The sequence below is a fragment of the Halalkalibaculum sp. DA3122 genome, assembly GCF_043951865.1.
Taxonomy (GTDB): Bacteria; Bacteroidota; Rhodothermia; order Balneolales; family Balneolaceae; genus JAMQKA01.
Window position 1 is genome coordinate 1 of record NZ_JBINJF010000018.1, and the last position, 102,990, is coordinate 102,990.

Genomic DNA, 102,990 nt, shown 5'->3' on the forward strand with positions numbered 1-102,990 from the left:
TGTGACGCTATTGCAGTACATCAATTGGCAAAACGATGAACCCATTAATCGCATTAAACATGCATTGGCTGCTTAAGGTTAACCCCTAAACGCGTGCTAATAAATTAATCTCCAACAAGTGTCCAAATCCAGCTCAGAAGAAATTGCCGTCTGGCTTATCAACCTGATCAAAGACAAGGGAGAATTAAAACGGGAAGAAGCGGCAGAGTTTGTCGAGTCTGCATTCAGCAGCGACTTTATATCGCGTACAGCAAATGGAAACCGGTCGTTATCGAAACAACTGCTCCATGATTTTCGCAATCTCAGGGACGAAACGATCCGGTGGAATGCGGGAAAACAAGCCTGGTATTTTACTGCCAACGGCAGCGAGGAGGCGGAGCGGGAACAGCGCGAGATTCCACAAATCCCCACGGCGGTGGAACCGAAGGAACTGCCAAAGGGAGCATCAAACGTGCACCCGGCTCTCTACCTGAACCGCGAGCTCGGGTGGGTGGACTTTAACTGGAGGGTTCTCTACCAGGCGATGGATTCCCGTAATCCGCTCCTGGAACGCGTTCGCTTTTTGGGGATCACCGCCAGCAACCTGGACGAATTCATCCAGAAACGGGTGGGCGGACTTAAGCGCCAGGAAGCTGCGGGGGTAGATGACCTGAGCCCCGACGGGCGTACCCCGCAGACACAGATCCAGTTGCTGCAGGCCAAGACCAAGCAGATGCAGCAGCGCATGACGGAGGTCTGGAACCAGCATCTGCTGCCCAAGCTGGAAGAGGAGGCCTCGATCAAAATATCGGGATATGATGCCCTCAACAGCCGGCAGAAGAACCGGCTGAACGAATACTTCCTGGATCATATCTATCCCACCCTTACCCCGCTGGCCGTGGACCCGGGCCATCCCTTCCCGTTTATTTCCAACCTCAGCCTGTCGCTGGCCGTCAAGCTCAAAAAACCGAACCGGGATGCTTTCAATTTTGCCCGGGTGAAGATCCCTTCCAATCAGCCCCGGCTGCTGCAGGTGGAGAGCGAATCCTATGCCTACCACTATGTACCGATCGAAGAAGTGATCCGGAAGAACATCGACAAACTGTTTCCCGGCATGAAGGTTGAAAGCATCTGCCTGTTCCGCGTCACCCGCAATGCCGACCTCCGGAGAAACGAAGAAGAGGCCGAAGACCTGTTGTCGATGATTTCGGAGGAGCTTCGGGAACGCCGATTCGCCGAAGTGGTGCGCCTTGAGATTGAAGAAGAGGTCGACCCCGAGGTTGAAAACCTGCTAAAAGATGAGCTCAAGCTGGATGACAGTGACATACACCATGTGGAGGGGGAGCTCGACCTGACGGTCTGTTTCAGCCTGGCCAATCTCAATATCCCGGGTCTCCGGTATGAAAAATGGAATCCGCCGATCCCCAAGCCCCTGTATCACGAGGGGGAAACCGAACAGGAACAGACAATTTTTGATATTATCCGCAAGGGAGACATCCTGGTTCACCATCCCTACGAGTCATTCTCGGCTAGCGTGCAGCGCCTGATCGAGGAAGCCGCCAACGATCCCGATGTGCTGGCGATCAAGCAAACTCTGTACCGCACCTCCGACGATTCACCAATCGTAAAATCACTGATCAAAGCGGCCGAACAGGGCAAACAGGTAGCGGTACTGGTTGAGGTAAAGGCGCGGTTTGATGAAGCCAGCAACATAGAATGGGGAAAAATGCTGGAAAATGCGGGGGTGCACGTGGCCTATGGCCTTGTGGGATTAAAAACGCACGCCAAGGTAGCCCTTATTGTCCGCCGCGAAGGCGATAAACACGTCACCTACTGCCATATCGGTACGGGAAACTACCATACCCAAACGGCGGAAATTTATACCGATCTGGGGCTGCTTACCAACGATCCCGAACTGGGATATGATGTAACGAATCTCTTTCACTACCTGACGGGCTACGCCCCGGATCAAACATTTGAAAAACTGATGGTCGCCCCGCACAGCCTGCGATCCGATTTTTACGGCCTGATAGACCGGGAGATCGAACTGGCCAAAGCGGGTGAAAAAGGCCGCATTATTGCCAAAATGAATGCACTCGATGACGTGGGCATCATACAGCGACTTTATGAGGCCTCTCAGGCAGGAGTCAATATTGATCTCATTGTCAGAGGCCACTCCCGCCTGCGCCCGCAGCTTGAGGGATACAGTGAGAATATCCGTATTATCAGTATTATCGGGCGATTCCTGGAGCACGACCGGATTTTCTACTTCGGCAACGACGGGGAGCCGAAAATCTTTATCGGCAGTGCCGACTGGCGGTCGCGCAACCTGAACGAACGGGTAGAGGCGGTCGTGCCCATCACGCTACCCTCGCTGCAAAAACGGATCATCTCTATTCTGAAAAAAGCCCTCAATGACAACCGTCTGGTCTGGGATATGCACGCCGACGGAAGCTACACCCAGCGCCGGCCCGCAGAGGGACAAAAGGAGAAAAACTTCCACGAAATGATGATGAAAAATGCGTGGAAACGGGCGAAGCGGTAGTTCTGGGTCCTGGGTCCTGGGTTGCCCTGGCTCGGGGTCCTTCGCCCTGATCTATTCGTCATGGATTAAAAGTATTCAGAATCAGGAAGATAAGAACGCCGGTCACCGATACATAAAGCCAAACCGGGAGCGTGATTCTGGAAAATTTTCGATGATAGGTCAGCTTTCCTGAAAATGCAAAATAGAAGCTGGTCAGAATAAATGGAACCACCAGTGCCGAAAGCACGATATGGGTAATCAGGATAAAAAAGTATATCGGCCGGATAAGCCCTTCTCCCTCGAAGGGGGTACTCCCGTGAAAATTGTGATATATCACGTAGCTGATCAGGAAGAGCGAAGAGGTAAAAAACGCTGTAAGCATCAGTTTCATATGCTTCCTGAACTTTCTTACACGTATCGCCTTGTAGCCCAGAACAATCAATACAGCACTGGTCGTATTTAACAATGCATTCAGCGCAGGCAGACTCGTGATCAGGGCTGAGCTGTAATCACTACCTCCCTTGAAGTAAATCAGCCATATCAAAAAGATAAAAGCTGCACCGCTTATCAGCAGAATAACGCCCAGTGCTTTGGGCAAGCTGAGCTCTTTCAGAAACTCTATGGTAAATTGGTCGCCGGGATCTGACATAATCAATATTTTTTTAGTGGCTAAGATATAAAAAACCGGGGTGTTAATTCCAGTAAACCCTGACTAACAAACCGTTTATCGTATTCATTCAACGAGCGATATTCAGGTTAATTTTTTTAGGCATTTTATCCAATAGATTTTATTTTAGCTTCTCGTTTAAATAGCGTTTCGTTATGGTTGCCGGGAACTTTATTTAGATTCGATATAAATACTTTTATCGTCTCTGCCGCGGTTCTTTAAAACCGATTTTTTCCATACATTCATGCCGACTCGACGACCCGTCGGGATTATTATATTACAGTGAAAATCAGCAACTGATAATTCGATCTTCTATTGATTTATGGCTCAGATTTTTCCAAAGTGGGCAAATGAGATTCCAAGACGGCTTTTAATAGGGGCAGTGGTCTTTTTAACTGCAATCGTTGCCGGGGTTTGGTATTTCTTTTCACCCGAATACACCGATGTGGGGTACGCACCAACACAACCTATTGACTACAGTCACCAGGTCCACGCAGGCCAGCTGGGGCTCGATTGCCAATATTGTCACTCAGAAGTCTTTAACTCCAAGCAGGCCAATGTACCCCCTACCGAAACCTGCATGAACTGCCACAACCAAATTGACTCCCAGCGTCCCGAAGAGATTCAAAAAATTCGCGACAGCTGGAACTCGGGAGAGCCCATTGAATGGGTTCGGGTGCACAATCTGCCGGATTACGCTTATTTCAGCCATGAAGCCCATGTAAACGTAGGCGTCGGGTGCGAGTCGTGCCATGGCCGTGTAGACAAAATGGCGGTGGTATCGCAGGAGGAGCCTCTCAGTATGAGCTGGTGCCTCGATTGTCACCGGGCTCCCGAGCAGCATCTGCGCCCGGTAGAGGAGGTTACCACCATGGGGTACGAGGTGGAAAACCAGGCTGAACTGGGTAAAAAGCTCATTGCCAAGCACAATATCCACGCTCCCACCAATTGTCAGGGCTGCCACTATTAATAATTGTATTATCAGTAAACGGAATTTCTAAACCAAGCAGATAAAGCAATCGATGAGCGACGAAGTAACTCAATTGAACGGTGAGGGCAAAAAAGCCAATTACTGGAAAAGCCTGAATGAACTTGCCAAAAACGACGAGTACCAAAAGTTCGTCGACCGTGAGTTTCCCGAAGATGCAACAGAACTGAATGACAAGGTATCGCGTCGCAGCTTTCTGCGTGTTATGGGAGCTTCCATCGCCCTGGCTGGATTTGCCTCGTGCCGGCGTCCCGTACAAAAGATACTTCCCTACTCAAACCAGCCTGAAGAGGTCGTGCCCGGAGAACCACTCTACTATGCTTCGGCCATGCCCTTTCAGGATGCACTGACCGGGATCGTCATCGAAAATCACGAAGGACGTCCCACGAAGATCGAGGGCAATGAGATGCATCCCGCAAGCGGCGGTTCTTCAAGTATTTTTAACCAGGGGGCGGTCCTGAACATGTACGACCCCGACCGCTCACGCTTCGTACGCCGCAATGGAGAACGGTCTTCCTACAATGAATTTGTCAGTTTTTGCAACGAACATTTTAGCGACACCGGCCGGAACATTGCCTTTATTTCGGAAGCGAACTCTTCTCCCACCTTTAACAGGTTGAGAGACCAGGCCCTGAACACTTTTTCAAACGCGCGCTGGGTGACCTATGAACCTTTTGGAGAAGACAATGCCCTTGAAGGCACAAGCATCGCCTTTGGCCAGCGGCTCCGAGCGATCAACCATTTTGATCAAGCCGATATTATCGTAGCTCTTGACAACGACTTTCTAAACCCTGCAGCCAACAAAAATTCGGTGCAGGACACCCTCAACTATACGCAGGGACGGAAGGTTGAATCTGCGGAAGAGGAGATGAGCCGGCTTTATGCCGTTGAAAGCACTTTTACGATGACCGGCTCCAATGCCGACAACCGGCTGCGGCTGAAATCGAGTGAAATTGAACTTTTTGTATACGCTCTTGCGGCAGAGCTGGCCTCCTCTTTGGGTGGTCTTACCGAATTCAGCGGATACAGCAACAAGTTTTCTGACCATGAATGGATTCCGGTCCTGGCGGAAGATCTTCTTGCCAACCGGGGAACCTCTGTGGTCACTGTTGGAAATGAGCACGCGCCATCTGTTCACGCCACCGTTGCCGCCATTAATCGCGAACTGGACAACGCCGGTCGTACGGTTACATACCATGAAGTACCATACCTGCAAGACCAGTATAACCGTGAAGCTTTAGAAGAGGTGATAGCGGATCTACACGATGGAGGTATTGATACGGTCGTGCTGGTGGGTACCAATCCAGCGTTTACAGCACCCGCGGACCTCAACTTTACCGAAGCGATCCAAAATGCCGGGACGGTTGTCCACCTGTCTGACTACTATGATGAAACATCCAAACTGGCCCAGTGGCATGTAAATCGGGCTCACTTTTTGGAAGCCTGGGGCGATGGATATTCCTTTGCGGGCACGCGGTCGGTAGTGCAGCCACAGATTGAACCCCTGTTCTCGGGTGTCAGTGACATTGAGTTTTTAAACAGTGTTGTAACCGGAGAAAAAACAAAAGGTTACGACCTCGTACAAACCACGTGGAACGACTTTATTGACGGGAGCTTCAGCTCCGGTTGGAACCGTATTCTTCATGACGGCCTGGATGATGAGGCGACCTTCCCTCAGGTGTCGGTTGATATCAGCTCAGGCTTCCAAAGCAGCGTTAGCAGTTTTCTGAATAACGTCGCGGAAAGCGGTGGGATTGAGGTGGTCATCCGCCCGGACTCCAAAATATTTGACGGCCGCTATGCCAATAACGGCTGGCTGCAGGAGTTGCCGGACCCGATGACCAAGATCACCTGGGACAACGTGGCATTGATGAGTAAAAATACTGCTGAAGAGCTCGGCATCCAGCAGGCGGGACTGGGAGTGGCCAAAGTTCAAAAAATTGCTATTACAATCGACGGAACCACCGTTGAAGTACCCGCGTGGGTTCAGCCCGGCCACGCCGATGACAGTATTACGGTAACCGTCGGTTACGGTCGCGAAGGGATCGGGAAAGTGGCCAATAAAACGGGAGTGGACACCTATCCCCTCCGCACCACCAATTCCATGCACTTTGCCACCGATGTGACTATAGAAAATGCAGGCGGATCGTATGAAATTGCCTGTACGCAGGACCACAACAGTATGGAAGGGCGTTCACTGCTTCGCCACGCCACTCTTCAGGAGTATCGCGAAAATCCCGAATTCGCCTCTTATGAATCGGCTTATAATGCGGAACTTCCGGGCCAATCCTATGCCGAGGAACAAGGCAGTAATCGCCCGATGACCCTTTTTAATGCCCAGGATGATGAAGAATATCCTGACTACGAGCCCCAATGGGGAATGACGATCGACCTCAACAGCTGTATCGGCTGTGGGGCATGTACAGTAGCCTGCCAGGCTGAAAACAATATTCCGGTAGTAGGAAAACGGGAGGTTAGCAACGGACGCGAGATGCACTGGATCCGAAACGATCGCTATTTTGAAGGCGATGTGGATGACCCCCAGGCCCTGCATCAGCCGGTGCCCTGCATGCACTGCGAGCTGGCACCCTGCGAGCAGGTATGTCCGGTGGCGGCCACAACCCACAGCGATGACGGGATGAACCAGATGACTTACAACCGCTGTATCGGTACCCGGTATTGCGCCAATAACTGCCCGTACAAAGTTCGTCGATTTAATTTCTTCAATTATACCAAGGAGTATTTAACCACCGGCGATGATCCCGAAGTAGTACAGATGGCAATGAACCCGGATGTGACGGTACGCTTCCGCGGTGTCATGGAAAAATGCACTTACTGTGTACAGCGGGTCAACAAGGCAAAAATTGAAGCCAAAAAAGAAACGGGATCTCCCAAACCGGAAGATGGTGCGGTTAAAACCGCTTGCCAGCAGGCCTGCCCCGCAAAGGCTATCGAATTCGGCGACCTGACCGATGAAAACAGCAACGTCGTACAGGCTAAAAACAATGAACGCAACTACCTTCTGCTGGAGGAGGTCAACACGCGGCCCCGAACCTCATACCTGGCTAAATTGAGAAATCCGAATCCCAAATTGGCATAACACGAAATCTCTTTTCTTTAAAATGAGTAAATCTTACGAATACGTACCAGAACCTGCGCTTGTAAAAGGTGATCATTCGTTTTCAAGTATCACCTCCATGATTGCCAAAACGCCGCTTTCCCCGGCACCGAAGCTGTGGTATCTGGCCTTTGGACTTGCAAATTTGCTGCTGATCGCCATGCTGGTGGCTGTCGGGTACCTGATTTGGGAAGGAACCGGCATCTGGGGTCTGAACAATCCCGCCGGGTGGGGATGGGCTATCATCAACTTTGTATGGTGGGTCGGTATCGGCCACGCCGGGACACTTATTTCCGCTATTTTATTTCTGTTTCGGCAGGGCTGGCGGACTGCTATTAACCGCTTTGCGGAAGCAATGACCATTTTTGCGGTAATGTGCGCGGGCCTGTTTCCCGCTATACACGTGGGACGTATCTGGGTGATCTACTGGGTCTTCCCGATTCCCAACCAGATGGCCGCCTGGCCCAATTTCAGCAGTCCCCTGCTATGGGATGTTTTTGCGGTCAGTACCTATTTCACCGTTTCACTTCTTTTCTGGTATGTCGGCCTCATCCCTGATTTTGCAACCCTGCGGGATAAAGCCAAAAGCAAAATTGCCAAAATGTCGTATGGTATAGCCTCTCTGGGCTGGACCGGCAGCTTCCGCCACTGGTGGAACTACGAGAAAGCTTACATGATCCTGGCCGGCCTCGCCACTCCCCTGGTACTTTCGGTACACACCATTGTATCGTTCGACTTTGCCGTCTCCGTCATTCCGGGCTGGCACAGTACTATTTTCCCGCCCTATTTTGTTGCAGGGGCGATCTATTCCGGCTTCGCCATGGTATTGACCCTGATGCTTATTGCCCGAAAGATCTACGGCATCGAGGATATCATGAATATCGATATCATGGAAAAAATGAATATCGTAATGATGGTGACCGGTAACCTCGTGGCCTTTGCCTACCTGATGGAGGGCTTTGTTGCCTGGTACAGCGGCTATATTTATGAACAGGCCATCTTCTGGTTGTATGCTACAGGACCATACGCGTGGGGTTTCTGGATACTGATGTTTTGTAACGTGGTGACACCCCAGTTCCTGTGGAGCAAATATATTCGCCGCAACGTGGCATTGACATTTATTATCTCCATCATCGTAAATATCGGCATGTGGTTCGAACGCTTCATGATTGCAGTGGGATCGCTGGCAACCGACTTTATGCCCTCAAACTGGGACTACTACTCTCCCACGTTCTGGGATATTCTGACGTACGTCGGCACATTCGGGCTCTTTTTCACGATGTTCCTGCTATTCCTGCGGTTCCTCCCGATGGTGGCAATTGCCGAAGTCAAAGGCGTTATGCCGCAGGCTGATCCCCACAACTACGATGATGAGACCAAGGAATTTATTAAACCAAAAGCTGAACCTGTGGTTGCAGAACAACCGGAAACTGCTTAGAACTGAACCACTATGGATACAAATAATACCAACATGTACGGCGTTCTTGCCGAATTTCGGAACCCAAAAGAGCTTATTGACGCAGCTTCCGCTGTAAAAAAGTCCGGCTACAATGATTTTGACACGTACGCCCCATTCCCGATTCACGGGATGGAAAAAGCGATGGGGCTGAGTAAATCACCGCTGGGCTGGATCGTTTTTGGAGGAGCATTGATCGGTTTTGTTGGCGCTATCGCCCTGATGGTCTGGGTCATGGCCTACGAATACCCGATGAATATCAGTGGCAAGCCGTTGATCAATCCGCCTGTCTACGTTCCCATTACTTTTGAACTGACGGTTCTGCTTTCCGCATTTGCCGCAACGTTTGGGATGATTGCCCTCAACAAGTTACCACGCTTCCATAATCCGCTGTTTAACTCAGAGCGTTTTGAAAAAGCTTCGGACGACGGTTTTTTCGTCTGCATAGAAGCGGGGGACGACCTTTTTGATGAGGAGAAAGTAAACAAGTTGTTTAAAGATGCGGGGGCTACCCACATCGAAACGATCTACGACAAGTAAAAAGTCGTATCTTAAACATTTTTTAAGAAAATTTTGACTTGATATTCAATATGAAAGAAGGAGCCAACATATCAGAATCAGCTGTTGTTACCTCTCCCCCCCGGTGCGGGAGACAGCGGAAAAGGGGTTTAATCAGTCCGGCAAAGATTCTGAGCATCTTTATTGTCATTTTGGTACTGGGAGCCTGCCGCGGGCAACGATTTGAGCAGGAACCTGTCCATCCGGTTATGAATATGGATCAGCAGGAACGATTCGAAGCCCAGGAAGAGAATCCATTTTTTGCCGACAACCGTTCCATGCGGCAGCCCGTGGAAGGAACGGTATCCCGCGGAAACCTGCGCGAAGATGCCGTCTACTACCAGGGAATCAACGATGACAGCTCATTTGTAACCGATATACCGGTAGAGGTTGACAAATCGTTTTTGTACCGGGGTAAAGACCAGTATGAAGTGTACTGCACGCCTTGTCATGGTACGCTGGGCGACGGGCAGGGAATCATTATGACCGGTCAATATGGATACGTTCCCGCTCCAACCTTTCACCAGGACCGACTTCGCGAGATCGAGAACGGGTATCTGTATTCTGTAATTGCCAACGGCATTCGCAATATGCCTGCTTATGCCCATCAAATAAAGGTGAAAGACCGGTGGGCTATCGTAGCATACATGCGCGCCCTGCAACGAAGCCAGTATGTGCCTGAAGATGAAGTGCAGGCGTATGATGTCGATCTTGCCAGTCTTCAAGCAGAATTTACCGAGCAACAACAAAAAGAGCAGGCTATGCAGGAGGCCGAAGCCGCTGCAGGTGGAGGTGATGTGTCTGCAGCCCGGGGTGAAGAACTTTTCGTAGCCAACGGTTGTCAGGCGTGTCACTCCCGCGATGGATCTGATGGAATAGGACCTACCCTGCAAAATGTGATGGGCAAGTCTGAAACGCTGGCCGACGGCAGCACCATTACGGTCGACGAAGATTACCTTCGGGAATCGATCACCAACCCATCGGCCCAGATTGTCGAAGGCTATGACCCGGTAATGGCGCCTTATGGTCATTTAAGCGATTCCGACATTCAATCGCTCATCGAATACATCAAATCATTAAGTGATAACCAGTAAGAACTTTTGATAACAACATGAGCAAGCCCAAAATAACTGACACACTGGAGTTTCCTTCCGATCAAAATTTGACCAAAGGTCTGTTTGGGGTCGGTATAGTAGGTCTTTTGGCCAGCGGCGTGGGATATTTTATAAACCACGACCAGTTTTTCTTCTCTTACCTGGTCAGCTTTACCTTTTTCTCCAGCATAGCGCTGGCAAGCCTCTTTTTTGTGATGCTGCAGCATCTTACCCGCTCGGAATGGAGTGTTGTATTGCGCCGTATTCCAGAAGCGATCTCTTCCAACCTGTATATTTGGGCACTCTTTCTTATTCCTGTTTTCTTTGGGATGCACTCGCTGTTTCACTGGACCCACGAGGATGCTGTTGCTCACGATCCGGTACTCCAGGGCAAAGTGCCTTACCTTAACGTGCCGTTCTATATCGTCCGCCAGGTGATCTATTTCGGCATCTGGAGTTTCCTGGGATACCGGCTCTACAAAAATTCCGTTAAAATGGATGAAACCGGCGACTGGGGACTTCAAACCCTGCTGAGACGTACCAGTGGGCCAGGACTCTTCCTGTTTGTTATTACATTTGCATTTGCCTCGTTCGACTGGCTTATGGCTCTTGATCCGCACTGGTATTCCACCATTTTCGGTGTTTATTACTTCGCAATGAGTTTCCAGGGACTGTTTGCTTTCTTTATACTCCTTGTATTTTTCCTCTGGAACAGGGGCATATTGAAGAACACCATCCAGGAGAGTCATATTTATGACCTGGGGGTGCAGATGTTTGGTTTCACCGTATTCTATGCTTACATCGCATTCAGCCAGTACCTGTTGATCTACTATGCGGCTATTCCGGAAGAAACCCTGTGGTATATGCACCGTTTTGATGGAGGATATGAATATATGGCCTGGATGCTGCTCTTCGGACGATTTGTGATTCCATTCGTCCTCCTGCTTAATAAAAATATGAAAACGAATTACAAGGTCGTTTACGGCGTATCCATACTGATATTGGTTACACATTTCGTGGAACTGTACTGGATCGCCATGCCGGTGCTGCATGAACACGGTATCCACTTTAACTGGCTGGATGTAACAACTTTCCTTGGTCTGGGTGGCATCTTCTTTGGCCTGTTTTTCCGCCGGTTCAAGCAGCAAAAAATGATTCCGGTCAACGATCCAAAACTGGGAAAATCTCTACGCAAGCATTAACTGGCAGAATCGTTTATAGTTAGTAAAACAACAGATCTTTATGTCGAACGAAGACAGAACATACAGCTCCGAATTTAAAGCCAAGGTTGCACAAGCTGCAATCGACCAGGGAAAGCAAAACCTGGACCAGCTTTCTAAAAAATATGATGTGCCGGTGTCGACGATCCTGACGTGGGCCGTTCAGCTCGAAAAAGACGCAGAATCGTTTTATCAGGGCAGCGAAGAAACCGAAAAAGCGGAAGAACATATATCCGACCAGGAAGAGGTGGACGTGGAAGTCACCGACAAAGAGATTATGGACTCCATCGATTACGGGGTCATGTTCGACCGACTGAACATTCGCCGACTCGTCTTCTGGAGCGTGCTCGGAACCATCCTCGTGGTAATATTTGTTTTTGCGCTGCGTGAGATGTACGAGTACAACCGGCTCCTTTCACAGGATGCGGCCTCCGGCAGTACGGAATTTTACCAGGTAAATCAACAAAAGCTGGAGGCCACTGAAACGTTGAACTCCTTTGGAGTTGTTGACTTGGAAAATGGCATATACAGAATTCCAATCGACAGTGCTATTAATGAGATGGCTGAACAGCAATAACAGCGAAACACGTTTTTTTTATTCATTTACCGGGTCGCTACTCCTTTTGGTGTATTTGTTCGCCCTTCCGGCAGCAGCGGAAGCGCAGTTAAATAACAAAAAGCCAGATGATGTGCAGAACGTAGATGTTCAAGAGCATCTCGGGGAGAAGATCCCGCTTGATTTGACGTTCGCAACGTCAAAAGGTGATTCCGTCACAATCCGGGAGCTGATGGAAGGTGACAAACCGGTCATACTCAACCCGGTATACTATAACTGCCCCATGTTGTGCAGTATGGTTACCGATGCCATATACACCGGGATTAAAGATTTGAAATGGGATCCCGGCAACCAGTTTGAAATTATTACGTTCAGTTTTGATCCGGATGAAGACACGCCATTGGCTGACTCCACCAAACAGGTGTACAGCGAGAAGCTCGGAGAAGACAGGGTCAGCAGTGGCTGGCATTTTTTAACCGGCAGGCAGGACGTTATTAAAGAATTAACCCAAGCGGTCGGATTTAAATACGAAAAAGTTGAGCGTAATGGCGAATACGCGCACAGTGCCGCAATAATTTTTTTAAGCCCTGACGGAACCATTACGCGATATCTTTACGGTATCAAATTTGACGAGTTCCAGTTCAGGAATGCGCTTTACGATGCTGCAGACGGAGAGATCGGCAGTGCCGTTGACAAAGTTGTTATGTACTGTTACCAGTACGACCCGAGTTCCCAAAGCTATGTTCCGGTTGCCTGGCGTATTATGCAGCTCGGTGGCTTGGCAACAGTTTTAATTCTGGGTATATTCCTCGGTTTATTATGGCTGAAAGAAAAAGGTTCTAAACACGACAGGAAGCTAAACAATTAGAATGGACTTATTTAAAGACCTCTTATTACCTCCCGCTAAATCGACAATAGCGAATAGCCATGATCAGCTATTCGAATTTGTACACATGAGCAGCCTGATCCTCACCATCGGTATCCTGGTTGCCATCATCTATTTTATTATAAAATACCGGCGTAAATCTGAAAATGAGGTTACCCCGGTTATTACCCACAACAACGCCCTTGAAATCACATGGTCCGTGATTCCACTGGTGTTGGTACTGTTCATATTCGGATGGGGCTTCCAGATATTCCTGAATATGACCTCCCCGCCCGACGATGCCTATGAAGTGCAGGTCACAGCACAAAAATGGCTCTGGAGATTTCAGTATGAAAACGGGGCGAGCTCCACGGGAGAGCTGCACGTTCCCGCCGACCGCCCGGTAAAACTGATCATGAGCTCGAATGACGTTATCCACTCCTTCTCGGTGCCCGACTTTCGAATCAAGCAAGATGTAGTTCCGGGTCGATATACTTCGGTATGGTTTAACGCCCCGGAGACCGGAGAATCGATCATCTTTTGTACGGAATACTGCGGGACAGACCACTCAAATATGACCGGCAGTGTGGTTGTTCAAAGTGAGGAAGATTTTGAAACCTGGTTGAGAGAAAACGCGGGGGGCGGCTCCCAGCCTGATGATATGACGCCCGCCGAATGGGGCGAGCAGCTAGTACAGGAAAACGCCTGCACTACCTGTCACTCTGTGGACGGAACCGAAATGACGGGTCCTTCATGGCAAAATAAATTTGGTTCTGAAGAACCGCTTGCAGATGGAACGACTGTAACTGTTGATGAAAATTATCTCAGAGAGTCAATTTTGGACCCGGGTGCTCATATCGTGGAGGGCTACAGCAACGTAATGCCCCCATACCAGGGTGTTCTCTCGGATGAACAGATTAATGCAATTATCGAATACATAAAAACACTGTAGTAACATGGCAACGGCAGAATCTAATTCCGGTTCTTTAACAAAAAAAATGAAAGTTCGCCGGTATAAACCGGATGAACGGGCTGAAAAAAATTATCTTAATGTTGAATCTGGCCTGTGGTCGTGGTTGACAACATTAGATCACAAACGCATCGGGGTACTGTATCTCATCGGTATATCTGTATTTTTTGCTGCGGGTGGAATCCTGGCCCTGCTGATCCGGATGGAACTCTGGACGCCCGGCCCCACACTGGGCTTCCTCACCGCCGACGGGTATAACCAATTGTTTACGCTCCACGGCGTAATCATGATCTTCCTGTTCCTGGTCCCCTCGGTGCCGGCCGTACTGGGCAACTTTATCATGCCGATCCAGCTTGGGGCCAAAGATGTGGCGTTTCCAAGGCTAAACCTGATGAGCTGGTACCTCTACATGGCCGGTGCAATCGGAACGCTATATGTCATTGTCTCCGGCGGGCTCGATACGGGCTGGACCTTTTACACCCCCTACTCTGCAACGACTGGAGGTGCGGTTACTGCCATGACGTTTGGCGTGTTTATTATCGGCTTTTCCTCTATTTTAACGGGAGTTAACTTTATTACCACCATCCATAAAATGCGGGCGCCCGGCATGACCTGGGGCAAGCTGCCGCTGTTCTGCTGGGGATTATATGCCACCAGCATCATTCAGATTCTGGCCACCCCCGTGCTGGCCATTACGCTGCTGCTGGTTGGCATGGAGCGGCTCCTGGGTGTTGGAATTTTTGATCCCGCACTTGGCGGAGATCCCGTGCTCTACCAGCACATGTTCTGGTTTTATTCGCACCCTGCTGTTTACATCATGATTGTACCCGGCTTTGGCATCGTTTCCGAGGTTGTCTCCACCTTTTCCAAGAAAACGGTTTTTGGTTACTGGGCTATCGCCCTCTCTTCGCTTGCGATCGCCTTTATCGGCTTCCTGGTTTGGGGACACCACATGTTTACTTCCGGTCAGGCTTCGCTGGCCTCAACGATTTTTTCATTCCTGACTTTCCTCGTCGGTATTCCCACCGGTATTAAGATGTTCAACTGGCTGGCTACCATGCACAAGGGTTCGATCTCACTCCAAACGCCGCTCCTGTATATTTTGGGATTCTTCTTCCTGTTTCTCATCGGTGGCTTAACCGGAATTGTACTGGCTACAATTGCCCTTGACATCCACCTGCATGATACATATTACGTGGTCGCCCACTTCCACTTTGTCATGGTGGGAGGTATGGTGATGGCGTTCCTAGCCGGGCTCCACTACTGGTGGCCCAAAATATTTGGAGTCATGTATAACGAAACGCTTGCCAAAATTGCAGGTGGTCTTATCACACTCGGCTTTAGTGTTACGTTCCTCCCGCAATTCATTATGGGAGCACAGGGGATGCCGCGCCGCTACTACAACTACGTTGAACAGTTTACCGTCTACCACCAGGTTTCAACGGTAGGAGCATTTATCCTGGGTGGAGGCTTCATGCTGGTCCTCGTCTATCTTTTATACTCCCTGTTCAAAGGCAAGAAAGCGGGAGCAAATCCGTGGGGAAGCCGTGCTATGGAATGGCAGATAGCCTCTCCGGCCCCGCCCCACAACTTCGAGCACACTCCAGTGGTTATTCACGGTCCGTACGACTATCACCAGCCGATGGAGGATTTCCAGCTGGGTCTCATTCAGAGTGAAAATGGCCATGCGGCCGAACATGAGGCGGGCGTTCCCTCAGGCACCGACCCCGATCAAGTGGAAGCCGAGGAATAACGACTCCGACACCCGAAAATCACCAGACAACAAGCGAATTTAACACAGAAAATAAACAGTAATCATGGCGAATCATTCAACAGCAACCCACGTTCAACATCACTTTGTTGACAGTGAGCAACAATTTGATTCAGCAAAGATGGGAATGTGGATCTTCCTGGTAACCGAGATCCTCTTTTTTGGCGGACTGTTTGCTGCCTATATCATCTACCGGGCATGGTATCCTGAACTGTTCACCCTGGCATCGGAGGAACTTGATACCCTGTGGGGCGGCGTTAACACCATCGTGCTGATCGGCAGTAGCCTGACGGTGGCTATGGCAATTAAATCGGCCCAGCTCAACCAGAAAAAAGGGATTATCATCAATCTCGGCATCACCATTGCGCTTGCTTTTGTTTTTATGGTGATTAAATATTTTGAATACACCCATAAATTCCATATTGGTATTTTTCCAGGTGAATTTTATGCCTATGAGGCTATCGACCACCCGAAAGCCCACATCTTTTTCAGCCTCTACTACATGATGACCGGCCTGCATGGTATCCACGTAGTAATAGGAATTGGTTTAATGGTTTGGCTGCTGGTCAAGGCCTCAAAAGGAGCTTTCCACAGCGAATATTACACACCGGTGGAGATTACCGGGCTTTACTGGCACCTGGTCGATATCATCTGGATTTTCCTGTTCCCACTTTTCTACTTAATTGACTGATACTGATAACTCAAAACGTTTCTTTGATCCATGAGTGGACATCATATTTCATCCGACAAAATACTTCTTTCTGTAGCGGGCGCCCTGTTCATTTTAACAATCGTTACGGTGGGAGTTCACTACCTGGCACTTCCTCATCCCTGGTCTATCATCGTGGCCATGATTGTAGCCGTAATGAAAGCGAGCCTGGTCGCCCTCTTTTTCATGAACCTTTACTGGGATGCAAAATTTAATTCCATGCTCTTTATCGCTTCCATCCTGTTTTTGGGATTATTGGTGGGGCTCTCCATGCTGGATACGCTCTTCCGGACAAATCCGATCCCGGGCTTTTAGATTCCCGTTCCGTAATCTATATCTCTTAAGCCGGTTTGAATTTAAAAAAACCGGCTTTTATTATTTTGGAAGGGTTTAGCAGAACCTACAATGTTGTTGGAGGTGGTTGTTCCACCGACATTGGTGACTTTAAAACGGGAGTAGAACTCTCAAAACGAGAGGATATCAGGCTATTGTAAAGCCTCTTTGAAAAATTTTTCAAATGGAACAGGCAGTTCCTATGCCGCGCTGACATCATTTTTTAATATCAGCAGCAGTAAAAACTCCGCGCATATTAAAATGGCTACTCCCACCAAATGCATGACCTGGTAAACAGGAGGCATGCCCAGGTAATACAGGCCCACACCAATTAATATCTGGAAGAGAATAAGGCCAAATATCACCGATGCCAACCGACCAAGCAGTATTGAATCGCTCTTCCACTTTGCAAAATAAAAGATTCCTCCCCCCAAGAGGAAAAGTGTCCATGAAAAACTTCGGTGTATTTCGTCCCAAAATCCCACTTCCTGCAACCAAAGTTGCCGGGGCGGGGGAGCTGCACTGTTTTTAACGACATCAATCGCCTCTCGTACCTGGGTTCCCATCACCAGCTGTACCATCGTAAAGGCAAGCAATGCTACGCCGGACCAAAACAGCCACCTCCTGTGTTTGGGTTGAATTTCAACACTCCACTCCTTCCTGGTTGCGCGGAACGCGGCAAACAGCAGTATCGTCATAATAACCATTGCCAGTACCATGTGGAGCGTAATCAGCCACTCACTGAGTCCCGTAATTACAACCTGTCCTCCCAGCCACCCCTGTACGAGCACCAGCACGAAAGCGGCACCCGAACTGTAGAAAACTTCAGGCTGGCTTTTCCTGTACCGAAACGAAAGAAGGAACGTTGCCGTGATCAGCAACCCGATGATCACGCCCACCAGCCGATTCAGGTATTCTGTCCATGTTTTAAGCACATTAAACTGGGAGGCATTGAACTCGGGGGGCAGCTCGGCGAGACTGGTAGGCGGAATCCACATGCCGAAACATTTTGGCCAATCGGGGCAGCCGAGTCCGGCTCCCGAGGCACGAACAAGTCCACCCACGAAAATAAGAAAAATAGTAGCTCCAACCGTTGTTATAGCCGTCTTTTGGTAGGTATTCAGCGTCATATTTATATAGAATTTCAGATACTTAAATAAACGTGGCCTCCACGTCTCTAAAGATAACAATTATCCTCTTTCCCAGTTCCCTTAAAGTGTAAATCAATTTTAAACGGCAGATAATTTTGAAACAAATAACCGGGTTTGACCAGTCTCCTGCAGTCCCAATTCAGGTAACAATTCTACAAATTATTCCCTAAATTTAGCCTGTTACAAAATCAGAAAATCCGCATGAAGTTAAGTACCGACACCACCCTTTCGAAATGGTTTAATGTTGAGACGCTGTCAGCATACTACGAGCTGACCAAGCCCGGAATCACTTTTACCGTGCTGGCCAGCATGCTGATAGGATTTGTGTTGGGTTCGGCCGGCAGCCTGAATTTTGTGCTTATGGCCCATGCCGCACTCGGTACCTGGTTGATCGCTTCGGGCACCGCCGCCCATAACCAGTTCCTCGAATGGCGACTGGATGGACAGATGAAACGAACCCAAACACGGCCCCTGCCCTCCAGCAAGATAACCCCAAAACAGAGTGTAACATTTTCACTGGTATTGATCCTTGCCGGTTCAGCGTATATGATTTTTATGGTTAATCTCCTGGCCGGCATGATTTCCATTGCCACAACCATCATATACCTGGGAGCTTACACTCCCATGAAACGTGTTTCAGCGGCCAACGTCTTTATCGGGGCAGTACCCGGAGCCCTGCCACCTGTTGGCGGATGGGCAGCGGCCACCGGGCACCTGGGAGATGCCGGCATGTGGTCGCTCTTTGCGATTGTATTTCTTTGGCAAGTGCCTCATGTGATGGCCATAGCATGGGTATGCAAAGATGATTACCGCAACGCAGGGTTCCGTATGCTTCCTAAAAACGACGAGAACGGCACCAAAGCCGTTATGCTTATACTTGGGTGCCTTGTCGCCCTTTTACCGGCTACCTGGGCTTTGTATGCTGTTGACTTAAGTGGTCTGACCTACCTGGCTGGAGGAATGGCCTGCGCCATCGCCTTCCTGTGGTACGGTATCCGTTTCGCCTTCGACCGCACCAAGGAGAAAGCAAAAAAACTGATGTTTGCATCCTTCTTTTACCTTCCCGCCGTCTGGATTATCATATTCATCGACCAACTGCTCTCCTGAATCGGTATCCCTTGACAAGGTTTTTCTTCAATAATCAGTCGAATTTTCACTTTCCGGTTACTTGAATTTAAACTGTCACCTATGACAGGATGAAACCTCCTAAAAGCAGGACACCTTCATTTAACCCGGATTATTCACGAAGTAGAACAAATTTCTTGGTGAATAATCCGGGTTAACACCTGACTTCTATTCGGGAGTAAGTTATCGGGACCTTTGCAGAACCTGCTATTTTGTTGGGAGATGGTTGTACCACCGACTTTGGTGACCTTTAAACGGGAGCCCCCCTCAAAACGAGGATTTGAGGATTTGGGATTTTACAACGCCCTCTTATAAACAGGTATAGAAACCAAAAAATTGCCGTAGCTTCTTGTGGAAGCCTGTAATCTGTTGGAAATGCGAAGTGAACGTTTTTACCGGCAAGGGAAAGCACACGTTCGTGCTATGCGGTTAATGCCCAACCTCGTTGTTATAGATAGCAGGGTACGCTTCAGGATTGGCCTCATTCATAATCTGGTACACTGCCTCAAAAATGTCATCGGTGTTCGGCTTGGAGAAGTAGTCGCCATCGGATCCATATGCAGGCCGGTGCTCTTTGGCGGTCAGGCACAAGGGCTCAGAGTCCAGATAAAAATACCCTTTTTGCTCCTGCAGCACTTTCTGCATCATGTATGCGGAAGCACCGCCGGGGACATCCTCATCCACAAAAAGGATACGATTGGTCTTCCTGAGCGAACGAATGATCTTGTGATGGCGGTCAAAGGGCAAGAGTGTTCGGACATCAATAAGTTCAGCAGAGATACCTGCCTCATCCAGCTCCGGAAGCACATCTTCACACACATTACAGGTAGATCCATAGGAAACGATGGTAATATCGGTTCCCTCTCGTATCACTTTGGGCACTCCCAGCGGGATGGTAAACTCCCCGATATTCTGGGGCATTTTCTCTTTTAGTCGGTATGCATTGAGGGGTTCAATAACCAGGGCGGGATCATCGCCCTGTAGCAGGGTGTTATACATACCCGCAGCCTCCGTGAGATTGCGCGGCACGCAGACGTGAATTCCACGAATCCCATTAATAATCATGCCCATCGGTGACCCGGAATGCCATATACCCTCCAGGCGATGACCTCGGGTCCGAACAATTACGGGAGCTTTCTGGCCACCGGCACTGCGGTAATGCAGTGTGGCAAGATCATCACTCATTCCCTGGAAACAGTATAGAATATAGTCGAGATACTGAATTTCAGCGATCGGGCGGAGTCCACGCAGCGCCAGCCCAATACCCTGGCCCAATATTGTAGCCTCCCGAATCCCGGTATCTGCCACACGAATTTTCCCGTATTTTTTTTGAAGTCCCTCCAACCCCTTGTTCACATCCCCCAGCTTTCCACTGTCTTCGCCAAAAACCAGGACCTCCGGGTATTTTTCAAACAACTTGTCAAAATTATCCCTCAAGACAATGCGCCCGTCAACCTCTTCAGCATGATCGGCATAGGTTGGACGCACTGCCTTGACATTCAGCGGTGACTTATCAGATTCGCTGTACAGGTGGGAATGATAGCGTTCAAAATTATCCTGCTTGGTCTCCCTGATCCAGTCGACAAGCTCCTGTTTCGAATCAAGCTGCTGATCGCGCACCACGCGCAGCGCCTTTCGCACCCCTGCCATAACATGCCTGCGCAGGGTGACCATCGGGGTATTCATCTCTTTTTTAACGGCCTTGAGTGACTCCGGGGCTTCACTTTCCGCGATCATCTTGTCAATGATCTGAACAGCCGTACGCTGCTCCTTCTTAATTTCGCTGGTAAACGCCTGCCAGGCCGCGTCCTGTTCACGTTTTACATAGCTCTCCGCTTCCTCCTCGATGGCATTCAGCTCGGTTTCAGCGGCCAGCTCCTCTTTGAGAATCCATTTTCTCATTTGAGCTACACAGCAATATTTCTCTTCCCACTCCAGCCGTTGTTCCGATTTATAGCGCTCATGCGAACCGGAGGTGGAATGCCCCTGTGGCTGGGTTACCTCCTGGGCATGTATCAGCACCGGCACATGCTCTTTTCGCGCAATCCCGGCAGCCGTTTGGTATGTGTCAACAAGGGCCGGGTAATCCCAGCCCTTGACCGTCAGAATTTCGAGACCGTTTTTAATTTCCGTCCGCTGCATGCCGGAAAGCGCCTCGGAGATACTGGCTTTTGTAGTCTGGTATTTTCGGGGGACGGAGATGCCATAACCATCATCCCAGACCGAAAGTACCATCGGAACCTGCATGACGCCGGCCGCATTTACCGTCTCCCAAAAAACACCCTCCGAGGTACTGGCATCCCCGATTGTTCCCCATGCAATCTCGTTTCCGTTAACTGAAAACTTTTTAAACCTCTCATCTTGGAGGACTTCTTCATTTCTGTAGACTTTAGAGGCCTGTGCCAGCCCAAGCAACCGCGACATCTGCCCGGCCGTGGGAGAAATATCTGGAGAACTGTTTTTTTGCGAGGTCAGGTCTTTCCAGCTTCCATCCTTGTCCAGGCTATGTGTACTGAAATGCGCATTCATCTGGCGCCCGCCCGAATGTGGGTCCGCTTTCGTATTGGGATGAGCGTAGAGCTGGGCAAAAAACTGGCGAACAGTCACTTTTCCTATTGCCAGCATAAAGGTTTGATCTCGGTAGTATCCCGCCCTGAAATCCCCGTCCCTGAAATATTTGGCCATCGCAAGCTGGGGGAGCTCCTTTCCATCGCCAAAAATTCCAAATTTTGCCTTGCCGGTCAGGGTTTCCTTTCGCCCGAGGTAAGAGATTTCACGGCTGACAACGGCTAAACGATAATCTTCAAGGATCTCTTTGATTTTTTCTGATTGATCAGAGCGTTCTGCTCCACGCCTGGAGTTTGTTCCATTCTGTGAGATACCTTTAGTTGTGTGAGTATCAGCCATTGTCACTCATTTTCTTCACGTTTACCGGCAGTAAAAGTCACATTTTGGATAAGATCACTGGAGCAGAACTGCTATTACAATAATAAAAGAATCGGCTTTTATTTACAAAACTGAAGCCGCCCTTCGGCAATGCTGTAACATTAGTGTCAATTCATGTAAACATTTTTTCCTTTCTCCGGTACTCCGTAGTTACGAACTGAATCCCCCCCTGGTCAGTTTGATCGGGTCCAGCGCTTCATCCAGCTCCTCGTCAGAAAGATCCGTCATTTCACGGGCCACCTCTTTGACCGGCCGTTTCTCAGCAAAAGCTTTTTTGGCAATTTTTGCCGCTTTATCGTACCCGATAATCGGATTTAGTGCTGTAACCAACACCGGATTTCTGCCTACCATCTCGTCAATCCGCTCCTTGTTGACATTCAGGCGGGAAACACTTTTTTCGGCTTCAACCCGTGCAGCATTTGACAACAGCGCGATCGATTCCAGCAGGTTTCGCGCAACAACGGGCAACATCACATTAAGCTCAAAATTTCCTGCCTGTCCAGCTACCGTAACAGTGGAGTCGTTGCCAATAACCTGCGCACAGACCATCGCTACCGCCTCCTCTATCACCGGATTCACCTTCCCCGGCATAATCGACGAGCCCGGCTGCAGGGCCTCAAGCTGCAGTTCCCCGATACCGCTGTTGGGACCTGAATTCATCCAGCGCAGGTCATTCGCAATTTTCATCATGCCTACGGCAATCGTTTTTAACTGGCTGCTTAATTCCACCGGTGCATCGACCGTAGATTGCGCCTCAAAATGGTTTTCGGCCTCGCTGAATTCATACCCGGTTTCCTCAGAAACCGCCCTCGCAAATCGCTCTCCAAATTCCGGGTTTGTATTTAGTCCTGTACCCACAGCCGTACCGCCTTGCGGGAGCTCCTGCAGGCGCTGAACCGTCTGTTCCAACCTCTTGACCCCCAGCTCAAGCTGCCGCGCATACCCGCTGAATTCCTGTTCCACTGTTACCGGCATCGCATCCATCAGGTGCGTTCGGCCCGTTTTTACGACTTCGGAAAGCTCCCGACCCTTGTCCAAAAAAGCACTCCGCAGTTTCTGCAAGGCCGGAATCAGCGCACTGCGAACCCCGGAAACCGCGGCAAGCCGGATCGTCGTGGGAATAACATCGTTTGAACTTTGCCCGAAATTGACGTGATCGTTGGGATGGACCTTCTCCGCTCCCAAAATCTCATTGGCCCGGTTGGCAATCACCTCATTGGCGTTCATATTGGTTGAGGTACCGGATCCCGTTTGGAAAATGTCGATGGGAAAATGCTCGTCTAGTTCACCCTCCATGACCTCCCGGGCCGCCTGCTGTATCGCCTCAGCCAGGTCGGCATCAATCATCTGAAGTTCGGCGTTAACCTTTGCAGCGGTCTTTTTTACCAGACCCAGGGCTTGGATAAACTCACGTGAAAACGTATATCCACTTACCGGGAAATTTTCAACAGCCCGCTGTGTTTGCGCCCCGTAGTATGCATTTTCGGGAACTCGCACTTCGCCCATTGAATCCTTCTCAATACGAAATTCACTCATGACAGAAACATCCTCATCTTTATTTACTGGTATTATGCATGCCTGCAGTCCAGATTATCACGCAGAGTACAGGCATTCAAAGGTAGGTAAATTCTATGAATAAAAAATGAATCATCGTAGTACCTTACATACTACATGTGGAACGGTTACATTTCTACGTAAACCGGGAGTTGAGTCCGTCCATCTTGTACATGCGATAGGTTTTCTCCCTCTCCGCTCCCAGCCGCTCCGCCACCCGCACCATGTTGGTATTGGTCTCGAGTACCCAGCTCAACTCAGAAGAGTAGATTCCCTTCTCCCTTCCATTAAGGATTGCCAGCCGGTGAAACAGGGCATCAAATCCCTTTCCCTGGTATTCAGGAAGAACGCCCATTAGCGCCGTTCGGATCTGGTTAATATTACGCTTATGCCAGAGCAGCTTAAATATACCAAATGGAAACAGGGTCCCGTCCAGGTGTTTCAGGGCCTGGTTTAGATCCGGCAGACCGATCGAAAAAGCCACGGGTTGCCCCTCAACTTCCGCAATATGGGCAAAATCGGGATCCAGAATCAGCTTCAAGTCATCTGCCAGTGCGATCAGCTCTTCCCTGGTAAGCGGAATAAACCCCCAATTCTCTGACCAGGCTTTGTTAAATATCTCGCGAACGATTTCGACTTCCTCTTTAATATTCTTCAAATCGACACTGCGTACCGAAAGCGACGGATATCTCTTTTTCATGATCTCCGCAGCCCGATTCATCCGGTCCAGGGCCACCCCGTCCTGGTCTACCCGAAAGGCATACAGGTCCATCTCTTTTTCAAAGCCGACCGATTGGAGCAGCTCATCGTAGTAGGGTTTATGATAGGGCATCATGATACTTGGGTCGTACTCAAATCCGTCCACGAGGATCCCGATTTCATCCATCATGCTGGGGCACGTTGGCCCCATCAGCGTAGTCAAATTTTTTTCCTTGAGCCAATCCACGGCCACCTTAAAAAGGAGCTCGACCAGCGACTGGTCGTTAATGCATTCAAAAAAGCCGAAAAAACCGGTTTTGGTATTGTGATAATCGTTGTATCGGCGATCTTCGATAGCTGCGATGCGCCCACAGACCTCCCCGTTTTGTTCTGCTAAAAACAGGGCGATATCCGCATTGTTGTAGAAAGGATTTTTATCGGTATCTATCAGTTTTTTCTGCTCCATTTTGAGCGGTGGGATCCAGTGCTCGTCATCGGCATAGTGCTGATAGGGAAATTCGAGGAACTGCTGCCGCTCCTCGTTGGTCGTTACAATGCTGACCCCATTGGTTTTTGTCTGTTCCGCCACAGAATCACTCGACATCTATAAGTGAATGGCCGTTCCGGTCAATCAATCCCCGTTTTATCCCGACCGTTCTGAATGCTTCAAGAATTTTGTTGAGGTGATCGTCAGTATGAGTAGCCATATAACTGGTTCTCATAAGCGACTGTCCACGCGGCACGGCGGGAGGAACCACGGCATTGACGTAGACACCCGCTTCAAAAAGATCTTTCCAGAATTTAAAACATTCGAGCATCTCTCCAATCACTACCGGAATGATGGGCGTTTGGCTGCTCCAGACATTAAATCCCATTTCACGGAGTTCCTTGCGCATGTAATCGGAGATCTCCTGCAGGCGCTCCAGCCGCCAGTGTTCTTCCTGAAGGATTTCAAGCGCTTTCAATACCGTAGCCACGTTGGCCGGGGGCATGGAGGCACTAAAGATATGAGCCGGGGAGTGGTGGCGAATATATTCAATCACCTCTTTGTCCCCAACGATAAATCCACCGAGCGAGGCAAAAGATTTGGAAAAGGTACCGCTGATCAAGTCAACTTCATCCATCAGGTTAAACGTAGAAGCAGACCCCCGGCCGCCCTCCCCCACAACACCTATGGCATGGGCATCATCAAGATACAGGCGGGCGCCAAACTCATTTTTCAGTTCAACCAGTTCGGGAACTTTTGCAATGGTACCCGACATAGAAAAAACGCCGTCACTGACGATGAGCTTGCCCGCATCCTCATCGGCACGTTCCATCAGCATGCGCAGCTGATCGATGTCATTGTGTTGGTAGCGCATCGTCTTGGCATTCGAAACAAGCGTTCCGGTTACGATGCAGGCGTGGTTGTCCTTGTCAGAAAAGATAATATCCTTGCGGCCGGCGATGGTTTGAATCGACCCTTCGTTGGTCTGGTAGCCGGTACTAAACAGTACGCAGGCGTCTTTCCGCATAAAATCAGCGAGCTTTTCCTCAAGCTCCAGGTGCAAGTCAAGAGTTCCGTTCAGGTACCGGGACCCCGTACATCCGGTCCCGTAGTCAGTGATTACATCCTGGGCGGCTTTGATGACCCGCGGGTCGTTTGTTAACCCGAGATAATTGTTGGATCCGGCCATAATCAATTCACGGCCTTCAATTTTCACTGTAGTTCCATCAGTAGCCTGAAGGGGTTTAAAATAGGGGTACAGCCCCTCAGCTTTTACTTCATCGGCTTTTGTAAAATCAAAAGCTTTCGAAAAAATATCGTTTTTCTTAAGATCGGTGTTAGATTCAGCCATTCCTTCCAGATTTCGGCTTCTGATTGGTGCTTATCTAGGCAAATATACCTCCAATATAAGCACCAATCAAATTATGATTATGATAATGTTAATTTTGCGTTTTCACAGTCGAAAACTGCCTGATTACATGTTCAATAAATCCAATATATTTTTGTGCCACATTGTTCCAGCTGAACTGCTCCTGCACAAATGAACGCGCCTGATCAGAAAAGGCGGATAACCCGTTGTCCAGAATTGTATTAATCTTTTCTGCAAATGCTTCCTCATCCAGGGGAGGGAGACGGTACCCGTTCTTGCCATCGGTAATAACATCCTTGATACCTTCCAGGTCGGCGGCCACAGCGGGAGTTCGCGCCATGTTGGCCTCCAGCAACACAATACCAAATCCCTCCATATCCCCTTCAACCGGTATATTGGGCATCATAAACAGGTCGGCCGCCGAATATATTTTCTCCAGGATCGCATCTGGCTGCCGGCCCATCAGATAGATGCGGTCGCTCCCCGTACTTTCTTCGGCTGCCGCACGGATGTTTTCCTCCTCGGGACCGTCACCCACTGTCACAAAGACGAGGTCTTTTCTCAGCTTTGGGAACACCTTCCGTATAAACCACTCATGTCCCTTCCGCTTAACCTGGCGGCCGACAGACAGCAGCAGAAACCTTCCCTCCAGATCTATACCAAACTGCTCCTGCAGTTCATTTTTTGATATCTGCTTGTTGGGGAAGTCTCCCAGCCGCTCCATGTTGAAGCCGTTCCCCAGGGCAACGCCCTTGGCGGGATCCATGCCCCGTTTTATGCACTCTTTCCGGGTGGCCGAAGAAACCGATATCACTCCGTCAAGACTTGAGAAAACACGGGGGACAAACCTCTGGTACAGGGGGTTCGACAAGGTTACATCCCGCCCGTGGTTGATCGTCACCATGGGAATCTCGATCCTGTTCCTGATAAACCAGGCCAGGCTCGCCGTAACCATGGAGGAGAACAGGATGACATCCGCATTTACCTGCCGAGCCCTGGCGGGCAGCCCGACCAGGTTTTTCATCAGAAAGGCAAACGTGCTGAGGCCGATCCACCCCTTGCCGGATGCGTTGATTGTCTCCCGGAATACCGACAGGTCTTCCCGCTTTTCCAATTCCTTGATTAATTGCAGGCTGACGCGCTGCATCCCGCCCACATTTTCCAGTATCGCACCCTCGGGCGGATGCGTATGTGATACGTACAGAATATTCAATGGTACTGATTTCTTTAAAATTTCAGAGAGGGTTTCGGCTCCCGCAGGGCATCTCGATAATTATCCAGGAGCTCGCCATTTACATTATCCCAGGAATAGGCCAGTGCTTTTTGACGTGCTGCCGCGCCCATCCTCTTTCGAAGTTCATTATCTTCGGCAATGGCAAGTACGGCACTCGCAAACTCACCGGTATTTCGCGGAGATGCAAGGAGCCCGTTGACTCCCGATTCCACCAGCGACCTGCTGCCCGTGGCATCGGCCACTACGCAGGGAAGTCCGCTCGACATCGCCTCCAGGGTGACATTTCCAAACGTTTCGGTATCGGAGGGAAACAGGAAAATGTCGCTGCTGGCATATGCCTTTCCGAGAGTTTCACCGGTGATAAACCCGGTAAAATGCGCCTCCGGAAGCATCTGCCGTAGCTCTTTTTTAGCGGGTCCGTCGCCTACTACCATCGGTTTGATCCTGACATCACTCTCCTTCAGTTTTTTAATGGTATCCACATACGTTTGCAGATCTTTTTCCCATACCAGCCGGGAAACAAACGTCACAACCTGCTCATCATCTTCAATACCGATCGATCTCCTCCATTCCATGTCGCGGTTCTCCGGGCTGAACTGATCGGTATTTACTCCCCGTGTCCAAATCCTTATTCCCTCCTCAATTCCCTGGTTGTTCAACTCTTCGGCCATCGAGGGGGACGGCACGTACACATGCCTGCACTGCTTGTAAAACCACACCAGGTATTTCCATGCGAGCACTTCCAGCATTTCCAGGTTGTAATATTTGAGGTAGCTCGTAAAATGGGTGTGATAGGATGACACAAATTGGATGTTGTGAGACTGGGCGTATCGCATCGCACGAAATCCCAGCAGGTCGGGAGTGGCCAGGTGAATCAAATTTGGATTGAACTCCGAAAGGCGCTGCCGGGCCGATTCCGGGAACCCGACCGTCACACGGTATTCCGAACGCCCCGGCATCGGTACGGAGGGAACCGCAACCAGCTCCCCGTTGTGGTCAATCGGGGGATTTTCAATAGTGGGACCAAACACCAGTACCTTTACCCCCTGCCGTTCCAGAAAGTCGACAAGACGGTTTAGGGTCAGTGATACCCCGTCTCGGATATGATTGTAATTGCCGGTAAAAATTGCGACGCGTAACTCACTCATAAATTTTCAAAAGGACCGGTGTGATTCGTATCTTGGTGACGCTTTGAATGTTCAAATTCTGAAATCTGGAATATACGAAATTTGATGAAAGCCTTTATTACTGGCGGTACCGGATTTATCGGCAGCCATTTGGTTGATACGCTTATCGAAGACCAGCGATTCTCCGAAATTCGATGTCTTGTGCGTAACAGTGAAAAGTGGTTGAAGGGAAATGACTACATAAAAGTTCCCGGCGATCTCCACGACATTCCCACACTCAAAAGTGCTGTTGCGGGCACAGATGTCATTTTCCACGCGGCCGGCGTAGTAAAAGCCCCGACCTGGCAGCAGTTTGAACAGGCCAATGTGGAGGCGACCGAGCATCTTCTCCGGGTAGCTCAGAAACAGGGCGTCCGGAATATTGTCGTCCTCTCCTCCCTGGCTGCCGCGGGACCAACCCCCGAAAACGGTACACCCGTCACCGAAGAAGATCCCATGAAGCCGGTCAGCATGTACGGGCGATCAAAAAAACAGATGGAAGAGATGATACACCGGGTGGCTTCCGGAGATCAGTCGATAACGATCCTGCGCCCCTCGGCGGTATACGGCCCCCGCGAAGACCAGATCTACTCCTTCTTCAAGATGGTTGACAAGCACATTTGCCCGATCATCGGGGACGGGGAGCATCCAAAAATTTCGATGGTGTACGTAATGGATGTGATACAGGCCATCCTGAAGGCAGCTGAACGGCAGCAGCCCGGTGTTCACACCTACTTCATATCCGGAAAACAGCTGCACACCTGGAATGAAATCCGCGAAACATCCACAAAGGTTTTAGGTAAAAAAGCCATTCCCATTTATATTAAGCCCAAGATCGTAAAAAAAATTGCCGGTGCAGTTGAAAAAGCGGCATCATTTTTCGGAACCTATCCCGTTATAAACCGCGACAAGGCAAACGAGCTGGTTTTGGAATGGACATGTAATATTGACAAGGCCCGGGAGGAATTGGACTACAGCCCGACATACACCCTGGCGGAAGGGATCTCCAGGACCATCCACTGGTATAAAATGCATCATTGGTTATAAATCAGCACTCAGTATGAAGAAATTACCGTTCACATTTTTGCTTGTTTCATTTTTTGGAGTCCTCATTGCCTCCAATGCGAGGGCCCAGCCTGAACTCTCCAAGGATTATTCCTACGTCATGGAGATCCCGTCGGTCATCGCCGTGGAGAGCTCTCCCGCCCACCTGTATGTACTCTCTGAAACGGAGGGGATGGTCCTGTTCCGCACCCGCCCAGATTCTCTTCAATGGCTCTATTCCTCGTCGGGAATGGCCCGGCGCGGGTACAAAATGACGAGTGATATCCGTTTTGCATATCTTTTTGGTGATTCCAGGCGGCTTACGGTGCTCGAGCCGACCTCTGTACTCGGCGTTTACTCCTCCACCCAGTTACCGGCTCCCCCCCTTGACGCCCGGCGCATGGACCAGTTTCTCTACATAGCGATGGGGACGGATGGACTGGGCCGCCTCGATCTTTCCACCCCCGCATCGGTGGATTCGGCCGTCACCCGCATAGAAACACGGCAGAAACCGGTTGTAGATCTCGAAACCAGCAGCAGCCAGCTGTTTGCCTTGGCCGACGATGGCACCCTCCTCATTTTTACCGAAAATGACGGGAATGGCGAGATATCCCTCTCGAACCAACTGCAGCTGGAACATCCCCTGGAACATATCTTTGTCATTGATGAACAACTTCTGGGTTCTGATCCATCCGGACGCATTTACGAGATCGACGGGAGTGGGGATCTCTCTGAACTTGGTTCCATTGGAGAATCGGTCAAGAAGATTGAGTCCTGGAACAACTGGTTGATCATCAGGGGGGAATCCAACCGGCTGTGGACCTCCTACCGCAGTCGTGCTCCCCAGCTTTGGAAAAAAGACCGGGATGCCGGCAACTATTTTACCGTTACCCAGGATCAGCTGTGGCTCTCTGAGTATAACCAGCTGAATCCCATTACCGTGGCTGAAGTTGCCACTGCCGAAGAAACGGACTCTGCCCAACCCGAAGCTTCCTCCACCCTCGCGCTGAAACCGATTCAGAATATAACTGTTCCCTATCCCAAGCCCGTTCTTCAGGCGATTGAGCTGGAGGGCAGCTACCCCCTTGAAAACGTGCAATTTGCCTACCAGTCCAACATCCAGAATGCCAACATCCGGGGGAACGGCTTTTACTGGCAGCCGCAATCCAACAACACTGGACGGCACCACTTTAAGATTATTGCCAGCTCACTGGATGGGCAGGTAGACAGCACCAGTTTTACAGTTGACGTCCGATCTTTTAACGCGCCCCCGCGCTTCAGTCCCGTCAGGCAGATTACCATTCCGGTGGGCGAATCATTCACACTGCCCGTGAATGCGACCGATCCCGACGGCAATGATCCGGACCTCATTCGGTATATCGGAGTAGATCTTCCGGAGGGAGCGACCGTGGACGAAAAAAGCGGGCGGTTCCAATGGACCCCCACCGCACGGCAGGTTGGCGAAAACAGCTTCCAGGTGGTGGCAACCGACCAGTTTGGAGCCGCCTCCCAGATTGATATTAACATCAGGGTAATTGAGATACAGCGGAGCGAGGAGTCCGGGGAATAAAAATTTCTTGGTGAGAAATCCGGGTTAACGGTTATCGGCTCAACACCGCCGGTTCCGGTTCGCTACTTGGGGGAACCGGTTCATCAACTGCTTCCAGCTCCTGTTGCAGGTAGTTCCTGACCTGGAAAAACTGATCCATCTCCTCTTCGGGAACAGAACGTGAGGCGGGGAGATCGATCGTAAGCGGATTGACCGGCTGATCGTTCTTGTATATCCGGTAGTCCAGGTGGGGACCCGTTGAGCGCCCGGTGCTTCCCACATACCCGATCACTTCTCCCTGCTCCACGGAGGCACCCCGCCGGATGCCACTCGCAAAACCATTCAGATGCAGGTATGCCGTCTCGTAAGTGCTGTTGTGGCGAATCTTTACAATATTTCCGTTGGCGCCCCGGTACCGCGCTTCTGTAACTGTCCCGTCACCCACCGAAAGAACCGGCGTTCCGGTTGGAGCGGCGTAGTCGACCCCGTAATGCGGCATCCGCCGTTTCAGAATCGGGTGAAGGCGGTTGTGGCTGAATCTCGAACTGATGCGCTGGCTATAGGTAAACGGGGCTTTTAGCAGCGCTTTTTGCACGCTCCTCCCCTCCTCGTCAAAGTAGCCGTCTATGTCGTCGCCTTCATATTTATACGCTTTATGCGTTTCACCCCGGTGCGTAAATTCCGCGGCCAGTATATCCCCCGTGCTGTAAAATGTCCCGTCAACAAATTTCTGCTCATAATAAATTTTAAATCGATCACCTTTGCGAAGAGCAAAAAAATCGATCTCCCAGGCATAAATTTCGGAGAGTTTATTCGCCATCAGCGGACTCAGATCCTCCGCCATCATGGCGTTGTACAGCGAGCTGGTGATTTCAGCGGAAGCGGTCGCCCGTTTGGTGGTAATCTCTTTCTGTTTCTTGTAGACATTTAGCGAATCCTGCCAGTCGAATACGACATATTCAACCGGTCCGGGCTGCCAGACAAGACGTGAAATTTTGCTGGATGAATCGGCAGAAGCATAGACCCGGTACTCCTGTCCCGGCCTGAACGAGCGTAAATTCACCACTTTCTCGGCCTCACGCGTGATGGAATAGATCTGGCGGGGCGAAACGTCGTATCGATCCAGGATTTCGTACAGGCTTTCATTCGGCTTAATCTCAAAATCGCTCACCAGGGATGAGTCATACGGAAATCCATATACATCGTAATTGACGTTTGCGGGTTTGACCGAACTGCTGTCCGGTTCCTCCACGTCAGTTTTGGCAGCCGGACTGCGCTTCGATTCGGGTGTGTTGCAGGCGAACAGTAAAACGGTGGAAATCGTAAACAAAAACAGCAGGCTGCGCATGTAAGTCCTGAATTTGAGAGCACTTGTTTAGTGTGACCCTGTGTTAATCCCGAGACAGGGAATAAATCGACCAGTAAATAATAAGTGGTATCCTCCTTTTTTACAACGACTAGATTTTTCTATTTTTGCTCCACATTTCATCTTTCGGTCCGCTCCGGCAAAAGACCCTGATGGTGTTTGAAATGGTGCTCTCTACCGTATTGATTTCTTTTTCTGAAAATTGTACGCTCCGAACGAGCAAGTCATCCGGCATGACGATTATCCTGAATTCCAATTTTTAAATACAATTTCTTCGTGTCTGAACTGAATTTTCGCTCCAATTTGCTTTCCTGGTACGACCAGCACAAACGTGACCTCCCCTGGCGCAGCTGTGGAGATCCGTATAAAGTGTGGATTTCTGAAATAATGCTGCAGCAGACGCGCGTAGACCAGGCGATGCCCTATTATTACCGGTTTGTGGAGCGGTTCCCAACCGTTCAGGACCTGGCTGCGGCCGATCAGCAGGAGGTGCTGAAGGTGTGGGAAGGACTGGGATATTACAGCCGGGCCCGGCATCTCCATCATGCGGCCCAAACAGTTGTGAATGATTTCGACGGGCAGCTTCCGGACACCTGGAATGAGATCACATCGTTGAAGGGGATCGGTCCCTATACCGCGTCCGCCATACTCAGCATCGCTTTTGAGAAAGAATATGCCGTGGTAGACGGCAATGTAATCCGGGTGTTGAGCCGGTATTTCGGCATCGAAGATGATATCCGCCGCACAGCCACAAAAAATGAGATCCAGCAGCGGGCGGATGAGCTCCTTGATCCCGATCGCCCGGGTGATTTCAACCAGGCCATGATGGAGCTCGGGGCCACCGTCTGCGCACCCTCCAACCCGGATTGCAACCACTGCCCGGTCAGCGCGGAATGTATTGCCTATAAATCGGTCAAAACGGACGATATACCCTATAAATCGCCGGCCAAAAAGAAGCCGCATCACCAGGTCGGAGTCGGAATTATCCACAATGAGAAAGATGAAGTGCTGATTGCACTACGCCCCGAAGACGCAATGCTTGGCGGACTCTGGGAGTTTCCCGGCGGCAAACAGACGGAGAATGAAGACATTGAAGAGACCGTGGTACGCGAGCTCGAGGAAGAACTGGGGGTAAGAGTGAATATAACCAAGCCTTTTATGAAGCTGGATCACGCCTATTCGCACTTCAAGATTACGATGCACGCTTTCCTGTGCGAGCTGGTGGATGGCACGCCGGAGCCCAACAGCAGCCAGGAGGTAAAATGGATTGCCATAAGCGATCTGGAAGAATACCCTTTTCCAAAAGCCAATAGAAAACTGACCAAAAAACTGATGCAGCTCGGTACCGGCCAGCAACAGCTGGATATTTAACAACTCTGCCGATATTATTCACGGGACATGTATAGTGTGTAGGTCTTCCTTTTTAGCAGACGGACTATCTGTGTACCAGGTTTTTATAAGGGATCTTTGCAGAACCTGCTATTTTGTTGGAGGGGGTTGTATCACCGACCGTATTGTCCTTTAATCGTGAGTACAATTCCCTCAGAACGAGGAAGTTAGGGTCTTGCAAAGCTCTCTATAAATGCGTGCTCAGGATGCAAGGTTCTCAGCTATTTCTCCAAGTAAGTGCCATTTGATACGGTGTGGTACCCGCCGGGACTCCATTCAAATAACCACCTTCTCATAGGTGGTTTTGATCATCCCCCTGCCCTCCCTTCGTTCATCACTTCCAGCTTTTCAGTCAGTACTGCCCCAGCGGGAAGATAGGCCCGCACTCCCGGTCCTATCTGATCGGAATTCATAATTCTTCATCCGTCTCCGGCCTGAAGAGTTGTGAGCCCTGCAAACAAGCCGGGACAACGGCGACTAAAAGCGAGTGGCAGATAATACGTCGAACAGGCAGGTAAAATAAAAAAGCCCTTACAGCAACCTGTAAGAGCTTTTGTCGAGAGCGGGAAACCGGATTTGAACCGGCGACCCTCACCTTGGCAAGGTGATGCTCTACCACTGAGCTATTCCCGCTTCAGAAGACCCAAATATAAGACCCTTGCACAGTATATTTCAAATAAAATATAAGGTTTTTAAAATTCTCCTTTCGTTGCCGTTTCGATACACTGCCGGAAGAAATACCTGCTTACCGCTTGATCTTTTCCCGCACCTGGCCGTCCGTAATCTCATTCTTGATAAATTCATCACCCGGCAGCGTCGGGCGGTCGCGATAGCGATCCACAATACAGATAAACCCGAGAGGATCCTCACCGGTGGCGTGAAACTGGTGCGGGGTTTCCGGCGCTACAAATATTACATCGTGGAGGCCGACCTGATGCAATTCATTGCCAAGTACAACCTCTCCCGCTCCCCGTATGATAATTACCGAGTGCGGGTGCCGGTGTATTTCAAAACTGGTATATCCCCCCGGCTCCACTTCAAAATAGCGGGTTTGAAAATTGAGCTGCTGTTCATCATCGGCCTCCCCCAGCAGCGAATACCGATGGACCCCGCGATAGCACTGGCTGTCATCCTTGTACTCTTTCCGCGGTACAGCGTCCCATTGATAGTCAGAACATTTGATCACTTTTGAGCGGTTTTTATTCCTCATCATCCTTTATTTTAGTCAGTATTTCGCTGAATTCACTGGCTGCAGTCTCTATCCCCCCGGGGTGCTTGTACAGGCTGCCTCCCATTAAAAACACGGTGTCGGGTCCGTAGGTTTCAAGCCAGTGGTCGATATTGCTGATCTTGAGTCCGCCCGCCGGAACGGGGAATGAAGACTTGAATAGTCCCCTGTTTTGTACTCGGGCGGCCCTGTTGATCGACCGGCACTCATCCAGCGTAAAGGAAAAACGGCCGCCTGCATTGGGATAAATCACAAAATCCGCTCCCAATGCGCGCCAGAGCTGGCCATACAGGAAGCCGGGTGACAGCCCTTTTCCCGTAACGGTGGTTAGCGATCCGGAAAAAGCGGGATGGGCCATGATCGGCAGCTTAATCTCCATACGCGCCAGTTGATGCATCGTTTCAAGGCCGGTGATGTGGGGACAGATAAGGACGCCATCGGCCCCGAGATCGGCGGCCATCTCGTACCGGTCCACGGCGTCCGACGCCAGGGCGGTAATATTGGGAAAGTACCATGATCGCCGGCCGGATTCTTCCGCCGCTCGTTCAACAGCCTGCACACAAGCCGGTACCCGTTCACGGAATGGAGCATACACCTGGTTTGCAAGCCCGTGATCGTCTTTAATGATATCGATTCCCCCTTTTGCAAAACGGTAGCACAGGTCGGCCAGCTCCCCGGCACTTTTCCCCACCGGCTTAACGGCGGTTGAGGATATTGCTCGTCCGGTAATATTCAGCCGGGCTCTCAGCTCCTCAATGCCCAGCGCCGGCCCGCCAAAAAGGGTCTCCGCCAGTGGTCTCCAGCTGGCATCCGTGACCCGTATTCCGGGTTGGAGTGAAATGTTTCCATAAAGGATATTGATAAAATTTGATATCTCTCCACCAATATTTTGGAGAGGCCAGTCAATCTTTACGATGTAGGTCTCTTCATCGACCTGCTGCCGGAAGTTCGGTTTACCCACAATTTTATCCGCCAGCGATTCTGAGAGGACCTGCAGGGGTAGCTCTGCACTCTGTTCCAGGCAGATATTTTCCACTTTTTGATCGATATCCTCGTCATCAGCCACCTGCACCCGGTATGTCAAGGTAAAGAAATGCATCTATTCATTTATAGGTGCTTTGAAAAGCCATAGCCCATTAGCAATGTAATAAGGTTAGAAAAAATCAGGCCATTGGGTTTGGATAGCATATCGGGGTGAATCGAGTGTAAAACCGAATAACCGCCTGTATTCCAAAGATAGCTATTACCAGGGACCTTTGCAGAACCTGCTATTTTGTTGGGAGGTAGTTGTACTACCGACCTGGTGACCTTTTAACGGGAGTATAACTCCCTCTGAACGAGGAATTGAGGGGTTTGCAAAGCCCTCTACTTCTGAATCAAAATACATTCCGAGCCACCATCTCAATCGAGTACAAGCGTTTCGGATCGCTTGGGTCCGCTGGAGAGTATTTTGAGCTCCACGCCAAGATAATCCTGGATAAAACGCAGATACTCACGGGCTTCCGGGGGCAGTTCACTCAACGAATTGCACTTGTTGATGTCCGACTTCCATCCCGGAAATGTTTTATAAACCGGTTCCGCGTTTTTGATTTCATAGAGGTCAGGGGAAAATTCTCGTATCTTTTCTCCGCCGACCTTGTATTCCGTACAGACTCTGATCTCCTCGAAGTTATTCAGGATATCGATCTTGGTAACTGCCAGCTCGTCAATTCCGTTGATACGAACAGCATACTTCAGGGCAACCAGGTCAAGCCAGCCGCAGCGCCGGGGACGCCCGGTTGTTGCCCCGAACTCCTGTCCCTCTTTACGGAGAAATTCTCCCGTTTCTCCGGTAAGCTCCGTGGGAAACGGGCCGTTGCCCACCCGCGTGCAATAGGCTTTGGTTATGCCCATCACATGATCGATTGCACGGGGAGAAATACCGGTACCGGTGCAGGCGCCTCCGGCAGTAGGCGAAGAAGAGGTTACATAGGGATAGGTTCCGTGATCAATATCAAGCAGGCTTCCCTGGGCTCCCTCCAGCAAAATGTCTTCCCCGTTTTCAATTCCCCGGTGCAAAAGAGTCGCTGTATTGGTAATATAGGGACACAATTTTTCAGCTGCCTCCAGGGTTTCATCCAAAATTTGCTCCACTTCCAGGGGATCTTCCTTGTAGATATGCACCAATGCTTCATTGATGTCGTCAAGGTTGCTTTTGAGCTTTTCCGCCAAAATATCTTCATGAAAAAGATCGGCCATGCGGATTCCCACCCGCGAAACCTTACTCACGTATGCGGGACCGATGCCGCGGCCGGTGGTACCGATGGCATCCTCTCCGCGGTGCTTTTCCTTGACCTGGTCCAGCAGTTTGTGATAGGGAAGGATGGCATGGGCGGAACTGCTGATGAATAACCGGTTTTCCAGGTCGATATCCATACCCTGAATGTTTTCGATCTCATCCAGCAGCGCCCGGGGTTCGATGACCACCCCGTTGCCGATCACACATTTTGCAGAACCATTGAATATTCCGGAGGGAACCAGGTGAAGAACGATCTCCTGGTCATCGAATTTAAGCGTATGGCCGGCATTGGCCCCACCCTGATATCGAACGACGTAATCAGCCTCCTTGCTTAACAGATCAACAATTTTACCTTTGCCTTCGTCACCCCACTGGGCACCTACAACTACTCGAATTGACATAGACTATATTTTACACAAAAAAAGGGGTGTATGTGAACACCCCTCTTTTCAAGATTGGATTATAACATTAACTTTCTTCGGACTCCGACTCATCATACGACTCGATCGCCTCGTCAAGCGACTTATAGTGCTTAAACACGGTGATAAGTTTCGTGATGACCAGCAGGCTTTCGATCTTGTCGGTCGCATTTGCGATACGAAGGTCGCCGCCCGCTTTCCGCATGGTGGTCAGCCCGCCGATGAGCATGCCAAGGCCGGATGAGTTCATAAATTTGACTTTTCCCAGGTCTGCCACAACATTGGTTTTTTCCTCCTCAATCAGCTCATGCAGCTTCTCATTGAGCTTGACAGCATCAGGTCCCCCCATCACGTTGCCTTTAAATTCAAGCACTACACAATTGTATCGCTCCGAAACATTAAAATTCATCGTATGAATCTCCCTATTTAGATTATCTGTTAGGAGTTGTATTTAAGCTTTTTTTGCCCGGGTTTCAAGCTCAACAACCATTGAACTTGCGACAAACAGCGAACTGTATGTACCCACGATAACGCCAAGCATCAGGGCAAAGGAAAAGCCTTTTAACACCTCGCCGCCAAAGATAAACAGGATTGTAACTACAAACAAGGTGGTAACCGAAGTAATGACCGTGCGACTCAGCGTGTCATTGAGACTTTTATTCACCATCTTGGTATACTCCATCGTTTTGTAGAGAAGCGCATTTTCGCGAATACGGTCAAACACGACAACGGTATCGTTGAGGGAATAACCGACAATGGTAAGAAAGGCGGCAATAATAGCCTGGTCAATCTGCATGCTGAAGGGCGCCAGGTCCGAAAATATGGTGAATATGCCGAGCACCAGCAGCACATCGTGGAACAAGGCGGCCACCGCCCCTGCTGAAAATGTCCAGTTTTTAAACCGGATCAGGATATAGACGAAGATGACGATCAGCGCAAATATAATCGCCTGCAGCGCCCCCGCTTTCAGATCCTCCGCAAAGCGCGGGCCGACGACGTCGGTCTTGATCACCGTGGTTTCATTACCAGGGTAGACCTCTGCCATCGTGCCGGTGATAATATTTTGGACATCGGTAATATCACCGGGATTGTCGGTACGGATCAGAATTTCCTCGGGAGAACCAAACCGCTTGACTTCCGGGGTGCTGCCCAGCGGTTCAGACAGCTCGCTGCGCACCTGCACAACATCCACTGCCTCCTGGAATTGCAGGACATACTCTTTTCCTCCGCGAAAATCGATCCCGTACTGCAGTCCCTTTGCAAGGATTGCGATGATCGATATTACGAGTAACGTTCCTGAAACGATGTAGCCGATCTTGTGGGCTTTTATAAAATCAAAACTTGGTGTTTCAAACCATCTCATAATTCAGATTCCTCAAATTAGATCTTTCGTTAAAATTTTCTGGGATATCGATCAGCCGAAGCTGATTTCAGCCGAACGATCGCGTGTCAGCCAGTCGATCACAACCCGGGTAATAACAATGGCGCTAAACAGCGACGCCACAATTCCGGCCATCAGCGTAACAGCGAATCCCTTGATCGGGCCAACGCCAAAACTGAACAGGATGATACCCACGAAAAAGGTCGTCACGTTGGCATCGACAATGGCGCTCATCGCGTTCGCGTACCCGGCATCGATGGCGGCGCGGAGCGTTTTGCCGGTTCGCTGCTCCTCCCTGATTCTGTCAAAGATCAGCACGTTTGCATCTACCGCCATACCGATGGTTAAGACAATACCGGCAATACCCGGAAGGGTTAGTGTGGCGTTGAAAGCGGCCAGGATACCCAGTATAAATATGATATTCAACAAGAGGGCCAGGTCAGCGATGGCTCCGCCGCGATGGTAGTAGACGATCATAAATACCGCTACGATGACCAACCCGATAAAGACCGAGTAAAAACCGGACTGGATGGAGGCCTCTCCCAGCGTAGCACCCACTGTCCGCTCCTCAACAATATTGAGTGGAGCCGGCAGCGCACCGGAGAGCAGGATATTCACAAGGTCTTCTGCCTCGGTGACCTCCCCTATGCCCTCGATAACCGAACGGCCATTAGAAATTTTGGTGTTCACATTGGGATAGGAGTAGACATAACCATCCAGCACAATGGCAATCGGTTTACCGATATTAGCTCCTGTGATACGGGCCCAGCGGCGGGCGCCCTCGCTGTTCATGGCCATGGAAACCTGCGGGGCATTGGTTGTCGGGTCGAAGGTAACCTGCGCTTCTTCGATCACTTCGCCCGTCATTTCCACCGATTCGCGAACCCCGATCAGCTCAAAAAGCTCGGTTGCACCCTCTTGGGAGGTCTGAAACGGGGTTGCTCCCCACATCAGCTCCACATTACGCGGGATCATCTCCTGCACGTCGGGCCTGCCCAGCAGCTCATTAACGCGGGCAGTGTCGGTTGCGGCCGCATAGCCAAATACATATTGATTTCTCGGCCGTGGATTCAGCACCTGCGACAACGGGTTGGGCCCACCCGACTCCGAGGCGGTCGTGTCCGTCGTGTCTCCTCCGGCCGTCCCCTGCTGATCAAAATAACTCATGATCTGTTCCCGGGCAGAACCCAGGTCGTTGGGATCCGCCGCCAGGCGAAACTCCAGCCGTGCCGTTCCCTTGAGCAGGCTTCGCACGCGCTCTTTGTTGGCCACTCCCGGCAGCTCTACGACAACCCGGTTATTCCCCTGCTTCAAAATGGAGGGCTCGGTAACACCGTATCGGTCAACCCGGGTCCTAATAATGTCGATCGCACGATCCACGGCCTCATCACGCTGGTTCTGCAGGTACTCCTGTATCTCCTCGTTGGTGGATCGGCGGGTGATATTGTCGGCGTCAGAGCGGAAATAGCGACTGAGCCGCGCATTTGAGTCGCGCTGCTCAAACTCCTGGACCAGCTCGTCAATAAAGTCGGTACCGTTTTCGAGGGCCCGTTGATCTGCAATATTGATAATGTTTTGCAGCGTCGTATCGGCGTATTGACCGGCCAGCTCATACACCAGCTGAGGGGTACCCACTTCCAGTGTAACGTGCATCCCCCCCTGCAGGTCGAGTCCCAGGGAGAGCATTTCGGTGCGGAGGTTTTGCAATCGCGCCTGATTCTCTTCTACATATTCAGTACGCTCGGCCTGTGGCAAATCCTGTATGTAGTTCTGTTCAAGCCAGTATGCCACGGTTGGCCACAGGTAGTAAAAGGAGATAGCTAAAAAGGCTACAATAGAACCTATTTTAAAACCATTGTCTTTCATGGTAGTTCGTCAGGTTAAACGTTAAAATTTAATTTCGCAGGGTGGAAAAGATAAAGAATTCGGATACCAGGCGGGGTAGACTAAGGGGCTCCAATCGCGACGCCGCCGGCAAGAGGTATGATGTGGTATATCTGCTGCGGTATGAGATTGGCGGGCTGAAGGAGATCAGTTGATAAGTCAAATCGTTCAGCTTGTTTTCGGTACGTCGCACTCAGTGAGTGAACGAACTTGTCGAGCGTGGAGTGGATGCTAGACTTGATGGTTGTTGAGGGGAGCGACGCCTTGCCCATGCCGTTACCGGTCTGGTAGGAGTTCCACTCCCAAATCAGTAAATCGTACACCTTGCCGGAATCGTTGCTGTTCGCACCAAGGGGCAGATTGAAATCTTCGTTATTCCGCAATACGATCTCCGAGGCCTTCTGAATAAGGATATCCAGGGATTCATCTGAATTCTGCAGGTTAAAAAGCTTCTGCCTGACATTGTCAGAATCCACCTCCCCTTTCTTTACCACCGTATTCAGCCAGCTGGCAAATGAATTTGATGCCGTTTCAGCCTGAACGGGGCGCACCAGGTACAGCGCCATGCCCATACAAACGGTGGCTACCATCAACAGTCGGACGATATGTGATCGCATAATTTTCACAAGTGGCTGAAAATAGGCAGAAACCGAGAGCGGTACAAACTCAAATACAGATTATCACCGCGCCCGATATTCTGCCGGTTCACTATCTCCTTATAACGGACAGATATTGTTATATCTTTTATATCATATTTCGATATTGCAACAACCTTTGGAATGATCCACGGTTTTAAATCCCATCAGACCTCGATCTTTTCCTTTTTTTCGCGCTCGAACTCCTGGCTGAGGTATCGGCCGGTATAGCTGCTCTCCACCTGGGCGACCTGTTCCGGGGTTCCTTCGGCAATAATTTCGCCCCCGCCTACGCCGCCTTCCGGTCCGAGATCAATAATCCAGTCTGCCGCTTTGACCAGATCGAGATTGTGCTCAATTACTATTACTGAATTCCCCTTGTCAACCAACTGCTGAATGACATCCACCAGCATGCGCACATCCTGGAAATGAAGGCCTGTTGTGGGTTCATCCATGATATACAGCGTGTCTCCGGTTCCCACTTTGGAGAGCTCCCGCGCCAGCTTAATCCGCTGGGCCTCTCCTCCCGAAAGCGTGGTGCTGGATTGTCCAAGTGTCAGGTACCCGAGTCCCACATCGTTCAGCGTTCCCAGGATACGGTTGATAGCGGGAACGGAATCAAAAAACTCACTGGCCTCCTTGATCGACATATTCAACACATCAGCGATATTTTTTCCCTTGTAATAGATCTCCAGGGTCTCGCGATTGTAGCGCTTGCCGTTACAGGTTTCGCAGGTTACGTAGACATCGGGCAGGAAGTTCATCTCAATTTTGCGGACGCCATCCCCGTTACAGGCCTCGCAGCGTCCTCCCTTGACGTTAAATGAAAATCGCCCCTGGTCATACCCCCTGATTTTGGATTCCGGGAGTTCGGCAAAAAGGGAGCGGATATGATCAAAAACCTTCGTGTAGGTCCCTGGGTTGGACCGCGGGGTTCTGCCGATCGGGCTTTGATCCACCGAGATAATCTTGTCCAGATTGTCCAGCCCGTGAACCCGGTCATAGGGCAGCGGCACCGTCTTGGAGTTATAAAAATGGTTTGAAAAGATCGGGGCCAGCGTCTGGTTGATGAGCGAACTCTTTCCGCTCCCACTTACACCGGTGACACAGATAAACTTGTTGAGCGGTATTTCCACATCCAGGTTCTTAAGGTTGTGGCCTCTCACGCCGGTCAGCTTTACGCTTTTCCCGTTCCCTCTGCGTCGCTCTTCGGGATACGGGATCATCTCCTTGTCATCCAAAAACCGGGCCGTCATCGAGTCGGGATCCAGCTCTTCGGGCGGACCCTCGGTCACTATTTCGCCGCCGTACTCTCCCGCGCCGGGACCCAGGTCCAGCACGTAGTCGGCATGTTCAATCGTTTCGCGGTCATGCTCCACGACGATGAGACTGTTCCCCAGATCACGCAACGTCTCCAGCGAACGTATCAGCTTTATGTTGTCGCGCTGGTGCAGGCCGATGCTCGGTTCATCCAGTATATAAAGTACGCCGACAAGCTGGGTCCCGATCTGTGTAGCCAGCCGAATCCGCTGCGCTTCTCCGCCCGAGAGCGTTTGCGCTTCGCGGTCCAGCGTCAGGTAATCGAGTCCTACATTCAGCAGAAAGTCGACCCGGTCGCGCACCTCCTTGAGGACCTGGTGGCCAATTTTCTGCTGGCGCTCTGTCAGGTCCAGGTTGTTAACCGCCTCCCGCAGGGAATTGAGATCCATTTTAACGAGATCGTCGATCGTGTATCCGTCAATCTTGTAGGAAAGCGCCTCTTTGTTAAGCCGGCCACCCCCGCAGGCATCGCAGGTCATTTTGGCCATAAACGCCTTGGCTTTATCCCGCTGCTTGTTCGACTTGCTCTCCTCGTACTGCTCCCGGATGATATTCCGCAGCCCCTTGAACGAATGTTTGTATGTTACGCTGTCATCGCGGAAGTCATAGCTTACGTCATACTTTTTGTCGCCTCCACCCTCAAAAAGCAGCTCCAGGGCTTCTTCAGGATACTCTTCAATCGGGGTTTCAAAATCGAGATCCACCGTATCCAGCACCGCCTGCAGCTGTTTGAAGACAAAGATATCGCGCGGTTCTCCCAGGAACCGGATCGCCCCTTCGGCAATAGACTGCGCCGGGTTCGGGATGACGAGCTTTCGGTCCACATCGTGGGTATAGCCGAGACCGTCGCACTTCTGGCACGCCCCGTACGGTGAGTTAAACGAAAAGATGTTGGGAGCAGGATCTTCATACGCCAAACCGCTTTCCGGGTCGAACAGGTTTTGCGAGAACAGGTGATCTTTGAGTTCTCCATCCTCTTCGGGAACCGCCAGGATGACATTCCCATCGGCCATCTCCAGGGCCAGGCGAACGCTTTCGGCAATCCGTTTTTCACTCTTGGGATTGATCACAAAGCGATCTACCACAACCTCGATGTTATGGGTTTTGTAGCGGTCCACTTTCATATCCTCCTCCAGGTCCATGAATTCCCCATCTACACGCACCTGCACAAAACCCTGCTTCATTGTTTGCTCAAAAAGCTCCCGGTAATGTCCCTTGCGGCCGCGGACAACCGGTGCCAGGCAGTACGCTTTTGTGCCTTCCGGCATCTCCATGATGCTCTCGACCACCTGGTCGGCACTCTGTTTTTCCATCCTGTTGCCGGTTTTCCATGAGTACGGCACCCCGATGCGGGCATAGAGAAGGCGGAGAAAATCATAAATTTCGGTAACGGTTCCCACTGTTGAACGGGGATTCCGGTTTGTCGTCTTCTGGTCAATGGAAATAACCGGGGAAAGTCCGTCAATAAAGTCGATATCCGGTCGCTCCATCATCCCCAGGAACTGCCGGGCGTAAGCCGAAAGAGATTCCAGGAACCGCCGCTGGCCTTCGGCGTAGATGGTGTCAAATGCAAGAGATGACTTGCCGGAACCCGAAATGCCGGTCACCACGACCAGCTGTTCCCGGGGTATATTGACGTCTATATTTTTGAGATTGTGTTCGCGTGCTCCGCGTATGACGATGTGTTCTCGCAAAGAAATCGTAGCTTTTTAGGTTAGCAATAAACTCCTAAAGATAATCAGTTAGAATGCTAATTGTAAGGACAATTAACAGCTTTTTTCTTCCATTCTGCATATCCGAAATTAGCCAACAGCGTTGGCCAAGGTTTAGTTTCTTCAACGATCATTTGGAGCAATAGGAATGAAATCGGCGATTCAATGCATCTTCGGCATTTTTACAATCGGGACCGATGAACCTGCACTTTTCACCAATTTCGCAGCTGGCTACACACTGTAATAGTGTTCTGGTTTTAAATAAATGTAACTCACTACATATCAGAGCTTAAAAAAATGAAATTTTCCTCGTGAGAAATGCAGGTGAACACCTTCGCTGCTATTCCCCGCCGAAGGCGGCGTTATACTTCTTCCCAAATTCCCGGTTTGGAACATATCCCTCCTGGTCTTCAGATAGCTCCGGCTTGATTCGCCGTAAAAAATACATCGGGACCGAGCCCATATTTTTAACCTCAATCTCGCCCCGGGCTTCACATTCAAAGAAATCGCGGATACGCCGGTAGGTCTGTTCCGAAATGTTGACAGCGTTCCTGCTCGAGGTTTCCTCCATCCTGCTGGCCAGGTTTACGGCAGAACCCCAGACATCGTAGGCAAACCGCTTTTTCCCGATCACCCCAACCAGCACCTCCCCGGTGTTAATGCCGATCCTGATGTTCCAGTTCTCCTGCTCTTTCTCGTGCTCTTCCCGGGTGAACTTCAGGATCCGCAACGCGGTAAGGGCGGTATCAACGGCATGTGACTTGTTGCGTTCGGGCAGGCCGCCAACGGCCATATAGCTATCCCCGATCGTCTTAATTTTTTCCACCCCGTACTCGGCCGAAAAGCTGTCGAAGTTGTCAAAATAATGGCTGAGCTTTTCAATAAATTCTTCTGGATCCAGTTCTGTTACAGACCGGCTGAACCCGGTAAAATCGGTAAACAGGATACTTACATCACTATACAGCTCGGGAGTTACTTTGTTAAAAGCGATCAGTTGCTCCGCAATTTTCTCCGGGAAGATATTGTGCAGCAGCTCCTGGTGCTCTTCCCGCACGTATTCCAGTTCTTCCAACGCATCATTGAGCTCGTCCCTGGTTTCCTCAAGCTGCTCTTTCTGGGCCACGGAGTTATTATAGGTTGAAACCAGCAGGTTAAGTACCTTGGGCCAGTTCGCCTCGATATGGTACTCCCTCCCGTCAATTGTCACCGCCTTTCTATCTGCCTCTTCAGGCGGAGCGACGGGATTTTCCAGCAGCTCCCGGATCTTGGAAAACAGGGTTTTGTCATCATACGGCTTGGTCAGGTAGTTGTCGGCACCGGCTTCTATGCCTTTCATCAGGTTCTCGGTCGTATGCATAAAGGTAAGGAGTATAACCGGCGTGGTATTGAGCTCCGGGTCCTCCTTGATTGAACGACACAGCTCGTACCCGTCCATCACCGGCATTTCGAGATCGCTGATTACCAGGTCCGGCTTTTCTTCACGGCAGATCTCGAGGGCATCTTCCCCGTTCTGGGCGGTGATCACCTCAAAATCTTTCTTGGTCAGTTTATAACGGAGAGTGGTAACGAGGGAAGGGACATCGTCGACAATTAAAATTTTATACGTCTGTTCAAACATCTACATAAATGGGTTTGGAAGCGGAAGAAACCTTTCGGCCATGGATATTAAGTGATCTTGTTGCCACAGAAACAAAATGAGAAAAACCGGGTAAAAATATACTCTCGTTTGCACTGATCTTCAACGGGCGATCAGGAACGCTTCATGCACAGGCAGACCGGCAATCTGTGATGCACCTGAATAGTTGCCCGTTGCACCTATGTGTATTAAATGTGGAGAGGGCTTTGAAAAACTGTTGTTCTGGCCAACATCGGCATTTTCACAGAATCGAAATCCTCATTTATGAGATATAAACTGCGATTCCGAATCCGCTCAGGGGTTGAACTTGACCAAAACTGCTGGTTTTTCAAAGCCCTCTGTGGAATAAAAATATTAACAGAAAGATATCCTTTTATACGATGGTACCACTGACACAATCCTTAGCATCCGAATCCACCTCTGTCACAGACGGGCGGGAGGCGGTATCGAATACCCGCAGGTGGGTATATCCCGCAGTACTGGCTGTCAGCTTACTGCTGGCAAGTTGTACCTCCATGAAAACAGCCGAAGACCGGGCACTGCTCCCCTACGTTGAAAATAACAAAATCGGGTTTATCGATTCCACGCTTACGACCCAGATTCATCCCCATTTCAAGTTCATCTCAGACAGCAACTGGCCGTACGAGTTTTCCGAAGGACGGGCAGCGATAAACATACTGGGTCGGGTCGGCTACCTCGATCAACGTGGTAAGCTTGTTATTGAACCCGCCTTTGATGCCGGTTACAGCTTCTCGGAAGGACTGGCGCGCGTGACCGTCAACGGGAAATCCGGATATGTTGACAAGTCCGGGGAGTACCGGATCCCGCCCAGATTTGTCCAGGCCGGTAATTTCAGTGCGGGTCGGGCTCCTGTGCAACTCAATAAAGATGGTCGATGGGGCTATATAAATAAAGAGGGAGAAATTGTAATTGAACCTCAGTTCCTGTACGCCGGCACATTCAACAACGGCCTTGCACGAGTGCAAACCCCGGGACACCAGGAATGGGGATATATAAATCCCGATGGGGCGTTCGTCGTTGAACCGCAGTATCCCCGGGCCCATCCATTTTCTGAAGGGCTGGCCGCAGTGGAGATGGAGTTCAAGCAGTTCGGCTATATAGATACGCTGGGCCGGGTTGCCATCGAATCGAAATTCCTGAAAGCGGGCCCCTTTTCCGAGGGTAAGGCAGCGGTTGCCCTGCCGTTGTCTGCCGACAATCTCGATGCCTACAAGTTCGGCTACATAAACCGGCGGGGCACATTCATTGTCGAGCCCTCATATGACCAGGCGTTTCGGTTCAAAAACGGGATCGCACGCATCAAAATAGGGGATCAATTTGGATATATAGATGAACACGGGGAAAAAATCATAGAACCGATTTTTGATCATGCGTGGGATTTCAGGTTGGGCCTCGGCTTGGTTAAAACGGGGAACAAATATGCCTACATTAACAAAAAAGGGCTTTTTGCGCTTGAGCCTAAAAATTAAAGCGAAATCTCCGGCCAGCTACAATAATAAAAACCGGGTGGTATAAGACTATATTTAAATTGCCCATTTCTTTATATTTGGCTAATCTAAACGTTCATAAAACTTGCAGTCTCGAAGTAGAATACACATGATGTTGAAAGAAGAAAAAACCGTAGCCCCCGAAGTAGCCAACCCCAAAGACTGGTCTCCCACTTCCTGGCAGAATTTTCCCATTAAACAGCTGCCGGAATACCCGGATCAACAAGAGCTGGAAGCTGCTTACGAGGAGCTGCGCTCCCTGCCCCCGCTGATTACTTCATGGGAAATTGAAGCCCTGAAAAACAAATTGGCCGATGTGGCTGCCGGCAACGGATTTCTGCTGCAGGGGGGCGACTGTGCCGAAACGTTTGCCGACTGCAAATCCCCAAAAATCGTGAATCTGCTGAAGGTGCTCCTGCAGATGAGCTTTATCCTGATCCATGAAACCGGGGTACCGGTGGTTCGCATCGGTCGGGTTGCCGGTCAATATGCCAAGCCGCGATCCAGTGATTACGAAATTGTGGATGGCAAGAAAATCATGAACTACCGCGGCGACCTTATCAACAGCTTCAAGCCGGATGCGGAAGCACGGAAGCCCGATCCCCAGCGGCTGCTGGAGGGCTATCAAAAAGCATCGCTGACGCTCAACTTCCTCCGGGCGCTCGCCGACGAGGGTTTTGCCGACCTGCACCACCCCGAGTACTGGGAGCTGGATTTCATGAAGCAGAACAAATACTACAAGGAGTACGAAACGATGGTCAACTCCATCCAAAAGGCCGTAAGCTTCATGGAGTCGATCACGCCCAACGATTTCAATACCCTTCAAAAAATCAATATTTATACCTCACACGAGGCTCTGAACCTGTATTATGATTCCGCCCAAACGCGCAGGGTACCGCGCCGTGAAGGATTCTACAACCTGAGCAGCCACATGGTATGGCTCGGCAACCGAACCCGCGATATTGACGGAGCCCATGTGGAATATTTCCGCGGCATCCGCAACCCGATCGGGATTAAGGTGGGACCGCCGTTTGAAGTTGACGAGACCCTGCGACTGATTGAGAAGCTGAATCCCGTGCATGAAGCAGGTAAAATTGTATTGATCAGCCGTTTTGGTGTAAACAACGTACAAGAGCAGCTGCCGGAGTTCATTCAGGCGGTCAAGCGGGAGGGATTCCCCGCAGTTTGGATCTGTGATCCAATGCACGGCAACACCTTTTCAACCGACAACAACGTTAAAACCCGCAACTTTGATGACATCATCAAAGAACTGCGGCAGACTTTTGCGATCCATCGCGATCAGGGCACCTACCTCGGCGGGGCGCACCTCGAGCTGACGGGCGACAACGTGACCGAATGTGTCGGCGGTGCCAAGGGACTGCACGAAGGAGAGCTTCACCGAAATTACGAGACCTACTGCGATCCGCGCCTCAACTATGAACAGAGCCTTGAGATGGCCTTTCTGCTTGCCAAAGAGTGGAAAGAAAGCTACAAGCGGTAGTTTCGTTGTTCGGTTCGTTACTGGATTATTTCTTATTAGGGTTTTCGAGGGCTTTGCAAAACCGTTGTTTTGGCCAATATCGGCATTTTCGCGGATTCTATATCCTCATTAATGAGATATAAACTGCGGTTCCGAATCCGCTCAGGGATTAATCCTGACCAAAACTCCTGGTTTTCATAGTCCTCGTTTTCCTGAACGTGGGTTATCCCGAGTTCCGAATCCCGCTATTTCAAATTTCTAAGCCCATCGTTAGCTCGATGGGCTTTTTTCAACTCTTACGTCCCCACCATAACAAAATGACTCATAACCGGCCGATTGGGTATTCATTGTTGAGGCCAGGAAAATTCTGAGAGCAGCCGGCAGTAGTACTTCCCAAATCACTACTAACCAGGCCACTCTGAACTTTTTACAGCTCTTCTGCCGCTTTGGCCAGCTAATTGATGACAACTTTTTCCTTTTTCACGTACACCTGAAAAAAACACAGGAGCTTATTGGCTGTTTGTCATGATTTTTGGCGCTCAACCCCTCTGGCATATCGCTTGCATTTATAAAAGTGAGTTTTTGAAAGATGAAAAATTTAATCAAAATAACATTGTGGAGGTACTATTATGACACTCATAAGATATAACCGGCCAAACAAAGATCTCTTTTCAAAAAACTTTTCCGATATCATGGATGAATTTTTCAATGATGTCGTCAACCAGCGCAACAATAGCTTTGTTCCGGGTATCGATATCTCCGAGACCGACGACAGTTTTGAAGTCAGCGTAGAACTGCCCGGCATGGAGAAAAAGGATATCGATATCAGCCTGGACAACAACCGGCTGACCATCAGTGGCGAACGGAAGTTCGAGGAAGAGAAAGAGGGAAAAACCTATCACCGTGTAGAAACCCGGTATGGTTCTTTCAACCGTTCCTTCCAGCTTCCCGACAATGTGGATGAAGACAGCATCAACGCCACCTACAAAAACGGTTTGCTAAATATCAGTATCAAGAAAACGGAAGATAAAGTGAAGAAACAGATTGAAATTCACTAACGACCCGTATCCCTTATAGATCCCGACAGCTGATAACACATCCATACAATCTGCCGGGGTTGCAATGAAATGCAACTCCGGCTTTTCATTTTTCAACATCAGCAAGTACAATAATCCGCTTTCCATGACTGTTAAAGGATCTGGAACATAAAACCGTTTTTCAAAAGTATTAATTATTCCAAAAATGGAGTTTCTCATGAAACACTCAAATAAATCATTCCTTGCGATTATAATACTGGCGCTGGTTTTGGTGGGGTTTTACACGGTAGATTTCCGGGGATCCGACCAGGCGTCGATCATTAGCCTGCCCGACTTTGACACCCAGGTGCAGCCTTCGCAGGATCAACCGATCAATAACCTCAAAGATCTGAATGACGCAATTGTCAATATTGCGGAAAAAACGAAACCGGCGGTTGTGACGATCTTTACGACCCAGACCGTTGAAGCTCCTCAAAATCCCCTGTTTCGTTTCTTTGGAGATCCCCGGGGAGGCGGGAGCCAGGAACGTGAAGTCAGCGGACTCGGCTCCGGCGTAGTCGTATCAGAAGATGGATACATCCTCACCAACAACCACGTGGTGGAGGGGGCCGAGGATATACGGGTTGGAACCCTTGACGGCCATGAGCTCGAAGCTGAAATTGTGGGCACCGATCCCATGACCGACATAGCCGTACTTAAAATAAATGCCGAGAATCTGCCCGAAATCGAATTTGGAAACAGCGACAACCTGCGTGTCGGTGAATTTGTCATGGCGATCGGAAGTCCATTTGGGGACAATCTCGCTCACTCGGTCTCCTTCGGCATTGTCTCCGGCAAGGGGCGCACCATAGGACTGGCCCAGCGTACGGGAGGATATGAAAACTTTATCCAGACAGACGCCGCCATCAACCCCGGCAACTCCGGCGGGGCCCTGATCAACCTCGATGGTCAGCTCGTGGGTGTTAACACCGCCATCGCATCCCGGTCCGGCGGCAACCAGGGCGTGGGATTTGCCATTCCCGCTAACCTGGCACAGAATATTATGGACCAGCTTATTGAAACCGGTGAAGTGCAACGCGGATACCTGGGTATAACCGGTGACGGAGTGGATCGCACCATGGCCCGTGCACTGGGACTTGAAAAACCGCAGGGCGTAATTGTCGGCGGCGTTGTGGATGGCGGTCCTGCCTCGGAGGCCGGCCTCCAAGAGGGCGATGTCATCACAACCCTGGATGGGGAAGCCGTTGACGGCTGGTTCTCATTCCGCACGGAGATAGCCAGCAAACGGCCGGGAACTGAAGTTGAATTTGGTGTAATCCGCGATGGCGAAGAGCTCGATATAACTGTAACACTCGGTCAACTGCCGGACGATCTGAGGGCCTCCGCCGGTCCAAGCCAGCAAGGCGCGCCGGACCGTAACCTGCAGGAGCGCGTGGGCTTTAGTGTGCAAACCCTGACTCCCCAAATTGCGGAAGAGCTGCAGATCGATCCAAATCAAAACGGAGTTGTGGTAACTAACATCCGGCGAAACAGCGATGCATACCGGCAGGGGCTTCGTGAGGGAGATGTTATTACCAGTATCGCCAAAGAACCGGTACAAAATGTGAGCGACTTCAATGACATTATGAGTCAACTCGTTGAGGAGGAAAACCAGGTCGTCCTTATGCGCATCTTGCGGGGAGGAAACGGATTATTCATCGCTTTTGAATTGTAACGAAGAACCTACCTCATCATGATCCCTGGCCCCCGGTCTATCCCGCCGGGGGTTTTTTATGGATATGTCAACCTGACTATTTTTCCGCTTGGTATTGCCAATTAGTTATTTTCTGAAGACTGGCATCCATTTTGCTCATATTATAAATAGCAATGAATTTGGACAACTGAGCCCGATCCACATGGAATACAAAGATTATTATGACATATTGGGAGTAAGTCGGAACGCTTCCCAGGATGAAATCAAGAAGGCGTATCGTAAAAAGGCGGCAAAATTTCACCCTGACAAAAATCCTGATGATCCCTCTGCAGAAGATAAATTCAAAGAGGTGGGGGAAGCCTATGAAGTTCTAAAAGACCCTGAAAAACGTAAACTCTATGACAAAGCCGGTAAAGACTGGAAAAGATATCAGCGTTCCGGCGGTTCTGCTGACGATTTTGACTGGTCTCGTTACGCGCGGCAAGGGGGCGGCGGTCAGGGCCAATCCTACCGTGTCAATTTTGACATGGATGACCTTTTTGGCGGCCGGGCCCGGCAAGGCCAAGGCCGGGGAAGCAGCGGGGGGAGCCCGTTTTCCAGCTTCTTCGAGAGTCTCTTTGGGGGAGGAAATCCATTTGCAGAAGCCCAGCAGCAGGGACAAGCCGGCTCCCAAACCTATCGCGGACAATCGCGAGCCGGCACGCGGCAAAACCGACAGAAATCAACCAAAAAAAATGTCACCGCTACTGTAACCATCACGCTTAAAGAGGCGTTTGAGGGCTCGAGCCGCACCGTGCGTATCGGGAATGAAAAAATGAAAATAAAAATCCCCCCGGGAATAAAAGACGGTCAAAAGCTAAAAGTCAGTGGCAGGGGCAGCTCCAGTGTACGCGGCGGCCAACGTGGAGACTTTTACCTCAAGATACATATCAAGGAGCCTAAAGACTTCAAACGCAAAGGCGATGACATCTACCACGATCACCCGGTTGATCTCAGTACAGCGGTGTTGGGAGGCGAAACAAGGGTGTCTACGCTCAATGGAAAAGTAAAGCTTAAAATCCCCGCCGGAACACAGAGCGGGGACCTGTTCCGCATCCCCAATATGGGCATGCCCAAATTCAAAAATGAATCCGAAAAAGGAGACTTTTTCGTGCGTGCCATGGTCCAGGTTCCTGAAAATCTAAGCAAGGAGGAAAAAGAGCTGTTTAAAAAGTTTGCAGAGAAAACATCGGGATAAGGTGCAGGTGCCAGAATCGACATTTCCAAAGGTATGCGGATTCAGCGATAGTATCGCCTGCTAACGATTCTTGAGAGTGTGATCGCGGTAATTAAGGTAGAGGGAAATGCAAAATGCCGCCAAGAAAGAGATACCGGTGGCCCAGTCAACCAGCAGGGGACTTACATCCCAGCCGGTAAACAGGTCCACCAAAAACTTGATATACGAGTTTGGCATATCATAATGGCCGAGCTCCCGCCGAACCAGCCAGTGCCAGTGGGTACATGGGCAGTAGCCGAAGCCGTACCAAATCCCCAGGACAATCCAGGAAAAAGCTGTCAGCGAGAGCGTCAGGAAATTCAGCCAGCGCGTTTTTTTCCATATCCAGCCAAACAAATTGAATAACACCAGCAGGGTATGAAAAATAATAAAAAACAGGTCCAGAAATTGATACATCCCGGCTTCTGAAATTATTGTTAGAATTATTCATAAAGACTTACCATCGGGTAAAAAAATAGAGATATTATCTCCCAAATCGGAACACTCTTTATCGAATAAATTACACCATATGAACGCACTAGTAATAATATGTTCATTGCTCTTTACCGTGAACGGCTCTTTGTCAGAAAAGTGGGGGAAAACCGGCCATCGCGTAGTTGGTGATATCGCTGAACAGTACCTTACCCCCGGGGCACAAAAAGAGATTGCCGACATTCTGGGACACGAGTCGCTCGCCATGGCCAGCACCTGGATGGACGAGATTCGGTCAGACCCGCAATATGATCACACCCACGACTGGCACTGGGTGACCATTCCCGACGGGCAGAACTATGCGGAAACCGAAAAAAATCCCGATGGCGACCTGATCAAGGCGCTCCGTGATATTATTGCTGATTTAAAAGAAGGAGCGTTATCCCCAGACGTGGAGGCTGAAAAACTAAAAATGCTTGTTCATCTGGTAGGTGACATCCACCAGCCGCTGCATGTGGGTACGGGTAAAGACCGCGGCGGAAATGATGTGGACCTCGAATGGTTTTGGGAATACTCTAACCTGCACCGGGTGTGGGACAGCGAAATGATCGACGACTCCAAACTGAGTTTTACCGAGCTCTCCAACAGCGTGAATCATCCCACCAAAGAGGAGCTTCGACAATGGCAGTCTTCTGGTATCCTCGACTGGGCACGGGAGTCGATGGAGCTGCGGGATGAGGTCTACGATCTGCCCGGCGACAGGGAACTGGGCTATGAATACACCTACAAGAATTTCAGTATCGTGGAAAAGCGACTGCTCCAGGCCGGGGTCCGGTTGGCGGCGGTCCTCAATGATATTTACGGAAACCAGGGAAATATCGACTCGAGGAACAAGGAATACTGAATGTCGAAGGGTCGCACTTCATCATTCGATATTCGATATTCATGATTCAAACACTTTTTCCATCGCCTGCTGGTGGATGGTCATCGCCTCTTCACCCCAGAGCACAAACCGGATCAGGTTCACGGAAGAAAGTCCTTCGCCCACCCGGTCGGAAATTGTGCTGAAAGCGACAAACGCGGCGTCCCGCATCGGGTAACCGAACGCACCCGTTGAGATCGAGGGAAAAGCCACGCTGCTGATCTCATTCTCCTCGGCCCGGTCCAGGGCGTGCCTGTAGCAATTTGCCAGCAGCTTCTCTTCCGGCTTGTCCCGGCCGTAGACCGGTCCCAGGCAGTGAATCACGTATTCGTTGGGCAGATGATGACCGCCGGTGATGACCGCTTCCCCCGGGTCGATCGGGGCCAGCGGCCGGGTCTCCTCGGCCAGGCCGGGTCCCGCCGCGCGATGGATCGCCCCGGCTACCCCGCCCCCGATTCGCAGTTGTGCATTGGCCGCGTTTACGACCGCCTCAATATCATCCTGCTTTGCTATGTCTCCGCGCTTCAGCTCAATCGTAACTCCGGAAATCACTGTTTTATCCATAACGATTGGAAAATTTTGTTCCGGTTATCACTGTTTAGTACAAACAAGGATGGCAGTTGATTGGAAAATTCCCTGCAAATTTCTTACTTGTTATAAGAATTAAATCAAAAAATCATGGAACAAGCAACAGTAACCAGCAAAGGTCAGATCACCATCCCCAAAAGGATCAGGGAAAAGCTAAACCTAAAAGCGGGGGATAACGTTAATTTTATAGTTGACAGTGATGATGTCATCAAGATACAAACTCAGAAAAAAATATCGAAAGCTTGCGAGGCATTTTGCACCGACCTGACCAAGAATCGCTTTCAATAGAAGAAATGGAAAAGGGAGTTACAGAATATCTAAAAAAGAAGTATAGCAAATGAAGATCGGACTCGACACCAACATTCTTGTTCGATACCTCACTGAAGATGATCCTGAACAGGCTGACCGAGTCCAGGAACTGTTCGATTCCTACAAAAGTGAAGCCACATTCATAATAAATGAAGTGATATTAGCCGAATTAGATTGGGTGCTGACCAGTGTTTATGGATATTCTCGAAAGGAATTTCTAATGGTTATTGAACAAATATTTGAGACCAAGCACATCTCTTTTAGTCAGCCGACTGTAGTAAAAAAAGCCATCAGAGAATACGCCTCCAGTAGTGCTGACTTTTTGGATTGCTATATTGGTATTCTAAATAAGAAAATGGATACAAAAATCACTTTCACCTTCGACAAAGCCGCCTCCAATCTGGCACATTTTTCCCTCCTCCAGTAACAGTTAGACAGGATTCCCCTGACAAGGCGCTACCTGATTTTCCCGCTTTCCCCAAAACGGCATACCTGGTTAATTAATTCTGCAATAACGTCATATTTGCAAAATCGGTATGGTATTGGCAACAGTTAAGAGTAGAAAATAAAAAGACGTTAACCTCAATATTCCCTGCTATGAATTTCAACAAATTTACGTTAAAGGCGCAGGAGGCCGTTCAGAACGCGCTTGACCTGGCCTCCGGCAAGAACCACCAGGCCGTGGAACCGAGCCATATTCTCCTGGCCCTGCTGAATGATTCGGAGAACGTGGTAAATACGATACTCAACAAGCTGGGCGTTCGCGCACCCCAGTTAAAAACCGACCTCGAACAGCGGATCGATAAGCTGCCGGTCGTCAAGGGAGCGTCGGTCTCGGGGCAGTATCTCTCGAACAACGCCAAAGAACTTTTTGACAAAGCCCAGGAATCGGCGGATGATCTCGGGGACGAATATATCAGCTCCGAACACGTGCTGATCGGCATGCTCGAGTCCAGCGGAGAGGCCGGCAACCTGCTGAGACAGCAGGGCGTCAAAAAGGATGATGTACTTAAAATATTACAAGATGTCCGCGGCTCTCAGAAAGTGGACGACCCCAATGCCGAAAGCCGCTACAACGCGCTGGAGAAATACGGTCGCGACCTGAACGAGATGGCCGAAAAGAACAAGCTGGATCCCGTCATTGGGCGCGACCAGGAAATCAGGCGCATCATGCAGATCCTCTCGCGCCGCACCAAGAACAACCCGGTGCTTATCGGGGAACCCGGTGTCGGTAAAACGGCCATCGCCGAGGGACTCGCGCTTCGTATCAACCGGGGCGACGTGCCCGAAAGTCTTAAAAGCAAGCGCATTGTGGCGCTTGACATGGGTGCGCTGGTGGCCGGCACCAAATTCCGCGGTGAATTTGAAGAACGCCTGAAAGCGGTGGTCAAGGAAGTGATCGACTCCGACGGCGAACTTATCCTGTTTATCGATGAAATCCACACGCTCGTCGGCGGAGGGTCGGCCGAGGGATCGCTGGATGCCGCCAACATCCTGAAACCGTCGCTGGCCCGCGGTGAGCTGCACGCCATCGGGGCCACCACCCTGGATGAATACCGAAAACATATAGAAAAAGACCGCGCGCTGGAGCGCCGCATGCAGAAAGTGTTGATCAACGAGCCCACGGTGGAAGATACCGTTTCCATCCTCCGGGGACTGCAGGAGCGCTATGAGCTGCATCACGGGGTCAAAATCCGGGACGAGGCGCTGGTAGCAGCCGCAGAACTTTCTCACCGGTACATCAGCGACCGGTTTCTGCCGGACAAGGCGATCGACCTTATCGACGAGGCCGCCTCCCGGCTGCGCCTGGAGATAGACTCGATGCCGGAAGAGCTCGACCAGGTTGAACGGCAGATACGCCAGCTCGAAATAGAGCGCGAGGGACTGAAACGCGACAAGAACGAGGAAAAAATACAGAATATTGAAAAAGAGCTGGCCGACCTGGAAGAAAAGCGCAACACCATGCGGAACCAGTGGGATACCGAGCGCGAACTGATCCAGAAGACGCGCGACCTGAAAGAGGCGATCGATACCTCCCGCAACCAGGCCGAAAAGGCCGAGCGGGAAGGCAACTACGAAAAAGTCGCTGAACTTCGCTATGGCACAATTAAACAACTGGAAAAAGACCTCGAGGATACCAAGAAACAGCTCGATGAGGTCCAGGAAGGTCGTGCCATGCTCAAGGAGGAGGTTGAGTATGAGGATATCGCCGATATCGTTTCGCGGTGGACCGGCATCCCGGTCAGCAAGATGCTGCAGAGCGAGCGGCAAAAACTTATTCACCTCGAAGAAGAGCTCCACAAACGGGTGGTCGGGCAGGACCCCGCCATCGAAACGGTTTCCAATGCCGTTCGGCGTTCGCGCGCCGGACTCCAGGACGCCCAGCGACCGATCGGATCGTTCTTCTTCCTTGGCTCTACGGGCGTCGGGAAGACGGAACTGGCCCGTTCACTGGCCAACTTCCTCTTCAACGATGAGGACGCCATGGTGCGCATCGACATGAGCGAGTATATGGAGCGTCACAGCGTCAGTCGCCTGGTCGGAGCTCCTCCCGGCTACGTGGGATACGACGAAGGCGGGCAGCTCACCGAAGCGGTGCGGCGCAAACCGTACTCCGTCATCCTGCTGGATGAAATCGAGAAGGCGCATGCCGATGTGTTCAACATGCTGCTTCAGGTGCTGGATGAAGGCCGCCTGACCGACAACAAGGGTGTCACGGTCGACTTCACCAACACTATCATTATAATGACCAGCAACATCGGTTCGCACCTGATCCAGGACAAAATTGAGGAAACCGGCGGGGCATTTACGGATGAAGTCTACAGCGACCTGCAGGATCAACTGATGGACCAGTTGAAAAAGTCGATCCGCCCCGAATTCCTGAACCGCGTAGATGATATCATCGTATTCCACCCGCTCAACAAAGAGCATATACGGGAAATCGTGGATATCCAGCTCAAGCGGGTCTTCGAAATGCTTGCAAAGAAAAATGTCAGGCTCTCGATTTCAGATCCCGTCAAAGACTGGCTGGCCGAACGCGGTTATGACCCGGTGTACGGCGCCCGTCCGCTCAAGCGGTTGATACAGCGCAAAATTGTGGACAAGCTTGCCACAGAGCTGATCAAGCGGGAAGAAGAGGAGGTAACGCAGTTCGAGGCTACGCTCAGCAAAAATGGCGAAGAGATCGAATTTGCTGAAGTCTACGATGATGTTGAAGCCTGGGCTGATTAACAGCGTCCAAACGGCCTGTCGGTGTGAAAACCTGGCAGGCCTTTACGCTGATACCGAATATTTGGCGTACGAGGGGTTGCCCCTCCACTTTTTGGGCAGACAATTTTTACCACAACCCGATGACAAGACCGGCCACTGCAAATCCCGCCAGATGATAGCCCCCGTCGATGGCAAACAGCCTCAGCGACATATCGTTATAGATGCCGTTCACGCCCACTGTAGTCAACACAAATCCGGCGCCGGCGGCCAATCCTACGGACAATCCCTGCATCGCAGTGGTTGCATCCAGGGCTGCCATAAACAAGCCAAGTGATATTCCCACAATACCCTGCAGTATAAGAGAGTACAGAAAATTAATCGGTTCCGGAGGTTCAGGGTGTTCCCCCATTCCTTTTTCCCGCATCCACGCTTTACCAAACAGCGGACCGTACCAGAGCCATCCGGTCATGAAGTACGCTATACCCCCAACCAGTGCCGCCCAGATATTGAGCTGAGAAAATAATGCTCCCATCCTTTTCTCCTTTGTAATTCCCGTTTATTGAAATAGTATAGAGAAAAAATGGGAGATCAAAAATCAGGGTCACGAGTGATGTCAGGCCTGAAGTTCGCAGTAACAGCCTGGATAACGGATCGAAAGAGAGGTAAACACAAAATATTGAACAGGGAATATAAAATTACGAAGGGGAAATCCTCCATCATTCAACATTCCCCGCTCTGCAGTTCGATATTCTACACCAGGTTTTCGGGATTCAGCCCCTGCAGGTCTTTGGTAATAAACTTTCGGCCTTCTCGCACTTTTTCCCCATCCAGGTACACATCAGCACCGATGCAGACCAGGTCCCAGTGGATACTGCTGTCGTTGCCGTTGGGAGCTTCCTCGTAATCGTTGCCCAGCGTCAGGTGATTTGAGCCGTAGATTTTTTCATCAAAGAGAATATCGTACATCGGGCGCTCTATAATCGGATTGAGTCCAAAGCTGAACTCCCCGAACTGTCGCGCTCCGGCATCGGTATCCAGGATCTCTTCCAGCTTTTCATTATCCGATGAGTCAAAATCGACCACAACTCCGTCACGCACCTCCAGCTTCACAAACTCAAACGGCTTACCCTGATATACCGATGGTGCATAGGTTATATGTCCCTCAACGGATGAGAGAACCGGAGAAGAGAAAAGCTCCCCATCCGGGATATTGCGCTTCCCGTAGCAGGGGATCCAGTTTTGTCCCTTTACGGAAAACTCGATATCAGTGCCCTCCCCTTTCAATCGAATCATGTCGGTTTTTCGGAGTCGCTCTTCCAGCGGCTTCATTGCCTCATGGAGCTGGCTGTAATCCAGCAGGCAGGCATCATAATAAAATTCGCGAAATTTATGGGTGGGCATTCGGGCATTCATCGCAAACGCCTCCGAGGGATAGCGCAGCACCACCCAGTTGGTGTTTTTAACACGTTCCTCAAAATGGACCGGTTTCTGGAAATAATCGGAGTAGGCCTTGTTGGCTTTTTTGCTCACATCGGCCTGTTCGTAGATGTTTAGGGAGGCACGAACGCCAACAAACGCATCCATCTCTTTCATCAGGGGCAGCTGATCGACCTTTGCCTGGCTTTCCCAGAACTCTTTATCTCCCCGCTCCACCAGCATTCGTTGAATTTCGGTATCTTCGATCCGAACAAACGGGTTTACATTCATATCCCGCGCCTCGGCGACCAGTGCCCGCAGCAGGCCGATGCCGTTCAAACCGACAAGCTGGAGCATCACATTTTGGCCCTCTTCCAGCTCGCAGCTAAAATGGAGTATCTTTCGGGCTAGTTGTTGATCTTCGTTAGTGTACATAGTCATTATTACATATTTCGTGTTGTGTATTTCTGTTTAACAAATGCCAAAGCTTTCGGGGGGGGGGCGACTGAACTTCGACCTGTATAATTCGACATCTCCTTTCGCACTACTTGGTTGTCACAATATCCAAATCCCGGGTTGGTAAACACTACTTTGCACCTGCAGGTTCACCGGTCCCTTTCCAATGACTAAATTTAATACGAAATACGTACTACGCCATACTTCTAATAGTCATAATTCCACCGAAGGTCGAGGCCGGTCTGGCTGTCGCTACCCTGGGTTATGATCAGCTTTAAATCCTTCTTTAACAAATACTCAAGGATAAAAACCGTATCCGGTGTAGAGCCGGTTATTTCATTTTGGATCGCAAAAAACACCCGGGGGTTCAGATACCAACCGGTTTTAATGGACGTACCCGAATTTGTACCGCTCCGGGTATTGTCGATCTGCACCACATCGATCCCCAGCCGCTGCGTGGCCAGGGTTTCCACCTTGTCAAGCAGTACATCCATCGCCACGTCGGCCGCACTGATGTTGCTGCCTGAGTTGGCGACCACCTGTTTCCAGGGGTCCAGCGACATAAACGGCTTGCCGAACAGGGTGTAACTGATGATATCCTCGAGCCCCATTTCAGGCTCGCTTTCATACTTGAACAGGGGATCTTCCACCCTTCCCTCAATGATATACCATATCTGTACATCCCCCAGTTCCTGCTGGGGCGGCTCAAACAGGTGCCGGATGTTCAGTTGCGGATTGGCGGGGGTTCCATCAAATGTGATCACACCCTCCTCCAGCTGAAACCGCTTGCCCAGGGGACGTGCATAGCCGCTTGAGGCTTCCAGCGTCCCAAAAAGCTCCAGGTCATCCCCCCGGTCTTTGACAAGATCGACCTGCCCGTCGAGCTCATATTCGAGATCAAGATAGCGCTGGTTCCGTACATAAAACCGCCGGTTAAAGGAGACATCCATATTCAGGCTCAGGGAATCGTATTGTGCGTAGGCACTGTAATTTTCGGAGGCAGAGTCAGCGTCGAGCTCAACCGTCTCAACCGATTTTTCACCGAAATTCTGAAGATAGATGTACCCGCTTACGAAACTTAATTCACCTTTTACATCGGGCTTCGCCAGGGTACCGCCAAGCTGTGTATCCATGTCAATAATGGCACTGTACTCAGCAGTATTGGCAATGCGAAAATTTTCAGCTGCCATTTCTAGGTCCAGTGTCCCCGGCTGAAGTTCGTCGAAATTCATCGTTCCGCCGGCGGTAAAGGTGCCGTTCCCGCTCCGTGCCTGCATCTTTTCAACCTGTACCCGGTTACCGTTAAAATTAATGACCGACTCGATCTCCGATATTTTTACACCCGCTTCCACAATCCGGACCGCCCCCTCACGGAAATCCAGCTGTCCCCGGGCCGAGAGCCCGCTCAACGGACCTGTAATCGATACATTACCATCCAGCAGCCCCTGCACCTCACGGATTTCGGTTCGGTCAACAAAATCGTTCAGTGACGCCAAATTGAACTGATTGGTAGTAATATCCACCTGGACTGAATCATCCTGATCCGGCAATACGAGATTGAAATCCTTCAGGTCCAGGTAGGCCGGAACGGAAGCGGAAATTTCAGCCGCTTTCTGGCTGAGTGAAGTGACAGAGCCATTTACCATAAAAGCCCGGTCTGCATGATTATAATCCAGTGTGGCCCGTATTGAATCGACTGCAACGCCGGATATAGACGCCTCTTTCATGCGGAACGTGGCATCTATCTCCGGTTTGCCGGCCGTGCCGCGGAGTTGACCGCTTAGAAGCATCGTGCCTGAACTGTTGGTTATCCCGGCATCTGTCAACATCTGCTGAAAACGATTGGCTGACAGCTCCTTCGTTTCCAGGAACCCGAACACTTCTTCTTCAAAAAACGAGGATCCAAACGCATTGGGATCTCCCAGCTTAAACGGCACCCGGAGCTGTCCCCGGGCCAGCCGTTCGTCGCCATCGTATAGCAGGAGCCCTCCCTCCAGCCGTTCGTTTTGAATTTGATATCGCAGCGCGAGCGAATCGAGGGCGGTGCCCTCGTAAACCAAATCCTCGATTTGCAGGTCTCCCGATGAAGACAACATGGTATCCTGCCGTTCAATAAAAATTCGTCCGGACAGCATTCCTTCGAAATAGGCATCGTTCAGCAACGTATTCTGGATAACGGTCAAATTCAGGTTGCGCCCCATCAGGTACCCGCGCTGAACGGTGGAATCGGCATGGGGAATCGCAGCCTCCAGCAATGCCCCGTCATCTGACTCGATCCGCATTGTATCCATGTGAAAGCTATGCTCCCGGACCAGCAAGTCAAACGGGGAAGAGAGCTGCAGCCTCCGTACATCACTGATAATCTCCAGTTCCATCGTATGTATCCGGGCTTGTTCCGGGGAAAATGCATACGTGGCGGCATGCTGTATGCGGTTTTCACTGGGGCTGCTGAACATGAGCTGCAAGCTACCATAGGTGGAATCCGGGGTTACTTTACCCCGCACGGTTGTACCAACATCACGAAGAACCACCGAGTTTATAACCGGGTTGCTGAGATCCAGGTTTAAGACAAATTCCGGCTCTTCAACAAGGAGGACCTCCACACTCCCCCGGATCCCGTCAGAGGTAAGGGTTTCACCATAAACAACGTCCTCAAAATCTATCGCCCCGCTGAACTGCAGTTCATCTTCATATACCGGCTGCAGTTTTCCCGAAATTGAACCGCGGGACTGCAGCGTTCCCACATCGGCCAGGGCCGCAAAAGTTTGCAGGTCCTTGACCTGGAAATCCAGGTCCACCCTGTTTTCGATATCGTACCACTCCTTCAGGTGGAAGCGGCCGCCAAAGCTGCCGTCTGCAATGGCACTCAGCAGCGTGCCATTGCTAACCTCTGCCACGGTGTCACGTACCTGAATTTCAGCGTCCAGCCTTTCAATATATTCCTGGTTTACAACGGAAGAATCGATCCTAATGGATGAGGTGAGCTGTACCTGTTCCGGCGTTATATATTTACCTTTCCCCGTAATTTGCGCATTTATCGCTGTAGGCAGCTCTTCCAGCCCTTTGCACTCCGCCAGGTTCAGACGGTTGATATTGAGTTCATATTCATACTCGGGCGCCTCCAGGTAGTTATTGACCTCAGCCCGGAGGTTTAATTCACTCTCCTTCAACCTGATCCTTGAGCGGCTGGTAAAACGGCTGCCGTTTACCTGCCCGTTTAGAGAAGCAACCGCCAGCTGCTGGCCACCAATGACACTTTCCTTGAAATCCAGCCGGTAATCCCAGTATCGCTGGTCAGGCAGATAGCCAACTCCATCAATATTCGCCGACAGGTTGATGGTTCCCGCATAGGCAGAATCCCGCATCCAGTACTCCGGCTGCACATTGTGCATATTGATCGCCGTACTAAATTCCGGCTTTTCATTCCATATCCGTGTTGCCTCCATGCCGACCTGCATGCGTTCTTTTTCCCGGCTTGCGTTCACACTGGCCTTGAGGCGGTCGTGCCGGAGCGAATAATCCCCGGAAAACCGGTCAATTTGGAAGTCTCCCTGCCGTATATCCCGTGCGGAAAAAGTCCCTTCAAGCGTACCCTGCCTTATCTCGCCGAAATCCACCAGGCCGTCCAGGCTAACGTGCAGATCCTTCATACGGGGGTAGGTCGTATCCGCAAAAAGGGTGGCCAGATCCAGCTCTTCGGCATTAAGCCGCGCATGATGCAGTTCAAGCGACTCGTTCCATTGGAAACCGGTTGTAAGTTCCAGCTGTTGCAGCCCCCCAGTTTCAGCAGTCACTCCCACCTCAAACGCGCGGAACGTTCCGCTCAGGTTAAGGTCGAGCTGCAGATTTTGTTGAAGGGGAAACGATTCCAGGTAGACCGACAGGTCTCTCCAAGAGAGGGGAACGGCCGAAAAGTTCAGGGAAGTAGTCGAATCGGCGGTATTGACTTCTGCACTCGATTCCAGCACAGACCGACCCGTACCTACAACCAGGCTTTCCAAGGTTATCTGCGGACCCTCAATCCGGCCGGCAGAGCGTATTTGAACCGGCGATAACCGGGTTTCATCAACTCGGAACGACAGCTCCCGCAGCTGCAGCTCATACCCCTCCGGCAGAAATCCGAATCCCCCTTCTGTCAAAAAATCTCGTACGGCAACAACTGAATCTGCGCCCAATGAACGAAGCCGTCCCTCCAGGGCGCCACCAGTAATGGAAAAGTGCTCAACACTAAAGAAGAACGGGGATGAAGTGGTATCATCTTCTGCTGCGGTCGTGTCTTTGAGCAAGTGCTCCAGGTTAAAACTGCCATCTTGCTGCTCAATCACAGAAACCAACGGCTGGTGCACCCCGATCTGATCGATCCGGAACACGGAATTGAAGTAACTCAGCACCTGGTAGCGAACGGAGAGCGTGTCAACGCTCAGCACGGTATCTGTCGGCGTAACCAGCTGGATATCCTCGAATGTCACCTGTTTCCAAAGGTCGCCCTTCAAACTTCCGATGCGCAACTCGCCGTCAAGCATCTCACCTGAAACCTGCAGAATCTGGTTGCGCACAAGCTCATGCACCACACTGCTTTTCAGGGACAGACGGGCTGCAATAACCATTAACAGAAACGCGGCCACCACGAGCCAGGGCCACCGCCGGTTTTGCGTATCGGTATGTTGTTTCTGCCGTTCTTCCATCAAAACGCCTGCCCCACACTAAAATGTATCCCGATGCGATCAAAATTGTTGCCGTAGTCGGTCCCCCCGTATAGGTTCAGATCCTCGTCAGTGGGATTCAGCTTGTATCCCACGTCAATCCGGATCGGCCCTATCGGCGAGCTGTAGCGCAGTCCCCCGCCGAGAGCAAATTGTATCGGTCGGTCCCCTACGGTGCTCATCCTCCGCCACACCTGTCCCCCATCCACGAATACCGCTATTCCAAACCCGTTGATAAATGTGTTGAGCTGTTGTCGAATTTCCAGGTTGAACCCAAGCTGCGCCTGTCCGCCGGTGGGTGCATATCCCTGAAACGCACCAGTGCTGTCAAAACGGGCCCGCTTGGGTCCCAGTTCATTTCGCCCCCATCCCCTGATTGAGCTGGTTCCACCGAGATAATAGCGGATATTCTGGGGAAGAGAATCCTGAGCCACATTCGAGATCCCCCCCAGCTGAAGTCGGGTGGCCAGGGTGGTGGAGCTGCTTATCCTGGTGAACCGGCGCAGGTCGACCGAAAATTTTTGAAAGGAGAAAGCAGCGCCCCCGAACAGTCCCGAAAATTCGGCATAGGGCTGCACGACCCACCCTTGCTGCCCGCGGCTGGTAAAACCGGGGCTGTAATACCCGCTCAGTTGGAAAGAAGAGAGGTCGTATTCAAAAGAGGTGTCCGGCAGGGCTTCATCAAACTGTTCAGAGAGCTCCAGATTGCGCGTAAACTGGTAGGAGGCCGTTCCCGTGAGGTCTTCCCGGTAGCGATAGATAAAACTGTTGGTGATACCGCCGTGAAAAAGTTCGTAGATTCTCCTTTCCAAGATATGCTGGGCAAAGGGTGAAAATACCATGCTGCTTTTGGTATTGAAGATATAGGGCAGCAGATAGTCCAGGTTAAGAGACTGTTCAATAAATGAAGCGCGGCCGGTTGCGGTAAACCGGTGGCCGCGATGAAACAGGTTGCGGTGGGTCCAGCTGGCTTGCCCGCGCAGCAGATCCTCGGTTCCCACGCCCCCCAGGAATTGTACGGAACGGAGCGGGTATTCCCGGAGATTAATATCTACCCTCAGGGTAGAATCGTGCTGCTGTTCCGGGACGTTGATCGTGGCAAAACGGAACAGGTGATGATTGAAGATCTCGCGTTGCGCCTGCTGCAGCTGATCCTGCGAAAATCGCTCTGTCTTCTTCAGAGCGGCTTCCCTCACCACGTAATTTTCTGATACCGTCTTGTTTCCTGTCACATTTATTTCGTCAAAGTAGGTTTCGGGGCCCGGCACAAGCTCAATTGTCACCGAAGCTGCGGTTTGCAGGCTGTCGACATTGGCAATGATATTGACATCAGCAAAAGCAAAGCCGAGATTTTTGAGCAGATCTGTAAACATACCGATAATCTCGGGTTCCCTGATGGTTTGATAGCGCCTTCCCGGCTGAAACTCGTGGCGCTGACGGGCCTGTCGATAGCTCCGGCTGGATGTGATATATTCCCGCTCCCGATCCTCCGCCACAACCCGGTAATCCACCTCCCGGATCGTAATCGGTGTATTCTCCTCTATCACATAACGGACCACCCGCTTCCAGTCTTTCTTTCCTGTTTCTATTTGGTGACGCACGCGCACCCCGGGAAATCCGCGCCGTTCATAATAGCGCCGTATCCTGATTACATCACGCAGAATCTCCTCTTCGTTGACCTCATGGCCGCCCCGTTTCCAAAACGATATTTTTTCCCACGTCGTCGGTCCTTCCGTGGCAATAATCTGTTTGATAACGATATCCGAGAATGTCTTATTACCATCAATTTCGACGGCCCAAACCTGGGGGTCCATCACATCCGCGCCGGGGTCCGCCTCATCCTGGAAAGCAAATACGGCTGATGCCGAAAAAAACATGACTCCCAAAAGAACCCAAACGCCCCTGCAGACGATTATATGTAGCTGGTGTATTTTCAACTATTCGGTGAATTGCACAATTCTGTTGCAGAAACCTGCATAAATAAAATCAAAAAATTAAGTATACGACAAACGTTCTAACACACAAAAAGGAATTGGTTGCGCAAAAGCAAAAATGTGTATTAGTTTCCTGCCTCTTTTATACTGAATTAATCTTCTTAACATTCGATGAATATAACGACGCATTTTTTACTGCCCTGCACACTTCTTTTTCTGTTTACCGCCTGTTCGTCGACGGACGAATTCACCGGATTTTCTTATGATCCGGCGGGATCGACAGTTACTTCGGACAAAGAGATAAATCCACAGCATAAACGCACCATCGGCATCAGCAGGGATGGAATCTGGTTTTCGAATGAGGCCCCGGGAACCCGGCTGAACGACTTCTACCAGGTTAACGATACGCTCTACCGGGCTGTCATCAAGCCCGAAAATCATCCTGTTAACAATAGTCCCTGGTACAGTTTCAAGGCCTGGTCTGAGGTGCCGAAAACCATTTGGGTGGAGTTGACCTACGAGCACGGAACGCACCGCTACTATCCCGATCTGAGCTACGACGGCAAGAACTGGTTCCCCATCGATTCCTCTGCATATCGACCCGACACCACCGCGGGCACGGCCCTGCTCCGGCTGGACCTTGCCCCCCAACCGCTCTGGGTGAGCGCCCAGGAGATATTCAGCAGTGAAGAGTACAACTGGTGGGCTTCAAACCTGAGCCAATACCCGTTTGTGACACGAGATACAGTCGGCTACTCTCACCAGAACAGGCCGATTGAGAAACTGACGATAACCCAATCCAATGGAAATCAACCCCGCGGGGTAGTCATTATCACCTCGCGCCTGCATCCTCCCGAAATTACCGGGCAGATGGCCGCACTTGCTTTTCTTGAGGAGATCACCAGTGAGTCGCCCCTGGCCGGGCAGTTTCGCAACCGGTTTGAAGTGATCGCCTTCCCGTTTGCCAACCCCGACGGAGCTGATAATGGTCACTGGCGGCATAATGCGGCGGGTGTGGACCTGAACCGCGACTGGACCAATTTCAACCAGCCGGAAACCAGGGCGATCAGGAATCACCTGCAGCAGAGAATGAAGAACAATCCGAATCTCACCGTCTACTACGGAATCGACTTCCACTCGACCAATGAAAATATTTTCTACCCGATCAACCGGAGTATCGACACATTCCCGGAAGATTTCACCTACACCCTGGTCGACTCTATCCAGGCCGCCTTTCCGAAGATCGAATTTGCGGTTGAACCGTTTGACACCCGTTCGCCCATCACCAAAAACTGGATCCACAGAACATTCGGAGCTGATGCGGTGACGTATGAAGTGGATGACCGTGCCGACCGCGACTCACTTCAGGCGGTTGCCCGCAAGGCCGCCAACCTGATGATGAAGCTGCTCATTGAGGATGAATCCCTGTAATGGCCGGCATTACATACAACCACAGGACTTGCCTTTTATTCCACAAATGGTAAATTATTGCCTGTCTAGAATACTGCTCTATGGACTCCACTGAATACCTACATAAAATGCACGAGCTGGTATTGAACTGGAAGCTGCGCCTGGTGGTTAGCGCCCTGTTCAGCATGCTGGGACTGGCCATCCTGGTCGGTACACTCAGCGGCTACTTTATGCAAAACTTTGAAGTCCTGGACCAGACGATCGTAGGAGTTGCCGTCTTTGTCATTGTTATCCCGATCTACCTGATCGTTGCCGATCTTCCAAAAATTGATGAGCACACCATTGCCGATCTGCTCAATAAACAGATCCCCGACCTGGAATACGATACCAAACTCCTGCTCATGGATGAAGAACAGATGAGCGAAGAGGAAGTAGCTCGTAAGAAGAAAGTCGTTAAAAAGTTCGCGGATGAAAAGCTCTATCGCTTTCTGCCGACCCAACCAATCCTACAGGCCCTTCTGGTCATGCTTGCCTGTCTTCTGCTTACGGCCGGTATCCACTTTTACTTGTAGGGACCTTTGCAGAAGCTGCTATTTTGTCGGGAGCTGGTTTACCACCGGGCTTATAGACTTTTTAAACAGGAGTGCAACTCCCTCAGAACGAGCAATTGAGGATTTTACCCGGATCCTTCACCAAGAAATTTGTTTGTGAACGGGGTGGAGTAAAAATAACGGCGGAAACGTACATGGGTACGTTGAGCACACAATTTTTTTCTTCCACAAAGCGCACGGACGAATTTCGCACCCTCAGTTCCCAGTTCATCGGGCAGTGCGACCAGACGGTAAAGCCGCGCTCGCCTCAAAAAGAAATTCCCCGCGAAACAGCCAATTCATCAAGTATTCATTTTTGAATTATTTCTTATCTTCTGTTTGAGCAAAATAAAAATTGCTGGTTACTTATTACTTATATTTGTATCTGAATTTCCGACCGGTCATACACGTTCTTCACTCTCATGGCACATTCGCACGATCACAGTCACGGGCATCACCACCACGGGGAGGACACCACCGAAGGACGGCTGTGGATCTCCATCTTCCTGAACTTGGTGATCACCATCGCGGAGTTTGTGGGAGGCATTCTTTCCAACAGCCTGGCCCTGCTCTCCGACGCCCTGCACAACCTCAATGACACCGCCTCGCTGGGAATCAGCCTTGTGGCGCGTAAAGTTTCCCAGAAAGATGCCAACCGGGATAAGACATTCGGCTACAAACGGGCCGAGATTATCGGAGCTTTCATCAATCTGATAACGCTTGTTATCATAGCTCTGTACCTTGTCAAGGAGGGGGTCGAGCGTTTTTACAACCCGCAGCCGATCGACGGGCTGACGATGTTCATCGTCGCTATTATCGGGCTGATAGGAAACCTGGTGACGGCGGCCCTGCTTTTCAGCAAATCCAAAGAAAACATCAATATCCGCAGCGCCTATATTCACATCCTTTCGGATGCCTTTTCATCGGTGGGCGTAATTATTGCCGGCTGGCTGATCCTGGAGTACCAGCTCTACATCATTGACACCCTGTTGACGCTGCTGATCGCGGGCTACATCTTGTGGCAAAGCTATTACATGCTCAAAAAAACGATCAACATATTAATGGAAAGCACCCCGCGCGAAATTGATATCGAGAAGGTGACCGAGGCGATGAAGTCGACAGCCGACGTGCTGGATATTCACCACCTGCATGTATGGCGGCTGGACGAGAGCAACATCCTGCTGGAAAGCCACGTCGTCATTGACGAAGACAAACTGGACCAGATGGAACGAATTAAATCGAACCTCAAGGAATTGTTGAAATCCAAATACAACATCCGCCACTCCACACTGGAATTTGAATTTGAACCCTGCGAAGATCATGCGGAAATTCCCTGCCACTAAGAGGCCTGCTGTTAGCACGAAAACCGGGAACCTCCGTTTTATCTCCATTCTGCGGCCGATGCTCCTTTTTTTCGCGTCATTACTGTTTGCCGTCTCCTGTAATCAGCCGGAGGTGATCAGCGATCTGGGAGAGAAGTCGTATCCGCTGCTCGACCAGGACAGTACCCGCGTCAACTTTCCGGACGATTTCAGCGGCCAGGTAACGGTGCTGGGCTTTATCTACACCAACTGCCCGGATGTATGTCCGGCAATTACCGCAAACATGAAAAATGTCAAAGACCAGCTTGAAGATCCGGAAGATGTTCACTTCATCGGCATTACCTTCGATCCCGAGCGGGACACGCCCTCGGTTCTCGATCACTATATGGAACAGTTTAAGCTGAATAAGGATCAATTTACCTTTGTAACCGGCGATACCACGACGATCGACTCGCTGCTGAGCGACCTGAACATCGTAGCGGAAATTTCTTACCGGAAGACCAGCGATGAAGGTAAAAAGCTCTATTTTATGAACCATACCAACCGTATTTCGCTGCTGGACAAACAGGGGCGGCTTCGCCTGGAATACAGCGGCAGCTTCTCAAAACCGGAACATATTCTTGAAGGAATAAACCAACTCCGATAACCCGACGTGAGGGCCTTTCGCGCATACCGACTCTTCGACCTCCTCAAGGGAGTCCTCCTGCCCTTGATGACGGTAGTGCTGCTGGGCTCGCAATTCCCCCTGTCACCTCATTGTTATGAAGCGCTGTTCTCCGCTCCCCATTCCGTCCACCAGGCCTGCATGATGGACGGAGTTTGCATGACCAGTGGTTCGGGCGGCATGGCCATGCATTGCGATTGCCATGAGAACAACGGCAACCCCCCGTTCTACTGTTCGTGCGACGCCTCCGGCAAGCAGCTTATTTCCGGCGTTCAGATCTCCAAAGTGCTGCTGCCCTCAATTGCCGGCGCCGACCATACACTTGATTTCACAATCCATACAGATCCAGCCACCACATTTGCCACTCAATTCTGTTTAAAGGATATTTTCCATCCTCCGCAGTTTTCTTGATTCGACCCCTGCACTACAACTAAATCGAATCATTCTCTCCCGCCGGCGTTCTTTGCCCCGGCCGGGTGAAACCATTGCTAAACTCCAAGGAGGATTTTATGCATTATCTAAACCGAATCCCCGTTGTGGCATGCCTGTATATGATTTTATTTTTACCTGCCGCAATGTTTTCCCAGTCAACCGGTTCTGTCAGCGGAACCGTGACAAGTCAAAATGACCAGAGTCCCGTAAGCGATGTCAACGTTTTCATCCCGAACACCACCTTCGGAACTACCACTGATAACAACGGGGCGTTCACCATCAGCAACCTGCCGGCTGGAACCTATACCCTAAAAGCAACTTTTATAGGATTTGAGCCCGCCCGCAAAAGGGTAACCATAACGGCCGGCACGACCACCGAAGTGGCATTCTCACTAGCAGAGGTCTCCTATGAACTTTCCGGCATAGCGGTGCACTCCCTGCGGCCCGACCTGGAACCCAAAAATGAGCTGGAGGACCAGCAGGTCCGGGAAGCCAATCCCAGGGATTCCGGGGAGCTGCTGCGCGTGGTGCCCGGTGTGGATGCGGTACGGCGCGGGCCGATCGGGCTCGATCCCGTCGTCCGCGGGTTACGGGAAACCGAAGTGGGTACCTACCTGGACGGCACCCGCATCTTTCCCGCGGGACCGGCACGGATGGACTCCCCGCTCAGCCATCTCGACCCCAGCGCCATACAGTCGATGCAGGTCGTCAAAGGTCCTTACGCCCTCACGTGGGGAGCCGGCAACCTGAGTGCCATCCGGGTGGAAACCAACGACCTTGCCAACATCGCACCGTATACCACCCACGGGAGGATATCCTCGGGTTTCGACAGTAACTACAACGCCCTGGAAGGTACCGCCACCGTATCCGGGAAACGCGACAAGCTTGGATACTGGTTAAATACCGCCTGGCGGCAGGGAGACGATTTTGAAGACGGAAACGCCACGTCTATTCCGGCCGATTTCCTCTCACGCGAAGTACGGGGAAAAGTAAGCTATGCAACCTCCCAAAATGGACGAATCACTGCCGGAGGGGGCTACCAAAACCAGCGAAATATCGACTACCCGGGACGACTCCTGGATGCCGACTATTTTAATTCCTACAACACCTCCCTGGCCTGGAACTGGCAACAGAGCAGCGGCATTCTGCAGTCTGCCGAAATTAAAATATACTACAACTACGTAGATCACGGCATGGACAACGACAGCAAGCCGACTGCCATGCCGATGGAAGGGCGCATGCCCCCCTTTGCCCTCGACGTGGATGTGGACGCCTCGATAGGAGTGGCCGGCGGACGTGCAGCAGTTCACCTGGTTCCGGCTGATTTCTGGAACCTGGAAGTGGGAGCAGATCTCTATTCGGCCAACCGCAACGCCGTTCGAACCATCAGGCGGCGAGACAACGGCATGCTTATGTTCGAAGACCAGATGTGGCCCGACGCCACAATTACGGATGCGGGTGTGTTTGCAAGGGCAGAACACCATTTCACCCGTATATTTTCGGCCGCGGGAACGGTACGGGTCGATTTTGTGAGTGCCACCGCCGCAAGCTCCCGTATATCTGATTTTTTCAGGGAACAGGTTTCTGCCGAACTCGATCACACCGAAATGAATCTGAACGGCGCATTTACACTGAGCGCCAACCCCAATGAACACTGGGTGATATCGGCGGGCATCGGATCGGCAGTGCGAACAGCGGACGCCACCGAACGCTATTCTGACCGGATCCCCGCCTCAAAAGCGCAAACCAGCGCCGAATTTACGGGCGACCCCGGCCTCCGGCCAGAGCGCAGTACCCAGGTCGACCTGTGGATCGAAAGTCATTACCCAAAATGGGCCTTTTCCTTTAACGCGTTCATCCGCTTCATGGATGACTATATCACGATTCGGGCGACGGACCTCCCCAAGCGGCTGCCCTTGAGTCCCAATACCGTATACCAGTATCAAAATGGGAAAGCCACATTTTGGGGACTGGAATCCTCTGTGGCCTACCGCTTTGTCCCGAGCCTGAAAACCGAAGTCTCGGCCCGGTACCTGTGGGGGGAAAACCGAACGGCTAAAGAACCGGCACTGGGCGTCTCCCCGTTTGGCATCGATACCCGCCTGCGATACGAAAACGAGGGGAGTCAATTTTTTGCGGAAGGCGTCCTGCATATCGTTTCTGAACAGGACCGTGTAGCGACTTCCCTCGGAGAACAGCCCACCCGGGGATATACTACCGCAGACCTGAAGGGCGGAATCGATATACTCCGGAAACTCAGCCTGCAGGTCGGTATCAATAATATTTTTGACACCCGGTACGTGAACCACCTGAATGCCAACAATCCATTTGCCGGTATGATGATGGCAGAATATGCAGGCAAGCGCATCCCTGAGCCGGGACGTGTCATTTTTATCGACCTGAATTACACCTTTTGAACCTACAACAACAATCATGATACCATTTCGCACAATCCTGGTCTTCAGCTTGACGATGATAATAACCTGCTCATGTACTTCCGAAGAAAAGGAACGGGCCAACGCCCCGGCGCTTCCCGGCGACCGGATCGAAATTCGCGGCGCGTGGGCACGACCGGCCAACCCGGGTATGATGGGCGGAGCGTACCTGACTGTTGCCAACGGCACCAAACAGGCCGACACGCTCATCGGGATTACCACGGATATTGCAGATACGGCCGAAATTCATGAATCCTATTCCCGGTATGACGGGATCTCAGGGATGCGCCCCGCCGGTCCGCTCCCCATTAAAGCAGGTTCCGTACTGGAGATGAAACCCGGCGCATTTCACATTATGCTTATGGAGGTGAACAAAACCTTGGCGGCCGGTGATTCTATTTCCGCAACCCTCCATTTTAGCCGGAGTGGCAGCCTGAACGTTCAAATTCCGATCCGGCAAAAACAGTAGTCCACAGCAACGGAGGAATTATTTTTTAGGAATCCCTGGTGAGGCGGAAACAACCGTTGCTACGTTTCCGCCTCAATCCCGGATATGGTCTCCATCAACATTTGCAGGAACGTTGGTTTCAGCAAAGGATGTTTCCCTTGTACCAACAAACCATAAAACAGAAAAGAGAGGTATTTTATGAGTGGAAAAAAGATTTTGCAAATTGTCGGCGATTTTGGTGAAGATTATGAAATCATGGTCCCCTTTCAGGCACTGCAGATGGTCGGTCACACCGTGCACGCCATCTGTCCTAAAAAAAAGTCCGGTGAAACGGTAAAGACCGCCATTCACGATTTTGAAGGAGATCAGACCTACACCGAAAAACCGGGACATAATTTCGCCCTCAACGCCACTTTTGATGAAATTGATCCGGCCGATTACGACGCCCTGCTCCTTTCCGGGGGACGCGCCCCTGAATACCTGAGGCGTGAAGAAGGGGTGCTCGATATCGTCCGCCACTTCGCTGAACAGGACAAACCGATTGCGGCCCTGTGTCACGGCCTCCAAATTTTATCGGCCGCAGGCGTAGTGAAGGGAAAAACGCTAACCGCCTATCCCGCCGTCGGACCCGAGATGGAGTTGGCCGGTGCCAACTACAAAGATGTAGAAGCCACGGAAGTGGTCGTTGACGGCAACCTCGTGACCTCACCCGCATGGCCGGGCCATCCCAAATGGCTGGCGGCATTCCTGGAAGTGCTGGGCACAAAAATAACGCATGAAAGCGCGGTAACAGCTTAACATATCGGTTCAGCTCCTCTTGTCGGCATCGTTTAATTCCGGCGGGAGGAGTTTTTTTTACCAACGTTTTAACCAGTGCATCCTCAGACGGACGCAAAGTCACAATATACCAGCAACGTGCAAGGCTAACCCGGATATCTGACCTGTTCACTTGATTGCGATCACCTCTATTTCGTTATTACAATTTCACACGATCCCAAACTTTGCTGGCCATCTCATGAAGAACAACAACCTGCGATCACTCACTACCAGTATTATCGGCACTGCGATGTTTTTGATATTTCTGGGCTGTAGCGCATCGGAGGACTCCCCTTCAACGAGCGAGACGAGCCTGAATCCCGACTCCTCTTCTGATCAGCATTTCGCAGCGGAATCATTTGTAAATTTTAGCAGCGATGCAGTCGATGGCGCGAATGTTTATGTACCGGTGTATTCCCACATCTACCAGATGAACCAACAAAAAACATTTAACCTGACGACCACGCTCAGCATCCGCAATACCGATCTCCAGGAGCCTGTCATCCTCAAAAAAGTATATTATTATGACTCCCAGGGAGGGCTGGTCCACCGGTACCTGGATGAACCCCGCAAAGTTCCCGCCCTTTCCTCGATCTCTTTTGTTGTTGAGGAAGAGGACCTTCGGGGCGGCGTTGGGGCAAACTTCCTGGTGCTTTGGGAAGCGATGCGGCCCGTCAACGAACCTGTCATCGAGGCGGTCATGATCAGCACCTCGCAACAGCAGGGTATTTCATTTGTGAGCGAAGGCCGCGTTATCAATTCCGTAGATCGTTCCGGCCCATAGGAAACCGCACCTCCGGATGTCAGATATGTGATACCGGTCAAGTAGAATTACCTGAAAAATGTCGATCGTCACCTTTAACCGGATTGCGTTTGGATACAATGGAGAGGACGACCTGCTCTTTCACGATTTCTCACTATCCGTAGGAAAGGGTGAGAAGATCGCCATAAAATCTGATTCGGGAACCGGCAAAACCACCCTGCTCCGCCTGCTTTTGGGCTTTGAGCAACCTGTTTCCGGTGAAATTCGATTTAATGGGACCGCGATCTCAGAGAATAACTATACTGAAATTCGCAGAGCCACCGCCTGGCTTCCACAAGATCTGAATATAGGCGACGGAACGGTAAAACAGATATTACAACGACCGTTCGAATTTGTTCACAACAGGAACAGGATGCCGGAAACGGACCAGGTACGGTTAATACTTGAAGAGCTCTCGCTCTCACCGGGCCTGTTGGAAAAACCACTGCGCGATCTCTCCACAGGTCAGCGGCAGCGCGTGGGACTGGCTCTTTGCCACCTGCTGGACCGCCCCCTGCTGCTGCTCGACGAACCGACCTCGGCACTCGACCGGTCCTCCAAACAAAAAGCCGCGAATCTGCTTCTTTCTGATCCCAATAAAACGGTTATTTCCACGACACATGACCCGTTTTGGCTGGAGCTGTGTGATGAAATTATAGAATTATAGAATTGTGGAATTGTGGAATTGTTGCCACATGAAGACAGATCGAATGGGTCTGTCATATTAGGCGGCAAAGTCCAATGGGGATGGATTCGACACGACTCTGAAAGATGAGATTAAAAAATAATCAGAAACATTGATCCTGCTTAATGGAGATAATTGAACTCGGCTGGTGGCAACTGGCCATTGGCTTTCTGATCCTGGTAATTCCGGCGTTTATCTTATGGCGATATAACACCGGGCTCAACAGAAAACTGGCTGTCGCCACCGTGCGGATGACCCTGCAGCTGCTTTTCGTGGGATACTACCTGGAGTTTCTTTTTGAACTGGACAACGCCTGGATCAACATGGCCTGGATACTGGTGATGGTGGGCGTAGCCGATTTTGCCACGATCGATCGCAGCGAGCTCAACCGAACCTGGAAACTGGTTCTGCCGATCTTCGGAGCCACGTTTTTTGGTATTATCCTGATCGACCTGTTTTTCCTTGAACTGGTGATTCAACTCCCAACATTCCTGGCGGCCCAGTATACGATCCCGGTCACCGGCATGGTACTCGGCAACTGTCTTCGCAGTAACGTCATCGGCATCAACGATTTCTACTACAGCCTGAAGGAGCAGAAAGAGCGCTACCAGTTTTACCTGGCCTGCGGAGCCACCCGGCATGAAGCGCTGTTTCCATTCTTCCAGCGGGCCCTCAAGCGCTCCGCCAATCCCACACTGGCCACCATGGCGACCATCGGCCTCGTATCGCTGCCCGGCATGATGACGGGACAAATTCTAAGTGGCAGCTCACCGATGACGGCGATCAAATACCAGATTATGATCATGCTGGCCATCTTTTCCGGGACTGTACTTTCGGTGTATTTTGGGATCTGGTTCTCCAACTATTTTGTATTCCGAGAGAATGACATGCTGGATGAATCGATCCTGAAAAATTAACCGCAGATCTCCACAGATTTATGTTACATACAGTTGAGCTGTCGACTCAATCCACTCTCGCTGGGAGACAGGTGTACTGTCGACCGAATCCATCTTCTATTTTTTGTGCTTGTTTAAGTCGGCAGTGCAACTGCCCCCCAACACTTGCGACAAGAACGAACCATTACTCCCTGTACCAATCTGCGGCCCTAAACTCAAAATTCCTTCAGTTTTATCCCCTACTATTTATAATTGCTGGATTTATGTAGCTTTTAACTTAACCAACCTCCTCATCCAATGTTACAGCTATGAAAAAAATAATCGCATCCATGGCACCCTTAGCAGTATTGTTTGTCTTCGCATTTGCTGATTCTGAAGTAGCCCCGCCCGTCGATGTGCAGATCGACGAGTGGCTGGTACCGTGGGAAGAGAGTCGTCCCCGCGATCCCTCTGTTGCTCCCGATGGCGACATCTGGTTTGTGGGCCAGCGCTCGCACTACGTAGCCGAATTTAATCCCGAAACCGAAGAGTTCCGCAAAATAGACCTGGAGGATGGGGCGGGTCCCCATACCGTGGTCGTGGACAACAACGGGACCCCCTGGTACGCCGGGAACCGGGCCAACCATATCGGCAAAGTGAATCCCGAAACGGGAGAGATCACCAAATTCATGATGCCGGAGGATAACAGTGCCCGGGATCCGCACACCATGACATTCAATAAAAACGGCGATATCTGGTTTACCTCGCAGGGCGCCAATTCGGTCGGATTTTTCGATATCGAAACGGGTGAGCCGACCATCATTCCCGTACCCACCCCGCGGGCGCGTCCCTACGGCATCATCATGGACCAGGATATGGAACGGCCCTGGATCGCCCTGTTCGGTACCAACAAGCTGGCGACAGTCGATCCCGACACCCGCGAACTCACAGAAATTGAGCTGCCCAACGAAAATACGCGTCCCCGCCGGCTGGCCCAGACCTCCGACGGGATGATCTGGTACGGCGACTACTCCCGGGGATATATCGGCCGCTATAATCCTGAAGATGAATCGTTCCAGGAATGGCCGCTGCCGTCTGGCGAAAGCTCCCGTCCCTATGCCGTGACCGTAGATGACCAGGATCGACTCTGGGTCGTGGAAACCGGCGTAAGTCCCAACATGTTTGTTGGATTTGATACGAAAACCCGGGAATTTGTCAACTCAACGCCCATCGAAAGCGGTGGCGGAACGGTACGGCACATGGTATTTCACGAGCCGACCAATGCCATCTGGTTTGGCACCGATACAAACTATCTTGGCAGGGCCCAAATCCAGTAAAACCGCAGAACACCGGACACAGAACACCGAATATCCTAATTCCCGGACCCGGACCTGATATTTGGCAGTTCTGTGTTCCATATCCCGTTGTCTCCACTATTATGCATATCACCAGAATTACTCTCTTGCCGGTCATAACATTGGTGGCCGGTTTATTACTGCAGCCCAACCAATCCAATACTGGAACATCTCACACAACCTATCATTACCCGGAACATCTTACAGGCACATTTACCGGTGGATTTGGAGAGGATACCTGCCACAGCTGCCATTTTGATTATCCCCTGAATCACGACGAGGGCCTGCTCCGGGTCGAGGGGTTCCCGCGCGAGTACCAGCGTGGACGATCCTACATGATACGCATACACGTGGAGCGCCCAGACCTGGCAAAAGCCGGATTTCAGCTTTCTGCTCGATTTCCGGACGGCCGGCAGGCAGGCATGTTGAGTCCGCAGTCGGACCGCACGCAGTTTACCGAATCGGCGCCGGACAGCCTCCAGTACCTGCAGCACTCCCCGGAAGGCACCGCCATTACCGGCGACATATCAACCACTTGGCAGCTGAAGTGGATTGCTCCCCGGCAGCAGGATGACGTTTATATCCACCTGGCCGTCAATGCGGCCAATGGCGATGGATCCGAGTTTGGGGATTTTATTTTGACAAGAGAGCTCACCCTCCGCCCCCGACCGGAATAAGCCCCGTCCCTGTATCCCGACATACGGACAGGAACAGAGGCCGTACCGTAACCTGTTCAAGGGATCTTTCAGAACCTGATATTTTGTTGGGAAGTGGTTGTACCACCGACCGTATTGACCTTAAACGGGAGTACAACTCCCTCAGAACAAGAAATTGAGAGTTTGCAAAACTCTCTTCAAGATTTTACTTGACTCTGTACCATGGTACAACCCTTATATTAAGGATGAGTTGTATTCATAAATTAAACGGAGGACCAGGTTATGCCATTTAAAAAAGGCGAAGTCTATGTATGTCCCGATGATAATTGTGGTTGTGAACTGACCGTAACCAAGGGAGCGCCCCAAACATGCCGGGGCCGGCAGAATCCAACCTGCTGTTGCGGAAAAACCATGACAAAGAAAAATACGTAACATCAACCGTTACGGGGTCTCCCCGTAGCGGTCTTATAAGGCTGAATATATGGAGAAGTCTACATCACAAACATACAAAATTGGTGAAGTCGCGCGACGCGCCGACGTAAACAGGGAGACCGTGCGCTACTATGAACGTCGTGAGCTGATTGACGAACCTGACCGGCGGCGCTCAGGCTACCGGATCTTTACCCAGAAGCATATCGATCAGATTAAATTTATAAAGCGTGCCCAGGAGCTGGGATTTACGCTCTCAGAGATCAAGGAGCTGCTGGCACTGCGGATCGACCATCCCGACTCCTGTGAAGAAGTGCAGCGAAAGACCGAAGCCAAACTGAAGGATGTCCGGCAAAAGATAGAGGACCTCAAGCGTATCCGTACCGTACTCCGGGAGTTGATCGATTCCTGCAAGGGAGAGGGAAAGACCGAAGATTGCGTTATCTTGAGAGCCCTGGAAGGCGAAAATGAAACCGGGCAACAACTGCGATGAGTGACAAAAAAATAGTATTAGAATCAGACATCACCTGTCCCAAATGCGGACACCGATCCACAGAAACGATGCCGGAGGAGGCCTGTGTTTATTTTTGGAGCTGCCCGGGCTGCGGAGAACGGGTCAAACCCAGGGAGGGAGACTGCTGCGTGTTCTGTTCCTACGGTTCCGTCTCCTGCCCGCCGGTTCAGAATGGCGATTGCTGTAAATAAATAGCAGAAGGCTTTGAAAATCCGGGAATCCAGGGTCAACCCCTGAAAATGGACAAAACAACGGTTTTATACAGACCTCTCATAGTAACATAAACCAATTTTGTTGAATACAACATAGATGAGCAAAAAACTGGAAATCACCGTCAAAGGCATGGACTGCTCCGGGTGTGCCCGCAGCGTTCAGAACGTACTGAAGAGTCAGCCCGGGGTAACATCGGCCGAGGTGCTGTTATCGGCAGAACGAGCGATCATCGAATATGAAAACGGTCCCCCGGACCGGGACAAGCTCAAACAGGCTGTCGAGGATATCGGTTACCGCGTTCCCGACGATACTGATATGGACCGACAGGAAACCGAGGCAATAGCCCAAAAGACGATGCGGCTGTTTGGCATCGTCTTCGGGGGGGTACTTTTTGTCGTGGTGGCCGGGGAGTGGCTCGGGCTTTTCCAGTCGATTACATCGTTTATCCCGTTCTGGCTTGGCACCCTGCTTGTGCTGCTTATGGGGTATCCCGTCTTCAAAAAAGTGGTGCAGGCGGCACTCAAAGGCCAGGTGATCGCCCACGCTCTGATGGCCCTCGGCGCCGTAGCGGCGCTACTGGCCGGTGAATGGGTGACGGCCGGCATCGTCGTATTTTTTATGCGGACCGGGGACTTTATCGAGGGCTATACCACCGAAAAAGCGCGCGATTCGGTCCGCTCTCTCACGGAGCTGGCCCCGCAGGTGGCCACGGTCATCCGTGACGGGGAAGAACAGGATATCCCGGTTGATGAGGTTTCAACGGGCGAAACGGTGCTTGTACGTCCCGGAGGACAGATTCCCGTCGACGGTGAAGTTATCGAGGGGACGGCCGCCATCGATCAATCGTCCATTACGGGAGAATCGATGCCGGAGGATGTGAACGCCGGCTCCAGCGTCTACGCCTCTACTATTGCTCGCGGGGGCCGGCTGCTGGTCAAGGCTACGGCCGTGGGGAAAGACTCTACCTTTGGGCGGATCATCCGGATGGTGGAGGAGGCAGAATCCCGCAAGGGCGATATCCAGCAGTTTGCCGACCGTTTCTCCACGTACTACCTGCCGGTGGTCGCTACCATTGCCCTGTTGACCTGGCTGCTCAGCGGCGATGTTATGTCGACGGTGGCCGTGATGGTGGTCGCCTGCTCCTGCGCTTTTGCCCTGGCTACGCCTGTTGCCCTGCTCGCCTCCATCGGCTCCAGCGCCCGCAACGGGCTGCTGATTAAAGGGGGAAAATATATCGAGCTGCTCTCCAGGGCCGACGTGCTGCTGCTCGACAAAACCGGGACCCTTACCTTCGGTCGGCCGGAAATTACCGATGTCATTCCCCTCAACGGCACCTCGAAAGGAGACCTGCTTATTAATGCAGCTGCAGCCGAACTCTTTTCGGAACACCCGCTGGCTGAGGCCGTCGTAAAGGCTGCACGCGGGCGGCACCTTTCCATCCCGGAACCGGAATCGTTTGAATCGATCACGGGAAGCGGCGTCAAGGCCCGGATCAACGAGCAGACCGTTTCAGTTGCCAAACCGACCGAAGAACAGCTTCAATCCCACGAAGCAGTAGTTACGCCCTTGAAGGAAGCCGGCAAAACAGTGATGGCCGTCTGTCGGGATGAAGAGCTTGTCGGATTGCTCGCAGCCAAAGACGCCGAGCGGAAAGAGGTCGCCCAGGCCCTGCAACAGATTCGGGCACTGGGGATTGCAAAAATCGAGCTCCTCACCGGGGATCATCACCAGTCGGCCGAACTTCTGGCGGACAAGCTGGGCATTGAGTTCCAGGCGGAACTGCTCCCGGAAGACAAGATTCGGATCGTACAAAAATACCAGGAAGCGGGTCATACGGTCGTCATGGTCGGCGACGGTATCAACGACGCGCCGGCCCTCGCACAGTCGGATGTGGCGATCGCGATGGGTGTCAGCGGCACGGACATCGCGAGGGAGACCTCCCACATCACCCTGATGCGTGACGACTGGCTGCTGATCTCCCACCTGTTCCGCACCGCTCACAAAACCATGCGGATCATCAAGGGTAACTTCGGTTTTACCACGCTGTACAATATCGCCGGCCTGTCGCTGGCGGCCTTCGGTTTACTGCCGCCCATCATCGCTGCCGCCGCCCAGTCGCTGCCCGATGTAGGAATTCTATTGAACTCCTCCCGGCTCTTGAATAAAGATCCAGGCTAGCCCGTATTTCTCACGATCATGTATGTAAAAATCATGTGACCTGATGGCAGGCAGTATCTTACCTCATTTTTTACCGACCTTTTTATTTGACGGGGTGTAAAACGCTGCGAGATTCCCCCTTCAGCTGCGTTAAAGGGCAAATCACCTGCTCAACGTACAACGGTACGTCTGCGCGGCCATTTCCCTTTGCCTTGCTGAAGAACAAATTTCTTGGTGATAAATCCAGGCTAGGAGCCTGCTAAAAAGATCTCCTGATTTTTGCGCCCTCTTTACCGTATCTCCCTATTTTTGGATATACTGTGCAGGGGCCTTTGCAGAACCTCCCATTTTGTTGGGAGGTAGTTGTACTACCGACCCTGGTGACCTTTAACGGGAGTACAACTCCTTCAGAACGAGGAATTGAGGAATTCCAAAAACCCTCTGTTCCTATAAAACCGGGTAGCGCTTTTGCAAAAAGAGGTTACATTTCATGCAGTTTTTCAACACATTTAGATAGAACTTTAGGTAGAGCATGCCACGATGGATACAACTACAAGTATTTACGTACTGCGGGAGTCGCTTGAAGAAAAGATTGAAAAAGAGTTTATCGAGCTCATCAGGGAGAGCCGGGAGCAGCGGCTTGAATCGTTCCATTCAGCGCTGCAACCGCTTGACACCCTCCGGGAAAGCGACGAAAACGATCCTTCTGTCCTCCTCGGCGCCGTTCACGATGTGCTGGAATCGCTGCGCGCACAGCTCAATACTGATGACGAGCACCATATTGCGGATATCTATCCCGTGGCGGTGTACCAGCTGGCCGGCAGCCTGCAGGACTCCGCCGTCATAAATCAGCATATCGACCGATTCCGGCCGCTGGAAAACGACTCCCTTTTCCTGAAGGCAGCGAAATCCCTGAAAAACATGATCCGCTCGATCGACATCATGATCAAAAGCGGGATCAATTTCCTCCGCCGCAACTCCGACAAAGCCCCCAAAGAAGCCCATCAGTGGACCCAGAAAATTCCGGTTAGAAAAGTGATTGAGTACCACCTGTTTTCCCGGAATGAGCTGCCCAAATGGTGGATCAACGAAGATGAGCGGCTGCTGGTCAAAATTGTAATAAAGCTGCAGGATTTTCTTGCGGATGATTTTGATCCCCTGCAGGCGGCTCACAGCGCAAAAGCGATGGCGGAACTGGTTGAGCAGCTGCACAAGCAGATCGATGAGCAGAAATCATCTTTGGCAGAAGACCTGGAGGAAGACAGCCGCGCAATGCAGGAGATGCTGGTTCACCATTTCGAGCGGGCCGGAACCCTCGAAAAACGGGCCTCCTTCTACAGCCGGGCGCGGATCGACCGTACAAAAAACCGCGCCTCCGACCATCTTGCTGACTTCAGTAAGCAGTGGAAAGAGGCCCACGAATCCCTGCTCGACCGAACCGGCGTTGTTGCCGGTTTCTGGCAATTCCGCAGCGCCCTGTACAATCATGTCCAGGAGCTCAAAACCCGGCTCAACAGGTATTTTGAGGATTCCCTGTTTACCCCGATCCAAGAGCTCGGGCAGCAGCTGGAACATGAACAAAATGAACTGGAGAAGGTGGAGGCAAAAGATAAAACCTCTGCCCAAAAAGCAATCCTGGAAACAGCCCTGAAGAACCTGACCCGGCAGGCAGACACTCTTCAGGAAGGCATCAACGAGTCGCTTGAAAAAGGATCCCTGGACCAGATTGTCCAGGACTTTTCAGACAAGGTATTGTCGGAGTCTGGAGAGATCCCGGATAATGTGAGCTTCGTTCACGATCTTGATCTGGATAAGAATCCTCCCACCCTGGACAGCGAGCAGATCAACTGGCGGCAGATGGTGATACGCGTCTTGAAAAAACAGCTTTTGACGCCCCTGATGCCCCCTCAACAGCGATATGAAGAGTTCCTGCGCCTGCAGCTGAATGAGGTGATCGAAATCCGCGAAGTGATCGATGTGAACCTGAATTCCGCACTGGAGCTACTGGACAACAGCGGGGAAGAAAATCCAATATCGATTGCACGGGAAGGACTCGAACGGAGCGAACACAAGCTGGAGCAATCGGCATCAGCGGCCCGGGAGACCCATCAAAAGCTGCTCAGCCTGATCCAGGAAAATGGGTACTCTTCGACCGATCAATTGCTGAATCTACTGCACACCGGGGAGCCCGGCGACCTACAGATCCTGGATGCGACCTACCGGGTAAAGGAGACGGCGGACAACTGGAGAACCATCCTGAGCGCGCGCTGGGCCCGCCTGCAGGATTCAGTTTCAATCCTCGGCCGCCTGGGGCGCAGCAAAACCAAAAAAAAGGCCCGCACGCTGAACCGTTTTCTCGGCTTCGGGGAAGAGAGCCCTCCGGAAGAAAAAAAAGCCGATATCGCCAACTATCTCTCCAAAACCGATGCCCGCGTAGAAGAGCTGCCCTATATCTACCGTCGTCTTTTCAATTTTGACGCCAGCACCGACCAGCGGTTTTATGTGCTGCCGAACGGCAACTTCCTGAACCTGGGAAAAGCCTACGAAAGCTGGACAAAAGATCTGCCGGCCTCCATTGCGATAGTCGGGGAAAGAGGAAGTGGTAAAACGGCCTATCTCAATATGGCCCTGAACGACGTGCTAGCTGAAACACACCGGTCACATATTACCATCAGCAAAACGATCTGGACCAGGGAGCATTGCATCACCCTGCTGTGCGAGCAGCTAGACCTGAAAAAAACGGACTCGGCGGAAGGAATCATTGCCGCCCTCAACCGGAGAACTAAGCGCAACATCGTGGTAGTGGAAGCGCTTCAAAACCTGTACCTGCGCAGCCTCAATGGTTATGAGGCCCTGGAAACCCTGCTCTATATCATAACTGAAACCAAGGATTCGATTTTCTGGATTGTCACCTGTTCTTCATACGCCTGGCATTTTCTGCAAAAAACCAGCTCGGTCGCCGACTATTTTTCTCATGTTATCCGCAGTGACGATCTATCCAGGGAGCAGATCAAATCGGTTATTCTAAAACGACACGAAGCCAGCGGGTACGACCTGGTTTTTGAAGCGGATGAAACTCAACAGAAAAACAGGGCCTACCGCAAGCTGCTGGATCGTGAGCAGGAGGCCCAGCAGTACCTGGAAGATCAATATTTTGACAAGCTTTCCAAACTGGCCGAGGGCAACGCCTCGATCGCAATGATCTTTTGGATCCGGTCTATTCGGGATTTTAACGACACCCATTTTTATATCAGGCCGCTGGAGGTAACCTCGCTCGAGCTGGTGGAGGATTTGACTCCGGACATCCTGTTTACCCTTGCGGCAATGGTTCTTCATGACACGCTCACCCCGCAACAACTTTCCAGGGTGCTGCTTTTTAACGAACAGGAAAGCAAACTGATGCTATCGCGTCTCAAATCGCGCGGCCTGCTGAACCAGTCCGGGCCGAACTACTCGCTTAACCAGCTGATGTACCGGCAGGTAGTCAACGTACTGAAACAGCGAAATATCATTCACCTTTACTGACACTTTATTTTCCCGGAGGATTTCCTATGAACACCGTACGCCCGTTTCTAATCCTGTTTTTCAGCAGCATATGCATATTGTCAGTTCGGCCCGTGGCCCTTTTGGCCCAGAATGGACCTGCGGATACCACCGCGGCAGTTGTCGACACCGCCGCAATCGATACCGTCGTCGTAGATACCGTATCAGCAGGTTCCGGTTCAACACCATCGGATACGCCCGGGCAGAAGCCGGAGGAAATTGTTTCCCAGCTGCAGAACCTGATCTCTTTGAGTGTCATTTTCCTGATCATCCTGATTCTCGCCATCACCTATTTCCTGAACAAGTTTTTAATACAGGTGGTCGACAATCTCTCTGAGAAAGCTACCAGCTACCGGATGGCGATCAAGCGGTCGGTGCCCATTATCCGCCTCTTTATCTGGTCGTTTTCACTTTACATAATCATCGGCGGTATTATCGATCCCCCGGTCGAAACGGTGATTACGTTGACCGCCTCCATCGGAATTGCCGTCGGCCTGGCTTCCCAGGATATCCTGAAAAATATTTTTGGAGGCTTTATCATCATCCTGGATCGTCCATTCCAGGTCGGCGACAAAATTTCGGTCGGCGACTTTTATGGCGAAGTTCTACAGATCGGGCTTCGCTCCACGCGCATCGTCACACCCGACGATTCGGTGATCAGCCTGCCCAACGGGGATATTTCCAGCAAAGCGATATCCAACGCCAACACCGGCGCCCTCGACTGCCAGGTGGTGGCCGAGATCTACCTGCCCGCCCGCATCGACATAGACCAAGCCAAAAGGATAGCCTACAAAGCGGCGATATCCTCACGCTACGCCTACCTGAAAAAGCCGGTGGTGGTGATCGCCCAAAACGAAATCCACGAAAGGAATTTTGTCCTGAAGCTGCGGGTCAAAGCCTATGTGCTGGATATCCGGTACGAATTTCCCTTCCAAAGTGAAATGACAGAACGCATTCTTGACGAAATAAATCAAAAAAAGATGCTGCCGGAAACATCGGCCTGAATGGGTGGTACATTTCATTCTCCTGCAGCTCCCCAAAAGCGTTGCCTTGATCCGGCTACAGCGCCTGGATCACGCGATTAAGCATCTCCCTGACCTGGGTGGCCACATCGGCAAGTTTTACATTATCGATCGCCTGCATTGAGGCGGTCGGATCCACGGCAGAGACCTCGACCGACCCGTCTTCGTGCTCCTCGACAATCACATTACACGGCAGCATCGTACCGATCTTGTCTTCAAACTGCAGCGCCTTGTGGGCCATCTGGGGATTGCAGGCGCCCAATATTTTATACTTTTTAAAATCTACATCCAGCTTTTTCTTCAGGGTTTCCTTGACATCAATTTCTGTCAGTACCCCAAATCCCTCCTCTTTTAACTGCGCGGTTACTTTTTCGATCGCATCTTCAAAACTGGTATCCAGGGTTTTTGACATGTGATAGCTCATTATGGCTCCTGTATTGATTTTAGGTTTTCCGGTTAGTGTTTACCCATTTTACTTGTAGTAACATGTAGTAATAAATTATTTCCCGTAATCGTTCCGCCGGTGGCAAGCTACCTCCCAACAAAACAGCAGGTTTTTCGGAGATCATGATTAATGAAATTAACAGTAAGATGTGTGGAATTTCGGGAAGTTGCAGAAGTGATTGCATCCGCACAATATTTTTCAATATCTTCAGTTTGTCAATTTTGAATACTGAGAACATATGCGAAGACACCCACGTACATATCGCGCGATCGCCATCCTTGCAGGATTTCTGCTACTTGCGGCTGTCAGCCTTCCCACGGGGGTTTCTGCAGCCCATTGTGATCTGTCTCAGCCGGTCTCATCTACGACTCATAATCATGACCCGGAGCCAAAATCCCATGCCAGCGACCACGGGCATCAAGCTGGTGATACCGACAGCGATACAGACTGCGATGTCGGGCTCAACTGCTCTTGCTGCACCGACCAGCACACGGTAAACACCCGTTCGCCCAACCCTTTTTCCAGGATTAAAGCCGATCTCAGCACAGTCGCCACCGGTATCCTCGACCAGGCAACACCCGTCACCGCAACCGTTCAGCATGCGAACCTGGAGCACCAGGCCGGTGACGCCTCCCCTCCCATCTTCCTGAAGAACAGCACCTTTCTGAATTAGTCTTCCATCTCTTACAGCAAGTCGTTGATCTGATCAACGTCCCCCTTGCGCAATAACAGTATGCAACACGGAACGTGTTTCGTATTCCGTACTACGTACTGCGTATTACTTAGCCACGCAAGACCCAAGACCCAATTAAATGCTAGACAAAACTATACGTTTCTTCCTGGAAAACAAGCTCGTGGCCGTACTCCTGCTGCTCGGCTTCGTAGCCTGGGGCTTGGCCACCGCCCCGTTTTCATGGGATCTCCAGTCCCTGCCGCGCGACCCCGTGGCGGTGGATGCGATCCCCAACCTCGGTGAAAACCAGCAGATCATCTACACCCGCTGGCCCGGTCGCTCCCCGCAGGATGTGGAAGACCAGATCACCTACCCGCTGACCACCCAGCTGCTGAATGTGCCGGGCGTGCGGTCGGTGCGCAGCAACTCCATCATGGGGATGTCCAGCATCTACGTGATTTTTGAAGAGGATATCGATTTCTACTGGAGCCGCTCCCGCATTCTCGAAAAGCTGAACTCCCTGCCCTCCGGCACGCTGCCCTCCGGCGTGCAGCCCTCGCTGGGTCCCGATGCCACGGCCCTGGGACAAATTTTCTGGTACACGCTGGAGGGCCGCGATGCAGAAGGCAACCCCACCGGCGGCTGGGACCTGCAGGAGCTGCGTTCCATCCAGGATTTTTATGTGGGATACGGCCTCTCCTCGGCCGGCGGCGTTTCAGAAGTGGCCCCGATCGGCGGACACGTAAAGGAGTACCAGGTGGATGTGGACCCGGAGGCGATGCAGGTGCATGGCATCACGATGAACGACATCTTCCAGGCGGTTAAGAATAGCAACGCCGAGGTGGGCGCCCGCACGATGGAGCTCAACAACGTGGAGTACTTTGTGCGCGGACTGGGCTATATCGAGAACCTTGAGGATATCGAACAGGCTGTGGTAGCCAGCCGCGATAATGTGCCGCTCCGCATCGGGGATGTAGCGCACGTGAGCACCGGTCCCGCCCTGCGCCGCGGGGTACTGGACAAAGGAGGCGCCGAGGCGGTCGGCGGGGTGGTCGTAGCCCGCTACGGCGAAAACCCGATGCAGGTAATTGAGAACGTCAAGGCCAAGATCGAGGAGATCTCCCCCGGCCTGCCCACCAAAACGCTGGATGACGGCACCGAGTCAAAAGTGACCATCGTGCCGTTCTACGACCGCGCCGAGCTGATCAACGAGACGCTGGGCACGCTGGAGGAGGCGCTGAACCTGGAAATCCTGATCACGATTATCGTGGTGGTGGTGATGGTGCTCAACCTGCGCAGCTCCGTGCTGATCTCCGGCATGCTGCCGCTGGCCGTGCTGATGACCTTTATCGCCATGAAGCTGGGCAACGTGGATGCGAACATTGTGGCGCTCTCCGGCATCGCCATCGCCATCGGTACGATTGTAGACGTTGGTGTTATTCTTTCGGAAAACATGCTCCGGCATATCGAGGAAGCAGATGAGACCGACAAGGCAGGGCTGCTCGAGATCATCTTCCGGGCCACCAGCGAGGTCGCCTCGGCCGTTCTTACCGCCATCGCCACCACCATCGTCAGCTTCCTGCCGGTCTTCACGATGATCGCCGCCGAAGGCAAGCTCTTCCGCCCGCTGGCCTACACCAAGACCTTTGCGCTGGTCGCCTCCATCATCATCGCCATCACGCTGATACCGCCGTTCGCGCACTGGTTCTTCTCGATCAGGATCCGCCGCAAACTGGTAAAACTGCTCTGGAACGGGGCGCTGGTTCTTGGAGGGGGCGTCCTCCTGTTCACCGGTCCCGGCTGGGCGGCAACGGCCCTTGTCGGGTTCGGTCTTATAAATGGATTGCCGCTGCTTGTGGATCACCCCGCCACCCGCTACCGGGAGATGGCCAACAACGGCCTGGTCGTGGTGATCGTCTCGTTCCTGCTGGCCCGGTACTGGCTGCCCCTGGGACCGTCGGTTGCGTTTTTCTGGAACTACATTTTCGTGGGATTGCTCCTGTTTCTGATCCTCGGCAGCTTCTACCTGGTCGTCAAATATTATGCGGATATGCTGGGCTGGTTTCTCCGCCACAAAGCGCTGTTCCTTTCGGTACCCACCGCGCTTGTCGTGCTGAGCCTGGTGATCTGGCTCGGATTTTCCTCGGTCTTCGGCTTCGTGGCAAAAAGTTTCGATTCCGTTGGCCTCGACATCCGCACCACGCAGGTATGGAGCGCTGCTGATGAGACGTTCCCCGGCCTCGGCGAAGAATTCATGCCCCCGCTCGACGAGGGCTCCTTCCTGCTGATGCCCACCACCATGCCGCACGCCAGCATCGAGCAGGCCAGGGAGTATATGCAGCTTATTGACATGCGGGTCTCCTCCATCCCCGAGGTGGAGCATGTGGTCGGCAAGCTGGGACGCACCGAATCGGCCCTCGATCCCGCTCCCACCTCGATGTTCGAGAACGTCATCACCTACAAATCGGAGTACAAGACCGATGCAAACGGGCGCCGAACCCGCTATAAAGTTGATGATGAAGGAGCGTTTGTCCGCAACGAGAACGGCAACCTGGTTCCCGATACAGACGGCCAATACTACCGGCAGTGGCGCGATCATATTGAGAGCCCCGACGATATCTGGGATGAGATTGTCAGCGCCACCCGTATTCCCGGCCTCACCTCCGCGCCCAAGCTGCAGCCGATAGAGACGCGGCAGATTATGCTGCAGTCCGGCATGCGCGCCCCGATGGGGATCAAGGTGAAAGGGTCTGACCTGCAAACCATCGAAGATTTTGGGATGGAGCTCGAAGAGCACCTGAAAAACGTACCGGGTGTAAAGCCGGCGTCGGTGTTTGCGGATCGGATTGTCGGCAAGCCCTACCTGGAGATCGACGTGGACCGGGAGGAGATCGCCCGATACGGACTCTCCATGCAGCAGGTGCAGCAATATATCGAAGTGGCACTCGGCGGCGTGGGACTCACCAACACGGTGGAGGGACGCGAGCGCTATTCGGTGCGCGTACGCTATGCCCGCGAGCGCCGGGACGAGCCGTCGGATCTCGAAAACATGCTGGTTCCCTCCTCCGGTGGCGGACAAATTCCGCTGGGGCAACTCGCGGAGATCACCTACCGGCAGGGACCGCAGGCGATCAAGAGCGAGGACACCTTCCTGATCGGCTACGTGATTTTTGACCGCATGGACGGCTTTGCGGAGGTCGAGGTCGTGGAAAATGCACAGGCCCACCTGCACGATCAGATCGAACAGGGAAACCTGGCGGTGCCCTCCGGCATCAGCTACGAGTTTGCCGGCAGCTACGAAAACCAGGTACGCGCCGAGAAACGGCTCTCCGTCATCCTGCCGATCGCCCTGCTGGTGATCTTCCTGATCATGTATTTCCAGTTCAGGTCGGTGCCGACGACGAGCATGATCTTCAGCAGCATCTTCGTGGCCTGGGCCGGGGGATTCATCCTGATCTGGCTCTACGGGCAGCCGTGGTTTATGGATTTCCACCTGTTCGGCGAATCGATGCGCGACCTGTTTCAGCTGGGGACGGTGAACCTGAGCATCGCCGTCTGGGTCGGCTTCATCGCCCTGTTTGGGATCGCCGCTGACGGCGGTGTGGTGATGGCCACCTACCTCGACCAGCTCTTCGACCGCAACAGGCCGACGACCCTGCAGCAGATCCGCGCCACCGTCATTCGCGCCGGGCAGCGCCGTATTCGTCCCACGCTGATGACCACCGCCACCACCATCCTGGCGCTGATCCCGGTGCTGACCTCCACGGGCCGCGGCTCCGACATCATGGTGCCGATGGCGATCCCCAGCGTGGGCGGCATGCTGCTGCAGGTGGTGACGCTGTTCGTGGTACCGGTGCTCTACGCCATCTATAAAGAGTGGAAGTGGAAGCGCTCGCAACCGGAACAAGTTTAATTACAGAGGATGAAAACAATGAATAGTGAAAGAATTGATAATAAATTAACATGCTCTTTCAGGTCGGGAGTGCAACTCCCTCCCAACCTTAAGCCCTTTAATGAAGGGAGGTTTGTCATCTCCCTTAATCCCCCTTCGAAGGGGGACTTGGGTGCCAGGCTTGGAGTCATTTATTCAACCCATAGAGAAGAAGTTGACTCTCAGTTGGCAGATCAAAAATGTTGGAAGCAGAACTTCCTGGGCTGGGCGTTCCGCAGCGGAGAGACGGAACGAGATGGAACTCGTAATCAGCGAAACGGGGCTAAAATTAAGAAACGGGCTCTGGGGTCCCACTTTGAAGAGGGATTGACGAGGATGACCCTGCTGCTCATATTCGTATTGGCAACAATTGTACAAGTACAGGCACAAGACACCACAAGCGCACTGAATCCGCAGCTCGAGGAACACCTGCAAACAGCTGCCCAAAACAACCCGGACCTCGAAGCCTCCTTCAACCGCTACCTGGCCTCGCTGGAAGAGGTACCACAAGTAAATGCCCTGCCCGATCCCGAGCTGGCGTTTGGCTACTTCATCAGCCCGATTGAGACGCGGGTGGGTCCCCAAACTGCGCGATTTTCGTTCAGCCAGATGTTTCCCTGGTTCGGAACGCTGGGAGCCCGTGAAGATATCAAGATCAACGAGGCCAGGGCGCGGTTCGAGGAGTTCCAGGCACACCGGAACAATCTTTTTTACGAGGTGAAATCGACATGGTACGAGCTGTATGTGATGAATGAGCGAATCGCCATCCTCGATGAGAATATTGAAATCCTGGAATCGCTGGAGGAGCTGGCGCTGCAGAAGGTGGAGACTGCCCAGAGCAGCCAGCCGGATGTGCTGCGTGTGCAGATAGAACTGGAGGACCTGCGCATCGCCCGCAGCAACCTGCTGGACGATCGGCGTGTACTCCGGCAGGAATTCGGTGAACTGCTTAACAGTGAGCAGGTTGCTTTCCCGGAAACGATGGCGCTGTCGCCATTAGCCCTTCCTTCCGGGGAGCAAGACCTTCGACGGCAGATGTTGGAGCAGAATCCCGGATTGAACCAGCTTTCGTTCCGGGAGCAGGCCGCCGGGCACCAGGTGCGGGCTGCGCGACTGGAGGGACTGCCCCAATTCGGGGTGGGTTTCGATTACATCCTCACCGGCCAGCGTGAGGTTGCGATGACGGATAACGGCAAGGATGCCTTTATGGCGCGCGCCTCCATTCAGATCCCCCTGTTCCGGGGTAAATATCGCGCCCGGAAGCGGCAGGCAGAACTGAATCAGCGCTCGGTAGCCGAGCAGCAGGCAGACAGGCAGAACGAGCTGGCCACAGCCCTTGAAAAAGCGTTGCGGGACTACCGGAATGCCAACCGCCGGCTTAATCTCTATGAAGAAAAACAGATTAAACGCACCCGCCAGGCGATCGATATCCTTACTGAGGAGTACGCCAGTGCGGATACCGAGTTTGAGGAGATCCTGCGCCTGCAGCGGCGCCTGCTCGACTACCAGCGTTCGCGTGAAGAAGCCCTCGGCAGCCAGAATAGAGCAGTAGCCCGGATCGAGCTGCTGACCGGGCATTACAACATTGAACCTGAAGAAACAGGATTCAAAAATGATAGCAAAAAAGGGAATTAATTAAGTACGGACGTAGCATGCTACGTCCCAACACCAATTATTATTAATCAAAACAGATACCATGAAATCACTCAACCTTAAAAAGCTCGCAACAACCGGGGGCATTCTCATCCTCGGCATAATCCTGGGATGGCTGCTGTTCGGCGGTTCCGCCACGCAACCCGATCAACCGGCAACTATGGACGAGCATGTGGAAGAAGCCCATACTGATGAAGAGGGCAACATCGTCTATACCTGCAGCATGCACCCGCAGGTTCGCCAGAATGAGCCGGGCAACTGCCCGATCTGCGGCATGGAACTGATCCCCGCCGACAACGGAGGCAGTGATGCGGACTCCGGTGACGATCCCTATACCACCACGATGACCCGGGCGGCCATGCAGCTGGCCCAGGTGCAGACCGCGGAAGTCACCCACGCCACCGCCGTCAAAACATCGCGAATGCCCGGCAAGGTGATGGTTGACGAGCGCAAGCTCTCGGTGATACCCGCCCACTTCCCCGGTCGCGTAGAGAAACTCTACCTGGATTACACCGGTGCCTACGTCGAGATGGGCGACCCCATCGCTTCAATCTATTCGCCGGACCTGGTAACAGCCCAGAAAGAGCTGCTGGAAGCGTATGAGAACCGCGAATCAAATCCCCGGCTGTACCAGGCCACGCGCAAAAAGTTTACCAACTGGGAAATTGCCCCGGAAGTCATCGACCGTATTCTTGAAAAGGGCGAGCCCCAGCAAAACTTTGATATCCACTCCCACCAGACCGGGTATGTAACGACCCGCCATGTGGCCGTCGGCGATCATATCCATTTCGGGAAGCCGATTTTTGAGGTGGCGGATCTGTCCAGCGTATGGATCGAGTTTGAGGCGTATGAAAATGACCTGGACGGGATCTCCCGCGGCAATGAGGTCGAATTCACGGTGGGGGCCTATCCGGGGGACCGCTTCCGGGCAACGGTCACCTACATCGATCCGATGCTCGACGACCGGCGCCGCACCGCCACGGTCCGCGCAGAAGCTTCCAATCCCGACGGGAAGCTGAAACCGAACATGCTGGCCAGGGGGATCATCTCTTCTCCACTCAATGGCGGGGAGCCCCAGCTCCAGGTTCCGGCCTCGGCGGTACTGTGGACCGGGGAGCGGTCGCTGGTGTATGTCCAAACGGGTGGCGACCAGCCCGCTTTCCAGGCGCGAGAAGTTGTCCTGGGACCGCGTGTGGACGATGCCTACGTCATCAAGGAGGGACTGCGTGAGGGGGAACAGGTCGTGATAAACGGTAACTTTATGATCGACAGTGCGGCCCAACTGGCCGACAAGCGCAGCATGATGAACCAGGTACCCGGCCAAAACCAGGGGCGTACGCCCGGTGGACACGACCACGGCAGCGGCGAGAATATGGACAGCGGCCAAGAGCACCAGATGCAATCATCACCTCAATCAGAATCAAGCCAGGATGTGACCCGGGAGTTCCGGTCCCAGATCAACGCCCTGACGGAATCATACCTCCAGATCAGCAGTGCACTATCCAATGACAATCTTGATGGGGCCACCTCTGCCCTGGCTGAGTTCAATAAATCGCTCGATGCTGTTGATATGAGCCTGATTCAAAACCAGGAGCCGATGCAGTTCTGGATGGAGCGGCAGCAGCAGATTACTAACGTAACGAATGAACTGAGCAGCACAGGATCGATCTCTGCATTTCGTAATCAATTTGCTTCATTATCGGACGTGATGGCGGAGACTGTAAATCGTTTTAATCCCCAGCAAACGCTATACCTGCAATATTGCCCTATGGCACAAGACTCTGGGGGGGCATATTGGGTGAGTGCTCAGCAAGAGATTATAAATCCTTATATGGGACAAGAGATGCTTACCTGCGGATCCACCGAGCAGACATTTGAACCGGAATTCAACCAATAATATCATGAAACTGATTAAAGCGTACATCCGCCCAAAAATGTTTGAGGAAACCCATAAAGCGCTAAAAAAGGAAGGCTTTAGAAGCATGACCGTCATGGAGGCGGAAGGCATGGGAAGCTATTGCGATCCCGACGACCAACACAGCTCCCTGCAGTTTCCCACACTCCACTCAAAAGTTGTTAAAGTGGAGATGGTGGCCGAAGCCGAGCATGTGGATGCCATCGTCACCATTATTCACGAGCATGCCGGTACGGGTCACCCGGGCGATGGACTGATTGTGGTGTTGCCCATTGAACGGAGCATCCGCGTTCGGGATGGCGAACAGCGGCGATATACGGTTTAAGGAATTAGGAATGAAGAATTGGGATTTTACCAAACAGTAACTTTATCAATCTCAAAACATTTTACACCAGCTATGAAAACTCTTAAAATAATATCCGCATTAATTTTCCTTCTCATCTTGTCTACCAATACGTTTGCCCAGCATCAGCATAAAGCACACCTGGATAGCCTGGTCACTCACTATCTTTCTGCGAAGGAAGCACTGGCAAATGATAATTTCGAGGGAGCCCACCAACACCTGGCCAGACTTAAAACCGAAGCCACAAGCAGTGCCGAGATGAATCATCATCCCGAGCATGCCGAAATGCATGCCAAGCATCACGGAGCCATGGTGGCTGCAGTAACAGAAGCTGAGCAAGCAGAAAACCTGGATCAGCTTCGGGCGGCATTTCACAAGGTATCTCAGAACCTGATCAAAGCTGTACGGAATCAGGGCTATGATGAAACACTGCATATTCAGTATTGCCCGATGGCCTCTAACGGTGAAGGCGCTTCCTGGATGAGCAGCAGCAAGGAGATCGCCAATCCCTACATGGGGCAGAAAATGCCAAGTTGTGGCACGACCCAAGATACACTTTAGTGTTATTGGTTACTTCGAAACTACTCCTTCTAAATTGTGGATTAATACCCAAAAGGCAGAAATCAGGCCACGTCGAGGTTGAATGAGAATACGGTTCCCTGTTGCTCCCTGTTTTTCACCTGGATTTCCTTACCATGGAGCTCCATCATTTTCTTGGCGATGGCCAGCCCCAGTCCGGTGCCGCCTTTTGATTTGGAACGGCTCTTTTCGGCCCGGTAGAAGCGGTCAAAAATGTAGGGGAGGTCTTCTTCAGCAATACCGGGACCCGTATCCAGTACCTGTACTTTTACGCTTGATTCGTTTTTGTTGAGAAGCACCTTGATAGACCCACCCTCGTTGGAGTATTGAATAGCATTTTCGATGAGGTTGCTCAACACGCGCTCTATCATGGCGATATCCCCCTTCACCAGCGGCAGGCTGGAGGGACCGTCCGGCCTCATATCGATCTCTTTCTCCTCGGCCCGTGGCTCAAACTTCAGTACCACATCCTGCACCAGGTCACTGATGGAAAACGGCTCGATATCCGGTTCCACCTGCTTCGTATCCAGTTTGGAAAGCTCGAAGAGTTCCTCCACAAGTTCACGGAGCCCGAGCGTATTTTTCAGGATGATATCGAGGTATTCTTTTCGCTTGTCTTCGCTAAGCTGAGATTCTTTCAGCAGAATTGTCTCCAGGTAGCCCTGGATGGAGGCCAGCGGGCTGCGTAGATCGTGCGAGACATTGGCGATCAGTTCGCGGCGCAGCTTGTCAGTCTTTTTCAGCTCCTTCACATTTTCCTGGAGCGTATCGGCCATGGAGTTAAAACTCTCCGCCAGCCGACCGATCTCATCATGGGAGTTTACCGGCACACGTTTATCCAGGTCGCCCCGATCAAATTCTTCAATGATGCTCGTCATCCGCCGCAACCTCCGGGTCAGGAACCCAAAAAGGATTAGGCCCACAATGCCGGTAACCAGTAGAATAATGACAAATATCTGGATGCTGGTCTGCAGAAAGTAGCTGTTCTCCAGCATGCTCAGAGCCGAATCATACGCCTCTCCGCCCAGAATAATATAGACGTACCCACTTTGGGGCTGCCCAATGTCGAGCCGTGCAACTGAGATCGGTTTTTGGCCATCAGGATTTCGGGGATCCTGGCCCAGAATGAGTTCAGAATCTCGGTTTGACAGAAACTCATTGATCGGCCCCACCTCCACGGAATCTGCCAGCACCTCGTGACCCTTTTCAACGAAGTATGCCAGGATCTTACCTTGGTGATCAAGCAGGTAGATCTCAATGCGCGGGTTCACCACCATCATGTCGTGGATGGAACTTTTGATGCGGCTGATATCCAGCGAGTCGCCCATCTCAAGCTGGAACTCCCCAGCCATGTTTTCGGCGAGATTCAGGTTTAATTTCTGATCCGCCTGGCGGACAAACTGCATGGACGAGTTGAACGTGATAGTCACTTGGGCAATCCCAAGCGCTATAAGCAACAACAGGAATACGAGGGAGAGCTTCCAGTAAAAGGATTGGAAAAATTGCTTCATTCCCTGATCTCCTCCGGTTCCGCAAAACGATAACCCACGCCCCAGACCGTTTTCAGGTACATCGGTTCCGAGGGATCGGCCTCAATCTTGTTCCGCAACCTGTTAATATGTGAATTCACGGTGTGATCATAGCCTTCAAACTGGTATCCCCAAATCTCCTGCAACAACTCGTCGCGGGAAAATGCCTTGCCCGGATGAGCGGCAAACAGGTGGAGCAACTCAAACTCTTTTGGCGTCAGCGATATGATTTCACCGGATTTAATGACTTTGCGCTTATCTGGCTGAATTGCCAGGTCCCCAATTTTCAATTCTTGCGACTCAACTTTTGCACTTATTTCTTTCTTGTCCACCTCCACACGCCGCAGGTTCGCCTTGATTCGCGCCAGCAGCTCACGAATACTGAACGGTTTGGTCAGGTAATCATCGGCGCCGAGCTCCAGCCCAAGCACCTTGTCGAATTCTTCTGATTTAGCGGTAAGCATTAAAATTGGGGTGTTATTATCTTCGGCACGCAGGGTTTTGCAGACTTCCAGACCATCAATTTTGGGAAGCATCAAGTCCAGGATGATCAAATCATAGGATCGGCTTTGTGCTTTTTCCAGTCCTTCTTCCCCCTCCATCGCCCTGTCAACCTTATAGTCCAGGTGCTCCACGTTGATCTCGATCAGCTCGATGATCTCCTCATCGTCTTCAATAATTAAAATATTCTTGGGATCCATGAGCTACACCTTTTGATGCTTGTCTGTAATAACAATGATGATTCAAAAAATCGTTAAAAGCAATACAAGTCACCCTCCTTCAGAAGAGGGTGACTTGTAAAAAATCGCACAATTTAGTTACCGACCATCTGGATGGTAACCCGGATATGGTCAGTTACCTCGCCATAATCATACATGTCGTTGACTTCACGGACGTTGCTGTTGTCATCGGCCGGACCCGTATCAGGACCAGATTGCCGTAACGGCTGGTTGCCACCCACGCCGGGCTCTTCGTTGGCCTCGGTGCCCGCATCCCATAGGCGAACCTGATCGGTGATGTCACCGGTAATTGGGCTGCCGTTTTCAAACAGCCTGATGCCATCCTCTACCGGGGCATAAAACAGATCGTTAGACTGCACATACATGGTGGCAAAAGTAAACCGATCGCCTTGTTCAGCTTCGAATGTAAACTGGTACTGGTGACCCGGAAGCAGCGGTCCCGGTTGACTGGCGCCAACGGGCTGGTTAAATCCTCCACTCGCTGAAACGGCTGCCTCAGCTTCAAGTGCTGTCACAAGCATATCGATGGCGCCATCCTCGGCTAACGCTTCAATTCCATTGTCTGGAGCTGGTTCACCAGATTGAAAAATTGGATTCTGCCCGGAATAAGCAGCGTATGCACCCGGTGAAAGCGGCACGGTCAGACCGGTTTCAGCAGCTAAGTGTTCGGCAAGCATGCCCGCTGCACCGTCTTCCGCTATTGCTTCCAGTCCATCGCCGTAATCAGGCTCTCCAAGGGTGTATAGCAGGCCCGATTGCTCAGCTGTGTGCACCAGCCACGTGCCCGGAGATAACAAGGCCGGCTTACTACCTTCCGAGGTTTGCAGTGTGTTCGCATCGGAGCTGTTTTCGATTCGCAGCCGAAATCCATTTGTACCGGTACTGGTGAGCGTGACCCGTATCATCTCTTCATTGGCCGGCAGATACATGTCATCCACCAGGCGTACATTGGGATTGGGGTCGTCAGGGCCGGTATCGGGGCCACTCTGGCGCGGGGCTTGATTATTTCCCACACCCACTTCCTGATCTTCCTCTGTACCCGCATCATACAGATCGATTTGGGCGGTAACATCACCGGTTACCTGATCTCCATTTTCATGGTAGAGCGCAATACCGTCTTCATCGGACGCAAAAAACCAGTCATTGGATTGTGCAAACATGGTTGCCAGTGATAAATGGGCTCCTACAGGTGCCGTAAATTCCACTTCATAAGCTTCACCGGGCATTAGAGGACCGGGTTCGCTGGCTCCCAGGGGCGTGGTAAAAGCACCACTCTTCAGGATGGGATAGACCTCCCCTGTATTCTCAATCGTTACTTGGAATTCCGCCATCGATCTGCCACCCTTGTCATCTAGATACTTGCACGAAGACAGTGCCACCATCAAAAGCATCGTAATAAAAAGCATACTGAACTGTTTAGTATGTACACGCATAACATTTACCTATTTAGATTAGGGTTGAAGGTACATCCAATAGGTAAGCATCAGTGCGGGGCAAGGTATCACAAAATTCTAACGATTGTCTGGAGATTGTTTAACGGCCAGCTCTCGCCCATCCAACTAATTACAAAAAAAAATGAAAACCCATTTATAATCAGCAATAGAAATCTGTTATATTAGCTGAGTTCAAAACACAAATTATTCTACCTTTTATATCATGAAATTTCATTATCGCTCACCATTCTCCGCCATCACCTTATCGTTGATACTGCTTCTTTTGGGCGCCTGTTCGGGTAAAAAGAGCGGATCCGATGCAAACTCTATCACCATGTACAAAAATGAAGGCTGCATGTGCTGTGCCGAATGGGCTACCTACCTGGAACAAAATGGATTTGAAGTGGAGCAGGTAGCCACGCAAAATTTGCAGGCCATAAAAATGGATAATGATATCCCGTACGACATGGGCTCATGCCACACGGCTGTTGTTGGGGATTATGTTGTGGAAGGCCACGTGCCCGTTGAGGATATCAAGAATCTGCTGGCCGAAAAGCCCGACGCCAGGGGTATTGCCGTGCCCGAAATGCCGATCGGATCGCCCGGCATGGAGATGCCCGGTCGTCCCGCAGAACCGTATAAAGTCTTCCTTTTCCAGGAGGACGGCTCCCGGGAAGTATACGCACAACACTAACACTAATCGCCTTGATAATCTTGCCCGATGACATCCAAAAACAAGCTTAAATACATTTTCATCGCCGCTGTTATCATAGCCGCAGGATTTGCACTTGCGGATTCACTGGGCGTGTTTAATCCCAAATCCTATACCGAGGTTTCACACGGCTCGCACGTCCATTATGTACCGGAAAATCGCGATCCCAACGTGGGTATCGATAAATTTCCAACCGAACCGCCCGCCCCAAACGAAATAATTACTCCCCAGGGCCAGATTATGGACCAGGCGGAATGGGAACGGCAACAACAAGAAGAGGCAGGAAATTAGGATGAAATTTCTATTCAGTCATAAAGAGAAAAATCAATATGCAGCACGCAATCCGCAGTACGCTTCAGCGATTACGTATTCCGTACTGCGTAGTTTCCCCAAACTACTACTTGCCCTCTTAGCGTTGCCACTGCTTCTATCCTGTAGTTCCGGGGATTCCAGCAAGTCGAAACCCACCGAGCCCCTGGAGCGGCTGGACCCTACGTCGGCTGCACTCTACCCTGCGCGGCAAAAAGCAACGGCCAACGACTTTACGGTTACCTTGATGAATGGGGATCCATTTCAGCTTTCCGGGCAGAAGGGCAAGGTGGTGCTGATGAACATCTGGGCCACATGGTGCGCTCCCTGTGCAGACGAAATGCCTGATTTTGTGGACCTGTATGAAGAGTACAGGGATGAAGGCTTGGTTATCCTCGGCGTTTCGATCGACGAGCAGGGACGTTCCGTGGTTAAACCGTTTATGGAGAAATTTAATGTCACCTACCCGATGTTTATTGATGACGGTACCATCATGGAGAAGTACGGGCCTACTATGGGAATTCCCACTACCTATATCATCGATAAACAGGGAGATCTGCGGTATTTTTCGGTTGGAGCGCTGACAAAAAAGGAGCTGGAGCCCCGGTTGAAGGAGTTGCTTGCGGAAAATGCAGAGGCTTGATTTGTTGCCCCATGCCCCTGCCGGAAGAATTTTTGTTTGATGAAGGGTAGAAAACATTCTCCTGTTTCTCATTAAGGCTTCTTAGTCATCTTTCCCTGTTCATTTTTTGTACGGCCAAAAAACAAACTAAAAAAGCCGCTGGGGATGGGAATTATGAATGAGGAATTAGAAATGATGAATTTCGAAGGGGTGATCGTATTAACGTGTTAAGCAATTGTTCCGATACCGGAAGCATTTTTCTCTATTAAGGAGACGGAACAAAAATATAGATTAGCCTTCCCGGCCTTGAATGGGGCGCAGAAGCCGAAGCAGGCGGGGGTGGATGCCCTGCCGGTGAGGACTTTGATAGCGGGCAACTTGCGTTACGGACCATCAACATCCACGCCTGCACAGG

At 51.4% G+C, this 102,990-nt stretch carries 81 protein-coding genes and 1 tRNA gene; 53 read left to right on the forward strand and 29 right to left on the reverse strand.

Going from position 1 to position 102,990, the window contains the following annotated elements; translation table 11 throughout:
- The first annotated feature begins 118 nt into the window (after nt 1–118).
- On the forward strand, nt 119–2,524 hold the full coding sequence (gene ppk1 / locus ACG2F4_RS12345; RefSeq protein ID WP_395261133.1) for a polyphosphate kinase 1: 2,406 nt from the start codon (nt 119–121) through the stop codon (nt 2,522–2,524).
- A gap of 58 nt (nt 2,525–2,582) precedes the next feature.
- Here the strand turns inward: ppk1 and ACG2F4_RS12350 are convergent, their stop codons facing one another.
- The gene (locus tag ACG2F4_RS12350; protein ID WP_395261134.1) at nt 2,583–3,152 is read right to left on the reverse strand and encodes a DUF420 domain-containing protein; all 570 of its coding nucleotides are present in this window, start codon (nt 3,150–3,152) and stop codon (nt 2,583–2,585) included.
- Nucleotides 3,153–3,492: 340 nt separating this feature from the next.
- Between ACG2F4_RS12350 and ACG2F4_RS12355 the strand changes: the two genes are divergently transcribed.
- From ACG2F4_RS12355 to ACG2F4_RS12410, 12 genes are all read left to right on the forward strand, one after another.
- Nucleotides 3,493–4,140: a cytochrome c3 family protein gene (locus ACG2F4_RS12355; protein WP_395261136.1), complete on the forward strand. Its 648-nt coding sequence runs from the start codon at nt 3,493–3,495 to the stop codon at nt 4,138–4,140.
- Nucleotides 4,141–4,192: 52 nt separating this feature from the next.
- The gene (locus tag ACG2F4_RS12360) at nt 4,193–7,258 is read left to right on the forward strand and encodes a TAT-variant-translocated molybdopterin oxidoreductase (RefSeq protein ID WP_395261137.1); all 3,066 of its coding nucleotides are present in this window, start codon (nt 4,193–4,195) and stop codon (nt 7,256–7,258) included.
- A 22-nt stretch (nt 7,259–7,280) separates the two neighbouring features.
- On the forward strand, nt 7,281–8,714 hold the full coding sequence (nrfD, locus tag ACG2F4_RS12365) for an NrfD/PsrC family molybdoenzyme membrane anchor subunit (protein WP_395261139.1): 1,434 nt from the start codon (nt 7,281–7,283) through the stop codon (nt 8,712–8,714).
- A 12-nt stretch (nt 8,715–8,726) separates the two neighbouring features.
- Nucleotides 8,727–9,272 (forward strand): DUF3341 domain-containing protein, encoded by a 546-nt coding sequence (locus tag ACG2F4_RS12370; RefSeq protein ID WP_395261140.1) that lies wholly within the window; start codon nt 8,727–8,729, stop codon nt 9,270–9,272.
- Nucleotides 9,273–9,499: 227 nt separating this feature from the next.
- The gene (locus ACG2F4_RS12375) at nt 9,500–10,384 is read left to right on the forward strand and encodes a c-type cytochrome (protein ID WP_395261142.1); all 885 of its coding nucleotides are present in this window, start codon (nt 9,500–9,502) and stop codon (nt 10,382–10,384) included.
- A gap of 17 nt (nt 10,385–10,401) precedes the next feature.
- Nucleotides 10,402–11,586, forward strand: coding sequence for a hypothetical protein (locus ACG2F4_RS12380; RefSeq protein ID WP_395261144.1), 1,185 nt, complete (start codon nt 10,402–10,404; stop codon nt 11,584–11,586).
- A 40-nt stretch (nt 11,587–11,626) separates the two neighbouring features.
- Nucleotides 11,627–12,181 (forward strand): transposase, encoded by a 555-nt coding sequence (locus ACG2F4_RS12385; protein WP_395261146.1) that lies wholly within the window; start codon nt 11,627–11,629, stop codon nt 12,179–12,181.
- Between the two features lie 112 nt (nt 12,182–12,293).
- Nucleotides 12,294–13,028, forward strand: coding sequence for an SCO family protein (locus ACG2F4_RS12390; RefSeq protein ID WP_395261148.1), 735 nt, complete (start codon nt 12,294–12,296; stop codon nt 13,026–13,028).
- Between the two features lies 1 nt (nt 13,029).
- On the forward strand, nt 13,030–13,977 hold the full coding sequence (gene coxB, locus ACG2F4_RS12395) for a cytochrome c oxidase subunit II (protein WP_395261149.1): 948 nt from the start codon (nt 13,030–13,032) through the stop codon (nt 13,975–13,977).
- Between the two features lie 4 nt (nt 13,978–13,981).
- Nucleotides 13,982–15,748, forward strand: coding sequence for a cbb3-type cytochrome c oxidase subunit I (locus tag ACG2F4_RS12400; RefSeq protein WP_395261151.1), 1,767 nt, complete (start codon nt 13,982–13,984; stop codon nt 15,746–15,748).
- Nucleotides 15,749–15,812: 64 nt separating this feature from the next.
- Nucleotides 15,813–16,457: a cytochrome c oxidase subunit 3 family protein gene (locus tag ACG2F4_RS12405; protein ID WP_395261152.1), complete on the forward strand. Its 645-nt coding sequence runs from the start codon at nt 15,813–15,815 to the stop codon at nt 16,455–16,457.
- Nucleotides 16,458–16,487: 30 nt separating this feature from the next.
- Complete coding sequence (locus ACG2F4_RS12410; protein ID WP_395261154.1) at nt 16,488–16,790, forward strand: cytochrome C oxidase subunit IV family protein; 303 nt, start codon at nt 16,488–16,490, stop codon at nt 16,788–16,790.
- A gap of 218 nt (nt 16,791–17,008) precedes the next feature.
- Here ACG2F4_RS12410 and ACG2F4_RS12415 read toward each other — a convergent pair whose 3' ends face one another.
- Nucleotides 17,009–17,938: a heme A synthase gene (locus ACG2F4_RS12415; protein WP_395261156.1), complete on the reverse strand. Its 930-nt coding sequence runs from the start codon at nt 17,936–17,938 to the stop codon at nt 17,009–17,011.
- A gap of 222 nt (nt 17,939–18,160) precedes the next feature.
- On the opposite strand from ACG2F4_RS12415, the gene cyoE reads away from it, so the two are divergent.
- Nucleotides 18,161–19,066 carry a heme o synthase gene (gene cyoE, locus ACG2F4_RS12420; protein WP_395261158.1) on the forward strand — a complete coding sequence of 302 codons (906 nt, stop codon included), beginning with the start codon at nt 18,161–18,163 and terminating at the stop codon, nt 19,064–19,066.
- 447 nt (nt 19,067–19,513) lie between these two features.
- Here the strand turns inward: cyoE and ACG2F4_RS12425 are convergent, their stop codons facing one another.
- The 6 genes from ACG2F4_RS12425 to ACG2F4_RS12450 form a co-directional block, all read right to left on the reverse strand.
- On the reverse strand, nt 19,514–21,991 hold the full coding sequence (locus ACG2F4_RS12425) for a thiamine pyrophosphate-dependent enzyme (protein ID WP_395261160.1): 2,478 nt from the start codon (nt 21,989–21,991) through the stop codon (nt 19,514–19,516).
- A gap of 189 nt (nt 21,992–22,180) precedes the next feature.
- Nucleotides 22,181–23,566, reverse strand: coding sequence for a class II fumarate hydratase (locus ACG2F4_RS12430; protein WP_395261162.1), 1,386 nt, complete (start codon nt 23,564–23,566; stop codon nt 22,181–22,183).
- A 154-nt stretch (nt 23,567–23,720) separates the two neighbouring features.
- Nucleotides 23,721–24,887, reverse strand: a complete 1,167-nt coding sequence (locus tag ACG2F4_RS12435; protein ID WP_395261164.1) for a GNAT family N-acetyltransferase — start codon at nt 24,885–24,887, stop codon at nt 23,721–23,723.
- Nucleotides 24,877–26,121 carry an aminotransferase class I/II-fold pyridoxal phosphate-dependent enzyme gene (locus ACG2F4_RS12440; RefSeq protein ID WP_395261166.1) on the reverse strand — a complete coding sequence of 415 codons (1,245 nt, stop codon included), beginning with the start codon at nt 26,119–26,121 and terminating at the stop codon, nt 24,877–24,879. The genes ACG2F4_RS12435 and ACG2F4_RS12440 overlap by 11 nt, the downstream gene beginning before the upstream one ends.
- 88 nt (nt 26,122–26,209) lie before the next feature.
- A complete protein-coding gene (locus tag ACG2F4_RS12445) occupies nt 26,210–27,352 on the reverse strand; it encodes a glycosyltransferase family 4 protein (protein ID WP_395261168.1) in 1,143 nt (380 codons plus the stop codon).
- A 14-nt stretch (nt 27,353–27,366) separates the two neighbouring features.
- The gene (locus tag ACG2F4_RS12450; RefSeq protein ID WP_395261169.1) at nt 27,367–28,521 is read right to left on the reverse strand and encodes a glycosyltransferase family 4 protein; all 1,155 of its coding nucleotides are present in this window, start codon (nt 28,519–28,521) and stop codon (nt 27,367–27,369) included.
- Nucleotides 28,522–28,605: 84 nt separating this feature from the next.
- Between ACG2F4_RS12450 and ACG2F4_RS12455 the strand changes: the two genes are divergently transcribed.
- The gene (locus tag ACG2F4_RS12455; RefSeq protein ID WP_395261170.1) at nt 28,606–29,586 is read left to right on the forward strand and encodes an NAD-dependent epimerase/dehydratase family protein; all 981 of its coding nucleotides are present in this window, start codon (nt 28,606–28,608) and stop codon (nt 29,584–29,586) included.
- A 13-nt stretch (nt 29,587–29,599) separates the two neighbouring features.
- Nucleotides 29,600–31,153, forward strand: a complete 1,554-nt coding sequence (locus ACG2F4_RS12460; RefSeq protein WP_395261172.1) for an Ig-like domain-containing protein — start codon at nt 29,600–29,602, stop codon at nt 31,151–31,153.
- Between the two features lie 31 nt (nt 31,154–31,184).
- Here the strand turns inward: ACG2F4_RS12460 and ACG2F4_RS12465 are convergent, their stop codons facing one another.
- On the reverse strand, nt 31,185–32,480 hold the full coding sequence (locus tag ACG2F4_RS12465; RefSeq protein WP_395261174.1) for a peptidoglycan DD-metalloendopeptidase family protein: 1,296 nt from the start codon (nt 32,478–32,480) through the stop codon (nt 31,185–31,187).
- A gap of 294 nt (nt 32,481–32,774) precedes the next feature.
- On the opposite strand from ACG2F4_RS12465, the gene mutY reads away from it, so the two are divergent.
- Nucleotides 32,775–33,869 (forward strand): A/G-specific adenine glycosylase, encoded by a 1,095-nt coding sequence (gene mutY, locus ACG2F4_RS12470; RefSeq protein WP_395261176.1) that lies wholly within the window; start codon nt 32,775–32,777, stop codon nt 33,867–33,869.
- 579 nt (nt 33,870–34,448) lie between these two features.
- Here mutY and ACG2F4_RS12475 read toward each other — a convergent pair.
- The 10 genes from ACG2F4_RS12475 to ACG2F4_RS12520 all read right to left on the reverse strand — a co-directional run bounded on the left by ACG2F4_RS12475 (nt 34,449) and on the right by ACG2F4_RS12520 (nt 46,362).
- Nucleotides 34,449–34,520: transfer RNA gene (locus ACG2F4_RS12475), tRNA-Gly, on the reverse strand.
- Nucleotides 34,521–34,632: 112 nt separating this feature from the next.
- A complete protein-coding gene (locus ACG2F4_RS12480; RefSeq protein WP_395261178.1) occupies nt 34,633–35,100 on the reverse strand; it encodes a cupin domain-containing protein in 468 nt (155 codons plus the stop codon).
- The gene (locus tag ACG2F4_RS12485) at nt 35,087–36,214 is read right to left on the reverse strand and encodes a RuBisCO large subunit C-terminal-like domain-containing protein (protein WP_395261180.1); all 1,128 of its coding nucleotides are present in this window, start codon (nt 36,212–36,214) and stop codon (nt 35,087–35,089) included. The genes ACG2F4_RS12480 and ACG2F4_RS12485 overlap by 14 nt, the downstream gene beginning before the upstream one ends.
- A gap of 302 nt (nt 36,215–36,516) precedes the next feature.
- Nucleotides 36,517–37,794, reverse strand: a complete 1,278-nt coding sequence (locus ACG2F4_RS12490; RefSeq protein WP_395261182.1) for an adenylosuccinate synthase — start codon at nt 37,792–37,794, stop codon at nt 36,517–36,519.
- 67 nt (nt 37,795–37,861) lie between these two features.
- Nucleotides 37,862–38,221: an STAS domain-containing protein gene (locus ACG2F4_RS12495; protein ID WP_395261184.1), complete on the reverse strand. Its 360-nt coding sequence runs from the start codon at nt 38,219–38,221 to the stop codon at nt 37,862–37,864.
- Nucleotides 38,222–38,263: 42 nt separating this feature from the next.
- Nucleotides 38,264–39,175, reverse strand: coding sequence for a protein translocase subunit SecF (secF, locus tag ACG2F4_RS12500; RefSeq protein ID WP_395261185.1), 912 nt, complete (start codon nt 39,173–39,175; stop codon nt 38,264–38,266).
- Between the two features lie 51 nt (nt 39,176–39,226).
- A complete protein-coding gene (gene secD, locus ACG2F4_RS12505) occupies nt 39,227–41,059 on the reverse strand; it encodes a protein translocase subunit SecD (protein WP_395261187.1) in 1,833 nt (610 codons plus the stop codon).
- 80 nt (nt 41,060–41,139) lie between these two features.
- Complete coding sequence (locus tag ACG2F4_RS12510) at nt 41,140–41,694, reverse strand: hypothetical protein (RefSeq protein ID WP_395261189.1); 555 nt, start codon at nt 41,692–41,694, stop codon at nt 41,140–41,142.
- Between the two features lie 185 nt (nt 41,695–41,879).
- Nucleotides 41,880–44,726, reverse strand: coding sequence for an excinuclease ABC subunit UvrA (uvrA, locus tag ACG2F4_RS12515; protein ID WP_395261190.1), 2,847 nt, complete (start codon nt 44,724–44,726; stop codon nt 41,880–41,882).
- 358 nt (nt 44,727–45,084) lie between these two features.
- Nucleotides 45,085–46,362 carry an adenylate/guanylate cyclase domain-containing protein gene (locus ACG2F4_RS12520; protein WP_395261192.1) on the reverse strand — a complete coding sequence of 426 codons (1,278 nt, stop codon included), beginning with the start codon at nt 46,360–46,362 and terminating at the stop codon, nt 45,085–45,087.
- A 398-nt stretch (nt 46,363–46,760) separates the two neighbouring features.
- Here ACG2F4_RS12520 and ACG2F4_RS12525 point away from each other — a divergent pair, with 398 nt between their 5' ends.
- The 5 genes from ACG2F4_RS12525 to ACG2F4_RS12545 all read left to right on the forward strand — a co-directional run bounded on the left by ACG2F4_RS12525 (nt 46,761) and on the right by ACG2F4_RS12545 (nt 53,335).
- A complete protein-coding gene (locus tag ACG2F4_RS12525) occupies nt 46,761–47,870 on the forward strand; it encodes a WG repeat-containing protein (protein ID WP_395261194.1) in 1,110 nt (369 codons plus the stop codon).
- Between the two features lie 130 nt (nt 47,871–48,000).
- Nucleotides 48,001–49,389, forward strand: coding sequence for a class II 3-deoxy-7-phosphoheptulonate synthase (locus ACG2F4_RS12530; protein WP_395261260.1), 1,389 nt, complete (start codon nt 48,001–48,003; stop codon nt 49,387–49,389).
- Nucleotides 49,390–49,997: 608 nt separating this feature from the next.
- On the forward strand, nt 49,998–50,426 hold the full coding sequence (locus tag ACG2F4_RS12535; protein ID WP_395261196.1) for an Hsp20/alpha crystallin family protein: 429 nt from the start codon (nt 49,998–50,000) through the stop codon (nt 50,424–50,426).
- Between the two features lie 196 nt (nt 50,427–50,622).
- The gene (locus tag ACG2F4_RS12540; RefSeq protein ID WP_395261198.1) at nt 50,623–52,119 is read left to right on the forward strand and encodes a Do family serine endopeptidase; all 1,497 of its coding nucleotides are present in this window, start codon (nt 50,623–50,625) and stop codon (nt 52,117–52,119) included.
- Nucleotides 52,120–52,300: 181 nt separating this feature from the next.
- Complete coding sequence (locus tag ACG2F4_RS12545) at nt 52,301–53,335, forward strand: DnaJ C-terminal domain-containing protein (protein ID WP_395261199.1); 1,035 nt, start codon at nt 52,301–52,303, stop codon at nt 53,333–53,335.
- Between the two features lie 60 nt (nt 53,336–53,395).
- Here the strand turns inward: ACG2F4_RS12545 and ACG2F4_RS12550 are convergent, their stop codons facing one another.
- Nucleotides 53,396–53,770 carry a DUF2784 domain-containing protein gene (locus ACG2F4_RS12550; protein WP_395261201.1) on the reverse strand — a complete coding sequence of 125 codons (375 nt, stop codon included), beginning with the start codon at nt 53,768–53,770 and terminating at the stop codon, nt 53,396–53,398.
- 112 nt (nt 53,771–53,882) lie between these two features.
- On the opposite strand from ACG2F4_RS12550, the gene ACG2F4_RS12555 reads away from it, so the two are divergent.
- Nucleotides 53,883–54,689, forward strand: a complete 807-nt coding sequence (locus ACG2F4_RS12555) for a S1/P1 nuclease (RefSeq protein ID WP_395261203.1) — start codon at nt 53,883–53,885, stop codon at nt 54,687–54,689.
- Nucleotides 54,690–54,728: 39 nt separating this feature from the next.
- Here the strand turns inward: ACG2F4_RS12555 and ACG2F4_RS12560 are convergent, their stop codons facing one another.
- A complete protein-coding gene (locus ACG2F4_RS12560) occupies nt 54,729–55,271 on the reverse strand; it encodes a macro domain-containing protein (protein ID WP_395261205.1) in 543 nt (180 codons plus the stop codon).
- Nucleotides 55,272–55,385: 114 nt separating this feature from the next.
- Between ACG2F4_RS12560 and ACG2F4_RS12565 the strand changes: the two genes are divergently transcribed.
- The 3 genes from ACG2F4_RS12565 to clpB all read left to right on the forward strand — a co-directional run bounded on the left by ACG2F4_RS12565 (nt 55,386) and on the right by clpB (nt 58,835).
- Nucleotides 55,386–55,583 (forward strand): AbrB/MazE/SpoVT family DNA-binding domain-containing protein, encoded by a 198-nt coding sequence (locus tag ACG2F4_RS12565; RefSeq protein ID WP_395261207.1) that lies wholly within the window; start codon nt 55,386–55,388, stop codon nt 55,581–55,583.
- 49 nt (nt 55,584–55,632) lie between these two features.
- On the forward strand, nt 55,633–56,031 hold the full coding sequence (locus ACG2F4_RS12570; protein WP_395261208.1) for a PIN domain-containing protein: 399 nt from the start codon (nt 55,633–55,635) through the stop codon (nt 56,029–56,031).
- Between the two features lie 170 nt (nt 56,032–56,201).
- Nucleotides 56,202–58,835 (forward strand): ATP-dependent chaperone ClpB, encoded by a 2,634-nt coding sequence (gene clpB, locus ACG2F4_RS12575; RefSeq protein ID WP_395261210.1) that lies wholly within the window; start codon nt 56,202–56,204, stop codon nt 58,833–58,835.
- 106 nt (nt 58,836–58,941) lie between these two features.
- On the opposite strand, the gene ACG2F4_RS12580 is transcribed toward clpB, so the two are convergent.
- The 4 genes from ACG2F4_RS12580 to ACG2F4_RS12595 form a co-directional block, all read right to left on the reverse strand.
- The gene (locus tag ACG2F4_RS12580; RefSeq protein WP_395261212.1) at nt 58,942–59,346 is read right to left on the reverse strand and encodes a DUF1761 domain-containing protein; all 405 of its coding nucleotides are present in this window, start codon (nt 59,344–59,346) and stop codon (nt 58,942–58,944) included.
- 218 nt (nt 59,347–59,564) lie between these two features.
- Nucleotides 59,565–60,671: an aminopeptidase gene (locus tag ACG2F4_RS12585; protein ID WP_395261214.1), complete on the reverse strand. Its 1,107-nt coding sequence runs from the start codon at nt 60,669–60,671 to the stop codon at nt 59,565–59,567.
- Between the two features lie 221 nt (nt 60,672–60,892).
- Nucleotides 60,893–65,371: a translocation/assembly module TamB domain-containing protein gene (locus tag ACG2F4_RS12590; protein ID WP_395261216.1), complete on the reverse strand. Its 4,479-nt coding sequence runs from the start codon at nt 65,369–65,371 to the stop codon at nt 60,893–60,895.
- Entirely contained in the window at nt 65,371–67,266 is a 1,896-nt protein-coding gene (locus ACG2F4_RS12595; protein ID WP_395261218.1) for an outer membrane protein assembly factor, read from the reverse strand. Before ACG2F4_RS12595 ends, ACG2F4_RS12590 begins: the two co-directional genes overlap by 1 nt.
- 228 nt (nt 67,267–67,494) lie before the next feature.
- On the opposite strand from ACG2F4_RS12595, the gene ACG2F4_RS12600 reads away from it, so the two are divergent.
- The 18 genes from ACG2F4_RS12600 to ACG2F4_RS12685 all read left to right on the forward strand — a co-directional run bounded on the left by ACG2F4_RS12600 (nt 67,495) and on the right by ACG2F4_RS12685 (nt 87,673).
- Nucleotides 67,495–68,754, forward strand: a complete 1,260-nt coding sequence (locus ACG2F4_RS12600) for a M14 family metallopeptidase (protein WP_395261220.1) — start codon at nt 67,495–67,497, stop codon at nt 68,752–68,754.
- An 80-nt stretch (nt 68,755–68,834) separates the two neighbouring features.
- Nucleotides 68,835–69,305 carry a hypothetical protein gene (locus ACG2F4_RS12605; RefSeq protein WP_395261222.1) on the forward strand — a complete coding sequence of 157 codons (471 nt, stop codon included), beginning with the start codon at nt 68,835–68,837 and terminating at the stop codon, nt 69,303–69,305.
- Between the two features lie 440 nt (nt 69,306–69,745).
- Entirely contained in the window at nt 69,746–70,666 is a 921-nt protein-coding gene (locus tag ACG2F4_RS12610) for a cation diffusion facilitator family transporter (RefSeq protein WP_395261224.1), read from the forward strand.
- A gap of 58 nt (nt 70,667–70,724) precedes the next feature.
- Nucleotides 70,725–71,291, forward strand: coding sequence for an SCO family protein (locus tag ACG2F4_RS12615; protein WP_395261226.1), 567 nt, complete (start codon nt 70,725–70,727; stop codon nt 71,289–71,291).
- Between the two features lie 159 nt (nt 71,292–71,450).
- The gene (locus ACG2F4_RS12620; protein WP_395261228.1) at nt 71,451–71,720 is read left to right on the forward strand and encodes a hypothetical protein; all 270 of its coding nucleotides are present in this window, start codon (nt 71,451–71,453) and stop codon (nt 71,718–71,720) included.
- Between the two features lie 164 nt (nt 71,721–71,884).
- Nucleotides 71,885–74,158 carry a TonB-dependent receptor domain-containing protein gene (locus ACG2F4_RS12625; RefSeq protein ID WP_395261230.1) on the forward strand — a complete coding sequence of 758 codons (2,274 nt, stop codon included), beginning with the start codon at nt 71,885–71,887 and terminating at the stop codon, nt 74,156–74,158.
- Between the two features lie 16 nt (nt 74,159–74,174).
- On the forward strand, nt 74,175–74,645 hold the full coding sequence (locus ACG2F4_RS12630) for a copper chaperone PCu(A)C (RefSeq protein ID WP_395261232.1): 471 nt from the start codon (nt 74,175–74,177) through the stop codon (nt 74,643–74,645).
- Nucleotides 74,646–74,822: 177 nt separating this feature from the next.
- On the forward strand, nt 74,823–75,422 hold the full coding sequence (locus ACG2F4_RS12635; RefSeq protein WP_395261234.1) for a DJ-1/PfpI family protein: 600 nt from the start codon (nt 74,823–74,825) through the stop codon (nt 75,420–75,422).
- 217 nt (nt 75,423–75,639) lie between these two features.
- The gene (locus ACG2F4_RS12640) at nt 75,640–76,224 is read left to right on the forward strand and encodes a DUF3124 domain-containing protein (protein WP_395261236.1); all 585 of its coding nucleotides are present in this window, start codon (nt 75,640–75,642) and stop codon (nt 76,222–76,224) included.
- A 58-nt stretch (nt 76,225–76,282) separates the two neighbouring features.
- Nucleotides 76,283–76,909 carry an ATP-binding cassette domain-containing protein gene (locus ACG2F4_RS12645; protein WP_395261238.1) on the forward strand — a complete coding sequence of 209 codons (627 nt, stop codon included), beginning with the start codon at nt 76,283–76,285 and terminating at the stop codon, nt 76,907–76,909.
- 143 nt (nt 76,910–77,052) lie between these two features.
- Nucleotides 77,053–77,844, forward strand: coding sequence for an ABC transporter permease (locus ACG2F4_RS12650; protein WP_395261239.1), 792 nt, complete (start codon nt 77,053–77,055; stop codon nt 77,842–77,844).
- A 308-nt stretch (nt 77,845–78,152) separates the two neighbouring features.
- Nucleotides 78,153–79,139 (forward strand): lyase, encoded by a 987-nt coding sequence (locus ACG2F4_RS12655; RefSeq protein ID WP_395261240.1) that lies wholly within the window; start codon nt 78,153–78,155, stop codon nt 79,137–79,139.
- Nucleotides 79,140–79,240: 101 nt separating this feature from the next.
- Nucleotides 79,241–79,834, forward strand: coding sequence for a choice-of-anchor V domain-containing protein (locus ACG2F4_RS12660; protein WP_395261241.1), 594 nt, complete (start codon nt 79,241–79,243; stop codon nt 79,832–79,834).
- Nucleotides 79,835–80,294: 460 nt separating this feature from the next.
- Nucleotides 80,295–80,735 carry a MerR family transcriptional regulator gene (locus ACG2F4_RS12665; protein ID WP_395261242.1) on the forward strand — a complete coding sequence of 147 codons (441 nt, stop codon included), beginning with the start codon at nt 80,295–80,297 and terminating at the stop codon, nt 80,733–80,735.
- Complete coding sequence (locus ACG2F4_RS12670; protein ID WP_395261243.1) at nt 80,732–80,947, forward strand: GDCCVxC domain-containing (seleno)protein; 216 nt, start codon at nt 80,732–80,734, stop codon at nt 80,945–80,947. The genes ACG2F4_RS12665 and ACG2F4_RS12670 overlap by 4 nt, the downstream gene beginning before the upstream one ends.
- Before the next feature lie 118 nt (nt 80,948–81,065).
- Complete coding sequence (locus ACG2F4_RS12675) at nt 81,066–83,147, forward strand: heavy metal translocating P-type ATPase (protein WP_395261244.1); 2,082 nt, start codon at nt 81,066–81,068, stop codon at nt 83,145–83,147.
- Nucleotides 83,148–83,666: 519 nt separating this feature from the next.
- Nucleotides 83,667–86,651: a hypothetical protein gene (locus ACG2F4_RS12680; RefSeq protein ID WP_395261245.1), complete on the forward strand. Its 2,985-nt coding sequence runs from the start codon at nt 83,667–83,669 to the stop codon at nt 86,649–86,651.
- A gap of 26 nt (nt 86,652–86,677) precedes the next feature.
- On the forward strand, nt 86,678–87,673 hold the full coding sequence (locus ACG2F4_RS12685; protein ID WP_395261246.1) for a mechanosensitive ion channel family protein: 996 nt from the start codon (nt 86,678–86,680) through the stop codon (nt 87,671–87,673).
- Between the two features lie 55 nt (nt 87,674–87,728).
- Here the strand turns inward: ACG2F4_RS12685 and ACG2F4_RS12690 are convergent, their stop codons facing one another.
- Nucleotides 87,729–88,115: a DUF302 domain-containing protein gene (locus tag ACG2F4_RS12690; RefSeq protein WP_395261247.1), complete on the reverse strand. Its 387-nt coding sequence runs from the start codon at nt 88,113–88,115 to the stop codon at nt 87,729–87,731.
- 259 nt (nt 88,116–88,374) lie between these two features.
- On the opposite strand from ACG2F4_RS12690, the gene ACG2F4_RS12695 reads away from it, so the two are divergent.
- The 6 genes from ACG2F4_RS12695 to ACG2F4_RS12720 all read left to right on the forward strand — a co-directional run bounded on the left by ACG2F4_RS12695 (nt 88,375) and on the right by ACG2F4_RS12720 (nt 97,212).
- On the forward strand, nt 88,375–88,809 hold the full coding sequence (locus ACG2F4_RS12695) for a hypothetical protein (protein ID WP_395261248.1): 435 nt from the start codon (nt 88,375–88,377) through the stop codon (nt 88,807–88,809).
- 139 nt (nt 88,810–88,948) lie between these two features.
- Complete coding sequence (locus tag ACG2F4_RS12700) at nt 88,949–92,722, forward strand: efflux RND transporter permease subunit (protein ID WP_395261249.1); 3,774 nt, start codon at nt 88,949–88,951, stop codon at nt 92,720–92,722.
- 204 nt (nt 92,723–92,926) lie between these two features.
- Complete coding sequence (locus tag ACG2F4_RS12705; RefSeq protein WP_395261250.1) at nt 92,927–94,375, forward strand: TolC family protein; 1,449 nt, start codon at nt 92,927–92,929, stop codon at nt 94,373–94,375.
- A gap of 61 nt (nt 94,376–94,436) precedes the next feature.
- Nucleotides 94,437–96,290, forward strand: coding sequence for an efflux RND transporter periplasmic adaptor subunit (locus ACG2F4_RS12710; protein ID WP_395261251.1), 1,854 nt, complete (start codon nt 94,437–94,439; stop codon nt 96,288–96,290).
- Between the two features lie 4 nt (nt 96,291–96,294).
- Nucleotides 96,295–96,633 carry a P-II family nitrogen regulator gene (locus ACG2F4_RS12715; RefSeq protein WP_395261252.1) on the forward strand — a complete coding sequence of 113 codons (339 nt, stop codon included), beginning with the start codon at nt 96,295–96,297 and terminating at the stop codon, nt 96,631–96,633.
- 72 nt (nt 96,634–96,705) lie between these two features.
- Nucleotides 96,706–97,212 (forward strand): DUF3347 domain-containing protein, encoded by a 507-nt coding sequence (locus ACG2F4_RS12720; protein ID WP_395261253.1) that lies wholly within the window; start codon nt 96,706–96,708, stop codon nt 97,210–97,212.
- Nucleotides 97,213–97,274: 62 nt separating this feature from the next.
- Here the strand turns inward: ACG2F4_RS12720 and ACG2F4_RS12725 are convergent, their stop codons facing one another.
- The 3 genes from ACG2F4_RS12725 to ACG2F4_RS12735 all read right to left on the reverse strand — a co-directional run bounded on the left by ACG2F4_RS12725 (nt 97,275) and on the right by ACG2F4_RS12735 (nt 100,932).
- A complete protein-coding gene (locus tag ACG2F4_RS12725; RefSeq protein ID WP_395261254.1) occupies nt 97,275–98,741 on the reverse strand; it encodes an ATP-binding protein in 1,467 nt (488 codons plus the stop codon).
- Nucleotides 98,738–99,460, reverse strand: coding sequence for a response regulator transcription factor (locus tag ACG2F4_RS12730; RefSeq protein ID WP_395261255.1), 723 nt, complete (start codon nt 99,458–99,460; stop codon nt 98,738–98,740). Before ACG2F4_RS12730 ends, ACG2F4_RS12725 begins: the two co-directional genes overlap by 4 nt.
- A 113-nt stretch (nt 99,461–99,573) precedes the next feature.
- Complete coding sequence (locus tag ACG2F4_RS12735) at nt 99,574–100,932, reverse strand: spondin domain-containing protein (RefSeq protein ID WP_395261256.1); 1,359 nt, start codon at nt 100,930–100,932, stop codon at nt 99,574–99,576.
- Between the two features lie 223 nt (nt 100,933–101,155).
- Between ACG2F4_RS12735 and ACG2F4_RS12740 the strand changes: the two genes are divergently transcribed.
- Genes ACG2F4_RS12740 through ACG2F4_RS12750 form a run of 3 tightly spaced genes read left to right on the forward strand, consistent with a single transcriptional unit; the run spans nt 101,156 to nt 102,596 of the window.
- Nucleotides 101,156–101,626 (forward strand): DUF411 domain-containing protein, encoded by a 471-nt coding sequence (locus ACG2F4_RS12740; RefSeq protein ID WP_395261257.1) that lies wholly within the window; start codon nt 101,156–101,158, stop codon nt 101,624–101,626.
- A 27-nt stretch (nt 101,627–101,653) separates the two neighbouring features.
- The gene (locus tag ACG2F4_RS12745) at nt 101,654–101,935 is read left to right on the forward strand and encodes a hypothetical protein (RefSeq protein ID WP_395261258.1); all 282 of its coding nucleotides are present in this window, start codon (nt 101,654–101,656) and stop codon (nt 101,933–101,935) included.
- Nucleotide 101,936: 1 nt separating this feature from the next.
- The gene (locus ACG2F4_RS12750) at nt 101,937–102,596 is read left to right on the forward strand and encodes a TlpA disulfide reductase family protein (protein ID WP_395261259.1); all 660 of its coding nucleotides are present in this window, start codon (nt 101,937–101,939) and stop codon (nt 102,594–102,596) included.
- The last annotated feature ends 394 nt before the right edge of the window (nt 102,597–102,990 follow it).

What these genes read in the sequence shown, in the direction of transcription:
- ACG2F4_RS12350 (WP_395261134.1), bottom strand. Translation starts at nt 3,152, where the DNA reads ATGTCAGATCCCGGCGACCAATTTACCATAGAGTTTCTGAAAGAGCTC.
- ACG2F4_RS12355 (WP_395261136.1), top strand. Translation starts at nt 3,493, where the DNA reads ATGGCTCAGATTTTTCCAAAGTGGGCAAATGAGATTCCAAGACGGCTT.
- ACG2F4_RS12360 (WP_395261137.1), top strand. Translation starts at nt 4,193, where the DNA reads ATGAGCGACGAAGTAACTCAATTGAACGGTGAGGGCAAAAAAGCCAAT.
- nrfD (WP_395261139.1), top strand. Translation starts at nt 7,281, where the DNA reads ATGAGTAAATCTTACGAATACGTACCAGAACCTGCGCTTGTAAAAGGT.
- ACG2F4_RS12370 (WP_395261140.1), top strand. Translation starts at nt 8,727, where the DNA reads ATGGATACAAATAATACCAACATGTACGGCGTTCTTGCCGAATTTCGG.
- ACG2F4_RS12375 (WP_395261142.1), top strand. Translation starts at nt 9,500, where the DNA reads ATGAATATGGATCAGCAGGAACGATTCGAAGCCCAGGAAGAGAATCCA.
- ACG2F4_RS12380 (WP_395261144.1), top strand. Translation starts at nt 10,402, where the DNA reads ATGAGCAAGCCCAAAATAACTGACACACTGGAGTTTCCTTCCGATCAA.
- ACG2F4_RS12385 (WP_395261146.1), top strand. Translation starts at nt 11,627, where the DNA reads ATGTCGAACGAAGACAGAACATACAGCTCCGAATTTAAAGCCAAGGTT.
- coxB (WP_395261149.1), top strand. Translation starts at nt 13,030, where the DNA reads ATGGACTTATTTAAAGACCTCTTATTACCTCCCGCTAAATCGACAATA.
- ACG2F4_RS12400 (WP_395261151.1), top strand. Translation starts at nt 13,982, where the DNA reads ATGGCAACGGCAGAATCTAATTCCGGTTCTTTAACAAAAAAAATGAAA.
- ACG2F4_RS12405 (WP_395261152.1), top strand. Translation starts at nt 15,813, where the DNA reads ATGGCGAATCATTCAACAGCAACCCACGTTCAACATCACTTTGTTGAC.
- ACG2F4_RS12410 (WP_395261154.1), top strand. Translation starts at nt 16,488, where the DNA reads ATGAGTGGACATCATATTTCATCCGACAAAATACTTCTTTCTGTAGCG.
- ACG2F4_RS12415 (WP_395261156.1), bottom strand. Translation starts at nt 17,938, where the DNA reads ATGACGCTGAATACCTACCAAAAGACGGCTATAACAACGGTTGGAGCT.
- cyoE (WP_395261158.1), top strand. Translation starts at nt 18,161, where the DNA reads ATGAAGTTAAGTACCGACACCACCCTTTCGAAATGGTTTAATGTTGAG.
- ACG2F4_RS12425 (WP_395261160.1), bottom strand. Translation starts at nt 21,991, where the DNA reads ATGGCTGATACTCACACAACTAAAGGTATCTCACAGAATGGAACAAAC.
- ACG2F4_RS12430 (WP_395261162.1), bottom strand. Translation starts at nt 23,566, where the DNA reads ATGAGTGAATTTCGTATTGAGAAGGATTCAATGGGCGAAGTGCGAGTT.
- ACG2F4_RS12435 (WP_395261164.1), bottom strand. Translation starts at nt 24,887, where the DNA reads ATGTCGAGTGATTCTGTGGCGGAACAGACAAAAACCAATGGGGTCAGC.
- ACG2F4_RS12440 (WP_395261166.1), bottom strand. Translation starts at nt 26,121, where the DNA reads ATGGCTGAATCTAACACCGATCTTAAGAAAAACGATATTTTTTCGAAA.
- ACG2F4_RS12450 (WP_395261169.1), bottom strand. Translation starts at nt 28,521, where the DNA reads ATGAGTGAGTTACGCGTCGCAATTTTTACCGGCAATTACAATCATATC.
- ACG2F4_RS12455 (WP_395261170.1), top strand. Translation starts at nt 28,606, where the DNA reads ATGAAAGCCTTTATTACTGGCGGTACCGGATTTATCGGCAGCCATTTG.
- ACG2F4_RS12460 (WP_395261172.1), top strand. Translation starts at nt 29,600, where the DNA reads ATGAAGAAATTACCGTTCACATTTTTGCTTGTTTCATTTTTTGGAGTC.
- ACG2F4_RS12465 (WP_395261174.1), bottom strand. Translation starts at nt 32,480, where the DNA reads ATGCGCAGCCTGCTGTTTTTGTTTACGATTTCCACCGTTTTACTGTTC.
- ACG2F4_RS12480 (WP_395261178.1), bottom strand. Translation starts at nt 35,100, where the DNA reads ATGATGAGGAATAAAAACCGCTCAAAAGTGATCAAATGTTCTGACTAT.
- ACG2F4_RS12485 (WP_395261180.1), bottom strand. Translation starts at nt 36,214, where the DNA reads ATGCATTTCTTTACCTTGACATACCGGGTGCAGGTGGCTGATGACGAG.
- ACG2F4_RS12490 (WP_395261182.1), bottom strand. Translation starts at nt 37,794, where the DNA reads ATGTCAATTCGAGTAGTTGTAGGTGCCCAGTGGGGTGACGAAGGCAAA.
- ACG2F4_RS12495 (WP_395261184.1), bottom strand. Translation starts at nt 38,221, where the DNA reads ATGAATTTTAATGTTTCGGAGCGATACAATTGTGTAGTGCTTGAATTT.
- secF (WP_395261185.1), bottom strand. Translation starts at nt 39,175, where the DNA reads ATGAGATGGTTTGAAACACCAAGTTTTGATTTTATAAAAGCCCACAAG.
- secD (WP_395261187.1), bottom strand. Translation starts at nt 41,059, where the DNA reads ATGAAAGACAATGGTTTTAAAATAGGTTCTATTGTAGCCTTTTTAGCT.
- ACG2F4_RS12510 (WP_395261189.1), bottom strand. Translation starts at nt 41,694, where the DNA reads ATGCGATCACATATCGTCCGACTGTTGATGGTAGCCACCGTTTGTATG.
- ACG2F4_RS12520 (WP_395261192.1), bottom strand. Translation starts at nt 46,362, where the DNA reads ATGTTTGAACAGACGTATAAAATTTTAATTGTCGACGATGTCCCTTCC.
- ACG2F4_RS12525 (WP_395261194.1), top strand. Translation starts at nt 46,761, where the DNA reads ATGGTACCACTGACACAATCCTTAGCATCCGAATCCACCTCTGTCACA.
- ACG2F4_RS12530 (WP_395261260.1), top strand. Translation starts at nt 48,001, where the DNA reads ATGTTGAAAGAAGAAAAAACCGTAGCCCCCGAAGTAGCCAACCCCAAA.
- ACG2F4_RS12535 (WP_395261196.1), top strand. Translation starts at nt 49,998, where the DNA reads ATGACACTCATAAGATATAACCGGCCAAACAAAGATCTCTTTTCAAAA.
- ACG2F4_RS12540 (WP_395261198.1), top strand. Translation starts at nt 50,623, where the DNA reads ATGAAACACTCAAATAAATCATTCCTTGCGATTATAATACTGGCGCTG.
- ACG2F4_RS12545 (WP_395261199.1), top strand. Translation starts at nt 52,301, where the DNA reads ATGGAATACAAAGATTATTATGACATATTGGGAGTAAGTCGGAACGCT.
- ACG2F4_RS12550 (WP_395261201.1), bottom strand. Translation starts at nt 53,770, where the DNA reads ATGTATCAATTTCTGGACCTGTTTTTTATTATTTTTCATACCCTGCTG.
- ACG2F4_RS12555 (WP_395261203.1), top strand. Translation starts at nt 53,883, where the DNA reads ATGAACGCACTAGTAATAATATGTTCATTGCTCTTTACCGTGAACGGC.
- ACG2F4_RS12560 (WP_395261205.1), bottom strand. Translation starts at nt 55,271, where the DNA reads ATGGATAAAACAGTGATTTCCGGAGTTACGATTGAGCTGAAGCGCGGA.
- ACG2F4_RS12565 (WP_395261207.1), top strand. Translation starts at nt 55,386, where the DNA reads ATGGAACAAGCAACAGTAACCAGCAAAGGTCAGATCACCATCCCCAAA.
- ACG2F4_RS12570 (WP_395261208.1), top strand. Translation starts at nt 55,633, where the DNA reads ATGAAGATCGGACTCGACACCAACATTCTTGTTCGATACCTCACTGAA.
- clpB (WP_395261210.1), top strand. Translation starts at nt 56,202, where the DNA reads ATGAATTTCAACAAATTTACGTTAAAGGCGCAGGAGGCCGTTCAGAAC.
- ACG2F4_RS12580 (WP_395261212.1), bottom strand. Translation starts at nt 59,346, where the DNA reads ATGGGAGCATTATTTTCTCAGCTCAATATCTGGGCGGCACTGGTTGGG.
- ACG2F4_RS12585 (WP_395261214.1), bottom strand. Translation starts at nt 60,671, where the DNA reads ATGACTATGTACACTAACGAAGATCAACAACTAGCCCGAAAGATACTC.
- ACG2F4_RS12590 (WP_395261216.1), bottom strand. Translation starts at nt 65,371, where the DNA reads ATGGAAGAACGGCAGAAACAACATACCGATACGCAAAACCGGCGGTGG.
- ACG2F4_RS12595 (WP_395261218.1), bottom strand. Translation starts at nt 67,266, where the DNA reads ATGTTTTTTTCGGCATCAGCCGTATTTGCTTTCCAGGATGAGGCGGAC.
- ACG2F4_RS12600 (WP_395261220.1), top strand. Translation starts at nt 67,495, where the DNA reads ATGAATATAACGACGCATTTTTTACTGCCCTGCACACTTCTTTTTCTG.
- ACG2F4_RS12605 (WP_395261222.1), top strand. Translation starts at nt 68,835, where the DNA reads ATGGACTCCACTGAATACCTACATAAAATGCACGAGCTGGTATTGAAC.
- ACG2F4_RS12610 (WP_395261224.1), top strand. Translation starts at nt 69,746, where the DNA reads ATGGCACATTCGCACGATCACAGTCACGGGCATCACCACCACGGGGAG.
- ACG2F4_RS12615 (WP_395261226.1), top strand. Translation starts at nt 70,725, where the DNA reads ATGCTCCTTTTTTTCGCGTCATTACTGTTTGCCGTCTCCTGTAATCAG.
- ACG2F4_RS12620 (WP_395261228.1), top strand. Translation starts at nt 71,451, where the DNA reads ATGATGGACGGAGTTTGCATGACCAGTGGTTCGGGCGGCATGGCCATG.
- ACG2F4_RS12625 (WP_395261230.1), top strand. Translation starts at nt 71,885, where the DNA reads ATGTTTTCCCAGTCAACCGGTTCTGTCAGCGGAACCGTGACAAGTCAA.
- ACG2F4_RS12630 (WP_395261232.1), top strand. Translation starts at nt 74,175, where the DNA reads ATGATACCATTTCGCACAATCCTGGTCTTCAGCTTGACGATGATAATA.
- ACG2F4_RS12635 (WP_395261234.1), top strand. Translation starts at nt 74,823, where the DNA reads ATGAGTGGAAAAAAGATTTTGCAAATTGTCGGCGATTTTGGTGAAGAT.
- ACG2F4_RS12640 (WP_395261236.1), top strand. Translation starts at nt 75,640, where the DNA reads ATGAAGAACAACAACCTGCGATCACTCACTACCAGTATTATCGGCACT.
- ACG2F4_RS12645 (WP_395261238.1), top strand. Translation starts at nt 76,283, where the DNA reads ATGTCGATCGTCACCTTTAACCGGATTGCGTTTGGATACAATGGAGAG.
- ACG2F4_RS12650 (WP_395261239.1), top strand. Translation starts at nt 77,053, where the DNA reads ATGGAGATAATTGAACTCGGCTGGTGGCAACTGGCCATTGGCTTTCTG.
- ACG2F4_RS12655 (WP_395261240.1), top strand. Translation starts at nt 78,153, where the DNA reads ATGGCACCCTTAGCAGTATTGTTTGTCTTCGCATTTGCTGATTCTGAA.
- ACG2F4_RS12660 (WP_395261241.1), top strand. Translation starts at nt 79,241, where the DNA reads ATGCATATCACCAGAATTACTCTCTTGCCGGTCATAACATTGGTGGCC.
- ACG2F4_RS12665 (WP_395261242.1), top strand. Translation starts at nt 80,295, where the DNA reads ATGGAGAAGTCTACATCACAAACATACAAAATTGGTGAAGTCGCGCGA.
- ACG2F4_RS12670 (WP_395261243.1), top strand. Translation starts at nt 80,732, where the DNA reads ATGAGTGACAAAAAAATAGTATTAGAATCAGACATCACCTGTCCCAAA.
- ACG2F4_RS12675 (WP_395261244.1), top strand. Translation starts at nt 81,066, where the DNA reads ATGAGCAAAAAACTGGAAATCACCGTCAAAGGCATGGACTGCTCCGGG.
- ACG2F4_RS12680 (WP_395261245.1), top strand. Translation starts at nt 83,667, where the DNA reads ATGGATACAACTACAAGTATTTACGTACTGCGGGAGTCGCTTGAAGAA.
- ACG2F4_RS12685 (WP_395261246.1), top strand. Translation starts at nt 86,678, where the DNA reads ATGAACACCGTACGCCCGTTTCTAATCCTGTTTTTCAGCAGCATATGC.
- ACG2F4_RS12690 (WP_395261247.1), bottom strand. Translation starts at nt 88,115, where the DNA reads ATGAGCTATCACATGTCAAAAACCCTGGATACCAGTTTTGAAGATGCG.
- ACG2F4_RS12695 (WP_395261248.1), top strand. Translation starts at nt 88,375, where the DNA reads ATGCGAAGACACCCACGTACATATCGCGCGATCGCCATCCTTGCAGGA.
- ACG2F4_RS12700 (WP_395261249.1), top strand. Translation starts at nt 88,949, where the DNA reads ATGCTAGACAAAACTATACGTTTCTTCCTGGAAAACAAGCTCGTGGCC.
- ACG2F4_RS12710 (WP_395261251.1), top strand. Translation starts at nt 94,437, where the DNA reads ATGAAATCACTCAACCTTAAAAAGCTCGCAACAACCGGGGGCATTCTC.
- ACG2F4_RS12715 (WP_395261252.1), top strand. Translation starts at nt 96,295, where the DNA reads ATGAAACTGATTAAAGCGTACATCCGCCCAAAAATGTTTGAGGAAACC.
- ACG2F4_RS12720 (WP_395261253.1), top strand. Translation starts at nt 96,706, where the DNA reads ATGAAAACTCTTAAAATAATATCCGCATTAATTTTCCTTCTCATCTTG.
- ACG2F4_RS12725 (WP_395261254.1), bottom strand. Translation starts at nt 98,741, where the DNA reads ATGAAGCAATTTTTCCAATCCTTTTACTGGAAGCTCTCCCTCGTATTC.
- ACG2F4_RS12730 (WP_395261255.1), bottom strand. Translation starts at nt 99,460, where the DNA reads ATGGATCCCAAGAATATTTTAATTATTGAAGACGATGAGGAGATCATC.
- ACG2F4_RS12735 (WP_395261256.1), bottom strand. Translation starts at nt 100,932, where the DNA reads ATGCGTGTACATACTAAACAGTTCAGTATGCTTTTTATTACGATGCTT.
- ACG2F4_RS12740 (WP_395261257.1), top strand. Translation starts at nt 101,156, where the DNA reads ATGAAATTTCATTATCGCTCACCATTCTCCGCCATCACCTTATCGTTG.
- ACG2F4_RS12745 (WP_395261258.1), top strand. Translation starts at nt 101,654, where the DNA reads ATGACATCCAAAAACAAGCTTAAATACATTTTCATCGCCGCTGTTATC.
- ACG2F4_RS12750 (WP_395261259.1), top strand. Translation starts at nt 101,937, where the DNA reads ATGAAATTTCTATTCAGTCATAAAGAGAAAAATCAATATGCAGCACGC.